Raw genomic sequence first — 95,050 nt, forward strand, 5'->3', positions numbered from 1 at the left:
GCGCTCCGGGCAACCTGCGGTGCTCGCGCCATGGGCTGCATTGCGCAACTCGCTTCGTTCACTGCGTTCACTGCGCTCGGACAAGCGCAATGAGTCAGATGTTGAAGCGCGTGGTTCCCCGCGCAGCCCATGGCACTGCGCTCCTCGGCAGTGTCACAGGGGAAATTCCGATCCGGGCCATCGCTGCGCTCGGCCTGGGACCCGGGCCATTGCTGCGCTCGGCCGACGGCCATGGCGGGACGGAGCATGAGGGGTCTCATCGCATCACCACACATTCCCCGCCCCAGGCGTATAGCTCGCGCTGATCACCGCATTGGTCTGCAGCACCGCGCACTTGACCATGCCCGAGAAGTCGGCGATGGCCGCGTCGACCTTGACCATGCCGGCCGTGACCTCCACGTTGGCGGCCTGCACCGAGACCTTGGCCGCGGCCGTGACCGTGATGCCCGCCGTTTCCAGCTTGATGCTGTTGCCGTTGGCGTCCTCCAGCGTGAGCTGGCTGGGGCCGTCCTTGAGCGTCACGCGCGTGCCGCCCGGGGTTTCCAGCGTCAGCGTCTCCTGGCCGCTCTCATCGACCAGCGTGATCTGGATGCCGTTCTTCGAACGCAGGCGCTTGGTGCGGTTGGCGCCGCCGGCCTCGATGTCGGCCGGCGCCGCGGCGCTGCCGTTCCACAGCCCGCCCACGATCAGCGGCGCGCGCGCATCGCCCTGGGCCATCAGCACCAGCACCTCGTCGTCCACGTCGGGCAGCATGAACAGGCCGCGCTGGTCGCCCGCGAACGGGGCGACGACGCGGGCCCAGAGCGGCGCGTCCTGGCCCGTGGCACCGTCGAAGGCCAAGAGGCGGATCTGCACGCGGTTCAGCCGCTCGGGATCGTCCAGCGAGACCACGCGCGCGAGCTGGGCCAGCGCGGCCCAGGGCGGCGCGGACATGAAGGGCAGGTCGCGTTGCATCAGGTCCCCAGATAGGCGCACTCGGCCTGGAATTCGGTGCGGTAGCCCTGGCGCTGGTCGAACAGATGGCGCGCCTGCACCACGTAGTAGCTGTTGTCGAACTGCGGCGCGATGCCGGCCAGCCGCACATGGCAGCCCACGCGCAGCCGCGCGTTGCCCTCGGCCACGCCCTCGGCGCGCACGAAGCGGCGCGCGCGCTGGTCGAACGCGGCCTCGGCCACGGCGCGGGCTTCCGCGTCGCTGTGCACCGCCGGGCCGGCCAGGTGCAGCGGGCGTGCGCCCAGCGCATCGCTGGCCCAGTCCGGGCCGCTGCGGCCGCTGCCGGGGCCGCCATGGGCCAGTGCGCTGGCCTGGCCGCTGACGGGGGCACCGTCGCGCGCGTTCCAGCCCGACACGCTGACGGCACTGACCTGTTCGGCCAGGTCGGCCGTGATGCGCACGCGCGCCAGCTGGCTGTACAGCGTGAGCTCCAGGCTGCCGCGCTGCACCTCGCCGCGCGGCGCCACCTGCAGGCGCTGGCCGACCACCTGCAGGTCGCCATCGAAGCGCGCCAGCAGCCGGCGCAGGAAACCGAGGTCGGTCTCGTCGAGCTGGGCCCAGGTGCCGCGTGGCTGGTCCAGCGCAGTCACGTCGACGACCAGGCCCAGTTCGCCTGCGATGGCGCGCGCCACCTCGGCCGGCGACTGGTCGGTGTAGACGCGCGTGCGGCGGGCGCGGCGGGCGGCGCCCAGCGCGTCTTCGGCCAGCACCACGAGTTCGGGCGGCTTGCCGTAGTCGCAGACCATCTCCAGCGCGCTCACGCGGCCCTGGAAGATTTCCGTGGGGGCGGCGGCGTCGCCGCTGTAGACGGCCAGTTCTGCGCCCAGGCGCAGCGTGGAGCCGGCGTCGAAGGCGAGCTCGGGGCTGCCGTCGGTGGCGACCCAGTTGTTCAGCCGCAGCTCCAGGTGCGAGAGGCCGCCCTCGTTCTCCTCCATGCGCAGCGCCAGCAGCTGGGTGGCCAGCCGCGCGTCCTCCTGACCCGCGATGCGCAGCGTCGGGCGCGCACTGAAGATGGCGCTGCGGCTCAGGGTGGCTTCGGTCATCGCGGTCAGAACGTGTGAATGAACCGATCGCGCCCACGACGGGGTGCGGCGGGCTGCAGGCGTAGGCGCAGGCCGACGCCCGGGCTCATGCCCGGGCAAGGACTGCAACGCCCGCATGCGGCCTGGCGTGCCCCGGTCCGCAGGGCGAGGCCCTGGGCGCGGCGATCATGGTGAAAGCAGGTGCTCATGGGGCCTCGCGTGGGTGTGAGCGGTTCGTTCATACGTTCTCATTGGTCGCACAACCGTGCTTCGCGCTCGGCGCGCACGCGCAGGGTCTGCTCGATCTGTTCGGCCAGCGCGGCGCCATCGGGCGCGGCGGCCGCCGGCGCCGGCGCTGCGGCCGGTGGCGTGGGGCTGATCTCGGCGCTGACTTCTTCGAAGGTGACGGCCATGCTCTGTGCTCCTCAACCGAACTGGATGCGGCCATGCAGGTCCGCCTGCACACCGACCTCGGCGCTCAGGCTGCCGCCGGCCTGCACCACCGCGCGGCCGCCCGGTCCGAAGGCCGCGCCGGCCACGGGCGGCGCCGGCAGCAGGCTGGCGCGTGCGGCACCGAGCTCGACCGACACGCCGGGCGGCGCGATGGACAGGCCGGCGAAGGCCGGGCCGGCGGTGGCCGTGAGCGCGGCGCCCACGCTGAGGCCGGCGCCGGCACCGACCGACAGGCCCACACCCGAACCCGCGCCCAGTGACACGCCGGCCCCGGCCGAGAAGTCGGCCGCGGCCGACAGCGTCACGCTGCCGCCCACGGCGAGGCCCGCCTCGGCGCCGAAGCGCAGGCTGGCCGACGCATTGGCACCGGCGATGGCGCGCGCCGCGCGCGGGTCGCCCAGTGCGCTGGCCACGCTGGCGGCACCCATCCCCGGCGCGGCGCTGACCGGGTCGGCCGGCAGGCTGCGGTCCACCGCGGGGGACGGGCTCTTGTTGCTCTGGAACTCCACTTCCTGGCTGGCCAGCGTGAGCGCGATGGACGAGCGCAGCGGCACGCCTTCGGCCGAGAAGAAGTCCAGCGTCTCCTTGAACTGCTCGACCACGCCGCGGAAGCGGTAGCTGCCCCAGCCGAACTCGACCTTGGGCGCGAATTGCTTGCTGCCGTCCTTCGCCGGCTCCAGCAGGCCGCTGATGTGGGCCGTGACGTCGCGCACCGAGACGCCGGTCTCGGTCGTGTCGAACACCAGCGTCATGCTGAGCTTGCCGCTGCTCTTCTTGACGAACTGGCGCGCGCCGTTGTTGCCGTTGCGGTCGTCGAACTCGTTGCTGATCGTGTATTCGAGCGAGGCCGGGTTGAACTGCAGCTCGAACGGCGCGCCGCCCGCGCCCGGGCCGTCCAGCACCTTGAAGGTGGCGGCGGCCACGGTGGGGGCGTCGGGCAGCCAGGCCATCACGCGGCTCCGTCGAACAGGCGCAGGCCTTCGTGCGCCAGGTGCAGCTCTTCGATGCCGACCTCGGAGCCCTTGGCGTTGAGGTCGGCGGCCTTGAACTTGACCGGCAGGCAGCGGTCCAGGCCCCAGGTCAGGGCCGGCTTGTCGGCGCTGTCCTGCACCACGATCTCGGCCGAGAGCCGGTAGGCGTAGGCGCCGCCGCCCACCAGCTGGAACCAGCGGAACAGGTCGCGCGAGCGCGTCATGCCGCGCTTGAGCACCACGGTGGCGAAGCTGACCTGGCCGGCCCGCTGGGTGGCGCCGTAGTTGGCACCGCCGGCGCGGATGAGCTTGGGCTCCATCGTGGCCTCCAGGCCCGTGCATTCGGCGAAGGCGCCGCTGCAGACCTCGACCGCGCCGCCGCCGCCGCTGCCCGCGCGCTTGAACGTGACCGCGAAGCGGAACACGTGCAGGCCGACGAAGGCGGCATCCAGGGTCATGTCGCCTCCTGCGCCAGCGCGTCGACGCTGGCCGCGTGGCCGAGCTGCAGTACCACGGTGATCTGCTCGATGGCCATGGCCGGGCGCACCTGCAGCACGGCGATGAGGCGGCCGGCGTCCAGGTCGGCCTGGGTCATGGTGCTGCGGTCGCAGCGCACCGAGAAGGCCTGCGCGCGCGTCGCGCCACCGAAGGCGCCGGCTTGCCAGAAGCCGGCCAGCAGTTCCTCCAGCGTGCCGCGCAGGCGCGCCCACAGGGCCGGGCCATTGGGTTCGAAGACCGCCGTCTCGCCGGCGCGCTGCGCGGCCTGCAGCAGCGTGGCGAGCAGGCGGCTGGCGCCGCCGAAGCGCCAGGGGTCCAGCGCCGAGGCGCTCACGTCGGACTGCAGCGCCCAGCCTTCGGCCTGCTGGGCGAACAGGCACACGCGCCGGGCCAGCAGTGCCGAAGGGCTGTCCGGCGCCAGACCCCAGGCCGGCACGGGCTCGGCGCCGCCCACATCGCGCAGCAGCGCGAGCGAGCGGTCGCCGGCCACCGCGCGGTGCGTGCCCAGCGTGACCGCGCCCTGGGCGACGAGGCCGGCCAGGATGCCGTCGGCCGGCTCCAGGCCCTGCGGCAGGTCGCTGGCCGCGGCGCGGGTGCGCAGCCAGGGCCAGGCCAGTTGCGACAGCGCCTCGGCGGGGCGGCCCTGGGCGGTGTCTTCCGCCGCGCCGTCGGCCAGCACGCCGGCCTGTTCCAGGTAGTTCAGAAAGTCGGCCTGCGCGTGCACGCCGGCAACGCTGCGCGTGCCGGCCTCGGGCAGCGGCAGCGCGGCCAGCAGCGTGGCGCTGCGCCGGTGCCGGGCCAGGAAGCCGCGCACGCCCTGCAGCGCCGCGCGCCATTGCTGGTAGCCGGCCGCGTCCAGCCGCGGCGCGGGCACGCGTTGCAGTGCGGTGTCCGGCTCCTGCGGCTGCTCCACGTCGCAGGGCGCGAAGCCCTCGGGCAGCGGTGCGAGCGCGCGCGCGGTGTCGGGCGGTGGCGGCAGGCCGGCGCACAGGTCGGGCAGGTCGGGCAGCAGCAGCAGGCTGGCCTGTGGCAGGCCGTACAGGTGCTGCAGGCCGTGCCAGCTGGCCGGCTCGTGTGGTGCGAACGGTGTGGCCGTGGGCAGCAGCCGGGCCAGGCGCGCGGCGCGCTGGGCGGCGCGCATGGCGCTGCTCTCCTGGCAGGGCCAGGGGTCGCCCACGCGCACGACGATGGCGCGCCTGCCGCCGCGTGCGAAGAAGCTGCGCACGGCCGCGCCGAGGTAGCTGGCGCAGAGGCGCGTGCCGTCCACATCCACGGCGCGCCGGTCCCAGTCGTAGAAGCGGTCGAACAGGTGCCAGCTGTCGAGCGCGAGCGGAACGTCCAGCAGGTCTTCGATCTGCGCCGGCGGGCGCGCCCAGGGGCCACGGACCCAGCCGCCCGCGTCCAGCTGGGCGCGCAGCGCATCGGGCAGCGGCCGGCCTGCGCGGCGGCCGACATGGCCGACGAAGCAGGCCACGTCCGAGCGGTAGAGGTCGGCCGGGGCGCTGGGGGCGACGGGTTCGAAGACCAGGGCCATGTCAGTTTCCCGGTGTTGTGGCCGAGCGCAGCGATGGCCCGATTCGCTCCCCGCTCCCCGGGGCCCCTGTACCCACGCCGAGGAGCGCAGTGGCCTGGGCGGCGCGGGGAACCTCGCGCTTCAATAACTGACTCATTGCACTTGTTCGAGCTGAGTGAACGCAGTGAACGGTGCGAGTTGTGCAATGCGCCCAGGCCGCGAGCACCGCAGGTTGCCCGGAGCGCCNTGAGTGAACGCAGTGAACGGTGCGAGTTGTGCAATGCGCCCAGGCCGCGAGCACCGCAGGTTGCCCGGAGCGCCAGCGCAGGGACGTGGGGACCGGGGTCGCCCTTTCTTTGGTTACTTTCTTTCGGCGAAACGAAAGAAAGTGACTGCACTGCCGGGGGCATATCCCGGCCTCTGGTGCTCGTGCGATCACTACGTCTGATCGAGGTGAGGAGGCGGGGATTTCGCCCCCGCACGACGACCTACTTTTCTTGCTGCGCCAAGAAAAGTAGGCAAAAGAAGGCGACCCCGGTGCCCCTGTCCCTCCGCTGCGCTCCGGGCAACCTGCGGTGCTCGCGCCATGGGCTGCATTGCGCAACTCGCACCGTTCACTGCGTTCACTCAGCTCGNCTTCACCCCCACACCCCGACTTACTTTCTCTTGCTTCGCCAAGAGAAAGTAAGCAAAGAGAAGGCGACCCCGGTGCCCCTGTCCCTCCGCTGCGCTCCGGGCAACCTGCGGTGCTCGCGCCATGGGCTGCATTGCGCAACTCGCACCGTTCACTGCGTTCACTCAGCTCGGACAAGCGCAATGAGTCAGTTATTGAAGCGCAAGGTGCCCTTGCGCAGCCCATGGCGCTGCGCTCCTCGGCAGTGGCACAGGGGGAAGTCCCACACGGGCCATCGCTGCGCTCGGCCTGGGGCCCGGGCCGTCGCTGCGCTCGGCCTTGGCTTGGGGCAGGGGTGGCTTGCACGGTGGGCTCAGGCGTTGTATTCGAGCGCCTCGGCGGACAGCACGATCTCTTCCATGGCGACATCCCCACCGCCCTTGCCTGCCAGCGTGGGCCCGGTGTACTTCATCGGGATCACGCCACGCAGCACCCAGGACTGCACGGGCTTCTGCGCCTCGTCCAGCAGCGTGATGGTGACGCTGCGCTGGGCCGCCGGGCCCTGCACACGCGCACTGCCGATCCAGTCGAACAGGGTCTTGGAGTTCAGGATGCCGCGCTTGAGCGTGACGTCGGAGACCTTGTGCACGCCGGCGACCTTGCGCACATGGTTCTCCTTGTCGTTGCCGAAGCGGTACTCGGCCACCGTGAGCTCGGTGCCGATGCCCGAGACATCGGAGAAGCCGCCGAAAACCTCGCCGCCGTCGAAGTTGACGATGAAGTTGAAGGCGCCGTAGGGCGTGGTGCGGTTTGCCATGCTGCTCTCCTCACGCCGCATCAGCGGTCATCTGGCCGATACGGAAGATCACGAACTCGGCCGGCTTGATGATGGCCACGCCGATCAGGCAGACCAGGCGGCCGTTGTCCAGGTCGTTCTGGGTCATGACGCTGCGGTCGCAGCGCACGAAGAAGGCCTGTTCGGCCGTGCTGCCCAAGAGCGCGCCGTTGCGCCACTCGTTGTAGAGGAAGTCGGCAATCGTCTGGCGCACGTTGGCCCACAGGCGCTCGCCGTTGGGCTCGAACACGGCCCACTGCGTGCCGCGGTCGATGGAGGACTCCAGGTAGTTGAAGTAGCGCCGGTCGGACACGTACTTCCACTCCGGGTCGCTGGAGACCAGCCGCGCGCCCCAGACGCGGTAGCCGCGCCCGGAAAGGTAGCGCAGGCAGTTCACGCCCAGAGGGTTGAGCAGCTCCTGCTGGGCGAAGTTGATGTCCAGCTCGAAACGCAGCGCGCCGGTCACGACCTCGTTGGCTGGCGCCTTGTGCACGCCGCGCTGCACGTCGTTGCGCGCGTAGATGCCGGTCACGAAACCCGAGGGCGGCAGCGCGATCTCGCGCGGGATGTCGTCGCGGCCGGGCCGGGCCAGCGGGTTGGCCACCACCACCCAGGGGTAGTAGAGCGCGGCATGGCGCGAGTCGACGCGGCCGCGCGCGGTGCGCATGTCGCCGGGCGTCTGGCGCGGCGCGCAGTCGAGCACGGCGATGCGGTAGGCGCGGCGGCGCTCGGCGTGCGCGATCAGCGCGTTCTGCACGGCCGGGCCCTCGGCGTAGGCGCTGCTGCCGGGCGCGGCGACGATGGACACGTCTTCCAGGCCCGACAGCAGGGCCAGCGCGGCGGCGTAGCTGCCTTCCGTGGTCTCGGCGCCCAGTGTGGGGGCGTTGCCGTCGCTGCCGCCAGCCAGCGTGAGCAGGCGGCGGCCCTCGGTGTCGCCGGCCACGGCGGGCAGCGCGCGCACGGCGGTGAGCAGTTCGAAGGCGTCCACGCCGGTGCCGACGTCGGCCATGACCAGGTTGGTGAGCGCCTCGGCCCGGCTGCCGGGGGTCTGCGCCAGCACCGTGCCGAGCCAGCGTGGGTGGGCGCGCGCCAGGCCCAGGTCTTCCCAGGTCTGGGCGCCGCCGTCGGCGTCGACCACGTCCAGCGCCAGCGTCAGCAGGGCGGCCGTGGCGCCGTCGCCACCGGGCACGTCGGCCGGGCCCAGCCCGGCGAGGTCGAGCGCGGTGGCGTCCGATTCGGCCCAGGTGGCGCCGCTGCCCTGGTACAGCGTTTCGGTGTCGGCCACCGTGATGGCAAGCAGGCTGCCGGCCGGCGCCGTGGCCATGGTGCGCAGCGTGGCCGGGCGCTGGGCCACGCGGAACAGCACGCGGCCATTGCCGGCCGCGCCCGGAAAGCGCGCGCGCATGACCACGCTGGCGGCCGCATCGGCACCCGTCAGCAGCGCGCCGGAGGCGGGCTGCGCGCCGTTGACGGTGCGCACCACGTACAGCCGCGAGCCGCCGTTGTCGAAGTAGGCGCGCACGGCGTGGGCGACGTAGTTGAGGTTGCGCGTGGCGTCCGCCAGGTCGGCCAGGCCCAGGTTCTCCAGCCCGCCGTAGATGTGCTCGAAGTCCGTCAGGCTGGTGACGAGCTCGGGCACGCCCGTCACGGGCCCGCGCCGCGTGGGGCCGACGAAGGCCGTGGTGCTGGTGCCCACACCCTCGATGGATTTGGCGCGGAAGCTGGTTTCTTCCACGTAGACGCCGGGTGCCAGGTATTCGGGCATGGCCTAACTCCTTTCATGCAAGCACAAAACGCGCTCGGCTGTCATGGCACGGCGAGCACAAGGGACAGGGACAGGGTGCGGCCCGCCGCGAGCGCCACGGCCTGCGTGGCGCTCGGCAGCGTGGCCGCGCGGGCTTCCAGCCGCTCGGGATCGACCACCGGCAGCGTGGCCGGCGCGCGGCCGGCCTGGACCGAAGCCAGCGGCGTGCGCAGGCCCGCGGCCGGGTCGAACACCCATTGCAGCTCGGCCGCCAGCTCGCTGACGACCACGGCGTCGGGGTCGTCCGACCAGGTCGTGACGGGCACGCCGGGCACCGGCACCAGGGCCTCGCCGCGCCAGTCCGACAGCCCGCGTGCCAGCACGCGGCCATCGGCCCGCACCAGCAGCAGCGCGCCGCCCAGTGCGTCGCCGCTGGCCTGCGCGTGCAGGCTGGCGCGCAGCAGCGACCAGTTGGCGCCGGTGGGGGCGGCAGGAGCGGGGTAGAGCGCCAGCTCCACCGGCGCGAACAGGTCGCCGGGCTGGCCGGCCACGGGGTCGCGCGGCAGCGCCAGCACCGTGCGGCGCGGCAGGTAGCGGCCCAGCGGGTCGTGCACGCTGAGCGGCAGTTCGACGCTGCCGATCGCGGGCGCCGCGGGCGGCAGTGCGAAGGCGCTCTCGTGCGCGGCCAGTCCATCGGCGCGCACGATCACGTACAGGCCGCTGCGGTTGCGCTGGAGCGTGCCGCCGGCCAGCTGCAGCTGCAGCGGCGTGTCGATCTGCGCGCGCGTAACGGCGTCGACGCAGCGCACGGCGCCCAGCACGCGCGTTTCCACGCGTTCCAGTTCGCGCAGCAGCAGGGCCGTCACGGCTGCACCCCCGCGGGCACGGCCGTGCCGTGGACGAAGCGCGTGGCGACCACGGGCGCGGCGTCCAGCAGCCGGTCCGGGTCCAGCCGCACGCGGCGCGCGATGTAGGACACCGACAGCCGGTAGGGCGGCTCCAGCGCGTCCCAGATGCGCATCATGTCCTCGGTGCTGAGTTCGGACGGGATGATCTGCACCACCTCGTCCGGTGCCCAGCCGGCCTCGGGCGACAGCGCCGAGGCGTCCAGGATGGGGTGCTGGTAGAGCTGGCGCATGGCCCAGGCCATGGGCAGCAGCTCGTCCTGCGGGTTGCCGGCCCAGGCCGTCAGCAACAGGTGCAGGTCCAGGCCCAGCGGCGGCGGCTGTTCGGGCGACATGCGGTCGGGCCGGGCCTGGCGCAGGTGCTCGTTGACGGTCAGGCGGTAGCAGTACAGCGTGAGCCGCGTGGCATCGTCCTGCGGCGCGGCCAGTTCGCCCGAGGACAGGAGCGCGAAGTCGCACTCGGGCATGGCCTGGCCGGCCACCTCGGCCGGGTAGGTGTTGCGCAGGTAGGTCACGAGGGACTGCCCCACCGAGTGGATCGCCTGGATGTTGGCCATGGTTGTCGCGTCATGCCTTTCAATGCCTGCCCGACGGGGAGCGTGGTGCGCGGTAGATCGCCCCGTGGCCCGGCAGCGGCACCCGCTCGATCCGGCCCTGCTGCAGCAGCGCGGACAGCGCCTGCTGCAGCTCCTGCGCCGTGACCAGCAGCCCGGCCTTGCCCAGCCACCACTGCGCGATGCCCTCTTCGGAATCGGCCGCGAACGGGTGGCGCGCCAGGTAATCCAGGATCACCTGTTCCGCCTGCCGCCACGCTGGTTCCGCCGGATCGTGCAATCACACCCCCAGTAGGTCTGGGCATGCCATTGCGAACGCCGTGCCAGCCCGAAGGCCGCACGCAAGTGCTTGATGGGATTGGGGTTCTTGCCGCGCGCGGGGGGCGGGTGGGTCACCGGCGACCCGGCGCGGCGGACCCGCTGGGTCGGCCGCCGCCCCGGCTGCGGCTACAGGCCGTGCTTCTTGAGCAGCTTGCCCAGCGCGCGCCGTTCCTTGCCGGCCAGCCGGGCGGCGTGGGTCACGTTGCCCTGGGTCTGCTGCATCAGGGCCTGCAGGTAGTCGCGCTCGAACTGCAGCAGCGACTCCTCGCGCGCATCGTGGAAGCTGCGCAGTGCGCCAGGGGCCACGCTGGCCGGTGTGACCACGGTCACCCGCGTGAGCGCCGGCTGCGGCGAGAGGTCCAGCATGTCGCCATCGGACAACATCAGTGCGCGCTGCACGCGGTTGTCGAGCTCGCGCACGTTGCCTGGCCAGGCGTGGCAGGCCATCCAGTCCAGGCTGGCGGCGGTCAGCCGGCGCGGCGCCAGCGCATGGTGGCGCAGGTGCTCGGCCAGGAAGTGCTCGGCCAGCAGTTGGGCGTCGCCCGGGCGTTCGCGCAGCGGCGGCAGCTCCAGCAGCAGCACGTTGAGGCGGAACACCAGGTCGTCGCGGAAGTGGTGGCCGTCCAGCAGCGCGTCCAGGCGCGGGCTGGCCGCCGCCAGGATGCGCACGTTGCCGCTGCACTCGCGCGCGCCGCCGACCGGGCGGTAGCGCTGGTCCTGCAGGAAGCGCAGCAGCGCGACCTGGGCCCGCGGCGGCAGCGCGTCGAGCTCGTCCAGGAACAGCGTGCCGCCTTCGGCCGCGGCCACCAGACCGGTGCGGGCCTGGCGCGCGTCGGTGAAGGCGCCGCGCTCGCAGCCGAACAGCTCGGTCTCGATCAACGTCTCGGGCAGGGCGCCGCAGTTGACGGGCACGAAGGGCCCGTGCTGGCGCGCCGAACGGTAGTGGATGGCGCGCGCCGCCAGTTCCTTGCCGGTGCCGGTTTCGCCCCGGATCAGCACCGGCGCGTCGAAGCGGGCCATGCGCTCGATCAGCTGCAAAGCCTGCAGGAAGGCGGGCGAACGACCGATCAGGCGTGGCGCGGCAAGGCTTGCTGGCTGCATGGACTTCCCCGTTGTGGGCGATCCCTGAGCCTAGCGCCGCCGGCCCCTGCCGGGCAAGCCACAGGCCCCGCTGCCGGCGCGGCAGCGGGGCCTTTTTCGGCCGGATGGTGGATGACTCCAGTCACCCACCGGTCGGGTCAGCTGGCGCTCTTGTCCTTGAGCTTCTCGCCGCCGCGGCGGATCGCGTCGCCGCTGCGTTCCATGCCGTTGCCCACGGCTTCGCCGGTGCGTTGCGCGCCATGCTTGATGGCGTCGCCCGCGCGGTGCGCGCCGCGCTTGACAGCGGCACCGGCGTTGTGGGCGCCTTCCTTGATGTTCTGCTCCGCACGTGCGGCCGGGCCAGGCTGCGGGTTGCGCGGGTCGGCGCTGCGGTACGCCGGCTGCGCGTCGCGCGCGGCCGGGGCCGCATTGGTGTTGCCGTTGCGGTAGTTCTGCAGGGCCTGGTCCATGCGCTGTTCGCGCGTGGTGTCCTGCGCCTGGGCCGCAGGCAGCAGGCCGGCGAGGGCGATGGTGGTGGCGGCGATCAGGCCCAGGTGGCGGGAAGTCTTCATGGTGCAATCCGTTGTCGTTGGGATGGCACAAGCGTAAACAGGGGCCACCACCGGCGCAGTCGGCTGGCCGCGCGCGCTGGCGTGGGCCTGCGACTACGTGGCGTCAGATCTCGTAGCCCTCGGCTGTCACGCGGTCCTTGTCGGCCAGCATGGCCTGGTCGACCACGCTGCGCTGCAGCGTCGGCGCGAAGGACTCGATCAGCGCGTAGACATAGGCGCGCAGGTAGCTGCCGCGGCGCAGCGCGAGCTTGGTCAGGTTGATGCCGAACAGCGCGCCTGCGTCGATGGCGCGCAGCTGCGTGTCGCGCTCGGCCTCGAACGCGATCGAGGCGACGATGCCCACGCCCATGCCCAGCTCCACATAGGTCTTGATCACGTCGGCGTCCATGGCGCTCAGCACGATGCGCGGCTCGATGCGGTGCTTGGCGAAGGCCTGGTCGATGTGGCCGCGGCCCGTGAAGCCCGCGCCGTAGGTGATGAGCGGATAGCGCGCCAGCTTCTCCAGGCTCAGTGGGCCGTCCAGCAGCGGGTGGTTGGGCGGCACGATGATGGAGTGGGTCCAGCGGTAGCAGGGCAGGGCCACGAGGTCGGCATACTGGGCCAGCGCCTCGGTCGCGATGCCGATGTCGGCCTCGCCCGACAGCAGCATCTCGGCCACCTGGCGCGGCGAGCCCTGGTGCAGATGCAGCCTGACGTTGGGGAACTGCAGCCGGAACTCCTGCACCGCGGTGGGCAGCGCATAGCGGGCCTGGGTGTGCGTGGCCGCGATCGACAGCGAGCCGCTTTGCTGCGCCACGAACTCCTGGCCCGCGGTGCGCAGGTTGTGGCTGCCCTGCAGGATGCCTTCGATGATGGGCAGCACATGGGCGCCGGGCTCGGTCAGCCCTGTGAGCCGCTTGCCGGCACGCACGAACAGGTCGATGCCCAGCTCCTCCTCCAGCTCGCGGATCTGCCGGCTCACGCCGGGCTGCGAGGTGTGCAGGGTGTGGGCCACTTCGGTGAGGTTGAAGCCGCAGCGAACGGTTTCGCGCACGGATCGCAGTTGCTGGAAGTTCATCGTGCCGCATTGTTCGGGGCGACACACAAATCTCAAACGATTGATTCGTAGGTTCTATATCGCCAAAACATCGCTGGAAAAAAAGAGCCCCATGCCGGCTGGCATGGGGCCCGAATCCCCTTCCAAGGGAGCAGTCGCTGAAAGGAGCGACGCAGCCACTGTAGGCGCGCCGCGGCATGGGGCCAACGAAGCTTCGCGCGCTTGCTTATGCGGACGATGTGCGGCTGCGCAACCGTCAGAGACCCAGCGCGCGGCGCCCGGCCGCGGCCAGCACGGCGTCGCTCTGCGGGGCGTGCACACGGCCACACAGCACGTCGCGCAAATGGCGCTGCAGTGGGTTGTGGCGCGTGAGGCCATGGTTGCCGCAGAGCTTGAGCGTGCGCTCCACGGCCTCGATGGACTGGGCCGTCACGGCGTGCTTGAGCAGGCCGCTGTCGGTGACCGACGGCGGCTCGCCGCAGTCCACGGCGGCGACGGCATCGTCGAGCTGCACGCGGTTGCTGCGCAGCAGGGCCTCGATCTCGCCCATGGCCTCGTGCGTGCGCGGCAGGCTGGCCAGCGGCGCGCCCAGACTGCCGGGGGCGCGTGCGCGCAGAAAGCCCAGCAGCCAGTCGCGCGCAGCACGCGCCACGGCGTCGTAGAGCGCGCCCAGCAGCACGGCCATCCAGGCCTGGTGCAGGGCCTGGGCCTGCCGTTCGGCGGGGCTGCCCGCGCCCGGCGCCCAGTCGGCCGGCGCGCGCAGGTCCACGGCGTTCTCCAGCGGCAAGGGCACGTCGTCGAACACCGCCTCGTGGCTGCCCGAGGCGCGCAGGCCCAGGTGGTCCCAGCTGCGCACGATGCGGATGCCGGGCGCATCGCGCGGCACCAGGAACACGCCGCTGCGCGGCTGGGCCTCGTCGGTGCGGCCCCAGACGGCCAGCCAGCGCAGGCCCTCGATGCCGGTGCAGTACAGCTTGTGGCCCGACAGCCGCCAGCCGTCGCCCGCGCGCCGCGCCACGGTGTCCGGCAGGCCGCCGCGGCTGGGCGAGCCCAGCACCGGCTCCACGCGCAACGCGTTGACGAGCGCGCCGTCGCGCACGGCATCGCGCGCCACGCGCTCGCGCAGCACCAGCGGCCAGCGGCTGCCCTCGTGCGCGAGCGCCAGGTGCTGCAGGTAGGTCATGGTGAGGATCAGCGCCGTGGCCGGCTCGGCATGGGCCAGCGCGGCGATCACGCGCCGCGCCTCGGCCAGGCCCGCGCCGTCGCCGCCCCAGGGCCGGGGCACCACCAGCGCGACGAGGCCGGCCTCGTGCAGCGCCGCGAAGTTGGCATGCGGGAAGGCGCCGCTTTCGTCCAGTGCGGCCGCGTCGCTGGCCAGCTGCGCCGCGAGGCGGGCCAGCACGGTGGGATGCAGGCCGGGGGCGGCCGGCGCGCTGGGCAGGCGGTAGAGCAGGGGGGCGTTCATGGAAGGCGGGCGGTTGTGCGAGAGCGCGAAGGCTATCGGCCCGGTTCCCCTGCCCAAACTTGCGTCCCGCATATGCATGCTTGTTTTTCTTCGTTCTGGTTGTGCGCATCGCTGGCTAATGTCCTGTGGATCAACCGGAGTCAGCATGAGCCACGTCGAATTCATCGGCATGATCCAGAGCCAGAAGGTCTCGGAGATCCACGCCGCCCAGGGGCCCGCCATCGACCGCGACTACGTGCGTGCGTTCGCCCAGGCACACGAGGCCGCCGGCTTCGACCGCATCCTGGTGCCGCACCATTCCGCCGGTCCGGACGCCACGCTGACCGTGGCCCATGCGGCCTCGGTGACCGAGCGCATCGGCTTCATGCTCGCGCACCGGCCCGGCTTCATGGCGCCCACGCTGGCGGCGCGCCAGTTCGCCTCGCTCGACCAGTACAGCGGCGGCCGGCTGGCCGTGCACTACATCTCGGGCGGCTCGGACGACGAGCAGCGGCGCGACGGCGACTGGCTGGACCACGACCAGCGTTACGCCCGCACCGATGAATACCTCGAGGTGCTGCACAAGGTGTGGACGGCAGACAAGCCCTTCGACCATGAAGGTGCGCACTACCGCGCGCGCAACGCCTTCTCCGAGGTCAAGCCCGTGCAGACGCGCAACAGCCGGCCGCACGTGCCCGTGTACTTCGGCGGCGCATCGGAAGCGGCGATTCCGGTGGCCGGCAAGTACGCCGATGTCTACGCGCTGTGGGGCGAATCGCTGGCACAGGCGCGCGAGCTGACCACGCGCGTGCGTGCCGAGGCCGCCAAGCACGGCCGCAGCGTGCGCTTCTCGGTCTCGTTCCGGCCCATCCTGGCCGAGACGGAGGACAAGGCCTGGGCCCGTGCCGAAGCCATCCTGGCCGAAACGCGCCGGCTGCGCGTGGTGCAGGGCTTCGGCCGCGGCGGGCCGCAGCAGAGCGAGGGCGCGCGCCGCCTGCTGGCCGCGGCAGGGCAGGGCGTGCGCGTGGACAAACGACTGTGGACCGCCATCGCGCAGGAGACCGGCGCGCGCTCCAACAGCACGGCGCTGGTCGGCACGCCCGAGCAGGTGGCCGATGCGCTGCTGGACTACTTCGACCTGGGCGTGAGCACCTTCCTGATCCGCGGCTTCGACCCGCTGGAGGATGCGCGCGACTATGGACGTGCGCTGATTCCGCACACGCGTGCGCTGGTCGCGCAGCGCATGGCCAACCGGCGGGAGGCGGCATGATGCGCGGCCTCCGACGCATGGCCCTGGGCCTGCTCGGCGCCGCCTGCGTGCTCGCCGCATCCTCGGCCCAGGCCCAGGCCTGGCCGGCCAGGCCGCTCAAGCTCATCGTGCCGTTCCCGCCGGGCGGCGCGGCCGACACCATCGGCCGTTACTACGCCGAGCAGCTCGGCCAAGCCTTGGGCCAGCCCGTGGTGGTGGACAACAAGCCTGGCGCCGGCACGGCGATCGCGGCCGAGGCCGCCGCGCGCGCGGCGCCGGACGGCTACACCTTGTCGCTGGCCACCAGCGGCCAGTTGACCATCCTGCCGCACCTGCAGGACAAGCTGCGCTTCGACCCGCTGCAGGACTTCGCGCCGGTCTCGCTGCTGGCCTCGGTGCCCAACGTGGTGGCCGTCAATGCGAAATTCCCGGCCCAGTCGGTGGCCGAGCTCGTGGCGGCCGCGAAGGCGCAACCCAACAAGCTCGGTTACAGCTCCTGCGGCACCGGCACGCTGTGCCACCTGAGCGGCGAGCTGTTCAAGAACCTGACCGGGGCCGACCTGCTGCATGTGCCCTACAAGGGCAGCGCGCCGGCCATCGCGGCGGTGCTGGGCGGCGAGGTGCCGGTGGCCGTCGACACGCTGGCCGTCCTCGCGCCGCAGATCCAGGCCGGCAAGCTGCGCGGCCTGGTGCTGACGGCCGCCCAGCGCTCGCCGCTGCTGCCCGGTGTGCCGAGCGCGCCCGAGGCCGGGCTGCCCGCGTTCGCGACGGCCGGCTGGTTCGGCATCGTGTTGCCGGCCGGCGCGCCCGCGCCCGTGGTCGAGCGGCTACAGCGCGAGATCGCCACGATCGCGCGCGCCCCCCGGACCGTGCAGGAACTCGAGGCCAAGGGCATCATGGTGGAGCACAACACCCCCGCCGCCTTCGCCGAGCTGATCCGCACCGACCACGCGCGCTGGGGCCGTGTGATCAAGGACAGCGACGTGCGCATCGAGTGAATCCCAGCCTCTGTTTCTGGACCCACCCCATGACCACTCCTGCATCTTCCATCACGCGCCGCCGCGCGCTGCGCGCCACCGGCAGCGCGGCCATCGTCGCCGCCGGCGGCCTGCTGGCCGCGCGCGCCTGGTCGCAGCCGCGCAAGCTCAACTTCGCCTGGAACGCCACGGCCTTCTGCCTGTCGCCCGTGGTCGTCGCGCAGGAGCGCGGCTACTTCGAGCGCAACGGCCTCTCGGTGGAGCTGACCAACTACACGGGCTCGACCGACCAGCTGCTCGAGTCGCTGGCCACGGGCAAGGCCGATGCGGCCGTGGGCATGATCCACCGCTGGCTCAAGCCGCTGGAGTCGGGCTTCGACGTGAAGATCGTGGGCAGCTCGCACGGCGGCTGCGTGCGCCTGGTGGGCGTGAAGGAGGCCGGCGTGACCAAGCTCGCCGACCTCCAGGGCAAGACCATCGGGGTGTCGGACATCGCGAGCCCGGGCAAGAACTTCTTCTCCATCCTGCTCAAGAAGAACGGCATCGACGCCGACAGGGACGTCACCTGGCGCCAGTACCCGGCCGACCTGCTGGACATCGCCGTGAACAAGGGCGAGATCCAGGCGATCGCCGACGGCGACCCCAACATCTACCTGATCGAGAAGCGCAACAAGGAGCGCTACGTACAGATCGCCACCAACCTGTCGGGCGAGTACCGCGACAAGGTCTGCTGCATCCTGGGCGCGCGCGGCGAGCTCGTGCGCAAGGACAAGCCCGTGGTCGCTGCGCTGGTGCGCGCCATCGTGCAGGCCTCCGACTACGTGGCCGACAACCCCAACGAGTCCGCCAGGCTGTTCGCGCGCTACGCGCCCAAGGTCGGCGTGGACGACCTGCAGGCGCTGCTGGGCACGCTCACGCACCGCCACCACCCGAGCGGGCGCAGCCTGCGCGACGAGGTGGAGTTCTACGCGCGCGACTTCCAGTCGGTGGGCGTGCTCAAGCCGGGCACCAACGTGGCGCGCTTCGCGGACCATGTGTCGGTGGATGTGTTGGGCTGACCCCAAGTTTTCCGCATACGAAAGCGCTTTTTCCTGCGTTGGAGAAGCGCGCAGCACGCACTACCGTCGAGCCCGTTCTTCACACACCACGAAGAGGGAGTTCCCCCATGTCCAGTCTGCCCACCACGCACACCAGCTGGTCGCGCCGCAAGCTCGTGCGCACCGCCGGCATCGCCGCCGTGGCCGCCTCGGCCACGCTGCTGGCCTTGCGCGCACGTTCGCAGCCACGCAAGCTGACCTTCGCCTGGAGCCAGGCGGGCTTTTGCCTGACGCCGGTGCCGGTGCACTGGAGCGCGGCTTCTTCCAGCAGAACGGGCTGGATGTGGAACTGCTGAACTGGGCCGGCGCGGCCGACCAGCTGCTCGAGGCCGTGGCCACGGGCAAGGCCGACGTGGCCGTGGGCCTGATCCACCGCTGGGTCAAGCCGCTGGAGGCGGGACTGGACGTCAAGCTCGTCAGCAGCGTGCACGGCGGCTGCCTGCGCCTGGTGGCGGCCCAGGGCGGCGGCATCACCAGCGACGTGAAGAGCTTCAAGGGCAAGGTCATCGGCGTGTCCGATCTCAACAGCCCGGCCAAGCAGTTCTATGCGATCCACCTGGCCAAGCGCGGCGTGGACATCGACAAGGATGTGGAATGGCGCGTCTACCCGGCCGACCTGCTGGACGGCGCGGTCAAGAAGGGCGAGATCCAGGCCATTGCCGACGGCGACCCCAACCTGTACCTGATCGAGAAGCGCAACCCGGGCCTGTTCACCGAGATCGGCAACAGCGCCAAGGGCGAGTACGCCGAGCGCATCTGCTGCGTGGTCGGCGCGCGCGCCCAGTTCGCGCAGAAGGACAAGCCCCACGCCGCCGCCGTGGTGCGCGCGCTGGCCCAGGCCTCCAACTACGTGGCCGAGAACCCCAACGAGGCCGCGAAGATCTACCACAAGTACACGCCCAAGGTGCCCGTGGAAGACCTGCAGAAGCTGCTGGCCGAGCTGACCTACAAACACCATCCGGCCGGCGCGCCGCTGCGCACCGAGGTCGAGGCCTTCGCGCGCGACTTCCACAACGCCGGCATCCTGAAGAAGAGCACGGACGTGGTGCGCTTCGCCAACCACGTGTCGCTGGACGTGCTGGGCTGAGCATGAGCGCGCTCGCACCCACCCCTTCCTTCGAGGCGCCGCCGCAGCGCGAGGCCGTGTCTGCACGTCCCGCTGCGGCGCAACCGCCCACCGGCATCTGGCGCACCGGCCTCGTTGCCACGCTGGCCTGGGGCGGCCTGGGCGTGCTGACGCTGGCCTGGCCGAACAAGCCCATCGGCTTTTCCGACTGGGCCTTCACCGAGGAGTTCGGCATCGCCGCGCTGGCGGTGGCCGTGCTGCTGCTGGCGGTGGCGCTGCTCGGCGCGCGCGCCGGGCAGATCGGCCGCAGGCTGCGCCCTGCGGGCCAGTGGCTGGTCGCCGCGCCGCTGCTGCTGGCGCTGTGGGAGCTGCTGACGGCCAAGCTGGGCCTGCTGCCGCCGCCGTTCTTCGCGCCGCCGCAGAGCCTGATCGACGTGGTGGCGGAGGACTGGAGCCGGCTCGGCCTGTCGACCGCGCACTCGCTGCGGCTGCTGGCCAACGGCCTGGTGTTCGGCGCGCTCGTGGGCTTCCTCACGGGCGTGTGGATCGGCTGGTCGCGCGTTGCGGGCTACTGGGTGCATCCACTGCTGCGCTTCCTGGGGCCGGTGCCGGCGTCGGCGCTGCTGCCGCTGGCCTTCTTCTTCGCGCCGTCGAGCTATTCGGCCGCGGTGTTCCTGGTGGCGCTGGCCACCTTCTTCCCCGTCGCGGTGCTGACCTGGTCGGGTGTGGCCGCCGTGCCCAAGAGCTACTACGACGTGGCGCGCACGCTGGGCGCCTCCGAATGGTTCCTGGTGCTGCGCGTGGCGATCCCGGCTGCCCTGCCGCAGGTCTTCGTGGGCCTGTTCATGGGCCTGGGCGCTTCGTTCTCGGTGCTGGTCACGGCCGAGATGATGGGCGTGAAGGCCGGCCTGGGCTGGTACCTGCAGTGGGCCCAGGGCTGGGCCGCCTACGCCAACATGTACGCCGCGCTGCTGGTCATGGCGGCGCTGTGCTCGGGCCTCATCACGCTCTTGTTCACGGTGCGCGACCGCGTGCTGTCCTGGCAGAAGGGGACGGTCAAATGGTGACCACGGTGCAGGCGACGCCGGCCGTCAGGAAGGGTGCGCAGATCGCGGTGCAGCAGGTCAGCCACTGGTTCGAACAAAAGGGCAGCGCGCTGCAGGTGCTCGATGGCGTGGACCTCACGGTGGCGCCGGGCGAGTTCGTCGCGCTGCTGGGTCCCAGCGGCTGCGGCAAGTCCACGCTGCTGCGGCTGGTCGCCGGGCTGGAGCCGGCCACCACCGGCCAGCTGACCCAGGACGGCGCGCCGATCACGCGGCCCGATCCCTCGCGCATCGTGGTGTTCCAGGACCCCACGCTGTTCCCCTGGCGCACGGTCTGGGACAACGTGGCGCTGGGCCCGCAGGCGCGCGGCCTGCTCAAGGACCAGCGCGCGCGCGTCGATGCGGCGCTCAAGCTCGTGGGCCTGTCGGACTTCGCGGCGAGCTTTCCGCACCAGCTCTCGGGCGGCATGGCGCAGCGCGTGGCGCTGGCGCGCGCGCTCGTCAACGACCCGCAGCTGCTGGTGCTCGACGAGCCGCTGGGCAAGCTCGACTCGCTCACGCGCATCGCGATGCAGAGCGAACTCGTGGCGCTGTGGCAGCGGGCCGGCTTCTCGGCGCTGCTGGTCACGCACGATGTGGAGGAGGCGCTGTTCCTGGCCCAGCGCGTGATCGTGCTGAGCGACCGGCCTGCGCGCATCACGGCCGAACTCAAGGTCGACCTGCCGTACCCGCGCCAGCGCGGTCACCAGCGCCTGGCCGAACTGCGCCACGAGGCGCTGCGCCACCTGGGCCTGGACGCCACCTGGTAGCCGATGCCCCCTGAAACGGAGTGGCTGAACCAGCTCATCGCCGCGCTGCAGTTCACCCAGTTCGCGCTGCTGCGGCTGCTCGACGCGCTGGGCCTGGTGCAGCCGGTGGACGGTCAGCCGGCCTGGCCGTTCGCCTGGCGCCTGTCCGGCGAGAACCTGCTGATCGACCTGGGCCAGGCACGCCGCCTGGGCTGGACGCTGGCGGCGCTGGCTCTGGCCGCGCTGCTGGTGCTGCTGGCCCTGTTCTGGCGGCGCGGCCGCTGGGCTCTGCTGGTCAGCGTGCCGCTGTTGCTGCTGGCCGCGCCCTGGCCCGAGGCCCGCGTGCTGCTGGTGCCGGCCACGCCGGCCAGCTTCCACCGTTCGCCGACCGGCTTCTCGGCCCGCGCCATTGCGCAGGGCCAGGCGCTCTATGCGCAGCACTGCCTGGCCTGCCACGGTGCGGACGGGCGCGGCCAGGGGCCGCTGGCGGCGGCGCAGCCGGTCTGGCCGCCCAACTTTGCCGGGCCGCTGCTGTGGCGGCGTGCCGACGGGGATCTCTGGTGGCGTGTGCTGCACGGCGTGCGCGGGCGCAAGGGTGAGGCCACGATGGCCGGCTTCGGCGACCGCCTCTCCGATGCCGAGGCCTGGGCGCTGGTCGATTTCATGAAAGCACAGGGGGCCGGGCAGGCCTTGCGCGTGGCGGGCTTCTGGCCGCAGCCCGTGGGCCTGCCCGATGTGGCGGTGCGCTGCGCGGGCCAGGGCGCACGGCCGCTGCGCAGCTGGCGCGGGCAGCGTGTGCGCGTGGTGGCCGAGGGCCAAGGCGCGGCCTCGGTGCGCGAAGACCCGCGCTTCGTGACCGTGTTGCTCCGGCCTGCCGCATCGGTTGGGCCTGCGCCGGTCGATTGCGTGGCCAGCGACGCTGCGGCCTGGCAGGCGTTCGCGCTGATCGCGGGCAGCGATGCACTGGCCGGCACGCAACTGCTGGCCGACCGCGACGGCTGGGCCCGTGCGCGCGCGGTGCCGGGCCAGGCCGGCTGGTCCGAGGACGATCTGCTGTGCCGCACGGAAGGCCAGCCGCGCGCGCCGACGGGCGGCGTGGCGACCGATGGGCTGTCGGCCCTGGTCGCGGCCATGGATGCAGAGCCCGTGCGCTACGTCAAAGGCGGCTTCGTGCATTGAAGCCCCCTCATGCACAATCGCCACCCCATGCACGCCTTGCTCCGCCTGATCGCCCGCATGCCCCTGGTGGCAGGCCGGCGGCCGGGCGCGGGCCTGGTGCGCGGCGTGCTCGCGCTGTTCCTGCTGTCGCTGGGCGCGGCCATCGCCTCGCCCGTGGTCAAGCCGCAGGCCATGGAGCTGATCTGCTCGGGCGCCGGCCTCATCAAGGCCGTGGTGCACACCGATGACGGCGTGCAGGAGATGGGCGCCGGCCACCTGGACTGCCCGCTGTGCGTGCTGGGCGGCGCGCCGCCGCTGCCGTCCGTGGCCGCGCTGCCGGCCGTGCTGCCGCTGGGCCATGCGGTCCAGCCCATCCCCGCCGCGCGCATCGCCGCGGCCACCGCGGCGCCGCTGCCGGCGCGCGGACCGCCCTCGCTCGCCTGACATTGCCATCGATGGCGCAGCGCTGCTGCGCCCTTTCTTTGCCATGCAGCGGCGGGCCCTTGGCCCGCCATCCGAGAGAGCTTTTTCCATGCACAAGATCACCGTGCTGCTGTCGGGCGCAGTCGCGGCCGGCGCAGCCCTGGCGCAGGCCGCAGACGATGCGCCCGAGCGCCAGAAATCCCTGGGCGTCGTGACCGTCAGCGGCGGCCAGCCCAGCTCGCTGCCCACGCAGATCCCGACCACCGTGGAGGGCGTCACGCGCGCGCAGATCGCCACCACCGTCAACGCCACCGATGCCGAGGACGCGCTGAAGTACCTGCCCAGCCTGCTGGTGCGCAAGCGCTACATCGGCGACTACAACCACGCCATCCTGTCCACGCGCGCCTCGGGCACGGGCAACAGCGCACGCTCGGCCGTCTATGCCGACGGCATCCTGCTGTCGAACTTCCTGGGCAACGGCATCGCCAACGGCACGAACTACGCGCCGCGCTGGGGCCTGGTCACGCCCGAGGAGATCGAGCGCGTGGACGTGATGTACGGCCCGTTCTCGGCCGCCTACCCAGGCAACTCGGCCGGCGCCGTGGTCGACTACGTGACGCGCATGCCGAAAAAGCTGGAGGCCCACATCCGCCTGGGCTACGCGGCCCAGCCCAACCACCTGTACGGGACGGACCGCACCTTCACCTCCTGGCAGACCAGCGCCTCGCTGGGCAACAGGAGCGGCGACTGGTCCTGGTGGCTGGCGCTGCAGCGCGGCCGCAGCGAAGGCCAGCCGCAGACCTTCGCCACCGCGCTGCAGTCGGCCGGCCAGGCCGGTGGCAGCGGCGTGCCCGTCACGGGTGCGGTACCGGGCCGCAACCTCACGGGCCAGCCCTGGTGGCTACTGGGCAGCGCCACGCAGTACACGACCGCGCAGGACCAGGCCAAGCTCAAGCTGGCCTACGACATCACGCCGCAGCTGCGCGCCAGCTACACCCTGGGCTGGTGGCAGAACCAGTCCGAAGGCCGGTCTCAGAGCTGGCTGCGCGATGCGGCCGGCAACCCCGTCTACAGCGGCCCGGTGCAGATCGACGGGCGCAGCCACCAGCTGGGCGCGACGGCCTTCCCCTCGACCGACGACGCGCAGACGCACTGGATGCACGGCTTCTCGCTCAAGAGCCGCACCCTGGGCACCTGGGACTGGGAGCTCGTGGCCAGCCTGTACGACTACGCCCGGGACCGCCAGCGCGCGCCCACCACTGCGCTGCCGCAGGCCGCCAACGGCGGCGCGGGCACGCTGCAGACGCAGGACGGCACGGGCTGGAGCCAGTTCGCGGCCAAGGGCACTTGGCGGCCGCAGGGCGTCGGCGGGGAACACATCGTGGACTTCGGTCTGGGCCGCGATGCCTATGAACTCAACATCGCCAAGATGGCGGTGGCCGGCGACTGGCGCAGCGGCGAGGGTGGCGCGCTCGTGAGCCAGGTCGGCGGCCGCACCAGCACCTGGTACGCCTGGGCGCAGGACGCCTGGGCCTTCGCACCGCAGTGGAAGGCCGTGCTGGGCGCGCGCTGGGAGCACTGGCAGGCCGAGGATGGCCTGAGCGCCACGGCCAGCAGCCGGCTGGCCTACGCTGCGCGCAGCCAGTCCGATGTCTCGCCCAAGGCCGCGTTGGCGTACCAGCTCACGCCGCAGACCGTGCTCAAGGCCTCGCTCGGCCGCGCCGTGCGCTACCCCACCGTGGGCGAGCTGTATGGCGCGACCTCGGGCGGCGCGCTGGACTTCGTCAACGACCCGAACCTCCAACCCGAGAAATCCTGGACCAGCGAACTCACGGCCGAGCGCGACCTGGGCACGGGCCTGGCCCGTGCCACCTTGTTCCACGAGACCACGCGCAATGCGCTCATCAGCCAGCTGATCCCCGGCAGCACGGTCTCGCGCGTGCAGAACGTGGACAAGGTGCGCACGTTCGGCGTGGAGTTGGCGGCCAACGCGAGCGATGTGGCCCTGCGCGGCCTGGACCTCTCCGGCAGCGTGACCTTCGCCAACAGCAAGACCGTGGCCAATGCGGCCAACCCGGCCAGCGTGGGCAAGTGGCAGCCGCGCGTGCCGCGCTGGCGCGCCACGGCGCTGGCCACCTGGCGTGCCGACGACCGCTGGTCCGCCACGCTGGCCGCGCGCTACAGCGGCCGCCAGTACAGCAACCTGGACAACAGCGACACCAACCCCTTCACCTACTTCGGCGCCAGCCGTTACCTCACGCTGGACCTGCGGCTGCGCTGGCAGATCGACCGGCAGTGGTCGGCCGCCTTCGGCGTGGACAACCTCAACAACCAGCAGTTCTGGGCCTTCCACCCCTATCCGCAGCGCACCTACCACGCGCAACTCCAGTTCGACCTGTGATGAGCCCACCCCCGTTTGGACGGCTCACTGCGTGTAGCCGTCCCATCCCCCCTCCAGGGGGCGCCGCCAGCGGCCTGGCAGAGCCAGTTCCGCGGCGTCCGTTGGCACGGCCTGCTCCGCGGCGTCCGTTGGCACGGCCTGCTCCGCGGCCACTCGAACCACGGCTTGCTCGCCGACTTCGTACTCCATGGCTGACATGCACCGCAGCCAACCATTGCAATGAAAGGATGACCACCATGCGCACACTTCTGCTTCCCCTGATCGCCGCCGCCGCGCCGGCCTTCGCCCACATCACGCTGCCGCCCGGCGGAGCCGCCGCCGGCAGCGACTACGAGGCCGCGTTCCGCGTCGGCCATGCCTGCAAGGACACGGCCGCCACCACGGCCGTCACCGTCCGCCTGCCCGAGGGCTTCACGCTCGTGGAGGCCCAGCCGCGTGCCGGCTGGGCGCTTTCCAGCAGCGCGCGCGAGGTGCGCTGGACGGCCGACGCCGCCAGCGCGCTGCCCGACAAAGAGCGTGCCGAGTTCGTGGTGCGCGGCAAGCTGACCGGCCAGCCCGGCACGCTGTGCTTCCCGGTGCGCCAGGACTGCGGCACGCAGAGCGCCGACTGGGCGCAGCTGCCGGGTGCCGACGCCAGCGCCAAGCTGCCGTTCCCGGCCGCGCGGCTGGACGTTCTGCCGCCCGGCGTGGCCGCGGTGGACGTGAAGAACGCCTGGGCCCGGCCCAGCGTGCCGGGCCAGAGCGGCACGGGCGCCTTCATGCAGCTCAGCGCGCCGCAGGGCCTGCGCCTGGTGGGCGTGGCGACGCCGCTGGCCGGCGTGGCCGAGCTGCACGAGATGCAGATGGACGGCGGCACCATGCGCATGCGCGAACTCAAGGACGGCCTGGCACTGCCGGCGCGCCAGCCCGTGGAGTTCAAGCCGGGCGGCTACCACCTGATGCTGATGGACCTCAAGCAGCCGCTGGCCAAGGGCACGCAGCTGCCGCTGACGCTGCGCTTCGTCGACGCCAGGGGCGTGGCCAGCCAGCGCGAGGTGCAGGTGCCGGTGGGCGTGCCCGAGGGGCAGGTCGCACCGGCCGGCGGCCACGTGCATTGAATCGGCCGAATATGACGCCGCGTGCGCCGAATTGAATAAGTGTGATGCCTTGATATTCCGGGTTTCGATTGAAGTCACCGAATATCGAGAGCCATCGTCGGAATAACTGACAGCCGAAGATTCTGCGCTTTCTTCGATCAATTCAAAGTGCCTGACGGCAATGGAGAATATCGAGAGGGGCATGCGGATTGCTGATTAAAAAGGGTCAACTCCGGTTGGCCTTCTTCTGTTTCAGCATTTGAGGATCTGTTATGCGACACATCACATTCACCCGCGCCGGCCTTGCGGCAACCCTGGCTCTGGCCGCCTGCGCGGCCTCGGCGGCACCCGTCACCACCTGGACCTACGCGATCACCAGCGCGTTCGACACCGACCCCTCGGCGACGACCTTCGTGAGTTCGGGCACCAACCCGGCCAACCCGATCAACAGCAGCACCAGCTACTGGACCAGCGACACGCTGCTGCAGTGGGGCCAGAAGACCGGCAGCATCGCCGCGGGCACGCGCAGCGGCCTGGAGATCACGAACACGCCGGCCACGGGCACCGTGGACACCAACGGCAGCTTCGTCGCCGCCAACAGCTACACCCACTACAACAACAACGCACTGGGCGCCAACAGCTATACGCTCTCCACCACCAAGATCGATTCGGTGTTGAGCCTGTATGCCGAAGGCATGGAGCAGGTATTTTCGACGGCCTACAGCGTTTACTTCCTGGAAACGCCGAACACCAATGCCACCTGCCCCGTGAAGGAAACGAATCCCTGCAGCGACATTTTCGTCCTGGTGGGTTCTTTCGGTGAATCCTTCGTCTACAACGGCTACGAATACAGCTTCGAATTCATTTCCGATCCCTCGTTCACGCAGCTGACGGATGCCCAGTGCGTGGCGGCGGGTTACGCCGCGGGCTGCTACGGCTTTGCGACGCCGGAAGGCCAGGACTACACGGTGAACTTCGCGTTCCGCGTGGTCGCCACCGCGGTGCCGGAGCCGGCATCGGTCGCCTTGGTGGGCCTGGGCCTGCTGGGCCTGGCCGGCATCCGCCGCCGCCAGGGCACCAAACAGGGCTGATTTCAGACCTGTCCCTGGGCCAGCGCGCGCAGCGCCGTGCTGCTGCGCTGGCCGACATGGTGCGCCGGCCCGTCCAGCCAGGCCTGCGCGGCGGCGCGCCCGGCGTCGCGCAGGTGTTCAAGGAAGGGCAGGTGCGCGATGAGCCGCGTCTCGCCGCGCAGCGCGGCCAGCACCGGCCCGCCGTCCACCAGATGCCAGCGGGCGCGGGCGATGCGGGCGGCCACGCCGCCGCCGGGCCACCAGCGCATGCCGGCGTCGGCCTGCAGCGTGGCCAGCAGGTCCAGTTCGCGCAGGAACGGAGCCTGGAAGGCGATGTCCATGGCGCGCTCGGCGATCTCGGCACGCTGGCGCGCCGTGCGCGCATGCTGGCGCGGGGCCAGCAGCACCAGCAGCGTGTCGGTGGCGCAGCGTGCATCGGCCAGCAGCGGCAGCAGGGCCGGGTTGGCGCTGTAGCCGCCGTCCCAGTACGGCTCGCCCTCGATCACCACGGTGTGGTGCAGCGTGGGCAGGCAGGCCGAGGCCAGCACCGCGTCCAGGCCGAGCGCGGCGTTGTCGAAGACCTGCAGCCGCCCGCTGTTGGCATGCGTGGCCGCGATCGCCAGTCGCGGCGCGGACGCATGGCGCAGCGCCGCGAAATCGACCTGCTCGGCCAGCAGTTCGCGCAGGGGGTCGCGGCCCAGCGGATTGAGCTCGTGCGGCGCGAACAGCTGCGACCACTGCAGCATCAGCCGCGCAAGCGGGTTGAAGGCCAGCGCCTCGTCCTGGCCCACGGTCAGCCATTCGAACGGGACGCGGCTACCGATCGCGCTCCAGAAGCCGGCCAGCGCGGCACGCGCGGCCGGGGGGCCGCCCTGCACCAGCCCATGGGCCAGCAGCACACCGTTGATGGCGCCGGCACTGGTCCCGCTGATGCCGGAGATGGCGAAGCGATCGGCCTCCAGCAGCGCGTCCAGCACGCCCCAGGTGAAGGCGCCGTGCGCGCCGCCGCCCTGCAGGGCGAGGTTCAGGGCCGGACGTTGGGGTGTTCGAAAGGGCAGGGTGGGCCAGCGCATGCCTGCAGCATGCCACGGCCATCTGTCAGGACTTGCCGCGGTAGCGCCCGGGCCGGGCGGCGCCTTCGATGATCTGGCGCCAGGACTTGCCGGCCGCATGGAGCTGGTCCGCCGATGGGCCCAGCGGGTTGCCGTAGCGGGCGCGGGTCCAGGCCTGCAGCCTGGCCAGCTCGTCTGCAGGGGTGTGGGCGCGAAAGCGCTGCTTGAGCGCGTTGCGCTGCGCGACGGTCCAGCGCGCCACCTGTTCCTCGCTGTCGCCGGCGCCGAGCATGCCGGCCGCCAGCGCCTGCAGGGCCGCCACCTCGGCTTCGTACTGTGCGCGCAGGTCGGCGGTGGCCAAGGCGTCAGCGCCGGCGTGCGCGTTTCGGAGCGGGAGCGCCGGCGCGCAGCACGGCATCCCAGGCCAGCCGCGCCCAGCGCGCCGCCTCGTCGCGGTCGTCGAAGACCTCGGCCGGGGCCTCGTGGTAGTTCATGCGCGCCGGCTCGCCCTTGCGCAGGTAGGCGAAGGCCGGCAACTGCCGGGCGGTGAAGCTGGCGAGGTTGTGCGCATCGGTCTTGAGGTACAGCCGGTTGCCTGCCAGCAGCGCGAACATGCGGCCGTCATGGAACACGCCGTGCCCGCCGAACATGCGGCGCACCGCGACAGGGCCGAAGCGCTCGAACACCTCGTGCAGGCTGTCGGCGAACTGGCTCATGGCGGTGTCGGTCCGCCGGGCAGGGCCGGCGCCAGCGTGCTCACCAGCTCAGGGTGACCTGCAGGGTGTCGGCGTAGGTGCCCGAGGGGACGGCGCCGGCGTTGGTCTTGTTGACGCGGGCGAAGACCGGCAGCGCGAAGGCACCGCCGTTGGCGGCCAGCGAGACGCCGACGGCGCTGCCGCTGGTGGGGTAGGCGGTGGTCATGGCGGCGTCGCTGTAGACCTCGTAGGGCAGGTAGCTGGACGTGCCCAGGCGCATGGCCCGCGTGCCGGCACCGACGCTGGCGCCCTGGCCGGGGTTGTTGCCGGCGTTCACGCTGACCGACATGGCGTTCACGTCGGGCGAGCAGACGATCTGCGTGGTGCCCGCGCCGCCGGCACCGCCGCTGGCCGTGGCCAGCAGCACGCCCGTGAAGGTGGAAGGCTGGATGCCGAAATCCAGCGTGCCGAAGTTGGCGCTGGACGCGCTGCCCGAACTGCCCGACACGGCGCAACCGCCCGTCAGCGTCATCTGCGTCATGAGTTGGCCGCCCATGCCGCCGGCCTGTGCGGCGCTAGCAGCTGCGAGCAAGGCCGAAGCAAGGAAAAGCGAGAATTTTTGGGTGTTCATCATGGCGTTGCGCCGGGTTTGTTCGGCTAGTGCACGATTCTCTGCTGGCAATTGTGTCGAGAAAAGCCCAGGTTGTCACATTTCGGGCAGTCGCTGTTACAAATTCCGGCTTCAGGCTTTGGCCATCAAGGCCACGGATGCCAACAATTCCCGCACTTTGAAGGGTTTGTCCAGGGTGCGCAGCGGCTTGAGTGCCTCCAGGCGCCTGGACGCTTCCGCGGAAACCGGGAAGGTCAGCGCGACCACGGGCAGGTCTGGACGGCACACGAATTCTCCTGCGCGCACGCGTTCGAGCAGCGTGAGCGCGTCGCTGCCGTCGTCCAGGTCCAGCACCATGCCGCCGAAGCGCCGGGCTTCCAGCATGGGCAAGGCGCGCGCGATGCTGGAGGCTTCGTGGAACTCGAAGAGACCGAGTTCACGCCCGACCGCCACCATGGTCCTGCGCATCACGAACTGGGGTTCGACCAGCAGCACGGCCGGCGGGCGGGCGGGGCCGTCACGCGCCGTCCTCTGGCTGTTCGCCGACCAAAGCTTGGTTGACCAGGGTGCGCAAGGCTTCCAGCACCGCCAGCTCCACGGCATCCAGGTTGCGGGGCCTGCTGTCGAGCACGCACAGCGTTCCGACACGCTCACCGCCCGGTGCGCTGAGCGGCGCGCCGGCATAGAAGCGGACATGGGGGGCGCCGGTCACCAGCGGGTTGTCGGCGAAGCGGGCGTCCAGCAGCGCATCCTCGACGACGAAGGTGCCGGGTTGGAGGATGGCGTGCGCGCAGAAGGAGATGTCGCGGGCGGTCTGTGCCGCCGCCATGCCGATCCGCGACTTGAACCATTGGCGGTCGCCGTCGACGAGGCTGACCAGTGCGATCGGCATGTCCATCTGCTCGGCCGCGAAGCGCACGATGCGGTCGAAGCGCTCCTCGGGCGGGGTGTCCAGCACCAGCAGCGCCCGCAGGGCGCGCAGGCGGGCATCTTCGTCGGCGGGCAGCGGTGCAGATGGCATGTCAGGCGCCGAGCGTAGCCGCAGCGCAGCACGCGGCATGTCGGACGCGGCCGACGATGTCAGACTTTGCCACCGCCCGCCTCGCGCCGCTGTTCGCGCAGCATGAACAGGTACAGGCTTTCGACCTTCTCGCGCGCCCAGGGCGTCTTGCGCAGGACCTTCAGGCTCGACGAGATGCTCGGCTCGCTCGAGAAGCAGCGCAGTGCGATGCGGTCGGCCAGTCCCGGCCAGCCGTAGTGGGCCACGAGCTCGGTCAGGATGCGTTCCAGCGTGAGGCCGTGCAGCGGGTTGCGCGGTTGCGCGGGTGGGGGCTTGGGGTGGGCGTCGTTCACGTGGCGATGCTGCCACAGCCGGCCGCGGGTTTGCCTGCCTCGCCGCGCGGCCGTGCGCGGGCGCACAATCCCGGCCGGCCGAGGCCCCACGCCATGAACACCATCGAGAAGATCCTGCTGTTCGGCGCCGCACCCGCGGTGCTGCTGTTGTCGCTGCTGGAGGGCGTGGTGCTGTCGCGCCGCGGGCACTACGACTGGCGGGCCTACGGCATCTCGCTGTTCGACTACGCGGGACGCATCGCGCTGACCGTGTTCGTGCCGTTCACGGTCGCTGCGCCGCTGGTGCGCTGGGTCGAGCAGCACCGGCTGGCCACGGTCCCGGTGGATTCGGTCGGCATGGCGCTGCTGCTCTTCCTGCTGCTGGAGTTCTTCTACTACTGGCTGCACCGCGCCGGCCACCGGGTGCGCTGGTTCTGGTGCAACCATGCCGTGCACCACACCCCCAACCAGCTGAACCTGGGCGCCTCGCTGCGCATCGGCATGTTCGGCAAGCTGACCGGCAACGTCGTGTTCCTGCTGCCCATGGTCTGGCTCGGCTTCGACCTGCGGCTGGTGCTGGCCGCGCTGACGCTGAACCTGCTCTACCAGTTCTGGCCGCACGCCACCTGGATTCCGAAGCTGGGCTGGCTGGAGTATTGGCTCAACACACCCTCAGCCCACCGCGTGCACCACGCGGCCAACCTTGAGTACCTGGATGCCAACTATGGCGGCGTGCTGATCGTGTTCGACCGGCTGTTCGGCACCTATGTCGCCGAGCGCGAGGACCTGCCCTGCCGCTACGGCCTGGTGCACCCCATGACCAGCCGCAACCCGTTCACCGTGGAGCTGGCGCAGTGGATCGCGCTGGCGCGCGACCTGGCCAAGGTGCGCAGCCTGCGCGCGCTGCTGGGCCATCTGGCCATGCCGCCGGGCTGGTCGCCGACCGGCGCGCACGAGACCACCGAGGCGCTGCGCGCGCAGGCCGCCGGCGCCGCGGGCGCGCCGCTCAGCGCGCCCCGAACGCCGCGCCTGCGAACAGATCCTTGAATTCCCGCGGCTGCGAGCGCCAGTACTGGCGCGGGGCCACCACCTGGGCGCCCAGCTTCGCCGCGGCATGCCAGGGCCAGTGCGGGTCGTACAGCACCGTGCGCGCGATGGCCACGGCGTCGGCCCGGCCCTCGGCGACGATGGCCTCGGCCTGCTCGGGCTCGGTGATGAGGCCCACGGCGATGGTCGGCAGGCCGACCTCGGCCTTCAGGCGTTCGGCGAACGGCACCTGGTAGAGCGGCCCCAGTGCGATGGCCTGCTGCGGCGAGACGCCGCCCGAGGACACATGGATGGCCGCGCAGCCGCGCGCCTGGAGGGCCTGCGCCAGCGCCACGGTGCTTTCCACATCCCAGCCGCCCGGCACCCAGTCGGTGGCCGAGACGCGCACCCAGACCGGCTGGCCGGGCGTGAAGGCCTCGCGCACGGCGTCGAACACCTCGAGCACGAAGCGCATGCGGTTGTCCAGGCTGCCGCCGTAGGCGTCCGTGCGCTGGTTGGACAGCGGCGACAGAAACTGGTGCAGCAGGTAGCCGTGCGCGGCGTGCAGCTCGATGCCGTCCAGTCCCAGACGGGCGGCACGGCGGGCCGCCGCCGCGAAGGCCTCGCGCACGCGGCGCAGCCCGGCGGCATCGAGCGCGCGTGGGGCTTCCTCGCCCGGCGCGTGCGGCAGCGCGGAGGCCGAGACGCCTTGCCAGCCGCCGGGCGCGGTCGAGCGCACCTGGGCGCCGCCGTCCCAGGGCGCGCGGCTGGAGGCCTTGCGGCCCGCATGGCCGAGCTGGATCGCCACCGGCATGGGCGAGTGCGCGCGCAGCGCGGCCAGCACGCGCGCCAGGCCGGCTTGGTTGGCATCCGAATACAGCCCCAGGTCGGCTGCGCTGATGCGGCCTTCGGCTTCGACGGCCGTGGCTTCCAGGACCAACAGCCCTGCGCCCGACAGCGCGAGCCGGCCCAGGTGGATCAGGTGCCAGTCGCCCGGCGTGCCTTCGCTGGCCGAGTACTGGCACATGGGGGCGATCACGATGCGGTTGGCCAGCCGGAGCGGGCCGATCTGCAGGGGCTGGAAGAGCTGGCTCATGGGGGTACGGTGGCGGTATCGGGGGCGGATGTGCGCGGCGCGGTGATGCCCGCGATGGTGCGCAGGATGTGGGCACGCACCAGGGTTTCGACGCCATCGGCATCGCCGGCCTTGAGCGCCGCGAGGATCTCGCGGTGCACGTCCTGCACGTAGTCGACCGAGGGGCGGGCCTCCATCCAGATGCGCATGAGCGGCTCGATCACCGAATGCAGCGCCGAAATCTGGTGCATCAGCCGCGGTGCGTCGCTGACGGCGCACAGGCGTTCGTGGAACTGCCGGTGCACCGTGATCCAGTCCGAGGTGTGGGCCGCGCTGCGCTGCATCTTGGCCAGCAGTTGCTCGAGGTCGTGGATGTCGTCCGCGCTCACGCGCCGCGCCGCCATGGCTGCGGCCAGGCCCTCCAGCACGGCGCGCATCTCGAAGACCTCGCGCACTTCCTTCTCGGTGAGGTCGCGCACCACGGCGCCGCGGTTGGGCCGCATCACGATCAGGCCCTCGGCGGCCAGCCGGTTCAAGGCCTCGCGCACGGGCATGCGGCTCATGCCCAGCGCGCTGGCGATCTCCTCGGGAACCAGGCGCGAACCGGGCCGCTGCAGCCCCATGCGGATGGCATGGCGGATGTGCTGGTAGGCCTCCTCCTGGGCGGTCGAGTGCGGGGATTCGAACGAGGAAGAGTGTTGCATCAGCATCAAGGAAGCAGGGGATTTGCACGGCCGGCCGCGCGATTCTAGGGGTGGGGCTGTCCGTGCGCTGGTCGAGGCTGCCCTGCTGCGGTGCACGGGCAGCCGGTGCAGGTACCGGTTCGGTGCATGGGCTGCGCACGCCTGGGCGCTGTCACAGGGACAAGGGGCGCCGTCCGTCGCCAGCGATTCCATCGAGACTGGCCTGGCAATTGCTTGGGAGGGTGCGTCCTACAAGTTGGATCCAAATATCCAAAGATCCAGAAAATTGCGGGATACTCGCGGCGGCCTTGGGTTCGCGGCCGCCAGACCAGACCTTCATTCGTCAGACGGGGATTCCTTCCATGATTCTTGAGTCGTTGCGCACGTCCATCCTGGCGGCCGTGGTCCTGGCAGTGGGCAGCGCCAGCGCGCAAACGCCCGCGCCGGCCTGGCCCACCAAGCCGGTCCGCATCGTGGTGCCGTTCTCGGCCGGGGCCGCCACGGACCTCATCAGCCGGCAACTCGGCACTGGCCTGGCCAAGGCCCTGGGCCAGGCCTTCGTCGTCGAGAACAAGCCCGGCGCCGCCGCCATGATCGGCAGCGATGCGGCGGCCCGCGCGCCCGGCGACGGCTACACGCTGCTCATGAGCGGCCCGGCCTCGATGGTGACCAACCGCTTCCTCTACAAGAAGCTCAGCTACGACCCCGATGCGTTCGCGAAGGTGGCGGTGGTCGCCATCACGCCCAACGTGCTGCTGTCGCACCCCTCGCTGCCGTTCAAGACCGTGCCCGAGATGGTGGCCTACGCCAAGGCCAACCCCGGCAAGCTGACCTATGCCTCGTTCGGTGCGGGCACCACCTCGCACATGGCCGGCGAGATGCTGCGCCAGCAGGCCGGCATCGACATCGTGCACGTGCCCTACAAGGGCGCGGGCGAGGCCATCCCGGCGCTGCTGTCAGGGCAGGTGGCCATGTACTTCGACACCATCATGACCGCGCTGCCGCAGGTCAAGGCCGGCAAGCTGAACCCGCTGGGCGTGTCCAGCGCCACGCGGTCGGCGATGGCGCCGGAGATTCCCACCATTGCCGAGCAGGGTTACCCGGGCTACGACATCGCGCCCTGGTACGGCATCGTCGCCAGCCCAGGCACGCCGCAGCCCATCGTGGCCCGCCTGAACGCCGAGATCAACAAGCTGCTGCAGGATGCCGCCTTCCGCGACAGCCTGGCCGCCACCGGCGCAGAGCCGCGCGGCGGCTCCGTCGCCGATTTCGAGGCCTTCGTGCGCAACGAGGTGCCGCGCACCGAGAAGCTGGTGCAGCAGTCCGGCATCACCATGCAGTAGCAGCACACCGCCTCCCTTCCACCCCACACCATGCCCATGCCCGATTTCGACTGGTCCTTTCCCTACCGTTCGCAAAAGATGCCGCTGCTCGCGGCCAACGCCGTCAGCACCAGCCAGCCGCTGGCCGCGCAGGCCGGCCTGCAGATGCTGCGCGAAGGCGGCAACGCCATCGACGCGGCGATCGCCACCGCCATCACGCTGACGGTGGTGGAGCCGGTCATGAACGGCATCGGCGGCGACCTGTTCGCCCAGGTCTGGCACGAAGGAAGGCTTTACGGTCTCAACGCCAGCGGCCGCGCGCCGGCGCGCTGGACGCCGGCGCATTTCGCGGGCCGCAGCGCCATGCCCAAGGTCGGCTGGGACACCGTCACGGTGCCGGGCCAGGTGGCGGGCTGGCGAGCGCTGTCCGAGCGCTTCGGCAAGCTGCCGTTCGCGCAGCTGTTCGCGCCCGCCGTCGCCTACGCGGCAGACGGCTTCCTGGTCTCGCCGCAGATCGCACGGCAATGGGCGGCGCAGGTGCCGGTGCTCCTGGAGCAGCCTGGCTTTTCTGACACCTTCCTCGTCGAGGGCCGCGCGCCGCGCGCGGGCGAGCGCTGGCGCTGCCCCGACCAGGCACGCACGCTGGGCGAGATCGCGGCGACGGGCGGCCGCAGCTTCTACGAGGGCACGTTGGCCGAGCGCATCGTGGACCATGCGCGCAAGACCGGCGGCGTCCTCGCTGCGCAAGACCTCGCACAGCACCAGGTGGCCTGGGTCGAGCCCATCGCCCAGGCCTTCCGCGGCCATGTTCTGCACGAGCTGCCACCCAACGGCCAGGGCATCGCGGCGCTGGTCGCGCTGGGCATCGTCGAGCGCTTCGACGTGGAGGCCATGGGCCTGGACAGCCCGGACTTCTACCACCTGGCCATCGAGGCCATGAAGCTGGCCTTCGCCGACCTGCACGCCCATGTGGCCGACCCGGCCCACATGCAGGTGCCGCCAGCGGCGCTGCTGGACCCGCAGTACCTCGCGTCGCGCGCCGCGCTGATCCACATGGACCGCTCCTCGGTGCCCATGGCCGGCGTGCCCAAGCCGGGCGGCACCGTCTACCTCGCGGCGGCCGATGCGGGCGGTTCCATGGTGTCCTTCATCCAGTCCAATTACCGCGGCTTCGGCTCGGGCGTGGTGGTGCCCGGCACCGGCATCGCGCTGCACAACCGTGGCGAGAGCTTCAGCCTGCAGGCCGGCCATCCCAACTGCGTGGCGCCGGGCAAGCAGCCCATGCACACCATCATCCCGGGCTTCGTGACGCAAGGCGGCCAGCCGCTGATGGCCTTCGGCGTGATGGGCGGTTCCATGCAGGCGCAGGGCCATCTGCAGATGCTGATGCGGCTGGCGGCCTTCCGCCAGAACCCGCAGGCCATGAGCGACGCGCCGCGCTTCCGTGTCGAGAACGGCCCGGTCGTCAATGTCGAGGCCCATCTGCCAGGCGCCGTGGCGCAGGAACTGCGCGCGCGCGGCCACGACGTGCAGGTGGCCCCCGGCGACAGCCTGGAGTTCGGCTCGGCCCAGCTGATCCACCGCGTGGACGGCGGCTACCTGGCGGCCAGCGACTCGCGCCGCGACGGCCAGGCCGTGGGTTTCTAGAGCACCTTGAACAGGTGCGTGCCGTCGCGCGCGAGCTGCGCGACGAGGCCGAACTCCCAGTCGAGGTAGCCCTGCATGGCCGCGCGCGGCGCGTCCGTGCCTTCGTAGGGACGGCGGTAGCGGTCGGTGCGCGGCGTGGCCAGGCGCGGCTCGCCGGGCTCCAGGGGCAGGCCGGCGGCGGCCCAGGCCGCCGTGCCGCCTGCGAGCACCAGCACACGGCTGGCCTGCCGTCCGCGTGCGTCGAGCAGGCTGCGCAGCTCGGGGGCGGCATAGGGGGCCAACGCACCGTCGGCACTGGTCAGAACATACTGCTGCGCTGCCGGCAACCGATCCAGCGCCTGGCGCAGCTGCGCGCGGATGGCGAACCAGGCGCCCGGGATGTGGCCGCGCACATGGGCCTGGCCCGGGCCCAGGTCGATGACCACGGTGCCCGCCAGCGCAGCCGCCAGCTGCGCGGCGCCGATCGGTTCGGCGCGCGGCGCCGGTGGCAGCGCGGCAGCCGCGGCGCCGCATTCGGTGAACGGCCCGGCACCGTCGAGCACGTGAACCTCCCAGCCCATCTGCGCCAGCCAGGAGCCCGTCATGTTCGCGCGCACGCCGTCGTCGTCCACCACCACGATGCGCGCGCCGCGCACCGGCACGCTGTGGTCGGTCTCCTGCACGAGCTGGCCGCCCGGCGCGTTCGCGAAGCCCGGCAGGTGGCCGGCGGCGTATTCCTCGGGCGTGCGCACGTCGAAGGCGTGCAGCGTGCGGCCGGGCTCGGCACGCCACCGGGCGAGCGCCTGCGGCGTGGCGCGGCCCACGCCGGCACGCCGGGCCGTGTCGCTTGCGGCCTGGCGCGCCTGGGCCAGGCGCTCGGGCGCGACCTGCGCGGGCGCGCGCCGCGCCGCGCCATGGTCCAGCCGCTGGCCGGCCAGCAGCCAGCCGATGGTGCCGTTGCGCAGCGCGGCCACGGGGTTGGGCACGCCCGCATTGACCAGCGACTGGGTGCCGATGATGCTGCGCGTGCGGCCCGCGCAGTTGACGACGATGGTCGTGGCCGGGTCGGGCGCGAGCTCGCGGACGCGCAGCACGAGCTCGGCGCCCGGCACGCTGGTCGCGCCCGGGATGCTCATGGTCTGGTACTCGTCGAAGCGGCGCGCGTCCACCACCACGGCGTCGGCGCCCGCGGCAATCAGCGCCTGCACCTCCTCGGCGGCCAGCGAGGGCGTGTGGCGCTCATGCTCCACGAGTTCGCCGAATGACTTGCTCGGCACGTTGACGTCGCGGAACACCTCGCCGCCCGCGGCGATCCACGCGTCCAGGCCACCGGCCAGCGCGTGCACCTGCGTATAGCCCAGCGCGGCCAGAACGGCCGCGCCGCGCGGCACCAGGTCTTCGCCATCGTGCAAGCCGTACAGCACGATCGGCGTGTCGCGCCGCGGAATGCGGCGCCAGGCCTCCAGCTCGATGCGCGACAGCGGCAGGTTGGCGGCCCACAACGGGTGCGACTGGGCGAACGGGTCTTCCTCGCGCAGGTCGAGCAGGGCGATCTCGTCGCGCGCCAGCAGCGCGGCGCGGACTTCGGCGGGTGTCAGTGAAAGCAGGGGCATGCGGCGAGCATAGGCGCGCGCCGCCCATGCGCTTGCGCGGCCAGCGCATCAGCACATGCGCAAAACGTGCTTGCATTCGGCCGGCACGTTGTGGGCAGCGGTCGGCCGCGGGCATTCGGCCGACAACGCAACGGCGTCGTGCGTGGTGGACAGGCACGCCTGTTCGCGCACACTGGTGCCTTCCCTTCGCCACCAAGGATGTCCCCATTGGCACGAGCCCCCCGTCGAGCGCCGCCGCGCGCTGCCCATCCGCCCGCAGCCTCGCAGCACGAGGGCTTCGTCCAGGTGCGCGGCGCGCGTGAGCACAACCTCAAGAACGTCGATGTCGACATCCCGCGCAACGCCTTCGTGGTGTTCACGGGCATCTCCGGTTCGGGCAAGTCCTCGCTGGCCTTCGGCACCTTGTTCGCCGAGGCGCAGCGGCGCTACCTCGACTCGATCGCGCCCTATGCGCGCCGGCTCGTGGACCAGGCCGGCATTCCGCAGGTCGATGCGGTCGAGGGCATGCCGCCCGCGGTAGCGCTGCAGCAGCAGCGCGGCACGCCCATGGCGCGTTCCTCGGTCGGCAGCGTCAGCACCGTCTCCAACCTGCTGCGGCTGCTGTTCTCGCGCGCGGGCCACTATCCGCCGGGCCAGGCCATGCTGTTCGCGGAGGACTTCTCGCCGAACACGCCGCAGGGCGCCTGCCCGCGATGCCATGGCCTGGGCCGCGTCTACGACGTGACCGAGCGCTCGGCCGTGCCCGATGACAGCCTCAGCATCCGCCAGCGCGCCGTTGCGGCCTGGCCCAGCGCCTGGCAGGGTCAGAACCTGCGCGACATCCTGACCACGCTGGGGCACGACGTGGACCGGCCCTGGCGCGACCTGCCGCAGCGCACGCGCGACTGGATTTTGTTCACCGACGAGCAGCCGACCGTGCCCGTCTATGCCGGCTTCGACCGCGACGAGGTGCGCGCAGCCGTGAAGGCCAAGATGGCGCCGAGCTACATGGGCACCTTCACGGGTGTGCGGCGCTACGTGTTGCAGACCTTCGCCAACAGCCCGAGCGCGGCCATGCGCAAGCGCGTCGCGCCGTACATGGTGGGCCAGGCCTGCAGCCTGTGCGCGGGGCGACGGCTCAAGCCTGCAGCGCTGGGCGTGACCTTTGCGGGCCACAACATCGCGGCGCTGGGCGCGATGCCGCTGGCCGAGCTGGCGCAGTGCCTGGCGCCAGCCGCGCAAGGCCGCGCGACCGCTTCCTCCGGCACCCGCACAGCGCGCCCGCGCGCGGCAGCCAACGCCCGCCATGCCGGGGCCGACGACGTGCTGCGCACGCCCGAGGATTCGCAGGAGAAGACCCTGGCCGCCCAGCGCCTGGCCGGCGAGATCCTCGCGCGGCTGCAGACGCTGCAGAGCCTGGGCCTGGGCTACCTCGCGCTGGACCGTGCCACGCCCTCGCTGTCGGCCGGCGAGTTGCAGCGACTGCGCCTGGCGACGCAGATCGGCTCCAAGCTGTTCGGCGTGGTCTATGTGCTGGACGAGCCGTCCGCCGGCCTGCACCCGGCCGACGGCGAGGCGCTGCACCAGGCGCTGGACCGGCTCAAGGCCGCCGGCAACACGCTGTTCGTGGTCGAGCACGACGTGGCCACCATGCGCGTGGCCGACTGGCTGGTCGACGTGGGGCCGGCCGCCGGCAGCCATGGCGGCGAGGTGCTCTACAGCGGCCCGCCGGCGGGGCTGGCGGCGATTGCACGCTCGCAGACGCGGCCCTATCTGTTTCCGGATGCGGGCGCCAGGCCGACGCCGCGCACGGTGCGCGAACCGCGCGCCTGGCTGCGGTTGCAGCAGGTGCGGCACCACAACCTCGATGGCGTGGACGCGGACTTCCCCATCGGTTGCCTGAGCGTGGTCACGGGCGTCTCGGGCTCGGGCAAAACCAGCCTGGTCAGCCAGGCCGTGCTGGACCTCGTGCGGCGCCAGCTGCATGCGCCGGCCGAACCCGAAGAGGAGCAGACCGCGGCCGAGGGCGACGACACCGGACAGGCCCCCATGCCACCCGTGCAAGGCCGCATCGCAGAGGGCATGGAGTACATCGCGCGCGTGGTGCAGGTCGATCAGCGACCCATCGGCCGCACGCCGCGCTCCAACCTGGCCACCTACACGGGCCTGTTCGACGCCGTACGCAAGCTGTTCGCGGCCACGCCCGAGGCACGGCGGCGCCGCTTCGATGCCGGCCGCTTCTCGTTCAACGTGGCCAAGGGCCGCTGCCCGACCTGTGCGGGCGAGGGCTTCGTGAGCGTGGAACTGCTGTTCCTGCCCAGCGTCTACGCGCCATGCCCGACCTGCCAGGGCCGACGCTACAACGAGGCCACGCTCAAGGTCGCCTGGCAGGGCCTGACGATTGCCGGCGTGTTGGATCTCACTGTCGAAGCGGCCTGCACGCGCTTCGCCGAGGAGCCCGCCGTGTTGCGCCCGCTGGATGTGCTGCGCGACATCGGCCTGGGTTACCTGCGCCTGGGCCAGCCCGCGACCGAGCTCAGCGGTGGCGAGGCCCAGCGCATCAAGCTCGCGACGGAGCTGCACCGGCCGCAGAACGGCCGCACGCTGTACGTGCTGGACGAGCCCACCACCGGCCTGCATCCCGCCGACGTGGACCGGCTGCTGGCGCAGATCGACCGGCTCGTGGCCGCGGGCAACACCGTCATCGCGGTGGAGCACGACATGCGTGTGGCGGCCGCGGCCGACTGGCTCATCGACATGGGGCCGGGGGCGGGGCCCGAGGGTGGGCGCATCGTCGTGGCCGGCCCGCCGGACAAGGTAGCCAGGCAGCGCGGCAGCGCCACGGCGCCCTACCTGGCGCAGGCGCTGCGCTGAAGCGCGAAGGCGTTGCGCGTTCTGCGCATGTGCGCATGCGCAAAACACACTTGTGAGATCGACCGGCCTTGCACAGAAGTTTTTTGCATAAGCAAGCAAATAAACAATCGTTGGTCGGCGCGCAGGGGCGGCCTACAGTGCGGCGCATCGCTGCACCGTGCAGCTTCTTCTTGCCCCCCATGTCCGCCTTGCTCGATTCTCCCGCCCTGTCCGGCGCACCCGCCCAGGCCTTCGAAGTGCGCCGTCTCGATGCGCCTTTCGGCGCCGAGGTGCTGGGCCTGGACCTGGCCCAGCCCCTCAACGACGCCGACTTCGCTCGCCTGCACCGCGCCCACCTGGACCACCATGTGCTCGTGCTGCGCGACCAGCGCATCACGCCGGACCAGCACGTGGCCTTCACGCGCCGCTTCGGCCCGCTGCAGATCCACGTGCAGAAGAAGTTCCAGCTGGAGGGCCATCCCGAGGTGTTGATCGTCTCCAACATCAAGGTGGACGGCCAGCCCATCGGCCTGGGCGATGCCGGTCACTACTGGCACTCGGACCTGTCGTACAAGGAAAAGCCCAGCCTGGGCTCGCTGCTGCACGCGCAGGAGCTGCCGGGCGAGGGCGGCGACACGCTGTTCGCCGACCAGCATGCGGCCTACGAGGCGCTGCCCGAGCCCGTGAAGGCGCGCATCGCCAACCTGAAGGCCGAGCACAGCTACCTGGCCAAGTACGAGGAACTGCGCGCGCGCAGCCCCTGGCGCCCGGCGCTCACGCAGGCCCAGCTCGATGAGGTGAAGCCCGTCGTGCACCCGGTGGTGCGCACCCATCCCGAGACCGGCCGCAAGGCGCTGTTCGTCAGCGAGCATTTCACGACCAAGATCGTCGGCCTGCCCGAGAACGAGAGCCGCGCGCTGCTCGAGCTGCTGTTCGCCGCCAGCACGAAGCCCGCGTTCCAGCTGCGCCACCGGTGGCTGCCGCACGACATCGTGTTCTGGGACAACCGCTCGGTGCTGCACCTGGCGGCCGGCACGCCCGACAGCGAGCGCCGCAAGCTCTACCGCACCACGATCGAGGGCGACCAGCCCTTCTGATCTTCCTGTTCCCGTCTTTCTGCCCACGCAGCGCCGTGGGCCGGCCTCGCTCACCCTGGAGATTCGCACCACCATGAAACGCATCACCCGCCGCCTCGCCGCCATCGCCACGGGCGCCGCGCTGCTGGCCGGCAGTTTGGCCGCCCATGCCGAAGGCCGCATCCGCATCGCCGAGCAGTTCGGCATCGTCTACCTGCTGCTCAACGTGGCGCAAGAGCAAAAGCTCATCGAGAAGCACGGCAAGGCCGCGGGCGTGGACATCCACGTCGAGTTCGTCAAGCTGTCGGGCGGCTCGGCCGTCAACGACGCGCTGCTGTCGGGCAACATCGAGGTGGCGGGTGCCGGCGTGGGCCCGCTGCTGACCATCTGGGATCGCACCAAGGGCCGCCAGAACGTCAAGGGCGTGGCCTCGCTGGGCAACTTCCCGTACTACCTGGTCAGCAACAACCCGAACGTGAAGACGATCGCCGACTTCACCGACAAGGACCGCATCGCCGTGCCGGCCGTGGGCGTGTCGGTGCAGTCGCGCGTGCTGCAGCTGGCGTCGGCCAAGCTCTGGGGCGACAAGGACTTCGCCAGGCTCGACAAGATCAGCGTGGCCGTGCCGCACCCCGACGCGGCCGCCGCGATCATCAAGGGTGGCACCGAGATCACGGGCCACTTCGGCAACCCGCCGTTCCAGGAGCAGGAACTGGCCGGCAACCCGAACGCGCGCATCGTGCTGAAGTCCTACGACGTGCTGGGCGGCCCGTCCTCGGCCACCGTGCTGTACGCCACCGAGAAGTTCCGCAGCGAGAACCCCAAGACCTACAAAGCCTTCACCGACGCGCTGAACGAGGCCGCGCAGTTCATCAGCGCCAACCCCGAGAAGGCCGCCGACATCTACCTCAAGGTCTCGGGCGCCAAGACCGACCGCGCGCTGCTGCTCTCGATCATCAAGAACCCCGAGGTGCAGTTCACCACCGCCCCGCAGAACACCTACACCCTGGCCGAGTTCATGCACCGCGTGGGCGCGATCAAGAACAAGCCTGCTTCGGCACGCGACTACTTCTTCGACGACGCGCACAGCGCACAGGCCAACTGAGATGAGCCTGCGCAGAAGAACACTCGCCATGGGCGCGGCCGTGGCCGCCACACTGGCCCTGACCGCAGGCGCGGCCCAGGCCGAGGGCAAGATCCGCATCGCCCAGCAGTTCGGCATCGGCTACCTGCTGCTGGACGTGGTGCGCGACCAGCAGTTGATCGAGAAGCACGGCAAGACGCTGGGCCAGGACATCGACGTCGAATGGGCCAGCATCTCGGGCGCCACGGCCATGAACGAGGCCTTGCTGGCCGGCGCGCTGGACGTGGTCTCGGCCGGCGTGCCGCCCATGCTGACGCTGTGGGACCGCACGCGCGGCCGCCAGAACGTCAAGGCGCTGGCCGCGCTGGGCTCGCTGCCCAACTACCTGTTGACCAACAACACCAGCGTGAAATCGCTCAAGGACCTGGGGCCCAAGGACCGCATCGCGGTGCCGGCCGCCGGCGTCGGCTTCCAGTCGCGGACGCTGCAGATCGAAACGGCGCGGCTGTTCGGCAAGGACGACTTCAAGCGCTTCGACGAGATCTCGGTGAGCCTGCCGCATCCGGAGGCCACGGCCGCGCTGGTCTCGGGCGGCACCGAGATCAGCACGCACTTCTCGAGCGCGCCGTTCTACTACCAGGCGCTGGCCGCCAACCCCAAGGTGCGCAAGCTCATCAGCAGCTACGACATCCTGGGCGGGCCAGCCACCTTCAACGTGCTCTACACCACGCAGAAGTACCGCGAGCAGAACCCCAAGACCACGCAGGCTTTCTACGCCGCGCTGGTCGAGGCCGAGCAGATCGTCAAGGCCGACAAGGCCCGCGCCGCGGACATCTTCATCCGCGTGCAGAAGTCCAAGCTCGCACCGGCGCTGGTGCGCCAGATCGTGGAAGACCCCGAGAACGACTTCACGGTCTCGCCGCAGCGCAGCCTGGTCTACGCGCAGGAACTGCACAAGCTCGGCGTGCTGAAGAGCCAGGCCGGTTCCTGGAAGGACTACTTCTTCGAAGAGGCCTGGGCGCGCCCTGGATCCTGAGATGACCATGCAACTTGCCGCCCCCACGCTGCGCCATGCCGCACCGGGCACTGCGCTGCGCGCGCCGGGCACCGTGGCGCCCGCGCAGGCTGCGCGCCAGGCCGACGGCAGCGCGCTGCTGCAGGTCGACGGCGTGAGCCTGGAGTACCGCACGCCCGAACGCGTGGTGCGCGCGACGCACCGTGTGGGCTTCGACGTGCACGCGGCCGAGCGCTATGTGCTGCTGGGCCCCTCGGGCTGCGGCAAGTCCACGCTGCTCAAGGCCATCGCCGGCTTCATCCCGCCCGTGGAGGGCGAGATCCGGCTCGACGGCAGGCGCGTCACGGCGCCGGGCCCGGACCGCATCGTCGTGTTCCAGGAGTTCGACCAGTTGCCGCCCTGGAAGACCGTGCGCGAGAACGTGATGTTCCCGCTGCTGGCCTCGCGCACGCTGGGACGCAAGGAAGCTTCGGAGCGCGCGCTGCACTACCTGGACAAGGTGGGGCTGACCAAGTTCGCCGATGTGCACCCGCACCAGCTCTCGGGCGGCATGAAGCAGCGCGTGGCGATCGCGCGTGCGCTGGCCATGCAGCCGCGCGTGCTGCTGATGGACGAGCCCTTCGCCGCGCTCGATGCACTCACGCGCCGCAAGATGCAGGAGGAACTGCTCGCGCTGTGGGACGAGGTGCGTTTCACGCTGCTGTTCGTGACCCACTCCATCGAAGAGGCCTTGGTGGTCGGCAGCCGCATTGCGCTGCTGTCGCCGCACCCGGGCCGCATGCGCGCCGAGATCAACAGCCACGCCTTCGACCTGCAGAGCACAGGTGGCGTGGAGTTCCAGGCGACGGCGCAGCGCATCCACCACCTGTTGTTCGAAGAAGAGAAGACCGCATGAGCGCGCTCAATCCCCCCGTGCGGCCCGAGGCCGAATGGCAGCTAGAGCCCTACACCGAGGGCAGCGTCGAACGCGCATTGCCCTTGGGCACACGCCTGTGGCAGCAGGCCTGGCTGCGCAAGGGCCTGATCCTCGCCGCGCTGGCCATCCTCTGGGAGCTGCTCGCGCGCTGGCAGGACAACGACCTGCTGCTGCCCACGTTCACCGCGACGATGCGTGCGCTGGTCGAGGGCTTCGCCAGCGGCGAACTGCTGGCGCGCGTGGGCATCTCGCTGTCGGTGCTGCTGCAGGGCTATGTGGCCGGCGTGCTGCTGGCCTTCGCGCTGACGCTGCTGGCCGTGTCCACGCAGCTGGGCCGCGACCTGCTCTCGACGCTGACCTCGATGTTCAACCCGCTGCCGGCCATCGCGCTGCTGCCGCTGGCGCTGCTGTGGTTCGGCCTGGGCCGCGGCAGCCTGGTGTTCGTGCTGATCCACTCGGTGCTGTGGCCGCTGGCGCTCAACACCTTCGCGGGCTTCCAGGGTGTGCCCGAGACGCTGCGCATGGCGGGCCGCAACTACGGGCTCAGGGGCCTCTCCTACGCGCTGCAGATCCTGGTGCCGGCCGCGCTGCCGGCCATCCTGTCGGGCCTGAAGATCGGCTGGGCCTTCGCCTGGCGCACGCTGATCGCGGCCGAGCTGGTGTTCGGTGCCAGTTCGGGGCAGGGCGGTCTGGGCTGGTACATCTTCCAGAACCGCAACGAGCTCTATACCGACAAGGTGTTCGCCGGCCTGGTCACCGTGGTGCTGATCGGCCTCGCGGTCGAGACCCTGGGTTTCGCCACGCTGGAGCGGCTCACGGTGCGGCGGTGGGGGCAGCAGCGCTGAGCCTTTGAGGTCGGGTACAAGAGCGGGAACAACCACCGCCCCGTCCCATGTCCGATCTCCAAGAACGCAGCCATTCCCTTCTCGCCGGCCTGGGCGTGGACCGCACGCAGCTGGCGGCCGGCCCGCTGGCGGTCCGCTCACCCGTGGACGGCAGTCTGCTGGCCGAACTGGCCATCGAAGGCCCGTCCCAGGTGGCAGCGGCCATCGGCATGGCCCGCGCCGCGAGCCTGGCCTGGCGCGACGTGCCGGCACCCCTGCGCGGCGAGCTCGTGCGCCTGCTCGGCGAGGAGCTGCGCGCGGCCAAGCCGCAGCTGGGCGAGCTGGTGTCCATCGAGGCCGGCAAGATCCGCACCGAGGGCCTGGGCGAGGTGCAGGAGATGGTCGACATCTGCGACTTCGCGGTCGGCCTGTCGCGCCAGCTGTACGGCCTGACCATCGCGTCGGAGCGGCCGGGCCACCGCATGATGGAGACCTGGCATCCGCTGGGCGTGGTGGGCGTCATCACGGCCTTCAACTTCCCGGTGGCGGTGTGGGCCTGGAACGCGGCACTCGCGCTGGTCTGCGGCAATGCCGTGGTCTGGAAGCCCTCGGAGAAGACGCCGCTGACCGCGCTGGCCTGCCAGGCCATCTTCGCGCGCGCTGCGCTGCGCTTCGGCCAGGCGCCCGCGCAGCTGAACCAGGTCGTCGTGGGACTGCGCGAGACGGGCGAGGCCCTGGTCGACGACGCGCGCGTGGCGCTGGTCTCGGCCACGGGCAGCACGCGCATGGGGCGCGAGGTGGGCCCGCGCGTGGCGCAGCGTTTCGGCCGCACGCTGCTGGAGCTGGGCGGCAACAACGCGGTGATTGTCACGCCCAGCGCCGACCTGGACCTCGCGGTGCGCGGCATCGCCTTCGCGGCCGTGGGCACGGCCGGGCAGCGCTGCACCAGCACGCGCCGGCTCATCGTGCACGCCAGCGTGAAGGACGCGCTGGTGGCGCGGCTCAAGACCGCGTTCGCCAAGCTGCCCATCGGCAGCCCGCTCGAGGCCGGCACGCTGGTCGGCCCGCTGATCGACCGCCAGGCCTTCGAGGCCATGCAGGCCGCGCTGGCCGCGGCGCGCGCCGAGGGCGGTGCCGTGACGGGCGGCGAGCGCGTGCTGCAGGAGCAGCTGCCGCAGGCCTTCTACGTGCGCCCGGCCATCGCCGAGATGCCCGCGCAGACCGCCACCGTGCGCCACGAGACCTTCGCGCCCATCCTCTATGTGCTGGCCTACGAGGATTTCGACGACGCCATCGCGCTGCAGAACGACGTGCCGCAGGGCCTGTCGTCCGCCATCTTCAGCAACGACCTGCGCGAGGCCGAGCGCTTCCTTTCCGCGAGCGGCTCGGACTGCGGCATCGCCAACGTCAACATCGGCACATCGGGCGCGGAGATCGGCGGCGCCTTCGGCGGCGAGAAGGAGACCGGCGGTGGCCGCGAATCGGGCTCGGACGCCTGGCGCGCCTACATGCGGCGCGCCACCAACACCATCAACCACTCGCGCGAGCTGCCGCTGGCGCAGGGCGTGAAGTTCGACGTCTGAGCACAGGGGCATCGCAGGGCTGGCACACTCGCCGCTTCGTCCACCGGAGAAGTCCGTGACCCTGAGACTGTCCCTGCGCCGTGCGGCGCTGTTCGCCGCCTGCGCCCTGTCCCTGTCCGCCGCGCAGGCCGCGCTCAAGCCCGGCGACGCGGCTCCGACCTTCGCGGCCGAGGCCGCGCTGGGCGGCAAGACCTTCCGCTTCCAGCTCGGCGATGCGCTGGCCAAGGGCCCGGTCGTGCTGTACTTCTTTCCCAAGGCCTTCACGCAGGGCTGCACGGTGGAGGCCCACCTGTTCGCCGAGGCCAGCGAGCGCTTCGCCGCGCTGGGCGCGACCGTGGTCGGCGTCTCCGGCGACAACATCGACACGCTCAAGCGCTTCTCGGTCGAGGCCTGCCGCGACAAGTTCGCCGTGGCCGGCGCCAGCCCCAAGACCATCGAGGACTACGACGCGCGCTCGTCCTGGCGTGCCGACATGGCCGACCGCATCTCCTACGTGATCGCCAAGGACGGCAGGATCGCCTTCACGCACCACGGCTCCGATCCCGAGGCGCATGTGGCGCGCACGTTGCAGGCCGTCGAGCAGCTGGTCAAGACCGCGCGCTGATCAGCGCGCCGCCAGTGCCAATGTGGTGCGGCGCGCAGGCGGCTCCACGCGCTGCAGGGCCCGCGGCGGAGCCTGCTCCAGCGCCCGCAGCAGCTCCAGCCCTTGCGGCCATTCGCCGTGCCCAGATTCCACGTTGATGTGCCCGGCATCGGGCAGCCGCACCAGCTGGCTGCCCCAGGCGCGCGCGTAGGCACCGGCCAGGCGCACGGGGCAGTAGGGGTCGTCGGTGCTGGCCACCAGCGTGCTGCGAAACGGCAGCTGCGCGTGCGGCACGGGCGCGAAGTCCACCAGCACGGCACGGCGCTCGGGGTCGGCCGGCGCCACCAGCAGCGCGCCGTGCACGCGGGCCTGGGCTTCGGACGGCAGGTGCGACACCACGATGCAGCCCAGGCTGTGGGCCACCAGCAGCACCGGGTCGGGCCGGGCCAGGATGGCCTGCACGGTGTTGTGCAGCCAGGCTGCGCGCCGCGGCGCGACCCAGTCGTCCTGCTGCACGCGCGCCACGTCGGGCAGCCGGGTCTCCCACAGGCTTTGCCAGTGGCCGGGGCCGGAGTTGCGCCAGCCCGGGATGATCAATGTGCGCATGCGGCGTTGTCGTCCAGAAGAGGGAGCGCCCCATTCTGGAAGCCGTGCCGCGCAGGGCCAACGAAGCTTTTCGAGGAAGCTTAGACGCGCGTGCGGCGGCTGCGGGCAGGAGCGGCCGGGGCCGCGGGCCAGTGTGCGGGCGCGGCGAACCAGTCGACCAGGAAGTCCAGCAGCGCGCGCAGCACGGGCGGCACCCGGCGTTGCGGCTGGTACAGCGCATGCACGCCCAGGGCTTGCGGCACCCAGGCGGGCAACAGGGCCTGCAGCCGTCCGGCCACCAGCAGCGGAGCGGCGGCGTAGACCGGCTGCAGCGTGATGCCCACGCCCTGCGCGGCGGCCGCCAGCAGCACCTGGGTCTCGTTGGCGCTGAGCGGGCCGCCCACGGGCACGCCGACGGGCCGGCCTTGCGCATCGGCGAACTCCCAGACGCTGCGGCCGAAGTAGGAGTAGGTCAGGCAGCGGTGCGCGGCCAGGTCCTCGGGCCGCTGCGGCGTGCCGTGGCGGGCCAGGTACTCGGCCGAGGCGCAGACCACCGAGGCGCAATCGCCCAGGCGGCGCGCGACCAGGCCCGGCTCCAGCTGGTTGCTGATGCGGATGGCCAGGTCGACGCGCTCCTCGACCAGGTTCACGGCGCGCGAGTCCACGCGGAAATCGATGGCCGCGAGCGGATGGCGCTGCAGGAACACCGCCGCCGCCGGCGCCAGCACCTCCTGCGCGAGCGACTGCGCGCAGGCCAGGCGCAGCAGGCCACGCACCGGGTCGGCCTGGCGTTCGTCCTCGGCCACGCGCGGCAGCTCGCGCGCCACCTCGAGCAGCTGGCGGCTGTGGGCCAGCGCCTGCTCGCCCGCGCTGGTGAGGCTGAGCCGGCGCGTGGTTCGGTGCAGCAGCCGCGCGCCGGCCCATTGCTCCATCTGCGCCAGGTAGCGCGTGACCATGGCACGCGACATGTCCAGCGCCGTGGCGGCGGCGGCCATGCTGCCGCGTTCGGCGATCTGCACGAAGACTTCGGCGGCGGTCAATCGGTCCACGAGAGGTCCATGATTTCATCGAATGGCGCAACAAAGCATTGCATGGTAGGCGGTTTTTCAATCGAATGGAGAAACCTAAGATGGCGCCACTTCTTCACTGCACCGCCGATCCATGTCCGTTCTCCCTTCCCGCCGCACGCTGCTCGCCGCTGGCCTCGGCATGGCTTTTGCCATTGCGGCACCGGCCACCGAACCGCTCAAGCTCGAGGTCTACAACGCCGGCGCCGAGGCGGTGTTTCCCGTCAGCTCGGTGCTCGTGACCGGCCCGCATGAAGCCGTGCTCGTCGATGCGCAGTTCCAGCGCAACGACGCCCAGGCGCTGGTCCGGCGCATCCGTGCCAGCGGCCGCAAGCTGACCACCATCTACGTGAGCCACAGCGACCCCGACTACTACTTCGGCCTGGATGTGTTGCGCTCCGCGTTCCCGCAGGCCCGCATCGTGGCCACGCCGGAGACCGTGGCCGCCATCGCCGCCAGCATGGAAGGCAAGCGCGCGCACTGGGGGCCTATCCTCAAGAGCAATGCCCCGGCGCAGTTGGTGCTGCCGCAGGTGCTGCGCGAGCGCCGCCTCACGGTGGACGGGCAGACGCTGGAGATCCGCGGCCCCGAAGCGGCGCGCAGCTTCGTCTGGATTCCCTCGCTGCGCGCCGTGGTCGGCGGCATCCCGGTCGCGGCCAACATCCATGTGTGGATGGCCGACACGCAGACGCCCGGCGCGCGCTGCCAATGGCTGCAGACGCTGGATGCCATCACGGCCCTGCAGCCGGCCACCGTGGTGCCAGGGCACTACCTGCCCGGCACCGACGGCCGGGTGCCGCAGGGACTGGAGAGCGTGGCCTTCACACGCGCCTACCTCGAGGCCTTCGAGCAGGAGGCCGCCGCGGCGGCGGACAGCACCTCCCTGATCGCGGCCATGCGCAGGCGTTTCCCTGCGCTGGGCGAGCTGTCCTCGCTCGAACTGAGCGCGCGCGTGGTCAAGGGAGAGATGCGGTGGCCGCAATGAATGCCGGCAGCGCCGCCACGCTGCACTACATCTTCGACCCGCTGTGCGGCTGGTGCTATGCGGCCGCGCCGCTGCTGCAGGCCGCGCGCACGCTGCCGGGCCTGGCGATCGCGCTGCACGGCGGCGGCATGCTGGCCGGCAGCAACCGCCGGCCCGTCACGCCGCAATGGCGCGAGCATGTGCTGCCGCACGACCAGCGCATCGCCGCGCTGTCGGGCCAGCCCTTCGGCGATGCCTACTTCGACGGCCTGCTGCGCGACACCGGCGCCATGCTGGACTCGGCCCCGCCGACCACGGCCATCCTGGCCGCCGAGGCGCTGGCTGGACGCGGTCTGGAGATGCTGGCGCGCCAGCAGCGCGCCCACTATGTCGAGGGCCGGCGCATCGCGGACGCCGCGGTGCTGCAGGCCCTGGCCGCCGACATCGGCCTGGAGCCCGAGGCCTTCGCCGCGCAGAGCACCGCGCTGGCCGGCGCGCCCACGCAGGCCCATGTGGCCGACAGCCGCCAGTGGCTGGCGCGCGTGGGCGGCCACGGCTTTCCGACGCTGGCCCTGGTCCGCGGCGCGCAGCGCACCCTGCTGGACGCCGGCGCCTGGCTGGGCCGCCCCGAGGCCTGGCGCGCCGAGCTGGCGCAACAGATCGCCTGATCCCTGTTTCGTTTTTTCACAAGGAGCACACCATGTCCAAGATCGCCATCCTCGGCATCACCGGCAACGCCGGTTCCCGCATCGCCAACGAACTGCTGTCGCGCGGCCACAGCGTGACCGGCATCGCACGCGATCCGTCCAAGGCCACGGCGCGTCCCGGCCTCACGTTGGTGGCCGCCGACGCCACGCAGGCCGCCACGCTGGCGCCGCTGCTCCAGGGCCACGACGTGGTCGTGAGCAGCACGCGCTTCGTGGGCGGCATCGATGCGGCCACGCTGGTCGCGGCCGCGAAACAAGCCGGCGTGCCGCGCATCGCCGTGGTCGGCGGCGCCGGCAGCCTGGAGGTGGCGTCCGGCGTGGCGCTGATCGACACGCCGCAGTTCCCGGACGCGTACAAGGCCGAGGCCGGTGCAGGCCGCGTGTTCCTGCAGGCGCTGCGTGGGGAGAAAGACCTGGACTGGACCTTCCTGTCGCCATCGGCCCTGTTCGCGCCGGGCGAGCGCACCGGCAAGTTCCGCCTGGGTGGCGACCAGCTGCTGGCCGACGCCCAGGGCAACAGCCACATCTCGATGGAAGACTTCGCCATCGCGCTGGCCGACGAGATCGAGCGGCCGCAGCACGCGCGCCAGCGCTTCACGGTCGGCTACTGATCCAGCTCACTCGATCGCCACCTTGGCGTCCTTCACGAGCCTGGCGTACTTGGCCGTGTCGCCCTGGATGCGTGCGGCCATCTGCTCGGCCGTGTCGCCCACGGGCTCGGCGCCGATCTCCTCCATGCGCTTCTTGAAGTCCGGCGAATGGATGATCTTGACCATCTCGGCGTTGAGCCGGGCGACGAGTTCCCTGGGCGTGGCCGCGGGCGCGAGGATGCCGAACCAGGTGCCCTGGTCGAAGCCCGGCATGCCGGACTCGGCCAGCGTGGGCACCTCGGGCAGGGTGCTGGAACGCTTGGCCGTGGTCACCGCCAGCGCGCGCAGCTTGCCGCCCTGGATGTGCTGCACCAGCGGCGTCAGCGTGTCGAACGACAGGTCGATCTGCCCGCCCAGCAGGTCGGTGGTCAGCGGCGCACTGCCCTTGTAGGGCACGTGCACGAGCTCCACGCCCGCCAGGCCCGAGAACTGCGTGCCGATCAGGTGCTGCACCGTGCCGTTGCCGTTGGAGCCGTAGGCGATCTTGCCCGGCGCCGCCTTGGCCAGCGCGATGAGGCCCTTCACGTCGGTGGCGCTGGACTTGGCGTTGACCACCAGCACGTTGGGCACCAGCGCCACCGTGGTGATGGGCGCGAAGCTCTTCTCGAAGTCGTAGGGCAGCTTCTTGTAGACGCTGGTGGCGATGGTGTGGTGCACCGCGCCCATCAGCAGCGTGGTGCCGTCGGCCTTGGACTTGGCGACGAAGTCTGCGCCGATGGTGGCGCCCGCGCCAGGCCGGCTCTCGACGATGACGGGCTGGCCCAGCGCCTGCGACAGCGGCGTGGTCAGCGCGCGGGCCAGCGCGTCGGAACTGCCTCCGGGTGGGAAGGGCACGATCAGCGTGATCGGCTTGTTCGGGAAGGCCTGGGCGGAGGCGATGCCACAGGCCAAGGTCAGGGCCAGCGTGGCGAACGTGTTGCGGCGGTTCATGCGTGTCTCCAGGAATCAGCGGGCAAAGGCCGTCCCCGCAGCGCTTGGTGGCTGCTTCGCAAGGGAACGGGCAAGAAGGGCGCGGGCGCGGGCGCAGGGCCCGCCGGGCTCAGGCGGCCTTGCGCTGGGCGCTGCCGGACACCAGGGCGCAGACGGCCTGCGTGACCTGGGCCGTCGTGGCCTGGCCGCCGAGGTCGCGCGTGTGCAGCGTGGGATCGGCCGTGACCTGTTCGATGGCAGCCATCACCCGCTGGGCGGCTTCGTGTTCGCCCAGGTGCTCCAGCAGCATCACGACCGACCAGAAGGTGCCGACCGGATTGGCCAGGCCCTTGCCCATGATGTCGAAGGCCGAGCCGTGGATGGGCTCGAACATCGAGGGGTAGCGGCGCTCGGGATCGATGTTGCCGGTGGGCGCGATGCCCAGGCTGCCCGCCAGCGCGGCCGCCAGGTCCGACAGGATGTCGGCGTGCAAATTGGTGGCGACGATGGTGTCCAGCGTGGCGGGCTTGTTGACCATGCGCGCCGTCATCGCGTCCACGAGTTCCTTGTCCCAGTGCACATCGGGGAAGCCCGCGGCGACCTCGGCGGCGATCTCGTCCCACATCACCATGGCGTGGCGCTGGGCGTTGCTCTTGGTCACCACGGTCAGCTGCTTGCGCGGGCGGCTCCGGGCCAGCTGGAAGGCGTAGCGCAGGATGCGCTCCACGCCCACGCGGGTCATGATGGACACGTCGGTCGCGGCCTCGATCGGGTGACCCTGGTGCACGCGGCCGCCCACGCCGGAATACTCGCCCTCGGAGTTCTCGCGCACGATGACCCAGTTCAGATCGTCCGGGCCGCAACGCTTGAGCGGCGCGTCGATGCCGCGCAGGATGCGCGTGGGCCGCACGTTGGCGTACTGGTCGAAGCCCTGGCAGATCTTCAGGCGCAGGCCCCACAGCGTGATGTGGTCGGGGATGTGCGGGTCGCCGGCCGAGCCGAACAGGATGGCGTCCTTGCCCTTCAGTGCTTCCAGGCCGTTGGCCGGCATCATTTCGCCGTGGGCGCGGAACCAGTCGCCGCCCCAGCCGAAGTCCTCGAATTCGAAGGCGAAGCCGCTGCTGCTTGCCGCCACGGCTTCGAGCACTTCACGGCCGGCCGGCACGACCTCCTTGCCGATGCCGTCGCCGGGGATGGTGGCGATCTGGTAGGTCTTCATGGGTCCGTCTCCTTGGGGAACAGTATGGGGATGGATGGACTGTAAGAAGCACGGAAGGTGCTGGATCGGCGCTAAAGTGAATCCATTCTTAACTTGAACTCAACACCATGGGCCACGGCATCCAGCCCGCCGACCTGGGCTTCTTCTCCACCCTGGCCGGCGCGGCCAGCCTCAGCGCGGCGGCGCGCGAGCTCGGCGTGACGCTGCCGGCCGTCAGCAAGCGGCTGGCGCAGATGGAGGCGCGCCTGGGCGTGCTGCTCGTGAACCGCTCCACGCGCCGCATGGGCCTCACGCCCGAGGGCGAGCTCTACCTGGAGCATGCGCGCCGCATCCTGGCGGACATCGACGGCCTGGGCGAACTGCTGGGCCTGTCCAAGGCCACGCCGCAGGGCCTGCTGCGCGTGAACGCCACGCTGGGCTTCGGCCGCAGCCATGTGGCGCCGCTGGTCTCGCGCTTCGTGCGCAAGAACCCGCAGGTGCAGGTGCAGCTGCAGCTGTCGGTCAACCCGCCGGCGCCGACCGAGGACCTGTACGACGTCTGCGTGCGCTTCGGTGTGCCGCCGGACAGCCGTGTCATCGCGCGCAACCTCGGCGCCAACCGCCGGCTGCTGTGCGCCGCGCCGGCCTACCTGGCGCGGCACGGCATGCCCAAGGTGGCGCACGACCTCACGGCGCACAACTGCATCGGCATCCGCCAGGGCGAGGAGGCCTATGGCGTGTGGCGGCTGACGCCGGCCAAGGGCAAGGGCCGCAGCGCCCGGCCCGAGGCGGTGAAGACGCGTGGCAGCCTGACCACCAACGACGGCGAGATCGCCGTGAAATGGGCGCTGGACGGCCACGGCATCGTGATGCGCGCGGAATGGGACGTGCAGCACCATTTGCGCAGCGGCCGGCTCGTGCAGGTGCTACCGCAGTACGCCACGCCAGACGCCGACATCTATGCCGTCTACCCGCAGCGCCACCAGACCTCGGCCCGGGTGCGCGGCTTCGTCGACTTCCTGGCCCAGGCTTTCACGCAGCAGGGCGCGACGGCGGCGTGACGCTCAGACCCAGGCCAGCCAGAGGTTGATGGTCAGGAAGGACAGCGTCATCGCGGCCAGCAGCGCGGCCGCGCACAGGCCTTCGAGCTGGTACTTCTGCGCCAGCACGGCGTAGACGCTCATCATGGGCACACAGGCGTAGACCAGCGCGGCCTTGGCCAGCTCGCTGTCGCCAGGCGGCAGCAGCGTGACGGCCAACAGCACCATGAGCGGGTGCAGCACCAGCTTGCCCAGCGTGATGGCGGCCACGTCGGCCAGCATGCCGCCGGGCTTCAGGCCCACCAGCGCGCCGCCGATGGCGAACAGCGCCAGCGGGCTCGCGCTGCCCGCGACGATGTTGATGGTCTGGTGCAGCACGGCCGGCACCGGCAAGTCCAGCGCCGACACCGTGATGCCCACCGCGATGGCCACGACCAGCGGGTTGCGCACCATGGCATGGGCCAGACCCCCGAGGCGCCGCAGCACACTGCCCGAGCCGCCGCCGCTGTCGGCCACGGACAGCGCGAGCGGGATCATGAGCAGGTTCTCCACCAGCATCACGAGCGCCAGCGCCACGCCGGCGGCGGGCCCCAGCAGTTGCGAGGCGATCGGGTAGCCGAAAAAGGCGCTGTTGGAGCCCGACATCCCCATGCCCATGATCGCGGCCTTGGTCACGCCGTCGCGGCGCACGCGGCGTGCCCAGAAGAAGCCCAATGCCAGCGCCGCGAGCGAGCCGGCCGCGTAGGCCATGAGGAAGCGCGGGCTCAGCACCTCGCCCAGCGGCCGGCTGGCCAGCGCGCGCAGCAGCAGCGCGGGCAGCGCGATCAGCGTGGCGAAGCGGCCCAGAACGCGCACCTGCGTGGCATCGAACACGCGCAGGCGCACGCACAGGAAGCCGGCCAGGATCAGCAGGTAGATCGGACCCGTGGCCGCGAGCACATTGCCGACAGCGTTCATCGGAGAGAAGGGAGGGCGGTGTGCATCATCGGGAACAGTCGGGATTCTGACCGGTCACCGCCGTCACGCAAGTCGCGTGCCGGTGCCGGGCCCGCTGGACTCAACGCCGTGCCGCGTGCTCCAGCACCTCGCCGATCGAACGCGCACCGGGCGCATAGGCCGTCATGGCCACGCCAACCAGCGCCACGAACACGGCCGTGGCAGCGAACGGCAGCACGGTCCGCCGCACCGTGGTGGACAGCCAGTGCGCTGGGTCCTGGCCGCGCAGGTGGCGGAACAGCGCATAGGAGAGCGCACCGTCCACGAGCACCTCGGCGAACAGCACCGGCGCGATGTAGACAACGTAGAGCGAGGCCAGCGCCAGGCCGACGGCCAGGACGATGGCCAGGAGCGGGATGGCGAGTTCGTCCCCTTCGGCCGCGGTGCTGGCGGCGTTGCCCAGCGGGCCCATGGGCGAAGCGTCCACGGACGCGCTGTCGAACGCCGCCGAGGCACCGCCCCCGCCGAAGTCGCCACCGCCACCGCTCTGGAAACCGGGCATGCGTTCCGGCAACCGTGGCAGCGGCCCCGGAACATCGACCAGGTCCACGTAGTCCGCGGCGTTGGTGCGCAGCCAGAGCCAGACCAGGAACAGGAAGAATCCGTAGGCGCAGCACAGCGCGAGCGGATAGCGCAGTGCCATCGCGTCCAGGCCCAGTCGCAGCAGCACGAAGGAGGCGAGCAGGCCGAAGCCGCCCGTGAGCGCCACGATCAGCGCCATCTGCAGGCGGGGGAAGGCATCGCGCGAGAGGCGCTCGGTCATCTGCCGGATGGCGCGGGCGCGCGGGTTCATGCGCGCCAGGCCTGCGCCAGCGGCGCGTGGAGCGCGACGAAGGCCGCGGTGTTGAGCACGACCGTGGCCCAGAACGCCACCCGGAACGCTGCCTTGCTGGTCTTGTGGCGCAGCAGCTGCTGCGCCAGGATGGCGCCCGGCCAGCCACCGGCCAGGCCCAGCAGCAACAGCGTGCGCTCGGCGATGCGCCAGCGGCCCGCAGTGGCGGCCGACTTGTCGATGGCGTAGGCCAGGAAGCAGACGGTGCTGGCCACCAGGTACAGCCCCGCAACCCAGGCCGGCACGCGCCACAGCAGGGCCACCGCTGCATAGACCAGGAGGAATGCCGGAATGGCCAGGGCGCTTGCCGTGCTCCATGGCGCCGGGCTGTCACGGCGCCGGGCGGCGCGCGGGACGGGGATGCGCCCCACCGGTACCAGCGCGATGCTCCTGGCGCGCTTGTCCTTCCCGTGGCCGGTGAACCGCGTCAAGCCTTGCGCGCCTGCAGCATGGCCGCCATCTTCTGGTGCACGAGGTTGATCGCCTTGAGCGGACGGATGAAGACCTTGAACTCGGTGATTTTGCCCGCGGCGTTCCATTGGAAGCTGTCGACGCCGTTGACGGCGATGCCGTCGATGTCCACCTGGAACTCCAGCACCGCCGACGACGGGCCCGTGGTCTCGCGGACGTAGCGGAAGCTTTCGTTGAAGAAGACGTGGAAGGCGGCCGACAGGTACTGGGTCGTCACCGGCCTGCCGACCTGCGGCGTATGGACCACGGGAGAGTGGAACACGACTTCGTCGGCCAGCAGGTCGGCGAGGCCCTGGGTGTTGCGTGTGGAGACCAGGTGGTGCCAGGTGGCAAGCGTGTCGATGGCCATGGAATTGTCGTTTCAGGAGCTGGTGGCACCCCGACGATAGCCGACCCGGCCTAGCGGATGGCGCCGTGGACCAGCCCCTGCACCCCGAACACCGGCCCCAGTTGATCCTTGCGGTAGTAGTTGCCCATGAAGACCACGTACACCAGGTCCGCGCCCGGCACCACCACCAGCCGCTGCCCGCCCAGCCCGATGCCCAGCGTGCCGAAGGGCGTACCGTCGGCGCGCCGCGCCAGGTACCAGTGGTAGCCATATTGCACGCCCTCGAAGGCGGCCGTGCGCGGGCTCAGGGAGGCTGTGATCCAGTCGGCCGGCACCACGCTGCGGCCCTGCCAGCGGCCCTGGTCCAGCACCAGCTGGCCCACGCGTGCGAGGTCGGGCGCGCGCATGCGCAGGCCCGAGGCCGCGGCCGCCTCGCCATTCAGGCCCGGTGTCCACTCCACGTCTTCGATGCCCAGCGGCGCAAACAGCCGGGCGCGTGCGTACTCCAGCAGCGGCATGCCGGTGCCGCGCGCGATCAGGTGACCCAGCAGGGCAGTGGCACCGCCGCTGTAGCGCCAGGCCGCACCGGGTGCGCCGACGATGGGCTGCGACAGCACGTAGCGGTAGCGGTCGGCACTGCGCTCCATCGCGATCTCGCTGTTGGCCGGGTCGGTGTAGGGCAGGTCCTCGTTCCAGGCCAGGCCCATGGTCATGGACAGCACATGGGCGATGGTGATGGCGCGCCGGGCCGGCTCGGCGGCCAGGTCGGCGTAGGCCGGAAAGGCGTCGAGCACGGGCTGGTCCGGTGCCGGCACCTTGCCTTCGGCCAGCGCGATGCCGTAGAGCAGGCCCACGATGCTCTTGCTGACCGAGCGCAGGTCGTGCCGCGTGCGGGCGTCGAAGGCCACGCAGCCCAGCGGCGTGCCCCAGCGCTCGTCGGGACCGGTGTAGTAGCGCTCCAGCACGATGGCGCCATGTCGCACGACGACCACGGCATGCAGGTCTGGAAACTTGCCGCCGCGCACGCCCTCGTCGAGCGCGGCGCCGAGACCGGCGGCGACACCACCGGCCGCCGCATCGGCGCGCGGCCAGGCGAAGGGGTCCACCTCCGGGGCGGCGATGGCGGGTGCGCAGGCCAGGGCGGCGGCTTGCAGCAGCGTGCGGCGGTTGCGCGTGGCCGGCTGCGCGGGCGGGTTCGCGGAATGCATGGCGTGTTCTCGCAAGGCTGGGGTCCGGCGCACTGTAGCGCCGCCCGGCGACGGGTTGGTGTGCGGGCGTTGCAGGTGGGCGGGGCCCGCACGGCACCGCCCACCGGGCATGGCGGTGAAATCCCGCATGCGCGCCCGGCCATTGCGTGCGTTCGGCCGGCCCGGCGCATGATGCGGCCCGTCGCATCGACCGGGACGCACCATGGAAAGCCTGCAGGCCTTGTTCACCAGCCCCGCCGCCTGGGCCGCGCTCGCGGCGCTGGTCGTCATGGAGGTCGTGCTGGGCATCGACAACCTGATCTTCATCTCCATCCTGTCGAACAAGCTGCCGGAGGCGCAGCGCGCGCGGGCGCGGCGCCTGGGCATCGGCCTGGCGCTCGTCATGCGGCTGGCGCTGCTGTCGATGATCGCCTGGCTCGTGGGCCTCACGGCACCCGTGTTCGACCTCGGCTGGCAGGGCGATGTCGGCCCCAGCGGCAACCCGAGCTTCGAGACCGAGTTCTCGTGGAAGGACATGATCCTGATCGCAGGCGGCCTGTTCCTGATCTGGAAGGCCACCAAGGAGATCCACCATGCCGTGGACCCGGCGCCCACGGGCAGCGTGTTCGAGCAGGGCGCGGGCCAGGCGGCGCTGTCGTTCTCCTCGGTGATCGTGCAGATCATCCTGCTCGACCTGGTGTTCTCGATCGACTCCATCCTGACCGCGGTGGGCATGACGGACAACCTCGCGGTCATGGTCATCGCCGTGCTGGTGGCCGTGACGGTGATGCTGCTGGCCGCCGAGCCGCTGGCCAACTTCATCAACAAGAACCCGACGGTGGTGATGCTGGCGCTGGGCTTTCTGCTCATGATCGGCGCGGTGCTGATCGCCGAGGGCTTCGGCGTGCATGTGCCCAAGGGCTACATCTACGCGGCCATGGCCTTCTCCACCGTCGTGGAGATGCTCAACATGCTGTCGCGCCGCGCCAGGCAGCGCAGCGCGGGCGCGTCTTCCTAATCGGGCTGGATGTTGGCCGCCTTGATGACCTTGGCCCACTTGGCCAGGTCCGACTTGATGAGCGCCGCATAGTCCTGCGGCGTGCCGCCCTGTACCTCGATGCCGGCGGCTTCGAGCTTGGTGCGCACGTCGGGCAGCTTCAGGGCCGCGTTGATCTCGGCGTTGAGCTTGTCGACGATGGCCTTGGGCGTGCCGGCCGGTGCCAGGAAGCCGCCGTTGGTGTTCGCGTCGTAGCCTTTGAGGCCTTGCTCGTCGGCGGTGGGCACGTCGGGCAGGGCCGCCGTGCGCTTGAGGGTGGAGACGGCCACCGCGCGCACGTTGCCGCCCTTGACCTGCGGCAGGATGGCGCTGATGGTGTCGATGTACAGCGCGGTGCGCCCGCCCAGCAGGTCCGGGTGCGCGGCCGACGAGCCCTTGTAGGGCACCAGCAGCATGTCGGTGCCGGCGGCCATGCGGAACATTTCGGCCGCCATCTCCTGCGCGCTGCCGCGGCCGGAGGTGGCGACCTTGGCGTCGGCCGGATGGGCCTTCATCCAGGCCACGAGCTCGGGCAGGGTCTTGGCCGGGATCTGCGGGTAGATCGCGAACACCAGCGGCACCACGTGCGTGTAGACGATGGGCTCGAAGCTCTTCTCGGGGTCCCAGCCCAGGTTCTTGAACAGGAACTTGTTGATGTTGTGGCTGCCGCCCACGATGCCGATGGTGTAGCCGTCGGGAGGCGACTTGGCCAGCACGTCGGTGCCCAGGTTGTTGGAGGCGCCGGGCCGGTTGTCCACGATCACGGGCTGGCCCAGGGAGGCCGAGATCTTGTCGCCGACCACGCGCGCGATCAGGTCGATGGCGCCGCCGGGCGGGGCCGGCACGATGATCTTGATCGGGCGCGTGGGCCAGGCCTGGGCCGAGGCCAGCGTGGGCGCCAGGGCCAGCACCGCGCTGGCGGCCAATGTCTTGAGCAGGGTCTTGCGTTGCATGGTGTGTCTCCTCGGGGTGGTTCGGAATCAGCCGCGGCCGACGAAGGGCATGTGGCTGGCCATCACGGTCATGGTCAGCACGTTGGCCGACAGCGGCAGCGCGGCGATGTGGCGCACGGCATCGGCCACATGCTTCGCGTCCATCATGGGTTCGGGCGCAGTGCTGCCGTTGGCCTGCAGCACGCCGCGCGTCATGCGTTCGGACAGCTCGGTCAGCGCGTTGCCGATGTCGATCTGGCTGGCCACGATGTTGAAGGCCCGGCCGTCCAGCGCCAGCGACTTGGTGATGCCGCTCACGGCGTGCTTGCTGGCCGTGTAGGGCGCGGTGAAGGGGCGCGGCACGTGGGCCGAGATCGAGCCGTTGTTGATGATGCGGCCGCCCTGCGGCAGCTGCTTGCGCATGAGGCCGAAGGCGGCGCGCGCGCACAGGAACACGCCCGTCACGTTGGTGTTGAGCACGGCGAACCACTTCTCCAGCGGCAGCTCGTCCATGGGCACGGCCGGGGCGTTCACGCCCGCGTTGTTGAACACCACGTCGATGCGGCCGTAGGCCTTCTCGATGGTGTCGAACAGCGCCTGCACGCTGGCCGGGTCGGTCACGTCGGTCGGCACGGCCAGCGCGGTCTGGCCGCGTGCCGCGGCCTGGTCCACGAGGGCGTTCAGGGGTTCGGCGCGGCGGCCGGCCAGCACGACGGTGAAGCCGTCGTCGAGCAGGCCCAGTGCGGCGGCGCGGCCGATGCCGCTGCCGGCGCCCGTGACGAGGGCGATGCGGGGAATGGTGGTGGTATTCATGTCGGTTCGGAGGTGACGGTCATGGAGAAATCGCCGATGCCCGTGACGCCGCCGGTGAGGCGGTCGCCCGGCTGCAGCGGGCCCACGCCGGCCGGCGTGCCGGTGTAGAGCAGGTCGCCCGGCAGCAGCGCGACCGAGCGCGACAGCATGGCCACGAGTTCGGCCACGGGCCACAGCAGGTCGGCGATGTCGGCGCGCTGGCGCTGCACGCCGTTCACGGCCAGCCAGACGGTGCCCTGGCGCGGGTGGCCGATGGCGGCGGCCGGCACCAGTGGCGTGCAGGGGGCGGAGTGGTCGAAGGCCTTGGCCGGCTCCCAGGGGCCGCCGGCGCGCTTGGCCTGCTGCTGCAGGTCGCGCCGCGTGAGGTCCAGGCCGGCGGCATAGCCCCAGATGTGCTGTGGGGCCTGGGCGGCGTCGATGTCGCGCCCACCCAGGCCGATGGCCACCACGAGCTCGATCTCGTGGCAGAACTCGGTGGTCTGCGGCGGGTAGGGCAGCGGGCCTGCGGCCGGCACCACGGCGCTGGCCGGTTTCATGAACCAGGCCGGCATCTCGGTCGGCCGCGGCTCACTGGCGCTCCAGGCGTAGTTGCGGCCGATGCAGAACACGCGGTTCACCGGGAACAGGGTTGGGGTGCCGGCTACGGCCAGGGTGACCGGCGCGGCCGGCGGCAGCACGTAGGACGTCATCGCGGCGCTCAGTCGATCGTGATGTTGCGGCTGCGGATGATCTGGGCGTAGCGCGCGCGGTCGTCCGTGATGAGCTTGGCGAACTCGGCCGGCGTCGTGGCACGCGGCACGCCGCCCAGGGCCACGAAGCGCGCCTTGACGGCTTCGTCGGCCAGCACGGCGCGCACGTCGGCGGCGATCTTGTCCTGCACGTCCTGCGGCGTGCCGTTTGGTGCCAGCAGGCCGATCCACGAGATCGCGTTGAAGCCCGGCAGCGTCTTCTCGGCCAGCGTGGGCACGTCCGGGAAGGCCGGCACGCGCTTGTCGCCCGTGACCGCCAGCGCGCGCAGCTTGCCGGCCTTGATGTGGCCAGACGCTTCGAGCACGGTCATGAACGACAGCTGCACATGGCCGGCCAGCAGGTCGGCGATGGCCGGGCCGCCGCCGCGGTAGGGCACGTGCAGGATGAAGGCACCCGTCTGGTCCTTGAACATCTCGGTCGCCAGGTGCGGCGCGCCGCCCGCGCCCGAGCTGCTGTAGCTCATCTTGCCGGGCTGGGACTTGGCCAGCGCGATGAACTCGGCCGCGGTCTTGGCCGGCACCGAGGGGTTGACCATCATGGCCAGCGGCAGCTCGGCCACGAGCGAGACCGGCGCGAAGGCCTTGTCCGCGTCGTAGGGCATCTTGGGGTACAGCAGCGGGTTGATGGCCTGCGTGCCGATGTTGCCCAACAGCAGCGTGTAGCCGTCCGGCTTGGACTTGGCGACATGGTCCGCGCCGATCTGGCCGGCCGCGCCGCCCTTGTTCTCCACGATCACGGGCTGGCCCCAGCGGCGGCCCAGCTGCTCGGCGATCACGCGGCCACCGGTGTCGGTGCCGCCGCCGGGCGGGAAGGGCACGACCAGCGTGACCGGCTTGTTGGGAAAGCTTTGCGCGAACACGGGGGCAGCGAAGGCCAGGGCCAGGGCAATGAGGAGGTGGCGTTTGATCATGGTGTGTCTCCGGATGGGGATGGGGTTCAGGTCGTGAGGCTCAGCGCGGGGCGCTGGCCGGCCAGCGCCTGGTCCACGCTGTCGAGCACCATCTGCGCCATGGCTGTGCGCGTCTCCCAGGTGGCGCTGGCGCGGTGGGCCTGCAGCGTCACCTGTTCGTGTTCGCGCAGCGCCTGCGGCACGCGCGGCTCGTCGACGAACACGTCCAGCCCGGCACCGGCGATGCGGCCGGCCACCAGGGCTTCGGTCAGGTCGGCCTCGTTGACGAGCCGGCCGCGTGCCACGTTGACGAGGAAGCCGCGCGGGCCCAGGGCGTCGAGCACGGCCGCGTTGACGATGCCTTCGGCCTTGTCGGCCGCGGCGCACAGCACCAGCGCGTCGGACGCGCGGGCCAGGTCCACCAGGTTGCCCACGAATGCGTAGGGCACGTCGTCCATGGCGCGCAGGTCGGTGTAGGCGATGGGGCAGCCGAAGGCGGCGGCGCGCACCGCGACGGCGCGGCCCACGCGGCCCAGGCCCACGATGCCCACGCGCATGCCCGAGAAGCGGCGCGCCAGCGGGATCGCGCTGGGCGACGGGTTGGCCTCCCACAGCCCGGCGCGCACGAAGCGGTCGCCCGCGCAGAGGTTGCGGCAGGCCGCGATCAGCAGGCCGATGGCCAGGTCCGCGACGTCCTCGGTCAACGCGCCCAGCGTGGCCGTGACGGGCAGGCCGCGGGCGCGGCACCAGGCCAGGTCCACGGCGTCGGTGCCGACGCCGTTGACGGCTACCACCTTGAGGTTGGGCATCTGCTCCAGCAGCGCGCGCGAGATGCCGGTGTGGCCGCCCGTGGTCACGGCCTGGATGCTGGCGCCGTGCTCGCGCATCCAGCCGGCCGGGTCCTGGAGTTCGAAGTACCGGTGCACCTCGTAGCGCGCGGCCAGCTGTTCGTTGATGGCCGGGATCAGGATGGGATTGAGTTGGAGGACACGCGGTTTCATGGGCTGTCGGAGCGGGTTGGCGGAAGGTGGCGCATCGTAGTTTTATATTGATCTGTATGTAAATATTGATGTATAAAATCAATATATAAACAGACCCACAACGGAATGCCATGGCCTCCTGGATCTCGATGGACGAGGCGTGCCGCCAGCTTGGCGTGCGCGCGCAGACCGTGTACGCCTATGTGAGCCGCGGCAAGCTCGAGGTCATGCCCGACCCGGCGGACACGCGGCGCAGCCTGTACCGCGCCGAGCATGTGGCGGCGCTGGCCAAGCGCAAGCAGGCCGGCCGCAAGCACGAGACGCTGGCCACCAACACGCTGTTCGGTGCCGAGCCCAGCATTCCCACGGCGCTGACGGCCTTCTTCAAGGGCCGGCCCCACTACCGCGGGCGCGATGCGGTGGCGCTGGCCGACTCGGCCACGCTGGAAGAGGCTGCGCAGTGGATGTGGGAGGCCGAGCAGCCGGTGGACTTCGCTTCGGTCGGGGGCAAGCCCGCCGGCCCGGCCGGCCGCGCTGCCGCGTTCACGGCACTGGCACAGCTGGCTGCCTCGGGCCACTCCACGCGCGGACGCCTCACGCGCGTGCTGCACCAGGAGGGCCAGGTTCTCGTGGGCCTGGTGGCCGATGCCTTCGGCGCCAGGCCGGGCACCGGGCCACTGCACCAGCGCCTGGCGCGCGGCTGGAAGCAGCCGCCCGCGGTGGCCGAGCTGCTGCGCACGGCCATGGTGCTGCTGCTGGACCATGAGCTCACAAGTTCGGCCTTCGCCGCGCGCATCGCAGCGTCCAACGGCGCCTCGCTACCGGCCTGTCTGCTGGCCGGGCTCGCCACGCTGTCGGGCCCGCTGCACGGCGACGCCTCCGGCCGCGTGCGCGCGCTGTTCGCCGAGGTCGAGCGCCTGGGCGAGGAGCAGGTGGTGGCGCACTACCTGTCCACCGGCCAGCCGTTCGCCGGCTTCGGCCACTTCCTGTACCCGGACGGCGATCCGCGCGGAGCGGCGCTGCTCGCGCGCTTCGCGCCACCGCCCGTGATCGCGCGCTTCATCGAACGCGTGACCGCGCTCACGGGCCTGCAGCCCAACGTCGACGTGGCGCTCGCCGCGCTCGTCGCGCACCACGGCCTGCCGCCCGACGCGGCCTTCGGCATCATGGCCACGGCACGCAGCGTGGGCCTCTTGGCGCACAGCCTGGAGCAGCTGGGCGTGACGCAGGTGATCCGGCCGCGCGGGCGCTATGTGGGGGCCGTGCCGGCCTGAGCTTGCGTGGTCGTCGTCCTCGCGCTGGTGGCGGATGGCCGAGACGACCACGAGGCCGTCGCTTTCGATGTGAAACAGTGCCACATGGCCTGTTCTCGTGCAGCACGCTGTCGATCTGCTCGCGCACCCCAGGCGTGACCCGCACAGGGGGAAGTTGAGCGGTTTTCTTGGGCGGATGGCATAGCACTTGCCATGCAAGCGTCCGCCCCAACCACGCGCCCCGCCGTCAGTCCGCGATGTTGCACTCCCGGCGCAGCAGGGCCAGCGCGTCCGCGGTGGCGTGCATCTGGTCGCTGCGCAGCACGGGCGCGGCCTCGGCGATGAAGGCGTTCCACAGCTGCAGGTAGTCGCCGCGCAGCGCGACCGGCGCATGTTGCCCGATGAACTGGCGCGGCAGGTCCGCGTCCAGGCCCGACTTCTGGATCTTCTTGACCAGGGCCAGCGCGGTCTTCTCGCTCAGCAGCGTGGCGTGCTTGCCACCCGTTGCGATGCGCAGGAACAGCGTCAACAGCGAGCTGTCGTCGCCATGGCCCTCGGTGGCCTTGTCCCACAGCGCGCTGTTGCTGCGCTCGAAGTGCTCGATCTCGGCCAGCGCATCCTCGGACCAGAAGTAGCGACCCAGGAAGGCCGGCGTCTGGTCGAACAGCTTGCGCACCCCGACCGTGGCGTCAAGGATCCTGGGCAGATCCTGCACGACCGAGATCAGCACGGACTGCACGACGTCGATGAACGAAGCCGGCAGGTCCCTGGGCAGGGCGAGGGGCACATGGGCCGGCTCGGCGTACTTCCGGCGCAGGCCCAGCACCATCTTCTCGAAGGCGGGCCAGTCCGGCATGGCGTTGCGCCGGCAGGCGCGCACCAGCAAGGCGGTGCGCAGCACGGCCTCGGCGTCCTTGCCGGCGTCTTCCAGGTCGTCGGCGTCCAGCCCGAGTTGCGCGGCCATCCAGGTGGCGGCTTCCACCAGCGCCGTGGCATGGCTGCGCGCGGCGCGCTCGGCCTGGACCTCGGTCAGGCTGCGCAGCGACCATTTGGCCAGCAGCGGGATGTGCCGGTCCTCGAAGGCTCCGTGCTCCTGCATGCCGAAGTGGCTGCTCTGCGGCATCACGATCAGCGCCTTGAGCATGTCCGAGCCGCCCTTGGAGCGCGACAGCAGGCTGTGGTCGCGCAGCGACTCGGCCGCGCGGTCCAGGTCGCCGCCGCAGCAATCCTCCAGGTACAGGCTCACGAGATTGACCAGGCGCGTGCGCGCCAGCTCCAGGTCGGGCCGCAGGTACTCGGTGCCGAAGTAGCGCGCGATCTGCACCATGCCCTTGGGCGCTTCCTGGCACATCGCGGCCAGCTTCTCGGGCACGAGGATGCCGTGGCGCACGCCGTGCTGCAGCGCCTTCTCGAAGAAGGGGCGCTCGTCGAACAGCGCGACGGCCTGAGCGGCCTGGTCGGGGTGGTCCATCAGATCGCGGATTCTTCGTCGTCTTCGCGGGCCGCCGGCGTGCTGCGGCCACGGTCGGTGTCGCTGGTTTCCACGCGCACGTCTTCCTCGTCGGCCTCTTCCTCGTCTTCTGCGCCCAGGTGGTGGGCGCGGGCCTGGGCGCGCAGCACCAGCAGCGTCTCGGTGAAGAGGTCGGGGGTTTCGTAGCGCATGCGCCAGGCCAGCTCCATCCAGTCCTGGTCGGCCACTTCTTCGAGATCGATCTTGGGGCTGGCGTAGGCCGAGCCCAGCAGCGCCTGCTCGGACAGCATCTCGCCGTCTTCCTCGACAGTGTCGAAGGTGCCGGTGCGCGCGAAGGCCTCGATGCGGGCCCACTTCTCGGCGAAGTAGTTGGCCATGGCCTCGCTGCCACCCTCCAGGTCGCCCACCGCGGTCAGAAAGGCCACGGGGTCGGCGTCCTCGCGGAAGATGATGGAGTTCACCATGCCGCGCAGGTGCGTGTGGGTGAGGTCCTTGTAGCGCTTCTCGATGACGATGGCGCGCGCGAACTGCTCGGGCGTGACCAGCAGGTTCACGACCGATTCGCGCGAGGGGTCGTACTCGCGCATGACCGCCAGGATGTCCTTGGGCGCGAGCTGGTCCAGCACCACCATCAGCGCGCGGTCGCCCTCGGCGTCGGCCAGCTCGGTCAGGGCCGACTCGGCGCCGGCGATGTCGCCTGCGGCGATCAGGCTCTGGGTTTTCTCGATCAGGGCGAGGTGGTTGTTCATGTCAGTCCTTGCGGTCGAAGCCTTGCGCAGCCATCCAGTCGGCGCGGGCGTCCTCGCGGGTCTGGGCGTCGGCGTCGTCCAGGTCGTCGGCCGAGAGTGGCTGGCGCTCGTCGGCATCCCGGTCGTCGTCGCTCTCGGCATCGGCGTCGTCCGCGTCATCGCCCTGGTCCGCACCACCGGCCGCATGCCGGGTGCTGCCCACCATGTACTCCAGCGCAGCCGCCACGCAAAGGAAGTTGTCGCCCCCTGGGTGCTTGCGCAGCGCCTGCGCCGTGGCCTGGGCCCAGGGGGCGATGGTGATGCTGTCGCTCACGCTGTCCCAGGCCGTCATGTTGCCGGCCTCGCAGGCCAGCAGACGCTCCATGGCCGGGCCGGAGCGGAACTGGAAGGCCTTGTGCAGCACCACAGCCACCATCTCGGGGCTCAGCTCCATCATGGCGGCCAGGAAGCCGAGTTCGCTGCGCCGTTCGGCCAGCCGCCGGTCGAGCACGTCCTTGCCCTCGGAGTCGTGGCGCATGTCGTCGAGCTCGGCCAGGTAGGCGGTGCGCAGGTTGCGGAAGAAGGGGGAGACGTGCATCGCTAGATCAGCTTGTGGAAATAGTCCGCCCAGATCCCGCGGGCCGTTTCCAGCGGGTCGTCGAGCAGGTTGCGCTTGCGGTTGTTGTCGTAGGCCTCGCGCTTGTCGGCATCGCCCAGGATGTCGTAGGCCTCCTGGATTCCGCGGAAACGCGTGGCGGCATCGGGGGCGGTGCTGCGGTCCGGGTGGTGCAGGGCGGCCTGTTGGCGGTAGGCCTTCTTGATGTCTGCCAGGCTCGCGCCAGGGGCGACACCCAGGGCGAGATAGTGGTCTTGCATGCGGTGGCTGGTTGCGGTGCGCCGTGGGCTGCGAACGGCAAAAGGCCGCGATTGTAGAAGGCGCGCGGCCTGCCGTGGCGCGCAGCGCGGCAGCGGGCCTGGCGCCCGTGGGGCGGTTGCACAGATCTGCTGATATTTCAACAATCGTTGTATAGTCGATGCATGGACGAAACCGATGCCGTGCAATCCCTCGCAGCCCTGGCCCATGGCATGCGCTTGCGCGTGTTCCGCGCCCTGGTGGTGGCGGGCGCCGATGGCCTGGTGCCGGGCGCACTGGCCGGGCAGTTGCAGGTGGCGCCCAACGCGCTGTCGTTCCACCTCAAGGAGCTGAGCCACGCCGGCCTGGTGACGCAGGAGCGCCAGGGCCGCAACCTGGTCTACCGCGCCTCGTTCGAGACCATGAACGGCTTGCTGGCCTACCTCACCGACAACTGCTGCGAGGGGGCGGCCTGCGCCGTCACCGAAGCGGCGCCTTGCCGCTGCTGACAAACAACCACCGACCACGCGATGACCACCCTTCCTGCCCTGAACGTGCTGTTCATCTGCACCGGCAACTCGGCCCGCTCCATCCTGGCCGAAGCCATGCTCAACCAGCTCGGCCGCGGTCACTTCCGCGCCTTCTCGGCCGGCAGCCAGCCCAGGGGCCGCGTGCATGCGCTGGCGCTGCAGACGCTGCACCACCTGCATTTCGACGACACCGGCTTGTCCAGCAAGAGCTGGGGCGTGTTCGCCGAGCCCGATGCGCCGCGAATGGACTTCGTGATCACGGTCTGCGACCAGGCCGCCGGTGAGGTCTGTCCGGTGTGGCCAGGCCAACCGATCACGGCGCACTGGGGCGTGGCCGATCCGGCTGCGGTGGAAGGCTCGGACGATGCGAAGCGGCATGCCTTCTTGGACACGGCCGTCACGCTCAAGCGACGCATCGAGTTCCTGCTGGCACTGCCGCTGGCCAAGCTGGAGACGCTGGCCATCCAGCGCGAAGTGCGCGACATCGGAAAGCGTTGAGATGACGACGAACATCCTGATCCTGTGCACCCACAACTCCGCGCGCAGCGTGCTGGCCGAAGGCATGCTCAACCACTGGGCGCGGCAGCTGGGTGCCGACGTGCACGCCCACAGCGCCGGCAGTGCCCCCAGCGGGCGCATCAACCCGCTGGCCACCGAGGTGCTGCAGGCCGCGGGCATCGACACCACCGGCCACCACAGCAAGAGCTGGGACGAGTTCACCGGCGATGCCGCGCCGCGCATGCGCGTGGTGATCACCGTGTGCGACAGCGCGGCCAACGAGACCTGTCCGTATTGGCCTGGGTCGCCGGTGCAGATCCACTGGGGCTACCCGGATCCGTCGAATGCCGGCAGCAACGCCGACGAGAAGCGCGCCGCCTTCGAGGCCACGCGCCAGGCCATCGGTGAACGCATGCGCGCTCTGGCGCAGCTGCCGTTCGACACGCTGGACGACGCGCAGCTGCGCGCCGCACTGCAAAGCCTCTGAACCTTCTTCGGCCGGCCTGCCGTGGCGCCGCCACGGCGGCCGTCCTGCGCCACGTCATCTTCTTCGCCACGCACCATGCCTGCTGCCATCCTCATCTTCCTGTTCACGCTGGTGTTCGTCATCTGGCAGCCGCGCGGGCTGGGCATCGGCTGGAGCGCCTCGCTCGGCGCCGTGCTGGCGCTGGTGTTCGGCGTGGTGCAGCTGGCCGACATCCCGGTGGTCTGGCAGATCGTCTGGAACGCCACCGCCACCTTCGTGGCCGTGATCGTCATCAGCCTGCTGCTGGACGAGGCCGGCTTCTTCGAATGGGCCGCACTGCACGTGGCGCGCTGGGGCGGCGGGCGCGGCACGCGGCTGTTCGCCTTCATCGTGCTGCTGGGCGCGGCCGTGGCGGCGCTGTTCGCCAACGATGGCGCGGCGCTGATCCTCACGCCCATCGTGATGGCCATGCTGGTGGCGCTGGGCTTCTCGCCGGCCGCCACGCTGGCCTTCGTGATGGCGGCCGGCTTCATCGCCGACACGGCCAGCCTGCCGCTGATCGTCTCCAACCTGGTCAACATCGTCTCGGCCGACTTCTTCCGTCTGGGCTTCACGCAGTACGCGGCCGTGATGGTGCCGGTCAACATCGCCGCCGTGCTGGCCAGCCTGCTGGTGCTGCTGCTGTACTTCCGGCGCAGCATTCCGGCCAGCTACGACGTGGCGCAGCTGAAAGCGCCAGCCGCCGCGATCCGCGATGCGGCCACCTTCCGCGCCGGCTGGGTCGTGCTGGTGCTGCTGCTGGTGGGCTTCTTCGGCCTGGAGCCGCTGGGCGTGCCCGTGAGCGCGGTGGCGGCCGTGGGCGCGGTGCTGCTGCTGGCCGTGGCGGGTCGGGGCCATGTCATCAGCACGCGCCGTGTGCTGCGCGGCGCGCCCTGGCAGATCGTGGTGTTCTCGCTGGGCATGTACCTGGTGGTCTACGGCCTGCGCAATGCCGGGCTGACCGACCGCATCGCCACGCTGCTGGACTGGTTCGCGCAGGGCGGCGTCTGGGGCGCGGCCCTGGGCACGGGCGTGCTCACGGCGCTGCTGTCCTCGGTCATGAACAACATGCCCACGGTGCTGATCGGCGCGCTGTCCATCGACGCCTCTCAGGCCAGCGGCGTGGTGAAGGAGGCCATGGTCTACGCCAATGTGATCGGCTGCGACCTGGGCCCCAAGATCACGCCCATCGGCAGCCTGGCCACGCTGCTGTGGCTGCACGTGCTGCAGAAGAAGGGCACGACCATCGCCTGGGGCTATTACTTCCGCGTGGGCATCGTGCTGACGCTGCCCGTGCTGCTGGCCACGCTGGCAGCGCTGGCCCTGCGCCTGAGCCTGGCCTGAACCCATTGCATTGCGAGTGAGAACACATGAGCGACACCACGATCTACCACAACCCCGCCTGCGGCACCTCGCGCAACGTGCTGGCCCTGATCCGCAACACGGGCGAAGAGCCGCAGGTCATCGAGTACCTCAAGACACCGCCCGACCGCGCGACGCTGCAGCGCCTGATCGCGGCCATGGGCATCACGCCGCGCGAACTGCTGCGCGAGAAGGGCACGCCCTATGCCGAGCTGGGGCTGGATCAACCCGGGTGGACCGACGCGCAGCTGATCGACCACATGCTGCAGCATCCCATCCTGATCAACCGGCCCATCGTCGTGACGCCGCTGGGCACGCGGCTGTGCCGGCCCTCCGAGGCCGTGCTCGACTTGCTGCCGCGCCCGCAGCAGGGCGCGTTCGCCAAGGAAGACGGCGAAGCCGTCATCGATGCGAAAGGCCAGCGCATTGCCAGGCCCTGAACTGCCCCACCTCGACGCGGCGTGCTTCCGCGTGCCGGACCTGCAGCAGCTGCTGCCCGCCACGCGCGCCGCGCATCCCCCGCGCATCCTCCTGCTGTACGGCTCGGTGCGCGAGCGCTCCTACAGCCGCCTGCTGACCGAGGAGGCCGCGCGGCTGCTGCAGGCCATGGGCGCCGAGCCGCGTATCTTCGACCCGCGCGGCCTGCCGCAGCCCGACGGCGCACCCGACGAGCACCCCAAGGTGCAGGAACTGCGCGCGCTGGCGCAGTGGTCGGAAGGCATGGTCTGGTGCTCGCCCGAACGGCATGGCGCCATGAGCGGCATCCTCAAGTCGCAGATCGACTGGATCCCTCTGTCCAGCGGCGCGGTGCGGCCCACGCAGGGCAAGACGCTGGCCGTGATGCAGGTCTCGGGCGGCTCGCAATCCTTTAATGCCGTGAACCAGCTGCGTGTGCTGGGCCGCTGGATGCGCATGCTGACCATCCCGAACCAGTCCTCCGTGGCCAAGGCCTTCGCCGAGTTCGAGGAAGACGGGCGCATGAAGCCCTCGGCGTACTACGAGCGCGTGGTCGACGTGATGGAGGAACTCGTGAAGTTCACCCTGCTCACGCGCGACTGTGCCGGCGTGCTGGTCGACCGCTACAGCGAGCGGCGCGAGAGTGCCGAGGCGCTGTCGCGGCGCGTGAACCAGCGCAGCATCTGAAGTCGGCCGCCGCGGCCCTGGGCTTGGACCCGTCCCGGTTCAGGCCGCCGCGCCGTCCAGCGTGCGCACGGCCACGCCCATGTCGCGCCACAGCGACGGATGGCAGGTGAACAGCAGCACCTGGTGGCGCTGCGCGGCGTCGAACAGCACGCGCTTCATGTGGCACAGGCGTTCGCTGTCGCTGTGCACGAGCGCGTCGTCCAGGATCAGCAGCGTGGGCCGGCCGGCCTGCTGCAGCAGGTCGGCGTAGGCGAAGCGGCTGATCAGACCCAACTGTTCGCGCGCGCCAAAGCTCAGTGCCTCCACGGCACCGGATTCGGCTGCGCCCGTGCTGCGCGGCCGCGTCAGCAGCGCGGGCGCCAGTTGCTCGTCGATCTGCACGCTGGCGCCGGGCAGCAGCAGCGGCAGGTAGTGCTGCAGGCGCTGCGCCAATGGCGCCTGCAGCCGCGCCAGCGTGGCCTGGCGGCGTGCCTGCAGGCGTTCGCAGAGCAGGTCGAGCGCGGCGGCGCGGCGCTGCAGCTCGTGCTGGCGGCGCAGCGCGCGCTGCAGTTCGCCGTCGAGCGCGGCGCGCTGCTCCTCCAAGCCTTGCGCGCCGGCCTGCTGCAGCGCGCTTTGCAGCACAAGGATCTGCTCGTGGCGCTGCCGGTGGCTGGCGCGCAACTGCTCGACGCTGCGCGCCAGCCGCGCGATGTCCTGGGCCACGATGTCGGGGCGGGCCGACTGCAGGCTGGCCGCCGTCTGGGCCACGCGCGCGTCCAGCGCCTGGTGTTCGGCCTGGGCCTGCAGCAGCTGCTGTTGCGCGGCCTCCTGCTGGGTGGCGCGCTCGGGCGCGGCGAGCCGGGCTTGCGCGGCCTGCAGTTCGGTGCGCGCGGCATCGCGCCGGCTGCCGGCCGCCGCCTGCTGGGCCTGGGCTTTGGCAAGGGCCTCGCGTGCGATGGCCAGGGCCTGCTGCGCGGACTGGTCCGCAGCCACAGCCTGTGCCGCTGGCATGACGTCCTGCGGCGCGGCCGGCAGGCGGGCGAGGGCGGCATCGGCCGTGTGGATGCGCGCCTGGGCCTGGGTGCAGGCGGTGTGCAGCGCGTCCAACCCCTGCGGCGCGACGATGGCCAGCGCCTGCTCGGCCAGCTGCACGGCCCCTTGCGCGGCGCTGCAGGCGGCGAGCCGGGCTTCGGCCTCTGCCAGGTCGGCCAGGCCGAGCGCGGCCATGGCCTGCTGCAGCTGGTGGCCGGCCTGCTGGTCGGTGCGGGCCAGCTCGGCCAGGTCCTGGCCGCCGGGCGTGATGCGCAAGGCGCCGCCGCCGGGCAGGTGCAGCAGCGCGGGGGCGGTCAGCAGCAGCTCGCCCTGGTCCTGCAGCGGCTGCGCGTCGAGTCGCAGGTCCTGGCCCGGCGGCAGTTGCCAGGCCAGCCGCGTGGCCACGGCCTGGTGCCGCAGGGCCGCCTGCTCGCGCGCCTGCAGCAGTGTGCGCAGCTGCTGCAGCTGGCGCGGCGTGATGGCCGGCAACGCAGCGGCCTGGGCGCGCTGCGTTGCGAGTTCGGCATGGGCGGCCTGGGCGCGCTGCAAGGCCCGGCCGGCGCTGGTGGCGTCGGCCTGGGCCTGGGCCAGTTGCTGCTGCAGGCTGTCGCGCAGCGCCTGTTGCTGGGCCGCCTGGGCCTGCCCCTGGGCGGCCTGGGCCTGGGCCTGGGCGGCGTCGGCTGCGGCTTGGGCCCGGGTGGTGGCGGCGTCGGCTGCTTGCGCGGCGGTCTCGGCCTGGTTCAGCGCGGCCTGGCGTCGGGCCAGGTCGTCCTCCTGCTGGCCGAACGCGGCCAGGCGCTGGCCCAGCAGTTCGCGCGTGCGGGCCAGGTCGGCCAGGCGCTGGCGGTCTTCGCCGAGCTGGCGCGCGCTGGCGTCCAGCGCGGTTTGCCGCTCGCGCGCCTGGGCCAGGTCGCGCTCCAGCGCCTCCCAGGGTTGCTGGCTGCTGTCGGCGGCGTGCGCGCGGCGCAGCTGGTCGAGCCGGTCGACCTGTTCGCGGTACTGGGCGATCTGCGCATCCAGGGCGGCGATGTCGGCCTGGTGCTGGACCACGGCGTCGAGGGCCTGCTTGTGTTCGCCGGTGGGCTTGCCGGTGCCGGTCAGCAGCTCGGCGCGGTCCTTGCGCAGGCGCTCGAGCAGCGCATCGCCGCCGGTGGCGGCCAGTGCGCCGGCGGCCTCGCCCTGGCCGTGCAGCGCATCGTGCAGGTGCTCGCGCGCATGGCGCACGTCCAGTTCCTGCCCGCTGCCTTGCTCGACCCACAGCAGGCCCGGGATGCCCTGGTGCTCGGTCTTGCTGGCGCCTTTGGGCGAGTACGCGTAGCCGAACAGCTGGGCCAGATGGTCTTCGGCCTCGGCACCTTCGAGCTGGCGCGTGCCGATGGACAGCACGCAGCGCTTTTTGCCGAGGAAGCTCTTGACCAGGTGGTGCGGCTGGCCGGCGAGCTGGAAGTCGATCTCCACGCGCGGCGCGGCGCCGCTGCCCTCGTCCCAGGGCTTGAGGTCGTCGACCATGCTGGACTTGTGGCGCTCGAAGAAGGCCGCGCGGATCGCGCGCACCAGCGTGCTCTTGCCGGCCTCGTTGGGGCCGGCCAGGATGTTGAGGCCGGGGGTGAAGCCGGTGAGTTCGAGCGGGGCGCGGAAGCGGCGCAACTGCTCGACGCGCAGGCGCGTGATCTGCATGGTCATGTCAATGCGCCCACAAGAAGGCGGTGGCCGAGCGCAGCGATGGCCCGTGTGTGACCCCGCTCCCACCCCTGTGCCCACGTCGAGGAGCGCAGTGGCCTGGGCGGCGCGGGGAACCTCGCGTTTCAACATCTGACTCATTGCACTTGTTCGAGCTGAACGAACGCAGTGAGTGGTGCGAGTTGTGCAATGCGCCCAGGCCGCGAGCACCGCAGGTTGCCCGGAGCGCCAGCGCAGGGACGGGGGCACCGGGGCCGCCTTCTCTTTGGTTACTTGCTCTTGGGCGGTAGCCAAGAGAAAGTGACTGCGCTGCCGGGCGCACATCCCGGCTCCAGGTGCTCATGCGCACGCAGTGGGTTCTATGCACACCACTGGCTAATCCGAGTGAGGAGGTGGGGCTATCCACCCCACACCCGGACTGACTTTTCTTGTCTCGCCAAGAAAAGTAAGCAAAAGAAGGCGACCCCGGTGCCCCTGTCCCTGCGCTGGCGCTCCGGGCAACCTGCGGTGCTCGCGCCATGGGCTGCATTGCGCAACTCATGCTGTTCACTTCGTTCACTGCATTCGAACAAGCGCAATGAGTCAGATGTTGAAGCGCGAGGTTCCCCGCGCAGCCCATGGCACTGCGCTCCTCGGCAGTGTCACAGGGGAAAGTCCCACACGGGCCATCGCTGCGCTCGGCCTGGGGTTCGGGCCGTCGCTGCGCTCGGCCTTGGACTGAGATGTGGCTCCCTTTCATGCCCGCTCCGCCAACACGCCCGCCAGCAAGGCCAGCGCATCCTGGGCAGTCTCACTCTCGCCTTCGGCCCGCAGCTCGGCGATCACCTCGCCCAGGTAGCCGTCGGCCTGCAGCCCGGCGATGTCGGCATCGGTCGGCACCAGGCGCAGTGCGCCCTGGTCGGCCTGCAGATGGCGCACGCGGGCTTCCGCGGCGCCCAGGCCGGCCTGCAGGCGCGTGCGCGCCGCCAGGTCCATCTGGCCGCGCAGGCGCAGCTCGACCACGTGTTGGGGTGTCAGCGCGGCCAGTTGACCGAGCAGCACGTCCAGGTCGCTGTCGACCTGCAGCGCCGCATCGATCTGCTGCCAGCGGAACTGGCCCACGGCCACGCTGCGCACCTGCGGCGTGGCGCCGGGCGCGTCGATGTCCACGAGCAGCGCGTTGCCCGCGTCGTTGGCGCGGAAGCGGTCGGGCTCGGGCGTGCCGGCGTACCAGGTGCGCGCGTCGATGCCCTTGGTGCCGTGCCAGTCGCCCAGCGCCAGGTAGTCGAGCCGGGCGCGCGCGGCCCGGTCCGGCGCGATCGGGTTCGCCGAATCGATGCCCTCGGCCAGGATGCCCTGCACGCTGCCGTGCGCGATGCCGATGCGCAGCAGGCCGGCCGGCGTGTCGGCGCTGTCGAACCAGGCCGTGAGGTCGTGGTGCGTGTGGCGCTGCGTGAGCGGCGCGGGCAGGGCGGCGAAGCCCTGGCCTTCGAACAGGCGCACGCCGGGCTCCAGCAACAGATGCGCGTTGGGCGGCACGGCGCCCAGGCGCTGGGCACGGCTCCAGACGCTCTCGGCCAGCGCCGCGTCGTGGTTGCCGGGCAGCAGCAGCCAGGGGCCGGCGAAGCCGGCCAGCGCGTTGAACAGCCGGCGCACGGTGCGCTCGGAAACGGTCTGCGCGTCGAACACGTCGCCGGCCACGAGCACGGCGTCCACACGCTCGGCCGTTGCCAACGCCGCCAGCCGCTCCACGGCCTGCAGCCTGGCCTCGGCCAGCATGGGGGCGTTGTCGGGGGACAGGGTGGCGAACTGGCGGCCGATCTGCCAATCGGCCGTGTGCAGGAAACGGGGCATGGCCGTGGATTGTGCCCGGCGGGACCGCGCTGTCTGCCGTGCGACATTTGTGCACGAAGCGTTACAAATCTAGGGGAATACACGACTACGTAGCGATCAGGTCGGTGTGTCATGTTCTGTGTCGGGAACGGACGATCCACCAACGAGAGGAGACCATGAAGAACGCCATGATCCGCGCCACAGTTCGTGCTGTGTGCGCCGCCACCGTGCTGCTGGCCGGCACCGCCGCCTGGGCCCAGCAGAAGGCCGAGGAGGAGCCCGGCTGGGCCAAGGGCCGGCCCAAGACCGACACCGCCATGCGCATGGCGCCGGTGCCGGCGTTCCCCATCCCCACGGCGGTCGACCAGCTGCCGACCAAGAAATTCAAGCTGCCGCCCGGCTTCAAGGTGGAGACCTTCGCCTCGGGCCTGCTCGACGCGCGCGGCCTGCGCCAGGGCGACAAGGGCACGATCTTCGTCAGCACGCTGTTCGTGGGCAACAAGGTCTACGCGCTGCCGGCCGATGGCAAGGGCACCGCCAGGACCATCATCGACAAGATGCCGTTCGCCACCGGCATCGAGTTCCACAAGGGCGCGCTCTACGTCGCCACCAACACGAAAATCCTGCGTTACGACGACGCCGAGGGCAAGCTCGACAACCTGGGCGAGCCCAAGGTGCTCTACGACAAGCTGCCCGGCGGCGGCGACCACAGCTGGAAGTACCTGCGCATCCGCGACGAGAAGCTGTACTTCGCCATCGGCGCGCCCTGCAACATCTGCGACCCGGGCGAGTACGCCAAGATCTACCGCATGAACCTGGACGGCAGCGGCATGGAAACCGTGGCGGCGGGCGTGCGCAACACCGTGGGATTCGACTTCAACCCCAAGGGCGGCCAGCTCTGGTTCACCGACAACGGCCGCGACTGGATGAGCGAGGAGATCCCCAACGACGAGCTCAACGTGGTCAGCAAGCCGGACCAGCACTTCGGCTACCCGTTCTGCCACCAGGGCAACATCGCCGACCCCGAGTTCGGCTGGGGCAAGGATTGCACCGGCAACGAGTTCGCCAAGCCGGCCGCGCTGCTGGGCCCGCATGCGGGCTCGCTGGGACTGAAGTTCTACACCGGCAAGATGTTCCCGGCCAAGTACCAGGGCGCCATGTTCATCGCCCGCCACGGCCCCTGGAACCGCACGGTGAAGTACGCCGACGTGTCGGTCGCCTGGCCCGACGGCAAGGGCGGTGCGAAGGTCGAGCCCTTCATGACGGGCTTCGTCGAGAACAACACCTACCTCGGCCGGCCGGTGGACTTCATGGTGATGAAGGACGGTTCGCTGCTGGTCTCCGACGACCACGCGGGCGCGATCTACCGCATCAGCTACGGCGGCAAGTGAGGCGCGCCGCCGTCCTGCAGGGCGCCGGCCTCGCGCTGGCGGCCCTGCTCGCGGGGCCGGCGGCGGCGCAGCAGGGCGCTGCCGCCTATGCCCAGCGCTACGCCGCCGTCTGCGCCGCCTGCCACGGCGCCAACGGGCGCAGCGACATGCCGCTCACCCCGGCGCTGGCGGGGCAGCACTCGTTCTACGCGATCACGCAGCTGTTCCTGTTCCGCGAGGGGCGGCGCAGCAACGAGGCGATGACGGCCATCGCCAAGACGCTCACCGATGCCGACCTGCGCGGCTTCTCCGAGTACATCGCCACGCTGCCGGCCGTGCCGGCACCGCCGCCGGCCACGCCGCCCGACGCCGCGCGCATGGCCAAGGGGCAGTCGCTCGCGCAGCAGCACAAGTGCTTCGCCTGCCATGGCGCCGACCTGTCGGGCGGCCAGCAGGTGCCGCGCCTGGCCCAGCAGCGCGAGGACTACCTGCAGCTCACGTTGCAGGAGTACAAGTCCGGCAAGCGGCCTGGCTACACCATGGCCATGGGCGAGGCGGTGGGGCCGGTGGCGCCCGAAGACCTGGACACGCTGGCCTACTTCATCGCGCGCTTCGCGCCCGCCGCTCCGGCCCGCAAGTAGCCCCGCCCCCGGCCTGCACCTGCTGCCGGTCGGGTTTTCGTGCGCCTGCCACCGGCATCCGATACAGTTCCGAACAAATGTCGGACGGCTTCCGTCAGGTAAATGCACAAATGTGTGCTAGCACGGCACAATCCCTGCCTGCAGGCCGGGCGACGCCGTGGCCGGATGCCGGCGAGGGCTTGGGCAACACGATGGGACATGGCTGAGACTGTTTTTCGATTCGACCGGGCCGAGTTGCGGCTGGATACACGCGAGCTGTGCGTCGATGGCGCCCCCGTGCCCGTGGGTGCGCGCGCCTTCGACCTGCTGCAGGCGCTGGTGACCCACCGCGACCGGCTGCTGACCAAGCACGAACTCATGGAGATGGTCTGGCCCCGGCTCGTGGTCGAGGAGAACAACCTGCAGGTGCAGGTCAGCACGCTGCGCAAGCTGCTCGGCAGCAAGGCGATCGCCACCGTGCCGGGCCGCGGCTACCGCTTCGCGTCCCTGCTGATCGACGAAAGTCCCGCGCCGGCCGCTGCGCCGCGCGTGGTGGCACCGCCCGCCGCACGCGGCCATGTCGGCAACCTGCGCCAGGACGTGCCGCTGCTCGGCCGCAGTGCCGACCTGGCGGCCGTGGCCGCGCTGGTGCGCGCGCAGCGCCTGGTCAGCCTGCTCGGTGCCGGCGGCATCGGCAAGACCAGCCTGGCCCGCGCCGTGGGCTGGGAATTGGGCCATGCGTTCGCCGACGGCGTCTGGCTGGTGCCGCTGGCCGAGGTGGCCGAAGCCGCCGCGCTGCCGCTGGCCGTGGCGCGCGTGCTGCAGATCAACCTGCCCGGCCCCGACCCGTTGGCCGCGCTGGCCGAGCGGCTGCCGCCCCGGGCGCTGCTGGTGCTGGACAACTGCGAGCACCTGGCCGGCGCCGTGGCCGAACTCGTGGACCGCCTGCTGCAGGCCAGCCCCGGCCTGCACGTGCTGGCCACCAGCCAGGAACCGCTGCGCCTGGCGCGTGAACAGCAGGTGCGCCTGGACGCGCTGTCCGTGCCCGAACCCGGCACGCGTGAGGCCGCGCAGTCGCACGGCGCCGTGGCGCTGTTCCTGGCGCGGGCCCAGGCCGCGCTGCCGGGCTTCGCGCTCGACCCCGGCAACGAAGGCGCCGTGGTGGAGATCTGCCGGGCGCTGGACGGCGTGCCGCTGGCGCTGGAATTCGCCGCCGCGCGCGTGCCGCTGCTGGGCGTGGAGGGCGTGCGCCAGCACCTGGGCCAGCGGTTGCGCATGCTGAGCCGCGGCGCGCGCGACGCGCCCGAGCGCCACCGCACGCTGCGCGCCACGCTGGACTGGAGCCACGCGCTGCTGCGCGAGGACGAGAAGAAGGTGTTCCGCCGTCTGGGCGTGTTCGTCGGTGGCTTCGGCCTGGAACTGGCCCAGCAGCTGGCGGCCGACGCCACCACCGACGCCTGGGACGTGCTGGAGCTGCTGGGCAACCTGGTCGACAAGTCCATGGTGGTGGTGGACACCGCCAGCGCCACGCCGCGCTACCGCCTGCTGGAGACCGCGCGCGCCTACGCCTGCGACCAGCTCGAGCTGGCCGGCGAGCGGCCTGCGCTGCAGCTGGCGCATGCGCGCGCCATGCTCGCCATGTTCGACCGCCGCACGCGCATGGAGCGCCTGGGCCTGGAGACCGTGGACCAGTGGATGCAGGCCTGCCAGGGCGAGGCCGACAACCTGCGCGCTGCCATCGACTGGGCCGTGGCCGGCGGCGAACGCGCGCTCGCGCTGGACCTGGCCAACACCGCGGCCGAGTTCATGTACGAGGCCGGCCGCTATCCCGAATGCGTGGCCTGGATGCGCCGCGCCGAGCCGCTGATCGGTGCCGACACGCCAGAACTCGTGCTCGCGCGCTTCCAGTTCGGACTGGCCATGGTCGGCCTGCACGGCGGCGTGGAGGGGCGTGAGCGGCTGCGCCTGCTGGACGCGGCGCTGGCCATCCTGGAGCGCCATCCGCCTTCCATGGTGCTGGTCTACGCGCTGTGCATGCGCGGCTACGTGGCCGGCATTTGCGGCGATCTGGCGCTGGCACGCGGCACGCTGGACCGCGTGCACGCGCTCACGCAGCCCGCGCCCTTCGCGCCGCTGCGTGGCCTGCCGCTGTACATCGAGGGCATGGTGCGCCGCTTCGAGGGCCGCTCGCACGAGGCACTGGCCGCCTACACCGAGGCGCTGCCCTACGTGCGCCGCCACGGCGATGGCCGCACGCTGTTCTACCTGCAGAGCAACATGGCGGCCGTGCACCACGAGATGGGCCACCTCGACGAGGCCGTGGACCAGTACCGCCGCGCCATCGTGGCGCTGGAGGACTCGCCGCGCACCGACGCGCAGATGATGTCCTTCGCGCTGCTCTGGTACGCCCATGCGCTGACGGCGCAAGGCGCGCTGGACGAGGCGCTGGAGCAGGTGCGGCGCAGCCTGCCGTACTGCCGGCGCTCGGTCGGCCTGCGGCACTTCGCGGGCATGCTGGCGCTGCTGGCGGCGCGGCGTGGAAAGCTGCGCGAGGCGGCCTTGCTGCTGGGCTGCGACGATGCGGCGCGGCAGCGCCGGGGCGAGGTGCGCACGCCGTTCGATCTGCGGACCATGAAGGCGGTGCTGGCGTTGGTGGGAGCGCAGCACGGGGAAGAGCGCGTGGTGGTGTGGCGGGTGCAGGGCGGGGCGCTGGAAGAGGGTGAGGTGGCGGAGCTGGTGCTGGGCGCTTGAGCGACGCAACCGCTGGCCGGGACTGGCGTGTGCACCCTTTTCCGAAGGAATACACACGAAGCGGGCGAATATCCAGATCGAGCGCAAGCTCATGCCGCGTCGTCCAGCCCGCAGCTGTCGCAAGGTGCGCGGCCACGGGACGCCAGGGCCGAATGCGACCCGCCGCCAAGTCGTCCTAGTCGCGTTGAAAGAGGCGCAGCAAGACCTCGCGTGTCCACCGCACCAGCGGCGAATGCGCATGCCGCCGGCTCCAGTGCACCGACACCGTGAAATCGTTGGACGGCAGCTCGAAGTCGAGCAGCTTGAAGCGGTTGGCCGGCATGAATTCCCGCGCGATCTGCTGCGGCATCAACACGGCCAGGTCGGTGTTCTTCACGATGTCGGGTAGTGCCAGGAAGGTCGAGGTCGTCAGCGTGATCTTGCCGTCCAGGTTGGCCGCCTGCAGCATCTGCAGCGTCTGCGTGTGCGAGCGCACCGCGATCCAGTCGAGCGACTGCATCTTGCGCAGTGTCAGCCCGGCCTGCTGCGCCACAGGATGGCCCGCGCGCAGCAGCACCACATAGCGGTCTGTCAGCAGCTTCGCATGGGCCGAGGTGGTGAGCTCGGGCAGGAAGCCGATGGCCAGGTGGATGTCGCCGCTGTCCAGCGCCGCGCCGATGTCCTGCTGCGGCCAGGTTCTGGCCCGCAACTGGATGCCCGGCGCCACGCGCCGCATTTCGCGCATCAGCGGCGGCAGGAAGCGCGCCTCGCCGATGTCGGTGAGGTGGATGCGCAGCTCGGCCGATGAACTTGCCGGGTCAAACGTTCGCTCCGCCGCCAGGCCCGCTTCGATCTGCGCCAGCCCGGACTGCACCGACCGCGCCAGGTCCTCGGCGCGGGGCGTGGGCCGCACGCCGCCGCGCGTGCGCTCGAACAGCGGATCGCCCAGGGCCAGGCGCAGCCGCGTCAGCGCCTGGCTCGTGGACGGCTGCGACATGCCCAACAGCTCTGCGGCACGGCTGACGTTGCGGGTGCGGTAGATCACGTCGAACACGCGCACGAGGTTCAGGTCCAGCTGTTCCATTTATTGGTTTACCCAATAGCACTTAGTAGGCCCATATTGTTGCCCGGATGGCATGGCGCTTCGACACTGCAGGCAATTCGACACCAGCGCCTGCAACACCATGTCCACCTCCAGCAACCGTCCGACCGTGCGCGAGGCCTTCTTGCGTCTGATGCGGGACCTCGGCATCGACACCTTCTTCGGCAACCCCGGCTCGACCGAACTGCCCATGTTCCGCGACTTCCCCAGGGACATGCGCTACGTGCTGGGCCTGCAGGAGTCGGTGGTGGTCGGCATGGCCGACGGGTATGCGCAGGCCACGCGCAATGCCGCCATGGTCAACCTGCATTCGGCCGCCGGCGTCGGGCACGCCATGGGCAACATCTTCACCGCGTTCCGCAACCAGACGCCGATGATCGTCACGGCCGGGCAGCAGGCGCGCTCCATCCTGCCCTTCGACCCCTTCCTGTCGGCCAGCCAGGCCACCGAGCTGCCGCGCCCGTACGTGAAGTGGGCCATCGAGCCGGCGCGCGCCGAGGACGTGCCGCTGGCACTGCTGCGTGCCTACCAGATCGCCATGCAGGCGCCCTGCGGCCCGGTGTTCATCTCCATTCCCGCGGACGACTGGGACCGCGCGACCGACTGGGTGCCCGCCCGCAAAGTGAGCCACTGCACGGCACCGGACCCTGCCGTGCTGGCGCAGCTGGCGCAGGCACTGAACGGTTGCCGGCGCCCGGCCTTCGTGGTCGGCGCGGGCGTGGACCGCGACGGCGCTGTCGATGCCGTCGTGGCGCTGGCCGAGCGCCACCAGGCGGCGGTCTTCACCGCCCCGATGAGCGCGCGCTGCGGCTTCCCGGAGCAGCACCCCCTGTTCGCCGGCTTCCTGCCCGCGATGCGCGAGCGCATCGTCGAAGCGCTGGCCGGCCATGACCTCGTCGTCGTGCTGGGCGCGCCGGCCTTCAGCTACCACGTGGAAGGGCAGGGCCCGCATGTGCCGCCCGGTGCGGACCTCTGGCAGATCGTCGACGACCCGCAGATGGCGGCGTGGACCCCTGCGGGCACGGGCATCGTGTCCAGCGTGCACCTGGCCGTCGCCGCACTGCTGGCCGCGTCGGCACCCGCTGCCGCGCGCACGGCACCTGAACCCCGTCGGCCGGCACCACGTGCCGAGCCGTCCATGCCGATGTCCGTGGCCTTCGCCCTGCAAGCGCTGGATGCGGCCCGTGGCCCGGATGACGTGGTGGTCGAGGAAGCGCCCGGCTCGCGCGGCGTCATGCAGGCCTGCCTGCCGATGCGCGGTGCCGATTCCTTCTACACCATGGCCAGTGGCGGCCTGGGGCATGGCATGCCGGCCGCCGTGGGCGTGGCGCTGGGCCGTCAGAAGCTGGGCCTGCCCGGCCGCGTCATCGCGCTGATCGGCGACGGCTCCAGCCTGTACGCGATCCAGGCCCTGTTCACGGCCGCCAAGCTCCAGCTGCCCATCACCTTCGTGATCCTGAACAACCAGCGCTACGCCGCGCTGCAGGACTTCGCCCCTGTGTTCGGCTACGCGCCGGGCGACAAGCCGGAGGGCACCGACCTGGAGGGCCTGGACTTCGTCGCGCTGGCCCAGGGCCATGGCCTGCCGGGCCGGCGTGTCGAGCGGCCGGAGGGCCTGCGCGATGCCCTGGCGGGGGCGCTGGGCCACGCCGGCCCGCTCCTGATCGAACTCGTCGTGGCCTGAGCGCCGCGCACTCCTGATTTCAACCCGTGGAGACACACATGCAGCAGATCCAACTCCTCATCAACGGCGAAAAGTGCCTGGCCAGCCAGGAGCGCTTCTTCGAGCGGCGCAATCCGCTGGACGGCGAGGTGGCCACGCGCGCCCCCGCCGCCAGCGCGGCCGATGCCGTGCGCGCGGTCGAGGCCGCCAGCCGCGCCTTCCCGGCCTGGTCGCGCATGGGCCCGGGCGCCCGCCGCGGCCTGCTGCTCAAGGCCGCCGCCGCGCTGGAGGCCAAGGCCGAGGCCTTCACGGCCGCCATGGCGGCGGAGACCGGCAGCTCGGCCATCTGGGCCGGCTTCAACGTGCACGTGGCCGCCGGCATGCTGCAGGAAGCCGCCGCGCTGACCACCCAGGTCGGCGGCGAGATCATTCCCTCCGACGTGCCGGGCAGCCTGGCCATGGGCGTGCGCCAGCCGGCCGGCGTGGTGCTGGGCATGGCGCCGTGGAATGCGCCCGTGATCCTGGGCGTGCGCGCCGTGGCGACACCCCTGGCCTGCGGCAACACCGTGGTGCTCAAGGGCTCGGAGCTGTCGCCGGCCACGCACGGACTGATCATCGAGGCGCTGCAGGAAGCCGGCCTGCCGCCCGGCGTCGTGAACTTCGTGACCAACGACCCGGCCGATGCCGGCGCGGTGGTCGAGGCGATGGTCGCGCACCCCGCGGTGCGCCGCGTCAACTTCACCGGCTCCACGCGCGTGGGCCGCATCATCGCGGCGCTGTGCGCCCAGCACCTCAAGCCGGCCGTGCTCGAGCTGGGCGGCAAGGCCCCGCTGCTGGTGCTGGAGGACGCAGACCTCGATGCCGCCGTCAACGGCGCGGCCTTCGGCGCGTTCGCCAACTCGGGCCAGATCTGCATGTCCACCGAACGCATCATCGTGGACGCGAAGATCGCCGACGCCTTCGTGGCCAAGCTGGCCGCCAAGGCCCAGGCGCTGCCCCTGGGCGATCCGCGCAAGGGCCCGGTGGTGCTGGGCTCGGTGGTCGACATGCGCACCGTGGAGCGCTGCAACGCGCTGATCGACGACGCGCTGGCCAAGGGCGCCACGCTGGTGTGCGGCGGCAAGGCCGACTCCACGCTGATGCCGGCCACGCTGCTGGACCACGTGACGGCCGACATGCGGATCTACCAGGAAGAGAGCTTCGGCCCGGTCAAGCCCATCGTGCGCGTGGACGGCGTGGACGCCGCGGTGGCCTGCGCCAACGACAACGCGTTCGGCCTGTCGGCCGCGGTGTTCAGCCGCGACGTGGCCAAGGCCTGGAACGTGGCCCAGCGCATCGAGTCCGGCATCTGCCACATCAACGCGCCGACCGTGCACGACGAGCCGCAGATGCCGTTCGGCGGCGTGAAGGAGTCCGGCTACGGCCACTTCGGCGGCCGCGCCGGCATCGAATCGTTCACCGACCTGCGCTGGATCACGGTGCAGACCACGGAGCGGCGCTACCCGTTCTGACACAGAAGCGTCGCCATCTCCATCGAGGGCTTTATGTCCAATTCATCCCCGCGCCGCCATTTCATCGCAGCCGCCGGCGTCGCCGCCGTGGCACCCCTGCTTGGCCCATTGGCCGGATGCGCCACGGCAAGCACCCCATCCATGCCGGCGTCCGAGCAGCTGGAGCTGACGGCCACCCAGGCACTGGATGCCATGCAGTCCGGCCGTCTTCGCGCGCAGGACTACATGCACACCTTGCTGGCCCAGGCCGAGCGCATGGACGGCTTGCGCAGCATGATCGCGCTGGACCGCGCCGGTGCGATGGCGGCTGCGCGCCGGGTGGACGCCAGCCGTGCACGCGGCGACAAGCTGCCTGCGTTGGCCGGCCTGCCCATCGTCGTCAAGGACAACATCAACACCAGCAATCTGCCCACCACGGGCGGCACGCCGGCGCTGCGCGACGTGCGCCCCACGGCGAACGCGCCGACGCTGCAGCGCCTGCTGGACGCCGGCGCCATCGTGCTGGGCAAGGCGAACATGCACGAGCTGGCGTTCGGCGCCACCACGACGAACTTGTCGCCCTTCGCCGGCATCGCCCGCAACCCGTATGACCGCAGCCGCGTGCCTGGGGGATCGTCCGGCGGCACAGGGGCGGCCGTGGCTGCGCGCATCGCACCGGCCGGTCTCGGCACGGACACCGGCGGCTCCGTGCGCATCCCGGCCGCGTTCTGCGGCATCGCCGGGCTGCGGCCTTCGGTGGGAGACGGTGGTGCCGAGAGGCGCTACGACGGCAGCGGCGTGCTGCCCATCAGCCACACACGCGACACCATCGGGCCGATGGCGCGCACCATGCGGGACGTGGCACTGCTCGACGCTGCCATGAGCGGCCAGCCGCTCGCGCGACCGGTACCGCTGGCGGGCATCCGCCTGGGCGTGCCTGCATCGTTCTGGAACGGCTCTGAACGCCAGGTGCTGGCGGTCATGGAACAGGCCAAGCAGAAGCTGCGCGACGCCGGTGCGGTGCTCGTGGAGGTGGACACCACGGGGTTGGCGGAGCTCACTGCATTGGCAGCATTTCCGATTGCCCTGCACGAAGCGCACGAGGACATTCCGGCCTACCTGCGCAAGACCGGTGTCCAGGGCATCGGGCTGGAGGAGATCCTTGCCCAGGTGGCCGGGCCCGACGTGAAGGGTGCCATGCAGGCCGTGGTGCAGGATGTGGCGGGCAAGGACTACGCGGCGGCGATCGGCATCCACCGGCCGCGCATGCGCCAGCTCTACGCCGACTATTTCGCCCAGAACCGGCTGGACGGCGCGCTGTTTCCCACTGTGCAGGTGGCAGCGCCAGTGATCGACCCGGTCAACGGCACGTCCAAGATCAGCATTGACGGGCGCGCCCCGGTCGATACGTTTCCCGCCATCATCCGCAACACCGATCCGGGCAGCACAGCAGGGATCCCCGGAATCACGGTGCCGGCGGGTCTCACCGCCGGCGGACTGCCGGTCGGGCTGGCGGTGGACGGCCCCGTCGGCTCCGACGCTCGCCTCCTGGGCATCGGCATGGCGCTGGAGGACCTGCTGGGACTGCTGCCCGCACCACGCCTCGCAGGAGGGGCCGCGTGAACATCACGGTCGTCGGCGCGGGCGCCATGGGGTCGCTGTTCGGCGGCCTGCTGGCCGAAAGCGGCCACGGCGTGACGCTGGTCGACGTGAACGCGGCGCACCTGCAGGCCATCGAATCCCATGGCCTGCGCCTGCACAACGACCAGACGGACCGCCACATCCGCGCACTGCGCGCCTGCCGGCCCGACGAGGCGGACGGTGTGCCGGACCTGGTGCTGCTGTTCACCAAGACGCTGCACACCGCCAGGGCGCTCGCCGGAGTGGCCCACCTGATCGGCGCCGAAACGCACGTGCTGTCGCTGCAGAACGGCCTGGGCAACGTGGAGGCGATCGGCCAGCACGTGGCCATGGAGCGCATCCTGATCGGGGTGACGACCTGGCCCGCCGACCTGGTCGGGCCGGGCCATGTCCACTCCCATGGCAAGGGCGTGGTGCGCCTGATGTCGGCGGACGGACGTGAGCGGCCCTTCGTGGCCGCGGTGGCGCGCGCGCTCGACGAGGCCGGCCTGGCCTGCACGGCCGATGTGGCGGTGTGGACGGCGATCTGGGAGAAGGTGGCCTTCAACGCGGCGCTGAACAGCATCTGCGCGGCCACCCAGTGCACCGTGGACCAGCTCGGTGCGGTCGAGGACGGGCAGGCCCTGGCCTTCGCCATCGTCGACGAGGTGCTGGCGGTCGCGCAGGCGCAGGGCGTCGCCGTGCAGGTGGATGCCTGCAAGGCGCGCGTGGCCGATGCCATCGCGCGCCACGTGGGCCACAAGCCCTCGATGCTGCAAGACGTGCTGGCCGGCCGGCGCACCGAGATCGAGGCGATCAACGGTGCCGTGGTCGCCGCCGCCGCGGCGCGCGGCATTCCCGTTCCGTGCACGCGCACGCTGCTGCAGATCGTGCGGCTCGTGCAGGCGCGCGCCCCACATTCCCTGGAGACACCATGAACAACCATCGCCCCACCCACATCGCCGGCCGCAAGAGCGCCTGGCGCGCATGGGCCACCGTGCTGGCAGCGCTGTCGCTGGCGCTGCCTGGCCTGGCATCCGGCCAGGCATGGCCGGCCAAGCCCATCAAGATCGTCGTGAATTTCCCGCCCGGCGGCGCTGCCGACCAGATCGCCCGCTCCCTGACGCAGCCGTTGCAGGAAGCGCTGGGCCAGCCCGTGGTGGTGGAGAACAAGAGCGGCGCCGGTGGCAACATCGGCGGCGAAGCGGTCGCCAAGGCAGCGCCCGACGGCTACACCCTGCTGATGAGCTCGGGCGGCATGGTGTCGGTCAACCCGCACATCTATCCCAAGATGTCGTTCGATCCGACCAAGGACCTGGAGCCGGTCGCTGCCGCTGCACGCGTGCTCGTGTTCCTCGTGACCGCGCCGGGCTTTCCGGCCGCGAATGCCACGGAGTTCCTGGCGCAGCTGCGCGCCAAGCCCGGCAAGCTGTCCTTCGGCTCCCCTGGCAATGGCAGTTCGCCGCACCTGGCAGCGGAGATGATGAAGTCGCAGGCCAATGTGTTCGCCACGCATGTGCCCTACCGGGGCGCAGCGCCGGCGCTGACCGACCTGCTGGCCGGACAGCTGGACTTCCTGTTCGATCCCGGCGTGGCGATTCCGCACATCAAGGCCGGCAAGCTCAAGCTGCTGGCGGTCGGCAGCCCCAAGCGATCTCCGCTGTTCCCGGATGTACCGACGCTCGACGAGGCCGGCCTGAAGGGCTTTGATGCGGACACCGTGTTCGGCGTGTACGCACCAGCGGGCACGCCGGCCGACATCGTCAACCGGCTCAACCGCGAAATCAACAAGGCGTTGACGCTGCCAGGCCCCCGCGACCGCATCTTGGCGCTCGGTGGCGAGCCGGCGCCGATGACGCCCGCCCAGTTCCATGCCAAGGCGCTGGAGGACGGCATGCGCTTCGGCAAGCTGATCCGCGAACGCAAGATCGTGGGCGACTGAGACGCACGACGGCCATCGAAGGCACCGTGCTGACCGCCGCTTCGCGCATTCCGAGACCTGTCCGAGCCTCGGCCTTCCATCTCCCGAACGCATGCCGCATGCGTTCCATCCCGCATTTTTTCCATCGCCCACCAGGAGACATCCCGTGACCACTTTTCAACTGACCCGTCGTTCCGTTGCAGCACTCGCGTTGGCCGTGCCGCTGTGCTCTTTCGCGCAGGATGGCCGCACCACCGAATGGGTGATCGGCTACGCCGCAGGCGGCGGCTCCGACGCGCTGGCCCGCACCATTGCCGAGCAAATGGGCCGGACCATGGGCCGCACCATCATCATCAACAACAAGCCGGGCGGTGCCACCAACATCGCGGCCGACTACGTCGCCAAGTCGAAGGCGCAGGACCACATGCTGTTCACGGCCGACTTCGCAACGCTGGCGGCCAATCCCTGGCTCTTCTCCAAGCTGCCGTTCGATCCTGACAAGGACTTCAAGTCCGTCGGCCTGCTCGGACGCTTTCCCCTCGTGCTGGTCGTCGGTCCGCAGGTCCCGGTGACGAACTACAAGGAGTTCGTCGCCTGGGCCAAGGCCAGCAAGACACCGATCAACTTCGCTTCGGCCGGCATCGGCAGCCCGCAGCATCTGGCGGGCGAGCTGTTCCGCGAGAAGACCGGTCTGAACCTGCAGCATGTGCCGTACCGCGGTGGCGCGCTCGCGGTGCAGGACATCATGGGTGGCCAGGTTCCAATGGCCTTGATGGACAGCGCGAGCGTCGTTCCGCATCTGCAGGGCGGCCGCTTGCGTGCCCTGGGTGTGGCCAGCACGAACCGTGTGAAGGTGTTGCCGGACATGCCCACGCTGGCTGAACAGGGCCTGCCGGACTTCGAGGCATTCGCCTGGCAGGGGTTGGTCGTCCCTGCAGCCGCCACGGCAGAACAGGTCGCGGCCCTGGCCACGGCGCTGCAGAGCGCGCTGGCCTCGGAACCCGTCAAGGCGCGCATGCAGGCACTGGCCATCGAAGCCGTGCCGGGGACGCCCGAGCAGATGAACGCCTACGTGAAGGCCGAGCGCGCCCGGTGGGGTGCGGTCATCAAGGCAGCCAACGTCAAGCTCGACTGAGCATCGGGCGCCTGCATGTTGCTCAATGCGCACGACTGGCGCGCCGCCGCCCGGCGCCGTCTGCCGCGGTTCGTGTTCGACTACGTCGATGGCGCGGCGGACGACGGGCTGTGCCTGCAGCGCAACCGGGCCGACCTCGATGCCTGCACCCTGCAGCCGCGGGTGTTGCGCGATACCAGTGAACTCGCTACCGACGTCCAGTTGTTCGGCCGCCGTTGGACGATGCCCGTCGGGATTGCGCCGACCGGGTTGAATGGGCTGATCCGTCCCGACGGCGACCGTGCCATCGCGCGGGCTGCCGCGGAAGCCGGGATCGCTTTCACGTTGTCGACGGCGTCGAACACGCGGCTGGAAGATGTGCGGGCGGCGGCGCCAGACAGCGTGCAGTGGATGCAGCTGTACGTGATGCACCGGGAGATGGCCGAACGTGTCGTGCGGCGCGCACAGACCGCAGGGTACGAAGCGCTGGTGCTGACGGTGGATGTGCCGGTGAGCGGCAATCGGGAACTCGACGTGCGCAACGGATTTCGCTTGCCCTTCAAGCCCACGGCACGGCTTGCGCTCGACGTCGCACGACACCCCGGCTGGGCACTGCGAATGGCAGGTCATGGCGCACCGGACTTCGCCAATCTGAGGCCCGACGATGGCGAGGCCGCGTCACCGGCCTTGCAGGCTGCCTTGCTGGCACGCGCGATGGACCGCACGCTGGCCTGGGAACAGCTTGGATGGCTGCGCGCGCTGTGGAAAGGGCCCTTGCTGCTCAAAGGAGTCCTGCACGCCGAGGATGCCCGCAGGGCGCTCGACCACGGCATCGACGGACTCATCGTCTCCAACCACGGCGGGCGGCAACTGGACGCATCGCCCTCGGCGATTGCAGCGCTCCCGTCTGTGGTCGCGGCCGTGGGTGAGCGCATTCCTGTGCTGATGGACAGCGGCATTCGGCGTGGCGCAGACGTTGCCAAGGCCTTGGCCCTGGGCGCGCGGGCCGTGCTGGTCGGACGACCCGTTCTCTACGCGCTGGCGACTTCTGGCCAGCGCGGCATCGAAGCCTGGCTGCGCACCCTGCGTGAAGACCTTGTGCGCACCATGGTCCTGCTCGGAGCACGCAGCATTGGCGAACTCAGACAAGCACCTTCGGTCGACACGGACGAAGTCGGATGCAAAACGACGCCAAGCGCATGGGCCGCCAGTCTGCCGCCGCGGGATCGTGCTGGTCTGACACCCCGCTCGGTTCCACAGTTCCACAAATGAAAGACAACATCGGAGATTGACCATGAACAAGACCAGATTCGGTGCATTCGCGCGTACGTGCGCAGTCGCTTTCGCCGTCGCTACCGCAGGGACTGCCTACGCCGCGGACAGCACCCCCATGCTGCATGCCGAGGGCTCCGTGGAGCTGAAAGAGTCCCCCGACCGCGTCTGGGCTGTTGTAGGGGATTTCCTGGGCATCCACCGGTGGCACCCGGGCATCAAGGGGACGACCTTGCTGGAGGGCGAAAACAAGCGGCCATTGGCGGTGAGACAACTCGACTTGGGGGAGGGGCAATGGCTCATCTCCGAGCTGCTGGAGTGGGACGGACAACGACGCACCTTGCGCTATCGAATCCTCAAGTCCCCACTTCCGTTCGTGAACTACGTCGCCACCTACGCGGTCAGCGCCACACCGAACGGCGGTAGCGTGTTCACCTGGAAGGCCGATTTCCGTCGCCGTCCGTCCGGCGTGGAGGCAGGGACTGATGACGCTGCCGTGGTCGGCCTCGTGAAGAGCGTGATCGACGGCGGAATTGGCAACCTCCCGAAAGCGCTCGGCGAGTAACTGCGGGTGCCCCGGGTCCTCAACCACCGAGAGAAGACATGGGGCTACGTGCGAACCGAAACGGCGTTGCGCGGCCTGGGCCATGGCGCGCTTGCGAGCGATCCACAGCGCCGCTCTCACTCAGCGGCGGCCGTGCCGCTCAAAGCGGCCTCGCGTTCGCCCGAGACAGCCGGCTGCACTGGGCGCAGAGCTGACCTCCCATGTAGACCCGCCGCCAGGAGCTGTCGTTCAACGCGGAGGCGCAAACGACGGGATCAAGCTGAAATTGAAATGCGACATCCACCGGTGGGACGACATTGGACTCCTCTCACTCGCCCGGACTTCTCACGACATCTGTGGGCATCCGTGGGCACCGTGGCAGTACGGAGTCGGCCGCAGGAGATTCAACACTCGGATCAGCTGTCCAACTTGATGCCTGCGGCACGGATCATCTTGCCGCTTTTCTCCACATCGCTGTCGACGAGGGCGCGAAACTCGTCAGGCTTCATCTGCGCGGCGATCTGGCCGAAGTCGGCGTAGCGCTGGATGATGTCGGGCGACCGAAGCGCAGACCGGACGTCCTCCGAGACCTGCTGGATCACTGGCGCAGGCACGCCTGCCGGCGCGAACATCCCGATCCATGCCGAGCTCTCGAAGCCCACGACGCCGGATTCGCTCAATGTCGGCACATCAGGCAGGAACGGTGAACGGCGTGCACCCGTCACGGCAATGGGCCGCAGCTTGCCTGCAGCAATGTGCGGCTTCGCGGTGCCGTAGTTGACCAGGGCCAGGCCGATCTCACCTCCCAGCATGGCTTGAACCACCGGCGCCGATCCCCGGTACGGAACATGGATCAGCTCGACACCCAATTGCCGGCTCATCTCGGCCTGGACCAAGTTGGAGGTCGACCCATTTCCGAGAGACCCGAACGCGATGCGTCGCGGATCCGTCCGGGCGACGGAGACCGCGTCCTTCAAGGAACGGATCGGGCTGGCCTCCGGCGTCAGGACGACCAGTTGTTCCATGGTGATCGGGCAGATGGGCGTCAGCTCCTTCGACGGATCGAGCTTCAAACCTTGCAGCAGATAGGGCAGTTGGAAGGTCAACGACGTGGTGACCAGCAGGGTATGCCCGTTGCGGGGTGCACCCAGAGCCGCCTGCGCGGCGATCATGGTGTTTGCGCCAGGCCGGTTGTCCAGCACGATGGGGGTGCCCCAGATCTCCCGCAGCCTGTCGGCCAGCAGCCGCATCGGCACATCGGCCCCTCCGCCCGGAGCGAACGGCACGATCACCTTCACAGTCTGATGGGGGAACGCGCGCCCCTGGGCGCGCGCCGGGCCCATCAGAGCCTCTGAGAGAAGCGCAAGCAGGGCGCTGTGCGCAGAGCGTCGATTCATCATCGTCTCCATTCCATCGATCGGTAATTCATGCAGATGCCCGCATGGCGCTCAGAATGACGCCGTTCACGTGACTGGGGTACTCGAGCTTGGGCATGTGCCCACAGTGGGGAATCTCATGGAAGCTCGCATGGGGCACGCTGTCGCGCAGCGGCACGGCGTGCAGGGACGGCGGCGCGAGCCGATCTTCCCGGCCAACCACGATGGACACCGGACAGCGCACGGTTGCCAGGCGGTCCGGGGTATGGACAGACAGGAGCATGGTTACCGCCTGCATCCAGCCTTTCAACGTCATCGCGTCCCGCAGTTGCATGACAAGCTCGCGGACGAGGTGTGGTGCATCCGGCGGCAGAAGGCGTCGGGCCACCTCGGATCGGTTTTCCGCCAGGGTTTTCTCCGCGCTTGCATGCAGGCCTTCCAGCATCGTCGCGCGCTGGTCCGCAGGCAGCGTGCCGCGCGCCACATTCGGCGCCATCAGCACAAGTGCGCTGACGTGCCCGGGGAAGAGGCTGGCGTAAGTCGTCGCGATCACGCTTCCCCAGGAACTGCCCACGAGCGTGACCGTCCTGGTCAGCCCGAGAGCCTGGATGAAGGCATGCAAAGCGTGGGCGAAGTCATCCGCCGTCGGGCTGGGCATCGGCAGCGGATCGGATGCGCCGAAGCCCGGCGCGTCCCAGGCGACCGCGCGCACATCCGGCGGCAGTCCGGCGAGTTGGCCGCGATAGCCGGCCGAGCTCGAGCCCAGACCGTGGAGCATGACCACGGCGTCGCCGTCGCGCCGTCCCGCCGCGCGGTAGGACATCTTGGCGCTGGCGGCATCCTGCCGCGCGGACCCAAGCTCGACCTGCGCAAGTGGAGGAAGTGCCGTGCGCAGCAGTCGCTCATCCTCCGGCAGGAGCGGCCTCGCTTTGGACTCGGGCTGCATTCAGGCCGCCTGTCGCTGCGGTGGGCCGGCAAGCCGCTGTGAAATGCCTTGGGCGGTCTTCGCGAGCGCATGAGCCAGCGGAGAGTCAAGTTCTGCCAAAAACACGCCCGCGTCACCGATCGCAGCGATGGCCAGAATGGCATTGCCGTCAGGGTGTTGATTTCCACGCAGAACTGACCCACTGCCACAGGTAATTTCCGTCCAAATCTGACCCACGTAAGAACCCTAACCTGCTGCTTTTTGCGGCAGGAGC

At 70.9% G+C, this 95,050-nt stretch carries 93 protein-coding genes and 1 pseudogene; 45 read left to right on the forward strand and 49 right to left on the reverse strand.

From position 1 onward, the window contains the following. Window positions 1-264: 264 nt before the first annotated feature. From ASF45_RS17920 to ASF45_RS17985, 15 genes are all read right to left on the reverse strand, one after another. Window positions 265-954 carry a phage baseplate assembly protein V gene (locus tag ASF45_RS17920; protein WP_056665537.1) on the reverse strand — a complete coding sequence of 230 codons (690 nt, stop codon included), beginning with the start codon at window positions 952-954 and terminating at the stop codon, window positions 265-267. Next, the gene (locus tag ASF45_RS17925; protein WP_056665540.1) at window positions 954-2,036 is read right to left on the reverse strand and encodes a phage late control D family protein; all 1,083 of its coding nucleotides are present in this window, start codon (window positions 2,034-2,036) and stop codon (window positions 954-956) included. Before ASF45_RS17925 ends, ASF45_RS17920 begins: the two co-directional genes overlap by 1 nt. Before the next feature lie 227 nt (window positions 2,037-2,263). Further along, entirely contained in the window at window positions 2,264-2,428 is a 165-nt protein-coding gene (locus ASF45_RS35445) for a hypothetical protein (protein ID WP_156473079.1), read from the reverse strand. Between the two features lie 12 nt (window positions 2,429-2,440). Next, window positions 2,441-3,418 (reverse strand): hypothetical protein, encoded by a 978-nt coding sequence (locus tag ASF45_RS17930; RefSeq protein WP_056665543.1) that lies wholly within the window; start codon window positions 3,416-3,418, stop codon window positions 2,441-2,443. Continuing rightward, on the reverse strand, window positions 3,418-3,897 hold the full coding sequence (locus ASF45_RS17935) for a phage tail protein (RefSeq protein WP_056665546.1): 480 nt from the start codon (window positions 3,895-3,897) through the stop codon (window positions 3,418-3,420). The genes ASF45_RS17930 and ASF45_RS17935 overlap by 1 nt, the downstream gene beginning before the upstream one ends. After that, entirely contained in the window at window positions 3,894-5,471 is a 1,578-nt protein-coding gene (locus ASF45_RS17940; RefSeq protein ID WP_056665549.1) for a phage tail protein, read from the reverse strand. Before ASF45_RS17940 ends, ASF45_RS17935 begins: the two co-directional genes overlap by 4 nt. A gap of 965 nt (window positions 5,472-6,436) precedes the next feature. Further along, window positions 6,437-6,880: a phage tail protein gene (locus tag ASF45_RS17945; protein ID WP_056665554.1), complete on the reverse strand. Its 444-nt coding sequence runs from the start codon at window positions 6,878-6,880 to the stop codon at window positions 6,437-6,439. A 10-nt stretch (window positions 6,881-6,890) separates the two neighbouring features. After that, complete coding sequence (locus ASF45_RS17950) at window positions 6,891-8,663, reverse strand: phage tail sheath subtilisin-like domain-containing protein (protein ID WP_056665557.1); 1,773 nt, start codon at window positions 8,661-8,663, stop codon at window positions 6,891-6,893. Window positions 8,664-8,704: 41 nt separating this feature from the next. After that, window positions 8,705-9,508, reverse strand: a complete 804-nt coding sequence (locus tag ASF45_RS17955; RefSeq protein ID WP_235580955.1) for a hypothetical protein — start codon at window positions 9,506-9,508, stop codon at window positions 8,705-8,707. Next, the gene (locus ASF45_RS17960) at window positions 9,505-10,104 is read right to left on the reverse strand and encodes a DUF4255 domain-containing protein (protein ID WP_056665561.1); all 600 of its coding nucleotides are present in this window, start codon (window positions 10,102-10,104) and stop codon (window positions 9,505-9,507) included. The genes ASF45_RS17955 and ASF45_RS17960 overlap by 4 nt, the downstream gene beginning before the upstream one ends. Before the next feature lie 19 nt (window positions 10,105-10,123). Then, on the reverse strand, window positions 10,124-10,339 hold the full coding sequence (locus tag ASF45_RS17965; protein ID WP_063887716.1) for a hypothetical protein: 216 nt from the start codon (window positions 10,337-10,339) through the stop codon (window positions 10,124-10,126). Window positions 10,340-10,548: 209 nt separating this feature from the next. Continuing rightward, complete coding sequence (locus ASF45_RS17970) at window positions 10,549-11,523, reverse strand: sigma 54-interacting transcriptional regulator (RefSeq protein ID WP_082551098.1); 975 nt, start codon at window positions 11,521-11,523, stop codon at window positions 10,549-10,551. Between the two features lie 137 nt (window positions 11,524-11,660). After that, the gene (locus tag ASF45_RS17975; RefSeq protein WP_056665568.1) at window positions 11,661-12,074 is read right to left on the reverse strand and encodes a hypothetical protein; all 414 of its coding nucleotides are present in this window, start codon (window positions 12,072-12,074) and stop codon (window positions 11,661-11,663) included. 103 nt (window positions 12,075-12,177) lie between these two features. After that, window positions 12,178-13,131: a CysB family HTH-type transcriptional regulator gene (locus tag ASF45_RS17980; protein ID WP_056665570.1), complete on the reverse strand. Its 954-nt coding sequence runs from the start codon at window positions 13,129-13,131 to the stop codon at window positions 12,178-12,180. Between the two features lie 235 nt (window positions 13,132-13,366). Next, window positions 13,367-14,575 (reverse strand): acyl-CoA dehydrogenase family protein, encoded by a 1,209-nt coding sequence (locus ASF45_RS17985; RefSeq protein ID WP_056665574.1) that lies wholly within the window; start codon window positions 14,573-14,575, stop codon window positions 13,367-13,369. A 145-nt stretch (window positions 14,576-14,720) separates the two neighbouring features. Here ASF45_RS17985 and ASF45_RS17990 point away from each other — a divergent pair, with 145 nt between their 5' ends. The 9 genes and pseudogenes from ASF45_RS17990 (at window position 14,721) to ASF45_RS18030 (ending at window position 24,756) form a co-directional block, all read left to right on the forward strand. Beyond that, on the forward strand, window positions 14,721-15,824 hold the full coding sequence (locus ASF45_RS17990; protein WP_056665577.1) for an LLM class flavin-dependent oxidoreductase: 1,104 nt from the start codon (window positions 14,721-14,723) through the stop codon (window positions 15,822-15,824). After that, complete coding sequence (locus tag ASF45_RS17995) at window positions 15,824-16,801, forward strand: tripartite tricarboxylate transporter substrate binding protein (RefSeq protein ID WP_056665581.1); 978 nt, start codon at window positions 15,824-15,826, stop codon at window positions 16,799-16,801. The genes ASF45_RS17990 and ASF45_RS17995 overlap by 1 nt, the downstream gene beginning before the upstream one ends. A 29-nt stretch (window positions 16,802-16,830) precedes the next feature. Further along, window positions 16,831-17,838: an ABC transporter substrate-binding protein gene (locus ASF45_RS18000; protein WP_056665584.1), complete on the forward strand. Its 1,008-nt coding sequence runs from the start codon at window positions 16,831-16,833 to the stop codon at window positions 17,836-17,838. A 107-nt stretch (window positions 17,839-17,945) separates the two neighbouring features. Beyond that, window positions 17,946-18,964 (forward strand): annotated as a pseudogene (locus tag ASF45_RS18005) (ABC transporter substrate-binding protein). A gap of 2 nt (window positions 18,965-18,966) precedes the next feature. Next, window positions 18,967-20,010 (forward strand): ABC transporter permease, encoded by a 1,044-nt coding sequence (locus ASF45_RS18010; protein WP_082551100.1) that lies wholly within the window; start codon window positions 18,967-18,969, stop codon window positions 20,008-20,010. Then, a complete protein-coding gene (locus tag ASF45_RS18015; RefSeq protein ID WP_056665591.1) occupies window positions 20,004-20,795 on the forward strand; it encodes an ABC transporter ATP-binding protein in 792 nt (263 codons plus the stop codon). The genes ASF45_RS18010 and ASF45_RS18015 overlap by 7 nt, the downstream gene beginning before the upstream one ends. Before the next feature lie 3 nt (window positions 20,796-20,798). Next, window positions 20,799-21,953, forward strand: a complete 1,155-nt coding sequence (locus ASF45_RS18020) for a cytochrome c (protein ID WP_056665593.1) — start codon at window positions 20,799-20,801, stop codon at window positions 21,951-21,953. Window positions 21,954-22,010: 57 nt separating this feature from the next. Then, window positions 22,011-22,376 carry a DUF2946 family protein gene (locus ASF45_RS18025; protein WP_056665772.1) on the forward strand — a complete coding sequence of 122 codons (366 nt, stop codon included), beginning with the start codon at window positions 22,011-22,013 and terminating at the stop codon, window positions 22,374-22,376. Window positions 22,377-22,464: 88 nt separating this feature from the next. After that, entirely contained in the window at window positions 22,465-24,756 is a 2,292-nt protein-coding gene (locus ASF45_RS18030) for a TonB-dependent receptor (RefSeq protein ID WP_056665596.1), read from the forward strand. Window positions 24,757-24,780: 24 nt separating this feature from the next. Here the strand turns inward: ASF45_RS18030 and ASF45_RS35450 are convergent, their stop codons facing one another. Further along, window positions 24,781-24,945: a hypothetical protein gene (locus ASF45_RS35450; protein WP_156473081.1), complete on the reverse strand. Its 165-nt coding sequence runs from the start codon at window positions 24,943-24,945 to the stop codon at window positions 24,781-24,783. 47 nt (window positions 24,946-24,992) lie between these two features. Between ASF45_RS35450 and ASF45_RS18035 the strand changes: the two genes are divergently transcribed. Together ASF45_RS18035 and ASF45_RS18040 are read left to right on the forward strand one after the other, a co-directional pair. Continuing rightward, window positions 24,993-25,853, forward strand: coding sequence for a copper chaperone PCu(A)C (locus tag ASF45_RS18035; RefSeq protein ID WP_235580956.1), 861 nt, complete (start codon window positions 24,993-24,995; stop codon window positions 25,851-25,853). A gap of 251 nt (window positions 25,854-26,104) precedes the next feature. Continuing rightward, a complete protein-coding gene (locus tag ASF45_RS18040) occupies window positions 26,105-26,923 on the forward strand; it encodes a THxN family PEP-CTERM protein (protein WP_056665602.1) in 819 nt (272 codons plus the stop codon). 2 nt (window positions 26,924-26,925) lie between these two features. Here the strand turns inward: ASF45_RS18040 and ASF45_RS18045 are convergent, their stop codons facing one another. The 7 genes from ASF45_RS18045 to ASF45_RS18075 all read right to left on the reverse strand — a co-directional run bounded on the left by ASF45_RS18045 (window position 26,926) and on the right by ASF45_RS18075 (window position 30,612). After that, window positions 26,926-27,975, reverse strand: coding sequence for a patatin-like phospholipase family protein (locus tag ASF45_RS18045; protein ID WP_056665605.1), 1,050 nt, complete (start codon window positions 27,973-27,975; stop codon window positions 26,926-26,928). 25 nt (window positions 27,976-28,000) lie between these two features. Then, a complete protein-coding gene (locus ASF45_RS18050) occupies window positions 28,001-28,315 on the reverse strand; it encodes a hypothetical protein (protein WP_056665609.1) in 315 nt (104 codons plus the stop codon). Window positions 28,316-28,319: 4 nt separating this feature from the next. Continuing rightward, on the reverse strand, window positions 28,320-28,670 hold the full coding sequence (locus ASF45_RS18055; RefSeq protein ID WP_056665612.1) for a TfoX/Sxy family protein: 351 nt from the start codon (window positions 28,668-28,670) through the stop codon (window positions 28,320-28,322). 40 nt (window positions 28,671-28,710) lie between these two features. After that, window positions 28,711-29,241 (reverse strand): spore coat protein U domain-containing protein, encoded by a 531-nt coding sequence (locus tag ASF45_RS18060; RefSeq protein ID WP_235580957.1) that lies wholly within the window; start codon window positions 29,239-29,241, stop codon window positions 28,711-28,713. Between the two features lie 150 nt (window positions 29,242-29,391). Further along, the gene (locus ASF45_RS18065; RefSeq protein ID WP_056665615.1) at window positions 29,392-29,754 is read right to left on the reverse strand and encodes a response regulator; all 363 of its coding nucleotides are present in this window, start codon (window positions 29,752-29,754) and stop codon (window positions 29,392-29,394) included. A gap of 22 nt (window positions 29,755-29,776) precedes the next feature. Then, a complete protein-coding gene (locus ASF45_RS18070; RefSeq protein ID WP_082551113.1) occupies window positions 29,777-30,280 on the reverse strand; it encodes a GAF domain-containing protein in 504 nt (167 codons plus the stop codon). Window positions 30,281-30,339: 59 nt separating this feature from the next. Beyond that, complete coding sequence (locus tag ASF45_RS18075; RefSeq protein ID WP_056665623.1) at window positions 30,340-30,612, reverse strand: VF530 family DNA-binding protein; 273 nt, start codon at window positions 30,610-30,612, stop codon at window positions 30,340-30,342. A 93-nt stretch (window positions 30,613-30,705) separates the two neighbouring features. On the opposite strand from ASF45_RS18075, the gene ASF45_RS18080 reads away from it, so the two are divergent. Beyond that, a complete protein-coding gene (locus ASF45_RS18080; RefSeq protein ID WP_056665626.1) occupies window positions 30,706-31,638 on the forward strand; it encodes a sterol desaturase family protein in 933 nt (310 codons plus the stop codon). Here ASF45_RS18080 and ASF45_RS18085 read toward each other — a convergent pair. Together ASF45_RS18085 and ASF45_RS18090 are read right to left on the reverse strand one after the other, a co-directional pair. Continuing rightward, the gene (locus tag ASF45_RS18085; protein ID WP_056665628.1) at window positions 31,598-32,713 is read right to left on the reverse strand and encodes an NADH:flavin oxidoreductase/NADH oxidase; all 1,116 of its coding nucleotides are present in this window, start codon (window positions 32,711-32,713) and stop codon (window positions 31,598-31,600) included. The two genes, ASF45_RS18080 and ASF45_RS18085, sit on opposite strands and share 41 nt — an antisense overlap. Next, the gene (locus ASF45_RS18090) at window positions 32,710-33,396 is read right to left on the reverse strand and encodes a GntR family transcriptional regulator (RefSeq protein ID WP_235580958.1); all 687 of its coding nucleotides are present in this window, start codon (window positions 33,394-33,396) and stop codon (window positions 32,710-32,712) included. The genes ASF45_RS18085 and ASF45_RS18090 overlap by 4 nt, the downstream gene beginning before the upstream one ends. Before the next feature lie 341 nt (window positions 33,397-33,737). Here ASF45_RS18090 and ASF45_RS18095 point away from each other — a divergent pair, with 341 nt between their 5' ends. Together ASF45_RS18095 and ASF45_RS18100 are read left to right on the forward strand one after the other, a co-directional pair. Further along, window positions 33,738-34,718, forward strand: a complete 981-nt coding sequence (locus ASF45_RS18095) for a tripartite tricarboxylate transporter substrate binding protein (RefSeq protein WP_056665634.1) — start codon at window positions 33,738-33,740, stop codon at window positions 34,716-34,718. Between the two features lie 30 nt (window positions 34,719-34,748). Continuing rightward, window positions 34,749-36,344 (forward strand): gamma-glutamyltransferase family protein, encoded by a 1,596-nt coding sequence (locus tag ASF45_RS18100; protein WP_056665637.1) that lies wholly within the window; start codon window positions 34,749-34,751, stop codon window positions 36,342-36,344. Here ASF45_RS18100 and ASF45_RS18105 read toward each other — a convergent pair. After that, a complete protein-coding gene (locus ASF45_RS18105; RefSeq protein WP_056665640.1) occupies window positions 36,341-37,936 on the reverse strand; it encodes a rhodanese-like domain-containing protein in 1,596 nt (531 codons plus the stop codon). The genes ASF45_RS18100 and ASF45_RS18105 overlap by 4 nt on opposite strands. 198 nt (window positions 37,937-38,134) lie before the next feature. On the opposite strand from ASF45_RS18105, the gene ASF45_RS18110 reads away from it, so the two are divergent. From ASF45_RS18110 to ASF45_RS18145, 8 genes are all read left to right on the forward strand, one after another. After that, window positions 38,135-40,789 (forward strand): excinuclease ABC subunit UvrA, encoded by a 2,655-nt coding sequence (locus ASF45_RS18110; protein ID WP_162244026.1) that lies wholly within the window; start codon window positions 38,135-38,137, stop codon window positions 40,787-40,789. Between the two features lie 179 nt (window positions 40,790-40,968). Then, window positions 40,969-41,865, forward strand: a complete 897-nt coding sequence (locus tag ASF45_RS18115; protein ID WP_056665647.1) for a TauD/TfdA family dioxygenase — start codon at window positions 40,969-40,971, stop codon at window positions 41,863-41,865. A gap of 73 nt (window positions 41,866-41,938) precedes the next feature. Beyond that, window positions 41,939-42,949 carry an ABC transporter substrate-binding protein gene (locus ASF45_RS18120; RefSeq protein ID WP_056665650.1) on the forward strand — a complete coding sequence of 337 codons (1,011 nt, stop codon included), beginning with the start codon at window positions 41,939-41,941 and terminating at the stop codon, window positions 42,947-42,949. Window position 42,950: 1 nt separating this feature from the next. After that, entirely contained in the window at window positions 42,951-43,964 is a 1,014-nt protein-coding gene (locus ASF45_RS18125) for an ABC transporter substrate-binding protein (protein WP_056665653.1), read from the forward strand. 7 nt (window positions 43,965-43,971) lie between these two features. Beyond that, window positions 43,972-44,838, forward strand: coding sequence for an ABC transporter ATP-binding protein (locus ASF45_RS18130; RefSeq protein WP_156473083.1), 867 nt, complete (start codon window positions 43,972-43,974; stop codon window positions 44,836-44,838). After that, window positions 44,835-45,704 (forward strand): ABC transporter permease, encoded by an 870-nt coding sequence (locus tag ASF45_RS18135; protein WP_056665656.1) that lies wholly within the window; start codon window positions 44,835-44,837, stop codon window positions 45,702-45,704. The genes ASF45_RS18130 and ASF45_RS18135 overlap by 4 nt, the downstream gene beginning before the upstream one ends. Window positions 45,705-45,751: 47 nt before the next feature. Further along, window positions 45,752-47,266, forward strand: a complete 1,515-nt coding sequence (locus ASF45_RS18140; protein ID WP_082551102.1) for an aldehyde dehydrogenase family protein — start codon at window positions 45,752-45,754, stop codon at window positions 47,264-47,266. A 55-nt stretch (window positions 47,267-47,321) separates the two neighbouring features. Next, a complete protein-coding gene (locus ASF45_RS18145) occupies window positions 47,322-47,870 on the forward strand; it encodes a peroxiredoxin (protein ID WP_369802143.1) in 549 nt (182 codons plus the stop codon). Here ASF45_RS18145 and ASF45_RS18150 read toward each other — a convergent pair whose 3' ends face one another. Both ASF45_RS18150 and ASF45_RS18155 read right to left on the reverse strand, forming a co-directional pair. After that, window positions 47,871-48,455, reverse strand: coding sequence for an alpha/beta hydrolase (locus ASF45_RS18150; protein WP_056665659.1), 585 nt, complete (start codon window positions 48,453-48,455; stop codon window positions 47,871-47,873). Window positions 48,456-48,535: 80 nt separating this feature from the next. Then, entirely contained in the window at window positions 48,536-49,483 is a 948-nt protein-coding gene (locus ASF45_RS18155) for a LysR family transcriptional regulator (RefSeq protein WP_056665661.1), read from the reverse strand. A gap of 112 nt (window positions 49,484-49,595) precedes the next feature. On the opposite strand from ASF45_RS18155, the gene ASF45_RS18160 reads away from it, so the two are divergent. From ASF45_RS18160 to ASF45_RS18170, 3 genes are read left to right on the forward strand one after another with little or no spacing between them, the layout of a single operon-like run. Next, window positions 49,596-50,486: an MBL fold metallo-hydrolase gene (locus tag ASF45_RS18160; RefSeq protein WP_056665663.1), complete on the forward strand. Its 891-nt coding sequence runs from the start codon at window positions 49,596-49,598 to the stop codon at window positions 50,484-50,486. Beyond that, entirely contained in the window at window positions 50,483-51,133 is a 651-nt protein-coding gene (locus tag ASF45_RS18165; RefSeq protein WP_082551103.1) for a DsbA family protein, read from the forward strand. Before ASF45_RS18160 ends, ASF45_RS18165 begins: the two co-directional genes overlap by 4 nt. Before the next feature lie 32 nt (window positions 51,134-51,165). Further along, on the forward strand, window positions 51,166-51,783 hold the full coding sequence (locus ASF45_RS18170) for an NAD(P)-dependent oxidoreductase (protein WP_056665668.1): 618 nt from the start codon (window positions 51,166-51,168) through the stop codon (window positions 51,781-51,783). 6 nt (window positions 51,784-51,789) lie between these two features. On the opposite strand, the gene ASF45_RS18175 is transcribed toward ASF45_RS18170, so the two are convergent. Together ASF45_RS18175 and ASF45_RS18180 are read right to left on the reverse strand one after the other, a co-directional pair. Further along, entirely contained in the window at window positions 51,790-52,752 is a 963-nt protein-coding gene (locus ASF45_RS18175) for a tripartite tricarboxylate transporter substrate binding protein (RefSeq protein ID WP_056665671.1), read from the reverse strand. A gap of 109 nt (window positions 52,753-52,861) precedes the next feature. Continuing rightward, window positions 52,862-53,950, reverse strand: coding sequence for a tartrate dehydrogenase (locus ASF45_RS18180; RefSeq protein WP_056665673.1), 1,089 nt, complete (start codon window positions 53,948-53,950; stop codon window positions 52,862-52,864). Between the two features lie 107 nt (window positions 53,951-54,057). Here ASF45_RS18180 and ASF45_RS18185 point away from each other — a divergent pair, with 107 nt between their 5' ends. Continuing rightward, complete coding sequence (locus ASF45_RS18185; RefSeq protein WP_056665676.1) at window positions 54,058-54,990, forward strand: LysR substrate-binding domain-containing protein; 933 nt, start codon at window positions 54,058-54,060, stop codon at window positions 54,988-54,990. Window positions 54,991-54,993: 3 nt separating this feature from the next. On the opposite strand, the gene ASF45_RS18190 is transcribed toward ASF45_RS18185, so the two are convergent. The 5 genes from ASF45_RS18190 to ASF45_RS18210 form a co-directional block, all read right to left on the reverse strand. After that, window positions 54,994-55,926, reverse strand: a complete 933-nt coding sequence (locus ASF45_RS18190) for an AEC family transporter (RefSeq protein ID WP_056665678.1) — start codon at window positions 55,924-55,926, stop codon at window positions 54,994-54,996. A gap of 100 nt (window positions 55,927-56,026) precedes the next feature. Then, a complete protein-coding gene (locus tag ASF45_RS18195) occupies window positions 56,027-56,758 on the reverse strand; it encodes a hypothetical protein (RefSeq protein ID WP_235580960.1) in 732 nt (243 codons plus the stop codon). Beyond that, window positions 56,755-57,228 carry a DUF1294 domain-containing protein gene (locus ASF45_RS18200; protein WP_235580961.1) on the reverse strand — a complete coding sequence of 158 codons (474 nt, stop codon included), beginning with the start codon at window positions 57,226-57,228 and terminating at the stop codon, window positions 56,755-56,757. Before ASF45_RS18200 ends, ASF45_RS18195 begins: the two co-directional genes overlap by 4 nt. Then, a complete protein-coding gene (locus ASF45_RS18205) occupies window positions 57,225-57,617 on the reverse strand; it encodes a nuclear transport factor 2 family protein (RefSeq protein WP_056665681.1) in 393 nt (130 codons plus the stop codon). The genes ASF45_RS18200 and ASF45_RS18205 overlap by 4 nt, the downstream gene beginning before the upstream one ends. 50 nt (window positions 57,618-57,667) lie before the next feature. After that, entirely contained in the window at window positions 57,668-58,804 is a 1,137-nt protein-coding gene (locus ASF45_RS18210; RefSeq protein ID WP_082551105.1) for a serine hydrolase, read from the reverse strand. A gap of 202 nt (window positions 58,805-59,006) precedes the next feature. Between ASF45_RS18210 and ASF45_RS18215 the strand changes: the two genes are divergently transcribed. Next, complete coding sequence (locus ASF45_RS18215; RefSeq protein WP_056665684.1) at window positions 59,007-59,801, forward strand: TerC family protein; 795 nt, start codon at window positions 59,007-59,009, stop codon at window positions 59,799-59,801. Here the strand turns inward: ASF45_RS18215 and ASF45_RS18220 are convergent. Genes ASF45_RS18220 through ASF45_RS18240 form a run of 5 tightly spaced genes read right to left on the reverse strand, consistent with a single transcriptional unit; the run spans window position 59,798 to window position 64,204 of the window. After that, on the reverse strand, window positions 59,798-60,772 hold the full coding sequence (locus tag ASF45_RS18220) for a tripartite tricarboxylate transporter substrate binding protein (protein WP_056665685.1): 975 nt from the start codon (window positions 60,770-60,772) through the stop codon (window positions 59,798-59,800). The two genes, ASF45_RS18215 and ASF45_RS18220, sit on opposite strands and share 4 nt — an antisense overlap. 27 nt (window positions 60,773-60,799) lie before the next feature. After that, a complete protein-coding gene (locus tag ASF45_RS18225; protein WP_056665688.1) occupies window positions 60,800-61,564 on the reverse strand; it encodes an SDR family oxidoreductase in 765 nt (254 codons plus the stop codon). Further along, window positions 61,561-62,253: a fumarylacetoacetate hydrolase family protein gene (locus ASF45_RS18230; RefSeq protein WP_056665691.1), complete on the reverse strand. Its 693-nt coding sequence runs from the start codon at window positions 62,251-62,253 to the stop codon at window positions 61,561-61,563. Before ASF45_RS18230 ends, ASF45_RS18225 begins: the two co-directional genes overlap by 4 nt. Window positions 62,254-62,261: 8 nt before the next feature. After that, entirely contained in the window at window positions 62,262-63,224 is a 963-nt protein-coding gene (locus ASF45_RS18235) for a tripartite tricarboxylate transporter substrate binding protein (RefSeq protein WP_056665693.1), read from the reverse strand. 26 nt (window positions 63,225-63,250) lie between these two features. Beyond that, window positions 63,251-64,204 carry a 2-hydroxyacid dehydrogenase gene (locus tag ASF45_RS18240; protein WP_056665695.1) on the reverse strand — a complete coding sequence of 318 codons (954 nt, stop codon included), beginning with the start codon at window positions 64,202-64,204 and terminating at the stop codon, window positions 63,251-63,253. Window positions 64,205-64,314: 110 nt separating this feature from the next. On the opposite strand from ASF45_RS18240, the gene ASF45_RS18245 reads away from it, so the two are divergent. Continuing rightward, complete coding sequence (locus ASF45_RS18245; RefSeq protein ID WP_056665698.1) at window positions 64,315-65,457, forward strand: citrate/2-methylcitrate synthase; 1,143 nt, start codon at window positions 64,315-64,317, stop codon at window positions 65,455-65,457. A gap of 226 nt (window positions 65,458-65,683) precedes the next feature. On the opposite strand, the gene ASF45_RS18250 is transcribed toward ASF45_RS18245, so the two are convergent. Genes ASF45_RS18250 through ASF45_RS18265 form a run of 4 tightly spaced genes read right to left on the reverse strand, consistent with a single transcriptional unit; the run spans window position 65,684 to window position 68,511 of the window. Then, window positions 65,684-66,907, reverse strand: coding sequence for a hypothetical protein (locus tag ASF45_RS18250; protein WP_056665701.1), 1,224 nt, complete (start codon window positions 66,905-66,907; stop codon window positions 65,684-65,686). Further along, window positions 66,907-67,656, reverse strand: a complete 750-nt coding sequence (locus tag ASF45_RS18255; protein ID WP_056665704.1) for a hypothetical protein — start codon at window positions 67,654-67,656, stop codon at window positions 66,907-66,909. The genes ASF45_RS18250 and ASF45_RS18255 overlap by 1 nt, the downstream gene beginning before the upstream one ends. A gap of 1 nt (window position 67,657) precedes the next feature. Beyond that, window positions 67,658-68,233, reverse strand: coding sequence for a hypothetical protein (locus tag ASF45_RS18260; protein WP_056665705.1), 576 nt, complete (start codon window positions 68,231-68,233; stop codon window positions 67,658-67,660). Between the two features lie 2 nt (window positions 68,234-68,235). Continuing rightward, window positions 68,236-68,511 carry a DnaJ domain-containing protein gene (locus ASF45_RS18265; RefSeq protein ID WP_056665708.1) on the reverse strand — a complete coding sequence of 92 codons (276 nt, stop codon included), beginning with the start codon at window positions 68,509-68,511 and terminating at the stop codon, window positions 68,236-68,238. 162 nt (window positions 68,512-68,673) lie between these two features. Between ASF45_RS18265 and ASF45_RS18270 the strand changes: the two genes are divergently transcribed. The 6 genes from ASF45_RS18270 to arsH all read left to right on the forward strand — a co-directional run bounded on the left by ASF45_RS18270 (window position 68,674) and on the right by arsH (window position 72,526). Next, a complete protein-coding gene (locus tag ASF45_RS18270) occupies window positions 68,674-68,997 on the forward strand; it encodes a helix-turn-helix transcriptional regulator (protein WP_056665711.1) in 324 nt (107 codons plus the stop codon). A gap of 21 nt (window positions 68,998-69,018) precedes the next feature. Next, complete coding sequence (locus tag ASF45_RS18275; protein WP_056665714.1) at window positions 69,019-69,516, forward strand: arsenate reductase ArsC; 498 nt, start codon at window positions 69,019-69,021, stop codon at window positions 69,514-69,516. A gap of 1 nt (window position 69,517) precedes the next feature. Further along, window positions 69,518-70,003: an arsenate reductase ArsC gene (locus tag ASF45_RS18280; protein ID WP_056665717.1), complete on the forward strand. Its 486-nt coding sequence runs from the start codon at window positions 69,518-69,520 to the stop codon at window positions 70,001-70,003. 75 nt (window positions 70,004-70,078) lie between these two features. Next, window positions 70,079-71,365: an arsenic transporter gene (locus ASF45_RS18285; RefSeq protein WP_056665720.1), complete on the forward strand. Its 1,287-nt coding sequence runs from the start codon at window positions 70,079-70,081 to the stop codon at window positions 71,363-71,365. A gap of 26 nt (window positions 71,366-71,391) precedes the next feature. Next, window positions 71,392-71,823: an arsenate reductase (glutaredoxin) gene (gene arsC / locus ASF45_RS18290; RefSeq protein ID WP_056665722.1), complete on the forward strand. Its 432-nt coding sequence runs from the start codon at window positions 71,392-71,394 to the stop codon at window positions 71,821-71,823. Further along, on the forward strand, window positions 71,792-72,526 hold the full coding sequence (arsH, locus tag ASF45_RS18295) for an arsenical resistance protein ArsH (RefSeq protein WP_056665724.1): 735 nt from the start codon (window positions 71,792-71,794) through the stop codon (window positions 72,524-72,526). Before arsC ends, arsH begins: the two co-directional genes overlap by 32 nt. Before the next feature lie 39 nt (window positions 72,527-72,565). On the opposite strand, the gene ASF45_RS18300 is transcribed toward arsH, so the two are convergent. After that, window positions 72,566-75,220, reverse strand: coding sequence for an ATP-binding protein (locus tag ASF45_RS18300; protein ID WP_162244027.1), 2,655 nt, complete (start codon window positions 75,218-75,220; stop codon window positions 72,566-72,568). 732 nt (window positions 75,221-75,952) lie between these two features. Next, window positions 75,953-77,050, reverse strand: coding sequence for a DNA repair exonuclease (locus ASF45_RS18305; RefSeq protein ID WP_056665731.1), 1,098 nt, complete (start codon window positions 77,048-77,050; stop codon window positions 75,953-75,955). 155 nt (window positions 77,051-77,205) lie between these two features. Between ASF45_RS18305 and ASF45_RS18310 the strand changes: the two genes are divergently transcribed. From ASF45_RS18310 to ASF45_RS18320, 3 genes are all read left to right on the forward strand, one after another. Then, window positions 77,206-78,420, forward strand: coding sequence for a sorbosone dehydrogenase family protein (locus tag ASF45_RS18310; protein WP_235580962.1), 1,215 nt, complete (start codon window positions 77,206-77,208; stop codon window positions 78,418-78,420). Then, a complete protein-coding gene (locus ASF45_RS18315; protein ID WP_063887714.1) occupies window positions 78,417-79,040 on the forward strand; it encodes a c-type cytochrome in 624 nt (207 codons plus the stop codon). The genes ASF45_RS18310 and ASF45_RS18315 overlap by 4 nt, the downstream gene beginning before the upstream one ends. A 198-nt stretch (window positions 79,041-79,238) precedes the next feature. After that, the gene (locus tag ASF45_RS18320) at window positions 79,239-81,770 is read left to right on the forward strand and encodes a winged helix-turn-helix domain-containing protein (protein WP_162244028.1); all 2,532 of its coding nucleotides are present in this window, start codon (window positions 79,239-79,241) and stop codon (window positions 81,768-81,770) included. Between the two features lie 175 nt (window positions 81,771-81,945). Here ASF45_RS18320 and ASF45_RS18325 read toward each other — a convergent pair whose 3' ends face one another. After that, complete coding sequence (locus ASF45_RS18325) at window positions 81,946-82,833, reverse strand: LysR substrate-binding domain-containing protein (protein ID WP_056665735.1); 888 nt, start codon at window positions 82,831-82,833, stop codon at window positions 81,946-81,948. Window positions 82,834-82,933: 100 nt separating this feature from the next. On the opposite strand from ASF45_RS18325, the gene mdlC reads away from it, so the two are divergent. The 8 genes from mdlC (at window position 82,934) to ASF45_RS18365 (ending at window position 92,496) form a co-directional block, all read left to right on the forward strand. Beyond that, entirely contained in the window at window positions 82,934-84,535 is a 1,602-nt protein-coding gene (mdlC, locus tag ASF45_RS18330; protein WP_056665738.1) for a benzoylformate decarboxylase, read from the forward strand. A 38-nt stretch (window positions 84,536-84,573) separates the two neighbouring features. Continuing rightward, complete coding sequence (locus ASF45_RS18335; RefSeq protein ID WP_056665743.1) at window positions 84,574-86,025, forward strand: aldehyde dehydrogenase; 1,452 nt, start codon at window positions 84,574-84,576, stop codon at window positions 86,023-86,025. A 141-nt stretch (window positions 86,026-86,166) separates the two neighbouring features. Further along, complete coding sequence (iaaH, locus tag ASF45_RS18340; RefSeq protein ID WP_056665746.1) at window positions 86,167-87,627, forward strand: indoleacetamide hydrolase; 1,461 nt, start codon at window positions 86,167-86,169, stop codon at window positions 87,625-87,627. Beyond that, window positions 87,624-88,562, forward strand: a complete 939-nt coding sequence (locus ASF45_RS18345) for a ketopantoate reductase family protein (protein WP_082551110.1) — start codon at window positions 87,624-87,626, stop codon at window positions 88,560-88,562. The genes iaaH and ASF45_RS18345 overlap by 4 nt, the downstream gene beginning before the upstream one ends. Beyond that, complete coding sequence (locus ASF45_RS18350) at window positions 88,559-89,566, forward strand: tripartite tricarboxylate transporter substrate binding protein (protein WP_082551111.1); 1,008 nt, start codon at window positions 88,559-88,561, stop codon at window positions 89,564-89,566. Before ASF45_RS18345 ends, ASF45_RS18350 begins: the two co-directional genes overlap by 4 nt. Before the next feature lie 145 nt (window positions 89,567-89,711). Next, window positions 89,712-90,680: a tripartite tricarboxylate transporter substrate binding protein gene (locus ASF45_RS18355; protein ID WP_056665750.1), complete on the forward strand. Its 969-nt coding sequence runs from the start codon at window positions 89,712-89,714 to the stop codon at window positions 90,678-90,680. Between the two features lie 15 nt (window positions 90,681-90,695). Next, window positions 90,696-91,931, forward strand: coding sequence for an alpha-hydroxy acid oxidase (locus ASF45_RS18360; protein ID WP_082551112.1), 1,236 nt, complete (start codon window positions 90,696-90,698; stop codon window positions 91,929-91,931). Window positions 91,932-91,953: 22 nt separating this feature from the next. Then, window positions 91,954-92,496 (forward strand): SRPBCC family protein, encoded by a 543-nt coding sequence (locus ASF45_RS18365; RefSeq protein ID WP_056665753.1) that lies wholly within the window; start codon window positions 91,954-91,956, stop codon window positions 92,494-92,496. 395 nt (window positions 92,497-92,891) lie between these two features. Here ASF45_RS18365 and ASF45_RS18370 read toward each other — a convergent pair whose 3' ends face one another. Next, window positions 92,892-93,872: a tripartite tricarboxylate transporter substrate binding protein gene (locus ASF45_RS18370; RefSeq protein WP_162244029.1), complete on the reverse strand. Its 981-nt coding sequence runs from the start codon at window positions 93,870-93,872 to the stop codon at window positions 92,892-92,894. 28 nt (window positions 93,873-93,900) lie between these two features. Next, window positions 93,901-94,797 carry an alpha/beta fold hydrolase gene (locus ASF45_RS18375; protein WP_056665760.1) on the reverse strand — a complete coding sequence of 299 codons (897 nt, stop codon included), beginning with the start codon at window positions 94,795-94,797 and terminating at the stop codon, window positions 93,901-93,903. Between the last annotated feature and the right edge of the window lie 253 nt (window positions 94,798-95,050).

The organism is Pseudorhodoferax sp. Leaf265, assembly GCF_001422365.1.
In the GTDB taxonomy this organism is placed as follows: Bacteria; Pseudomonadota; Gammaproteobacteria; order Burkholderiales; family Burkholderiaceae_C; genus Pseudorhodoferax.

Coding starts and splice junctions, on each gene's coding strand:
- ASF45_RS18175 (WP_056665671.1), bottom strand. CDS start 52,752: ATGAACCGCCGCAACACGTTCGCCACGCTGGCCCTGACCTTGGCCTGT.
- ASF45_RS17980 (WP_056665570.1), bottom strand. CDS start 13,131: ATGAACTTCCAGCAACTGCGATCCGTGCGCGAAACCGTTCGCTGCGGC.
- ASF45_RS18025 (WP_056665772.1), top strand. CDS start 22,011: ATGCCCCTGGTGGCAGGCCGGCGGCCGGGCGCGGGCCTGGTGCGCGGC.
- ASF45_RS18185 (WP_056665676.1), top strand. CDS start 54,058: ATGGGCCACGGCATCCAGCCCGCCGACCTGGGCTTCTTCTCCACCCTG.
- ASF45_RS18020 (WP_056665593.1), top strand. CDS start 20,799: ATGCCCCCTGAAACGGAGTGGCTGAACCAGCTCATCGCCGCGCTGCAG.
- ASF45_RS18190 (WP_056665678.1), bottom strand. CDS start 55,926: ATGAACGCTGTCGGCAATGTGCTCGCGGCCACGGGTCCGATCTACCTG.
- ASF45_RS18015 (WP_056665591.1), top strand. CDS start 20,004: ATGGTGACCACGGTGCAGGCGACGCCGGCCGTCAGGAAGGGTGCGCAG.
- ASF45_RS35445 (WP_156473079.1), bottom strand. CDS start 2,428: ATGGCCGTCACCTTCGAAGAAGTCAGCGCCGAGATCAGCCCCACGCCA.
- ASF45_RS18285 (WP_056665720.1), top strand. CDS start 70,079: ATGCCTGCTGCCATCCTCATCTTCCTGTTCACGCTGGTGTTCGTCATC.
- iaaH (WP_056665746.1), top strand. CDS start 86,167: ATGCCGGCGTCCGAGCAGCTGGAGCTGACGGCCACCCAGGCACTGGAT.
- ASF45_RS18265 (WP_056665708.1), bottom strand. CDS start 68,511: ATGCAAGACCACTATCTCGCCCTGGGTGTCGCCCCTGGCGCGAGCCTG.
- ASF45_RS18090 (WP_235580958.1), bottom strand. CDS start 33,396: ATGCAACACTCTTCCTCGTTCGAATCCCCGCACTCGACCGCCCAGGAG.
- mdlC (WP_056665738.1), top strand. CDS start 82,934: ATGTCCACCTCCAGCAACCGTCCGACCGTGCGCGAGGCCTTCTTGCGT.
- ASF45_RS18210 (WP_082551105.1), bottom strand. CDS start 58,804: ATGCATTCCGCGAACCCGCCCGCGCAGCCGGCCACGCGCAACCGCCGC.
- ASF45_RS18320 (WP_162244028.1), top strand. CDS start 79,239: ATGGCTGAGACTGTTTTTCGATTCGACCGGGCCGAGTTGCGGCTGGAT.
- ASF45_RS17930 (WP_056665543.1), bottom strand. CDS start 3,418: ATGGCCTGGCTGCCCGACGCCCCCACCGTGGCCGCCGCCACCTTCAAG.
- ASF45_RS18250 (WP_056665701.1), bottom strand. CDS start 66,907: ATGGACCACCCCGACCAGGCCGCTCAGGCCGTCGCGCTGTTCGACGAG.
- ASF45_RS18225 (WP_056665688.1), bottom strand. CDS start 61,564: ATGAATACCACCACCATTCCCCGCATCGCCCTCGTCACGGGCGCCGGC.
- ASF45_RS17960 (WP_056665561.1), bottom strand. CDS start 10,104: ATGGCCAACATCCAGGCGATCCACTCGGTGGGGCAGTCCCTCGTGACC.
- ASF45_RS17990 (WP_056665577.1), top strand. CDS start 14,721: ATGAGCCACGTCGAATTCATCGGCATGATCCAGAGCCAGAAGGTCTCG.
- arsC (WP_056665722.1), top strand. CDS start 71,392: ATGAGCGACACCACGATCTACCACAACCCCGCCTGCGGCACCTCGCGC.
- ASF45_RS18275 (WP_056665714.1), top strand. CDS start 69,019: ATGACCACCCTTCCTGCCCTGAACGTGCTGTTCATCTGCACCGGCAAC.
- ASF45_RS18360 (WP_082551112.1), top strand. CDS start 90,696: ATGTTGCTCAATGCGCACGACTGGCGCGCCGCCGCCCGGCGCCGTCTG.
- ASF45_RS18150 (WP_056665659.1), bottom strand. CDS start 48,455: ATGCGCACATTGATCATCCCGGGCTGGCGCAACTCCGGCCCCGGCCAC.
- ASF45_RS18205 (WP_056665681.1), bottom strand. CDS start 57,617: ATGGCCATCGACACGCTTGCCACCTGGCACCACCTGGTCTCCACACGC.
- ASF45_RS18240 (WP_056665695.1), bottom strand. CDS start 64,204: ATGAAACCGCGTGTCCTCCAACTCAATCCCATCCTGATCCCGGCCATC.
- ASF45_RS17950 (WP_056665557.1), bottom strand. CDS start 8,663: ATGCCCGAATACCTGGCACCCGGCGTCTACGTGGAAGAAACCAGCTTC.
- ASF45_RS18180 (WP_056665673.1), bottom strand. CDS start 53,950: ATGAAGACCTACCAGATCGCCACCATCCCCGGCGACGGCATCGGCAAG.
- ASF45_RS18220 (WP_056665685.1), bottom strand. CDS start 60,772: ATGCAACGCAAGACCCTGCTCAAGACATTGGCCGCCAGCGCGGTGCTG.
- ASF45_RS18140 (WP_082551102.1), top strand. CDS start 45,752: ATGTCCGATCTCCAAGAACGCAGCCATTCCCTTCTCGCCGGCCTGGGC.
- ASF45_RS18115 (WP_056665647.1), top strand. CDS start 40,969: ATGTCCGCCTTGCTCGATTCTCCCGCCCTGTCCGGCGCACCCGCCCAG.
- ASF45_RS18035 (WP_235580956.1), top strand. CDS start 24,993: ATGCGCACACTTCTGCTTCCCCTGATCGCCGCCGCCGCGCCGGCCTTC.
- ASF45_RS18280 (WP_056665717.1), top strand. CDS start 69,518: ATGACGACGAACATCCTGATCCTGTGCACCCACAACTCCGCGCGCAGC.
- ASF45_RS18195 (WP_235580960.1), bottom strand. CDS start 56,758: ATGAACCCGCGCGCCCGCGCCATCCGGCAGATGACCGAGCGCCTCTCG.
- ASF45_RS18305 (WP_056665731.1), bottom strand. CDS start 77,050: ATGCCCCGTTTCCTGCACACGGCCGATTGGCAGATCGGCCGCCAGTTC.
- ASF45_RS18375 (WP_056665760.1), bottom strand. CDS start 94,797: ATGCAGCCCGAGTCCAAAGCGAGGCCGCTCCTGCCGGAGGATGAGCGA.
- ASF45_RS18040 (WP_056665602.1), top strand. CDS start 26,105: ATGCGACACATCACATTCACCCGCGCCGGCCTTGCGGCAACCCTGGCT.
- ASF45_RS18310 (WP_235580962.1), top strand. CDS start 77,206: ATGAAGAACGCCATGATCCGCGCCACAGTTCGTGCTGTGTGCGCCGCC.
- ASF45_RS18100 (WP_056665637.1), top strand. CDS start 34,749: ATGCCCATGCCCGATTTCGACTGGTCCTTTCCCTACCGTTCGCAAAAG.
- ASF45_RS18335 (WP_056665743.1), top strand. CDS start 84,574: ATGCAGCAGATCCAACTCCTCATCAACGGCGAAAAGTGCCTGGCCAGC.
- ASF45_RS18105 (WP_056665640.1), bottom strand. CDS start 37,936: ATGCCCCTGCTTTCACTGACACCCGCCGAAGTCCGCGCCGCGCTGCTG.
- ASF45_RS18270 (WP_056665711.1), top strand. CDS start 68,674: ATGGACGAAACCGATGCCGTGCAATCCCTCGCAGCCCTGGCCCATGGC.
- ASF45_RS18130 (WP_156473083.1), top strand. CDS start 43,972: ATGCAACTTGCCGCCCCCACGCTGCGCCATGCCGCACCGGGCACTGCG.
- ASF45_RS18030 (WP_056665596.1), top strand. CDS start 22,465: ATGCACAAGATCACCGTGCTGCTGTCGGGCGCAGTCGCGGCCGGCGCA.
- ASF45_RS18165 (WP_082551103.1), top strand. CDS start 50,483: ATGAATGCCGGCAGCGCCGCCACGCTGCACTACATCTTCGACCCGCTG.
- ASF45_RS17970 (WP_082551098.1), bottom strand. CDS start 11,523: ATGCAGCCAGCAAGCCTTGCCGCGCCACGCCTGATCGGTCGTTCGCCC.
- ASF45_RS18095 (WP_056665634.1), top strand. CDS start 33,738: ATGATTCTTGAGTCGTTGCGCACGTCCATCCTGGCGGCCGTGGTCCTG.
- ASF45_RS17940 (WP_056665549.1), bottom strand. CDS start 5,471: ATGGCCCTGGTCTTCGAACCCGTCGCCCCCAGCGCCCCGGCCGACCTC.
- ASF45_RS18260 (WP_056665705.1), bottom strand. CDS start 68,233: ATGCACGTCTCCCCCTTCTTCCGCAACCTGCGCACCGCCTACCTGGCC.
- ASF45_RS18125 (WP_056665653.1), top strand. CDS start 42,951: ATGAGCCTGCGCAGAAGAACACTCGCCATGGGCGCGGCCGTGGCCGCC.
- ASF45_RS17985 (WP_056665574.1), bottom strand. CDS start 14,575: ATGAACGCCCCCCTGCTCTACCGCCTGCCCAGCGCGCCGGCCGCCCCC.
- ASF45_RS17925 (WP_056665540.1), bottom strand. CDS start 2,036: ATGACCGAAGCCACCCTGAGCCGCAGCGCCATCTTCAGTGCGCGCCCG.
- ASF45_RS17975 (WP_056665568.1), bottom strand. CDS start 12,074: ATGAAGACTTCCCGCCACCTGGGCCTGATCGCCGCCACCACCATCGCC.
- ASF45_RS18325 (WP_056665735.1), bottom strand. CDS start 82,833: ATGGAACAGCTGGACCTGAACCTCGTGCGCGTGTTCGACGTGATCTAC.
- ASF45_RS18080 (WP_056665626.1), top strand. CDS start 30,706: ATGAACACCATCGAGAAGATCCTGCTGTTCGGCGCCGCACCCGCGGTG.
- ASF45_RS35450 (WP_156473081.1), bottom strand. CDS start 24,945: ATGGAGTACGAAGTCGGCGAGCAAGCCGTGGTTCGAGTGGCCGCGGAG.
- ASF45_RS18255 (WP_056665704.1), bottom strand. CDS start 67,656: ATGAACAACCACCTCGCCCTGATCGAGAAAACCCAGAGCCTGATCGCC.
- ASF45_RS17920 (WP_056665537.1), bottom strand. CDS start 954: ATGCAACGCGACCTGCCCTTCATGTCCGCGCCGCCCTGGGCCGCGCTG.
- ASF45_RS18215 (WP_056665684.1), top strand. CDS start 59,007: ATGGAAAGCCTGCAGGCCTTGTTCACCAGCCCCGCCGCCTGGGCCGCG.
- ASF45_RS18085 (WP_056665628.1), bottom strand. CDS start 32,713: ATGAGCCAGCTCTTCCAGCCCCTGCAGATCGGCCCGCTCCGGCTGGCC.
- ASF45_RS18365 (WP_056665753.1), top strand. CDS start 91,954: ATGAACAAGACCAGATTCGGTGCATTCGCGCGTACGTGCGCAGTCGCT.
- ASF45_RS18055 (WP_056665612.1), bottom strand. CDS start 28,670: ATGAGCCAGTTCGCCGACAGCCTGCACGAGGTGTTCGAGCGCTTCGGC.
- ASF45_RS17935 (WP_056665546.1), bottom strand. CDS start 3,897: ATGACCCTGGATGCCGCCTTCGTCGGCCTGCACGTGTTCCGCTTCGCG.
- ASF45_RS17995 (WP_056665581.1), top strand. CDS start 15,824: ATGCGCGGCCTCCGACGCATGGCCCTGGGCCTGCTCGGCGCCGCCTGC.
- ASF45_RS18170 (WP_056665668.1), top strand. CDS start 51,166: ATGTCCAAGATCGCCATCCTCGGCATCACCGGCAACGCCGGTTCCCGC.
- ASF45_RS18000 (WP_056665584.1), top strand. CDS start 16,831: ATGACCACTCCTGCATCTTCCATCACGCGCCGCCGCGCGCTGCGCGCC.
- ASF45_RS18070 (WP_082551113.1), bottom strand. CDS start 30,280: ATGCCATCTGCACCGCTGCCCGCCGACGAAGATGCCCGCCTGCGCGCC.
- arsH (WP_056665724.1), top strand. CDS start 71,792: ATGCGAAAGGCCAGCGCATTGCCAGGCCCTGAACTGCCCCACCTCGAC.
- ASF45_RS18230 (WP_056665691.1), bottom strand. CDS start 62,253: ATGACGTCCTACGTGCTGCCGCCGGCCGCGCCGGTCACCCTGGCCGTA.
- ASF45_RS17945 (WP_056665554.1), bottom strand. CDS start 6,880: ATGGCAAACCGCACCACGCCCTACGGCGCCTTCAACTTCATCGTCAAC.
- ASF45_RS18370 (WP_162244029.1), bottom strand. CDS start 93,872: ATGAATCGACGCTCTGCGCACAGCGCCCTGCTTGCGCTTCTCTCAGAG.
- ASF45_RS18300 (WP_162244027.1), bottom strand. CDS start 75,220: ATGACCATGCAGATCACGCGCCTGCGCGTCGAGCAGTTGCGCCGCTTC.
- ASF45_RS18110 (WP_162244026.1), top strand. CDS start 38,135: ATGTCCCCATTGGCACGAGCCCCCCGTCGAGCGCCGCCGCGCGCTGCC.
- ASF45_RS18010 (WP_082551100.1), top strand. CDS start 18,967: ATGAGCGCGCTCGCACCCACCCCTTCCTTCGAGGCGCCGCCGCAGCGC.
- ASF45_RS18245 (WP_056665698.1), top strand. CDS start 64,315: ATGGCCTCCTGGATCTCGATGGACGAGGCGTGCCGCCAGCTTGGCGTG.
- ASF45_RS18235 (WP_056665693.1), bottom strand. CDS start 63,224: ATGATCAAACGCCACCTCCTCATTGCCCTGGCCCTGGCCTTCGCTGCC.
- ASF45_RS18350 (WP_082551111.1), top strand. CDS start 88,559: ATGAACAACCATCGCCCCACCCACATCGCCGGCCGCAAGAGCGCCTGG.
- ASF45_RS18045 (WP_056665605.1), bottom strand. CDS start 27,975: ATGCGCTGGCCCACCCTGCCCTTTCGAACACCCCAACGTCCGGCCCTG.
- ASF45_RS18135 (WP_056665656.1), top strand. CDS start 44,835: ATGAGCGCGCTCAATCCCCCCGTGCGGCCCGAGGCCGAATGGCAGCTA.
- ASF45_RS18120 (WP_056665650.1), top strand. CDS start 41,939: ATGAAACGCATCACCCGCCGCCTCGCCGCCATCGCCACGGGCGCCGCG.
- ASF45_RS18160 (WP_056665663.1), top strand. CDS start 49,596: ATGTCCGTTCTCCCTTCCCGCCGCACGCTGCTCGCCGCTGGCCTCGGC.